Annotated in this window: 93 protein-coding genes and 3 pseudogenes (2 of these 96 only partly in view); 46 read left to right on the top strand and 50 right to left on the bottom strand. The window is 73.5% G+C overall.

Annotation, left to right across the window (positions count from 1 at the left end; all coding sequences use genetic code 11):
- On the top strand, window positions 1–579 hold the 3' portion of the coding sequence (npdG, locus tag ACFY61_RS00270) for an NADPH-dependent F420 reductase (protein ID WP_389464830.1). 126 nt of this gene lie to the left of the window's left edge; the window shows 579 of its 705 coding nt (coding positions 127–705); its start codon lies off the left edge, out of view; it ends in the stop codon at window positions 577–579.
- Between the two features lie 117 nt (window positions 580–696).
- Window positions 697–900, top strand: a complete 204-nt coding sequence (locus ACFY61_RS00275) for a hypothetical protein (RefSeq protein ID WP_389464833.1) — start codon at window positions 697–699, stop codon at window positions 898–900.
- A gap of 10 nt (window positions 901–910) precedes the next feature.
- Here ACFY61_RS00275 and ACFY61_RS00280 read toward each other — a convergent pair whose 3' ends face one another.
- On the bottom strand, window positions 911–1,705 hold the full coding sequence (locus tag ACFY61_RS00280; protein ID WP_389464836.1) for a site-2 protease family protein: 795 nt from the start codon (window positions 1,703–1,705) through the stop codon (window positions 911–913).
- Between the two features lie 123 nt (window positions 1,706–1,828).
- On the opposite strand from ACFY61_RS00280, the gene ACFY61_RS00285 reads away from it, so the two are divergent.
- On the top strand, window positions 1,829–5,305 hold the full coding sequence (locus ACFY61_RS00285) for a BTAD domain-containing putative transcriptional regulator (RefSeq protein WP_389464838.1): 3,477 nt from the start codon (window positions 1,829–1,831) through the stop codon (window positions 5,303–5,305).
- A 67-nt stretch (window positions 5,306–5,372) separates the two neighbouring features.
- Here the strand turns inward: ACFY61_RS00285 and ACFY61_RS00290 are convergent, their stop codons facing one another.
- The 3 genes from ACFY61_RS00290 to panB all read right to left on the bottom strand — a co-directional run bounded on the left by ACFY61_RS00290 (window position 5,373) and on the right by panB (window position 8,256).
- Entirely contained in the window at window positions 5,373–6,233 is an 861-nt protein-coding gene (locus ACFY61_RS00290) for an ABC transporter permease (protein ID WP_389464840.1), read from the bottom strand.
- Window positions 6,230–7,249 carry an ATP-binding cassette domain-containing protein gene (locus ACFY61_RS00295; protein ID WP_389464842.1) on the bottom strand — a complete coding sequence of 340 codons (1,020 nt, stop codon included), beginning with the start codon at window positions 7,247–7,249 and terminating at the stop codon, window positions 6,230–6,232. The genes ACFY61_RS00290 and ACFY61_RS00295 overlap by 4 nt, the downstream gene beginning before the upstream one ends.
- Window positions 7,250–7,383: 134 nt before the next feature.
- The gene (gene panB / locus ACFY61_RS00300) at window positions 7,384–8,256 is read right to left on the bottom strand and encodes a 3-methyl-2-oxobutanoate hydroxymethyltransferase (RefSeq protein ID WP_389464844.1); all 873 of its coding nucleotides are present in this window, start codon (window positions 8,254–8,256) and stop codon (window positions 7,384–7,386) included.
- Window positions 8,257–8,541: 285 nt separating this feature from the next.
- On the opposite strand from panB, the gene ACFY61_RS00305 reads away from it, so the two are divergent.
- Complete coding sequence (locus ACFY61_RS00305) at window positions 8,542–9,570, top strand: endonuclease/exonuclease/phosphatase family protein (protein ID WP_389464847.1); 1,029 nt, start codon at window positions 8,542–8,544, stop codon at window positions 9,568–9,570.
- 623 nt (window positions 9,571–10,193) lie between these two features.
- On the opposite strand, the gene ACFY61_RS00310 is transcribed toward ACFY61_RS00305, so the two are convergent.
- Both ACFY61_RS00310 and ACFY61_RS00315 read right to left on the bottom strand, forming a co-directional pair.
- The gene (locus tag ACFY61_RS00310; RefSeq protein WP_389464849.1) at window positions 10,194–11,948 is read right to left on the bottom strand and encodes an NAD+ synthase; all 1,755 of its coding nucleotides are present in this window, start codon (window positions 11,946–11,948) and stop codon (window positions 10,194–10,196) included.
- A 59-nt stretch (window positions 11,949–12,007) separates the two neighbouring features.
- Window positions 12,008–13,219 (bottom strand): DUF4352 domain-containing protein, encoded by a 1,212-nt coding sequence (locus ACFY61_RS00315; protein WP_389464852.1) that lies wholly within the window; start codon window positions 13,217–13,219, stop codon window positions 12,008–12,010.
- A gap of 184 nt (window positions 13,220–13,403) precedes the next feature.
- Here ACFY61_RS00315 and ACFY61_RS00320 point away from each other — a divergent pair, with 184 nt between their 5' ends.
- The gene (locus tag ACFY61_RS00320; protein ID WP_389464855.1) at window positions 13,404–14,090 is read left to right on the top strand and encodes a DUF998 domain-containing protein; all 687 of its coding nucleotides are present in this window, start codon (window positions 13,404–13,406) and stop codon (window positions 14,088–14,090) included.
- A complete protein-coding gene (locus ACFY61_RS00325; protein ID WP_389464857.1) occupies window positions 14,087–14,977 on the top strand; it encodes an alpha/beta fold hydrolase in 891 nt (296 codons plus the stop codon). Before ACFY61_RS00320 ends, ACFY61_RS00325 begins: the two co-directional genes overlap by 4 nt.
- Window positions 14,978–14,981: 4 nt before the next feature.
- On the opposite strand, the gene ACFY61_RS00330 is transcribed toward ACFY61_RS00325, so the two are convergent.
- From ACFY61_RS00330 to ACFY61_RS00340, 3 genes are all read right to left on the bottom strand, one after another.
- Window positions 14,982–15,722, bottom strand: a complete 741-nt coding sequence (locus ACFY61_RS00330) for a DUF305 domain-containing protein (protein WP_389464860.1) — start codon at window positions 15,720–15,722, stop codon at window positions 14,982–14,984.
- A gap of 8 nt (window positions 15,723–15,730) precedes the next feature.
- Entirely contained in the window at window positions 15,731–16,390 is a 660-nt protein-coding gene (locus ACFY61_RS00335; protein ID WP_389464862.1) for a DUF3105 domain-containing protein, read from the bottom strand.
- Window positions 16,391–16,456: 66 nt separating this feature from the next.
- The gene (locus tag ACFY61_RS00340) at window positions 16,457–16,861 is read right to left on the bottom strand and encodes a hypothetical protein (protein ID WP_389464865.1); all 405 of its coding nucleotides are present in this window, start codon (window positions 16,859–16,861) and stop codon (window positions 16,457–16,459) included.
- Window positions 16,862–17,021: 160 nt separating this feature from the next.
- Between ACFY61_RS00340 and ACFY61_RS00345 the strand changes: the two genes are divergently transcribed.
- Entirely contained in the window at window positions 17,022–18,383 is a 1,362-nt protein-coding gene (locus tag ACFY61_RS00345) for a glutamine synthetase family protein (RefSeq protein WP_389464868.1), read from the top strand.
- 75 nt (window positions 18,384–18,458) lie between these two features.
- Here the strand turns inward: ACFY61_RS00345 and ACFY61_RS00350 are convergent.
- A pseudogene (locus tag ACFY61_RS00350) lies at window positions 18,459–19,055 on the bottom strand (tyrosine-type recombinase/integrase); the annotation flags it as partial.
- On the opposite strand from ACFY61_RS00350, the pseudogene ACFY61_RS00355 reads away from it, so the two are divergent.
- Window positions 19,053–19,617: pseudogene (locus tag ACFY61_RS00355) on the top strand (creatininase family protein); the annotation flags it as partial. The pseudogenes ACFY61_RS00350 and ACFY61_RS00355 sit on opposite strands and share 3 nt — an antisense overlap.
- Window positions 19,618–20,248: 631 nt before the next feature.
- On the opposite strand, the gene ACFY61_RS00360 reads toward ACFY61_RS00355, so the two are convergent.
- Window positions 20,249–21,115 carry a hypothetical protein gene (locus ACFY61_RS00360; protein WP_389464871.1) on the bottom strand — a complete coding sequence of 289 codons (867 nt, stop codon included), beginning with the start codon at window positions 21,113–21,115 and terminating at the stop codon, window positions 20,249–20,251.
- Window positions 21,116–21,582: 467 nt separating this feature from the next.
- On the opposite strand from ACFY61_RS00360, the pseudogene ACFY61_RS00365 reads away from it, so the two are divergent.
- A pseudogene (locus ACFY61_RS00365) lies at window positions 21,583–21,669 on the top strand (glutamine synthetase); the annotation flags it as partial.
- 71 nt (window positions 21,670–21,740) lie between these two features.
- Here ACFY61_RS00365 and ACFY61_RS00370 read toward each other — a convergent pair.
- The gene (locus ACFY61_RS00370) at window positions 21,741–23,075 is read right to left on the bottom strand and encodes a M20 family metallopeptidase (RefSeq protein WP_389464874.1); all 1,335 of its coding nucleotides are present in this window, start codon (window positions 23,073–23,075) and stop codon (window positions 21,741–21,743) included.
- Window positions 23,076–23,188: 113 nt separating this feature from the next.
- Window positions 23,189–25,249, bottom strand: coding sequence for a PIG-L family deacetylase (locus tag ACFY61_RS00375; protein WP_389464876.1), 2,061 nt, complete (start codon window positions 25,247–25,249; stop codon window positions 23,189–23,191).
- A gap of 410 nt (window positions 25,250–25,659) precedes the next feature.
- Here ACFY61_RS00375 and ACFY61_RS00380 point away from each other — a divergent pair, with 410 nt between their 5' ends.
- The gene (locus ACFY61_RS00380) at window positions 25,660–28,647 is read left to right on the top strand and encodes a bifunctional [glutamine synthetase] adenylyltransferase/[glutamine synthetase]-adenylyl-L-tyrosine phosphorylase (protein ID WP_389464879.1); all 2,988 of its coding nucleotides are present in this window, start codon (window positions 25,660–25,662) and stop codon (window positions 28,645–28,647) included.
- A 34-nt stretch (window positions 28,648–28,681) separates the two neighbouring features.
- Here ACFY61_RS00380 and ACFY61_RS00385 read toward each other — a convergent pair whose 3' ends face one another.
- The 4 genes from ACFY61_RS00385 to ACFY61_RS00400 all read right to left on the bottom strand — a co-directional run bounded on the left by ACFY61_RS00385 (window position 28,682) and on the right by ACFY61_RS00400 (window position 33,093).
- Entirely contained in the window at window positions 28,682–29,248 is a 567-nt protein-coding gene (locus tag ACFY61_RS00385; RefSeq protein WP_389464882.1) for a superoxide dismutase family protein, read from the bottom strand.
- A gap of 134 nt (window positions 29,249–29,382) precedes the next feature.
- Window positions 29,383–30,279 (bottom strand): phosphatase PAP2 family protein, encoded by an 897-nt coding sequence (locus ACFY61_RS00390; RefSeq protein ID WP_389464885.1) that lies wholly within the window; start codon window positions 30,277–30,279, stop codon window positions 29,383–29,385.
- Window positions 30,280–30,382: 103 nt separating this feature from the next.
- Window positions 30,383–31,405, bottom strand: coding sequence for a LacI family DNA-binding transcriptional regulator (locus tag ACFY61_RS00395; RefSeq protein ID WP_389464888.1), 1,023 nt, complete (start codon window positions 31,403–31,405; stop codon window positions 30,383–30,385).
- 26 nt (window positions 31,406–31,431) lie between these two features.
- Window positions 31,432–33,093 (bottom strand): glycoside hydrolase family 13 protein, encoded by a 1,662-nt coding sequence (locus ACFY61_RS00400; RefSeq protein ID WP_389464891.1) that lies wholly within the window; start codon window positions 33,091–33,093, stop codon window positions 31,432–31,434.
- A gap of 160 nt (window positions 33,094–33,253) precedes the next feature.
- On the opposite strand from ACFY61_RS00400, the gene ACFY61_RS00405 reads away from it, so the two are divergent.
- The 6 genes from ACFY61_RS00405 (at window position 33,254) to ACFY61_RS00430 (ending at window position 39,903) form a co-directional block, all read left to right on the top strand.
- Entirely contained in the window at window positions 33,254–34,528 is a 1,275-nt protein-coding gene (locus ACFY61_RS00405; protein ID WP_389464893.1) for an extracellular solute-binding protein, read from the top strand.
- Window positions 34,529–34,535: 7 nt separating this feature from the next.
- Complete coding sequence (locus ACFY61_RS00410; RefSeq protein WP_389464896.1) at window positions 34,536–35,528, top strand: carbohydrate ABC transporter permease; 993 nt, start codon at window positions 34,536–34,538, stop codon at window positions 35,526–35,528.
- Window positions 35,444–36,394, top strand: a complete 951-nt coding sequence (locus tag ACFY61_RS00415; protein WP_389464899.1) for a sugar ABC transporter permease — start codon at window positions 35,444–35,446, stop codon at window positions 36,392–36,394. The genes ACFY61_RS00410 and ACFY61_RS00415 overlap by 85 nt, the downstream gene beginning before the upstream one ends.
- A gap of 161 nt (window positions 36,395–36,555) precedes the next feature.
- On the top strand, window positions 36,556–38,226 hold the full coding sequence (locus tag ACFY61_RS00420) for a glycoside hydrolase family 13 protein (RefSeq protein WP_389464901.1): 1,671 nt from the start codon (window positions 36,556–36,558) through the stop codon (window positions 38,224–38,226).
- Window positions 38,223–39,245 carry a LacI family DNA-binding transcriptional regulator gene (locus ACFY61_RS00425; protein ID WP_389464904.1) on the top strand — a complete coding sequence of 341 codons (1,023 nt, stop codon included), beginning with the start codon at window positions 38,223–38,225 and terminating at the stop codon, window positions 39,243–39,245. Before ACFY61_RS00420 ends, ACFY61_RS00425 begins: the two co-directional genes overlap by 4 nt.
- A gap of 103 nt (window positions 39,246–39,348) precedes the next feature.
- Window positions 39,349–39,903, top strand: a complete 555-nt coding sequence (locus ACFY61_RS00430) for a DUF6434 domain-containing protein (protein WP_389464907.1) — start codon at window positions 39,349–39,351, stop codon at window positions 39,901–39,903.
- A 262-nt stretch (window positions 39,904–40,165) separates the two neighbouring features.
- Here the strand turns inward: ACFY61_RS00430 and ACFY61_RS00435 are convergent, their stop codons facing one another.
- A complete protein-coding gene (locus tag ACFY61_RS00435) occupies window positions 40,166–40,450 on the bottom strand; it encodes a helix-turn-helix domain-containing protein (protein WP_389464909.1) in 285 nt (94 codons plus the stop codon).
- 182 nt (window positions 40,451–40,632) lie between these two features.
- Between ACFY61_RS00435 and ACFY61_RS00440 the strand changes: the two genes are divergently transcribed.
- Window positions 40,633–42,330 carry a carbohydrate-binding module family 20 domain-containing protein gene (locus ACFY61_RS00440; protein WP_389464912.1) on the top strand — a complete coding sequence of 566 codons (1,698 nt, stop codon included), beginning with the start codon at window positions 40,633–40,635 and terminating at the stop codon, window positions 42,328–42,330.
- A 64-nt stretch (window positions 42,331–42,394) separates the two neighbouring features.
- Window positions 42,395–47,767 carry a pullulanase-type alpha-1,6-glucosidase gene (pulA, locus tag ACFY61_RS00445; RefSeq protein WP_389464915.1) on the top strand — a complete coding sequence of 1,791 codons (5,373 nt, stop codon included), beginning with the start codon at window positions 42,395–42,397 and terminating at the stop codon, window positions 47,765–47,767.
- Here the strand turns inward: pulA and ACFY61_RS00450 are convergent.
- Window positions 47,749–48,285: a GNAT family N-acetyltransferase gene (locus ACFY61_RS00450; protein ID WP_389464917.1), complete on the bottom strand. Its 537-nt coding sequence runs from the start codon at window positions 48,283–48,285 to the stop codon at window positions 47,749–47,751. The genes pulA and ACFY61_RS00450 overlap by 19 nt on opposite strands.
- 10 nt (window positions 48,286–48,295) lie before the next feature.
- The gene (locus tag ACFY61_RS00455) at window positions 48,296–49,009 is read right to left on the bottom strand and encodes a TetR/AcrR family transcriptional regulator (RefSeq protein ID WP_389464919.1); all 714 of its coding nucleotides are present in this window, start codon (window positions 49,007–49,009) and stop codon (window positions 48,296–48,298) included.
- 104 nt (window positions 49,010–49,113) lie between these two features.
- Between ACFY61_RS00455 and ACFY61_RS00460 the strand changes: the two genes are divergently transcribed.
- Complete coding sequence (locus tag ACFY61_RS00460) at window positions 49,114–51,252, top strand: hypothetical protein (RefSeq protein ID WP_389464921.1); 2,139 nt, start codon at window positions 49,114–49,116, stop codon at window positions 51,250–51,252.
- Between the two features lie 133 nt (window positions 51,253–51,385).
- Here the strand turns inward: ACFY61_RS00460 and ACFY61_RS00465 are convergent, their stop codons facing one another.
- The 4 genes from ACFY61_RS00465 to ACFY61_RS00480 form a co-directional block, all read right to left on the bottom strand.
- Complete coding sequence (locus ACFY61_RS00465) at window positions 51,386–52,435, bottom strand: PDR/VanB family oxidoreductase (protein WP_389464924.1); 1,050 nt, start codon at window positions 52,433–52,435, stop codon at window positions 51,386–51,388.
- On the bottom strand, window positions 52,432–53,328 hold the full coding sequence (locus tag ACFY61_RS00470; RefSeq protein WP_389464925.1) for a metal-dependent hydrolase: 897 nt from the start codon (window positions 53,326–53,328) through the stop codon (window positions 52,432–52,434). The genes ACFY61_RS00465 and ACFY61_RS00470 overlap by 4 nt, the downstream gene beginning before the upstream one ends.
- Before the next feature lie 127 nt (window positions 53,329–53,455).
- Entirely contained in the window at window positions 53,456–55,390 is a 1,935-nt protein-coding gene (locus ACFY61_RS00475; RefSeq protein WP_389464928.1) for a hypothetical protein, read from the bottom strand.
- A gap of 238 nt (window positions 55,391–55,628) precedes the next feature.
- Window positions 55,629–56,423, bottom strand: a complete 795-nt coding sequence (locus ACFY61_RS00480) for a tyrosine-protein phosphatase (RefSeq protein ID WP_389464931.1) — start codon at window positions 56,421–56,423, stop codon at window positions 55,629–55,631.
- 391 nt (window positions 56,424–56,814) lie between these two features.
- On the opposite strand from ACFY61_RS00480, the gene ACFY61_RS00485 reads away from it, so the two are divergent.
- Both ACFY61_RS00485 and ACFY61_RS00490 read left to right on the top strand, forming a co-directional pair.
- Complete coding sequence (locus tag ACFY61_RS00485) at window positions 56,815–57,543, top strand: hypothetical protein (RefSeq protein WP_389464934.1); 729 nt, start codon at window positions 56,815–56,817, stop codon at window positions 57,541–57,543.
- Between the two features lie 62 nt (window positions 57,544–57,605).
- On the top strand, window positions 57,606–59,171 hold the full coding sequence (locus ACFY61_RS00490) for a PepSY-associated TM helix domain-containing protein (RefSeq protein WP_389464936.1): 1,566 nt from the start codon (window positions 57,606–57,608) through the stop codon (window positions 59,169–59,171).
- 69 nt (window positions 59,172–59,240) lie between these two features.
- Here the strand turns inward: ACFY61_RS00490 and ACFY61_RS00495 are convergent, their stop codons facing one another.
- Together ACFY61_RS00495 and glnII are read right to left on the bottom strand one after the other, a co-directional pair.
- Window positions 59,241–59,882 (bottom strand): winged helix-turn-helix domain-containing protein, encoded by a 642-nt coding sequence (locus tag ACFY61_RS00495; RefSeq protein WP_389464939.1) that lies wholly within the window; start codon window positions 59,880–59,882, stop codon window positions 59,241–59,243.
- A gap of 417 nt (window positions 59,883–60,299) precedes the next feature.
- Entirely contained in the window at window positions 60,300–61,319 is a 1,020-nt protein-coding gene (gene glnII / locus ACFY61_RS00500; protein ID WP_389464940.1) for a glutamine synthetase, read from the bottom strand.
- Between the two features lie 235 nt (window positions 61,320–61,554).
- Here glnII and ACFY61_RS00505 point away from each other — a divergent pair, with 235 nt between their 5' ends.
- The gene (locus ACFY61_RS00505; RefSeq protein ID WP_389465891.1) at window positions 61,555–62,490 is read left to right on the top strand and encodes a Gfo/Idh/MocA family protein; all 936 of its coding nucleotides are present in this window, start codon (window positions 61,555–61,557) and stop codon (window positions 62,488–62,490) included.
- 15 nt (window positions 62,491–62,505) lie between these two features.
- Here the strand turns inward: ACFY61_RS00505 and ACFY61_RS00510 are convergent, their stop codons facing one another.
- Both ACFY61_RS00510 and ACFY61_RS00515 read right to left on the bottom strand, forming a co-directional pair.
- Window positions 62,506–63,051, bottom strand: coding sequence for a hypothetical protein (locus ACFY61_RS00510; RefSeq protein ID WP_389464943.1), 546 nt, complete (start codon window positions 63,049–63,051; stop codon window positions 62,506–62,508).
- A gap of 71 nt (window positions 63,052–63,122) precedes the next feature.
- Window positions 63,123–63,572: a MarR family transcriptional regulator gene (locus tag ACFY61_RS00515; protein WP_389464946.1), complete on the bottom strand. Its 450-nt coding sequence runs from the start codon at window positions 63,570–63,572 to the stop codon at window positions 63,123–63,125.
- A 112-nt stretch (window positions 63,573–63,684) separates the two neighbouring features.
- Between ACFY61_RS00515 and ACFY61_RS00520 the strand changes: the two genes are divergently transcribed.
- Window positions 63,685–64,527 carry an alpha/beta fold hydrolase gene (locus ACFY61_RS00520; RefSeq protein WP_389464949.1) on the top strand — a complete coding sequence of 281 codons (843 nt, stop codon included), beginning with the start codon at window positions 63,685–63,687 and terminating at the stop codon, window positions 64,525–64,527.
- Window positions 64,528–64,992: 465 nt separating this feature from the next.
- On the opposite strand, the gene ACFY61_RS00525 is transcribed toward ACFY61_RS00520, so the two are convergent.
- A complete protein-coding gene (locus ACFY61_RS00525; protein ID WP_389464951.1) occupies window positions 64,993–65,370 on the bottom strand; it encodes an ArsC/Spx/MgsR family protein in 378 nt (125 codons plus the stop codon).
- Window positions 65,371–65,512: 142 nt separating this feature from the next.
- Here ACFY61_RS00525 and ACFY61_RS00530 point away from each other — a divergent pair, with 142 nt between their 5' ends.
- The gene (locus ACFY61_RS00530) at window positions 65,513–65,767 is read left to right on the top strand and encodes a hypothetical protein (protein ID WP_389464954.1); all 255 of its coding nucleotides are present in this window, start codon (window positions 65,513–65,515) and stop codon (window positions 65,765–65,767) included.
- Window positions 65,768–65,868: 101 nt separating this feature from the next.
- Here the strand turns inward: ACFY61_RS00530 and ACFY61_RS00535 are convergent, their stop codons facing one another.
- Complete coding sequence (locus tag ACFY61_RS00535) at window positions 65,869–67,020, bottom strand: PP2C family protein-serine/threonine phosphatase (RefSeq protein ID WP_389464957.1); 1,152 nt, start codon at window positions 67,018–67,020, stop codon at window positions 65,869–65,871.
- An 89-nt stretch (window positions 67,021–67,109) separates the two neighbouring features.
- Between ACFY61_RS00535 and ACFY61_RS00540 the strand changes: the two genes are divergently transcribed.
- From ACFY61_RS00540 to ACFY61_RS00550, 3 genes are all read left to right on the top strand, one after another.
- Window positions 67,110–67,817, top strand: coding sequence for a VIT family protein (locus ACFY61_RS00540; protein ID WP_389464959.1), 708 nt, complete (start codon window positions 67,110–67,112; stop codon window positions 67,815–67,817).
- Between the two features lie 35 nt (window positions 67,818–67,852).
- Window positions 67,853–68,743, top strand: coding sequence for a TIGR01777 family oxidoreductase (locus tag ACFY61_RS00545; RefSeq protein ID WP_389464961.1), 891 nt, complete (start codon window positions 67,853–67,855; stop codon window positions 68,741–68,743).
- 175 nt (window positions 68,744–68,918) lie between these two features.
- Window positions 68,919–70,166, top strand: a complete 1,248-nt coding sequence (locus ACFY61_RS00550) for an FAD-dependent oxidoreductase (RefSeq protein WP_389464964.1) — start codon at window positions 68,919–68,921, stop codon at window positions 70,164–70,166.
- Window positions 70,167–70,728: 562 nt separating this feature from the next.
- Here the strand turns inward: ACFY61_RS00550 and ACFY61_RS00555 are convergent.
- A complete protein-coding gene (locus ACFY61_RS00555) occupies window positions 70,729–72,195 on the bottom strand; it encodes a regulator (protein WP_389464966.1) in 1,467 nt (488 codons plus the stop codon).
- A gap of 159 nt (window positions 72,196–72,354) precedes the next feature.
- Between ACFY61_RS00555 and ACFY61_RS00560 the strand changes: the two genes are divergently transcribed.
- From ACFY61_RS00560 to ACFY61_RS00580, 5 genes are all read left to right on the top strand, one after another.
- Entirely contained in the window at window positions 72,355–72,597 is a 243-nt protein-coding gene (locus tag ACFY61_RS00560; RefSeq protein ID WP_389464967.1) for a hypothetical protein, read from the top strand.
- 53 nt (window positions 72,598–72,650) lie between these two features.
- Window positions 72,651–73,451 carry a lipoyl(octanoyl) transferase LipB gene (gene lipB / locus ACFY61_RS00565; protein ID WP_389464970.1) on the top strand — a complete coding sequence of 267 codons (801 nt, stop codon included), beginning with the start codon at window positions 72,651–72,653 and terminating at the stop codon, window positions 73,449–73,451.
- A 110-nt stretch (window positions 73,452–73,561) separates the two neighbouring features.
- A complete protein-coding gene (gene lipA / locus ACFY61_RS00570) occupies window positions 73,562–74,515 on the top strand; it encodes a lipoyl synthase (RefSeq protein ID WP_389464973.1) in 954 nt (317 codons plus the stop codon).
- A gap of 149 nt (window positions 74,516–74,664) precedes the next feature.
- The gene (locus tag ACFY61_RS00575; RefSeq protein ID WP_389464976.1) at window positions 74,665–74,862 is read left to right on the top strand and encodes a hypothetical protein; all 198 of its coding nucleotides are present in this window, start codon (window positions 74,665–74,667) and stop codon (window positions 74,860–74,862) included.
- A gap of 10 nt (window positions 74,863–74,872) precedes the next feature.
- The gene (locus tag ACFY61_RS00580; RefSeq protein WP_389464979.1) at window positions 74,873–75,571 is read left to right on the top strand and encodes a DUF4191 domain-containing protein; all 699 of its coding nucleotides are present in this window, start codon (window positions 74,873–74,875) and stop codon (window positions 75,569–75,571) included.
- A gap of 142 nt (window positions 75,572–75,713) precedes the next feature.
- Here the strand turns inward: ACFY61_RS00580 and ACFY61_RS00585 are convergent, their stop codons facing one another.
- On the bottom strand, window positions 75,714–76,181 hold the full coding sequence (locus tag ACFY61_RS00585; protein WP_389464981.1) for an RDD family protein: 468 nt from the start codon (window positions 76,179–76,181) through the stop codon (window positions 75,714–75,716).
- A 186-nt stretch (window positions 76,182–76,367) separates the two neighbouring features.
- Between ACFY61_RS00585 and glnA the strand changes: the two genes are divergently transcribed.
- Window positions 76,368–77,777: a type I glutamate--ammonia ligase gene (glnA, locus tag ACFY61_RS00590; protein ID WP_389464984.1), complete on the top strand. Its 1,410-nt coding sequence runs from the start codon at window positions 76,368–76,370 to the stop codon at window positions 77,775–77,777.
- A gap of 116 nt (window positions 77,778–77,893) precedes the next feature.
- Complete coding sequence (locus ACFY61_RS00595) at window positions 77,894–81,790, top strand: ATP-binding protein (protein ID WP_389464986.1); 3,897 nt, start codon at window positions 77,894–77,896, stop codon at window positions 81,788–81,790.
- On the opposite strand, the gene ACFY61_RS00600 is transcribed toward ACFY61_RS00595, so the two are convergent.
- Window positions 81,787–82,455, bottom strand: coding sequence for a TetR/AcrR family transcriptional regulator (locus ACFY61_RS00600; protein WP_389464988.1), 669 nt, complete (start codon window positions 82,453–82,455; stop codon window positions 81,787–81,789). The genes ACFY61_RS00595 and ACFY61_RS00600 overlap by 4 nt on opposite strands.
- An 85-nt stretch (window positions 82,456–82,540) precedes the next feature.
- Between ACFY61_RS00600 and ACFY61_RS00605 the strand changes: the two genes are divergently transcribed.
- Complete coding sequence (locus ACFY61_RS00605; RefSeq protein ID WP_389464990.1) at window positions 82,541–83,299, top strand: SDR family NAD(P)-dependent oxidoreductase; 759 nt, start codon at window positions 82,541–82,543, stop codon at window positions 83,297–83,299.
- A 33-nt stretch (window positions 83,300–83,332) separates the two neighbouring features.
- On the opposite strand, the gene ACFY61_RS00610 is transcribed toward ACFY61_RS00605, so the two are convergent.
- From ACFY61_RS00610 to ACFY61_RS00635, 6 genes are all read right to left on the bottom strand, one after another.
- Window positions 83,333–83,851 (bottom strand): DUF4240 domain-containing protein, encoded by a 519-nt coding sequence (locus ACFY61_RS00610; protein WP_389464993.1) that lies wholly within the window; start codon window positions 83,849–83,851, stop codon window positions 83,333–83,335.
- Between the two features lie 114 nt (window positions 83,852–83,965).
- Window positions 83,966–86,650 (bottom strand): pyruvate dehydrogenase (acetyl-transferring), homodimeric type, encoded by a 2,685-nt coding sequence (gene aceE, locus ACFY61_RS00615; protein ID WP_389464996.1) that lies wholly within the window; start codon window positions 86,648–86,650, stop codon window positions 83,966–83,968.
- A gap of 233 nt (window positions 86,651–86,883) precedes the next feature.
- Window positions 86,884–87,507, bottom strand: coding sequence for a GntR family transcriptional regulator (locus ACFY61_RS00620; RefSeq protein ID WP_389465893.1), 624 nt, complete (start codon window positions 87,505–87,507; stop codon window positions 86,884–86,886).
- 132 nt (window positions 87,508–87,639) lie between these two features.
- On the bottom strand, window positions 87,640–89,424 hold the full coding sequence (gene sucB, locus ACFY61_RS00625) for a 2-oxoglutarate dehydrogenase, E2 component, dihydrolipoamide succinyltransferase (protein ID WP_389464998.1): 1,785 nt from the start codon (window positions 89,422–89,424) through the stop codon (window positions 87,640–87,642).
- 54 nt (window positions 89,425–89,478) lie between these two features.
- Window positions 89,479–90,867 carry a dihydrolipoyl dehydrogenase gene (gene lpdA, locus ACFY61_RS00630; RefSeq protein ID WP_389465001.1) on the bottom strand — a complete coding sequence of 463 codons (1,389 nt, stop codon included), beginning with the start codon at window positions 90,865–90,867 and terminating at the stop codon, window positions 89,479–89,481.
- A 296-nt stretch (window positions 90,868–91,163) separates the two neighbouring features.
- Window positions 91,164–92,696, bottom strand: coding sequence for a leucyl aminopeptidase (locus ACFY61_RS00635; protein WP_389465004.1), 1,533 nt, complete (start codon window positions 92,694–92,696; stop codon window positions 91,164–91,166).
- A 357-nt stretch (window positions 92,697–93,053) separates the two neighbouring features.
- Here ACFY61_RS00635 and ACFY61_RS00640 point away from each other — a divergent pair, with 357 nt between their 5' ends.
- The 5 genes from ACFY61_RS00640 to ACFY61_RS00660 all read left to right on the top strand — a co-directional run bounded on the left by ACFY61_RS00640 (window position 93,054) and on the right by ACFY61_RS00660 (window position 99,759).
- Complete coding sequence (locus ACFY61_RS00640; protein ID WP_389465007.1) at window positions 93,054–95,093, top strand: hypothetical protein; 2,040 nt, start codon at window positions 93,054–93,056, stop codon at window positions 95,091–95,093.
- Between the two features lie 98 nt (window positions 95,094–95,191).
- Window positions 95,192–96,712 carry a GT4 family glycosyltransferase PelF gene (pelF, locus tag ACFY61_RS00645; RefSeq protein WP_389465010.1) on the top strand — a complete coding sequence of 507 codons (1,521 nt, stop codon included), beginning with the start codon at window positions 95,192–95,194 and terminating at the stop codon, window positions 96,710–96,712.
- Window positions 96,709–98,247 (top strand): hypothetical protein, encoded by a 1,539-nt coding sequence (locus ACFY61_RS00650; protein WP_389465013.1) that lies wholly within the window; start codon window positions 96,709–96,711, stop codon window positions 98,245–98,247. The genes pelF and ACFY61_RS00650 overlap by 4 nt, the downstream gene beginning before the upstream one ends.
- A gap of 13 nt (window positions 98,248–98,260) precedes the next feature.
- Window positions 98,261–98,917 carry a spherulation-specific family 4 protein gene (locus ACFY61_RS00655; protein ID WP_389465016.1) on the top strand — a complete coding sequence of 219 codons (657 nt, stop codon included), beginning with the start codon at window positions 98,261–98,263 and terminating at the stop codon, window positions 98,915–98,917.
- Window positions 98,914–99,759, top strand: a complete 846-nt coding sequence (locus ACFY61_RS00660; RefSeq protein WP_389465018.1) for an endo alpha-1,4 polygalactosaminidase — start codon at window positions 98,914–98,916, stop codon at window positions 99,757–99,759. The genes ACFY61_RS00655 and ACFY61_RS00660 overlap by 4 nt, the downstream gene beginning before the upstream one ends.
- Here the strand turns inward: ACFY61_RS00660 and ACFY61_RS00665 are convergent.
- From ACFY61_RS00665 to ACFY61_RS00685, 5 genes are all read right to left on the bottom strand, one after another.
- Window positions 99,756–101,030 carry a sensor histidine kinase gene (locus ACFY61_RS00665; protein ID WP_389465021.1) on the bottom strand — a complete coding sequence of 425 codons (1,275 nt, stop codon included), beginning with the start codon at window positions 101,028–101,030 and terminating at the stop codon, window positions 99,756–99,758. The two genes, ACFY61_RS00660 and ACFY61_RS00665, sit on opposite strands and share 4 nt — an antisense overlap.
- A gap of 40 nt (window positions 101,031–101,070) precedes the next feature.
- On the bottom strand, window positions 101,071–101,793 hold the full coding sequence (locus ACFY61_RS00670; RefSeq protein ID WP_389465023.1) for a hypothetical protein: 723 nt from the start codon (window positions 101,791–101,793) through the stop codon (window positions 101,071–101,073).
- Entirely contained in the window at window positions 101,790–103,616 is a 1,827-nt protein-coding gene (locus tag ACFY61_RS00675; protein ID WP_389465026.1) for a phosphatidylglycerol lysyltransferase domain-containing protein, read from the bottom strand. The genes ACFY61_RS00670 and ACFY61_RS00675 overlap by 4 nt, the downstream gene beginning before the upstream one ends.
- 81 nt (window positions 103,617–103,697) lie before the next feature.
- The gene (gene cobT / locus ACFY61_RS00680) at window positions 103,698–104,798 is read right to left on the bottom strand and encodes a nicotinate-nucleotide--dimethylbenzimidazole phosphoribosyltransferase (RefSeq protein ID WP_389465029.1); all 1,101 of its coding nucleotides are present in this window, start codon (window positions 104,796–104,798) and stop codon (window positions 103,698–103,700) included.
- Window positions 104,799–104,847: 49 nt separating this feature from the next.
- Complete coding sequence (locus ACFY61_RS00685) at window positions 104,848–106,044, bottom strand: bifunctional adenosylcobinamide kinase/adenosylcobinamide-phosphate guanylyltransferase (protein ID WP_389465032.1); 1,197 nt, start codon at window positions 106,042–106,044, stop codon at window positions 104,848–104,850.
- A gap of 95 nt (window positions 106,045–106,139) precedes the next feature.
- Between ACFY61_RS00685 and ACFY61_RS00690 the strand changes: the two genes are divergently transcribed.
- A complete protein-coding gene (locus tag ACFY61_RS00690) occupies window positions 106,140–106,349 on the top strand; it encodes a hypothetical protein (RefSeq protein WP_389465035.1) in 210 nt (69 codons plus the stop codon).
- A 385-nt stretch (window positions 106,350–106,734) separates the two neighbouring features.
- Here ACFY61_RS00690 and ACFY61_RS00695 read toward each other — a convergent pair whose 3' ends face one another.
- Window positions 106,735–107,421 (bottom strand): class I SAM-dependent methyltransferase, encoded by a 687-nt coding sequence (locus tag ACFY61_RS00695; RefSeq protein WP_389465895.1) that lies wholly within the window; start codon window positions 107,419–107,421, stop codon window positions 106,735–106,737.
- Window positions 107,418–108,029 (bottom strand): DUF3043 domain-containing protein, encoded by a 612-nt coding sequence (locus tag ACFY61_RS00700; RefSeq protein ID WP_389465038.1) that lies wholly within the window; start codon window positions 108,027–108,029, stop codon window positions 107,418–107,420. The genes ACFY61_RS00695 and ACFY61_RS00700 overlap by 4 nt, the downstream gene beginning before the upstream one ends.
- 244 nt (window positions 108,030–108,273) lie before the next feature.
- Here ACFY61_RS00700 and ACFY61_RS00705 point away from each other — a divergent pair, with 244 nt between their 5' ends.
- A complete protein-coding gene (locus tag ACFY61_RS00705; protein WP_389465040.1) occupies window positions 108,274–109,077 on the top strand; it encodes a PspA/IM30 family protein in 804 nt (267 codons plus the stop codon).
- Between the two features lie 13 nt (window positions 109,078–109,090).
- The gene (locus tag ACFY61_RS00710) at window positions 109,091–109,369 is read left to right on the top strand and encodes a hypothetical protein (RefSeq protein ID WP_389465043.1); all 279 of its coding nucleotides are present in this window, start codon (window positions 109,091–109,093) and stop codon (window positions 109,367–109,369) included.
- A gap of 23 nt (window positions 109,370–109,392) precedes the next feature.
- Here ACFY61_RS00710 and ACFY61_RS00715 read toward each other — a convergent pair whose 3' ends face one another.
- Window positions 109,393–110,130: a hypothetical protein gene (locus ACFY61_RS00715; protein ID WP_389465045.1), complete on the bottom strand. Its 738-nt coding sequence runs from the start codon at window positions 110,128–110,130 to the stop codon at window positions 109,393–109,395.
- Between the two features lie 70 nt (window positions 110,131–110,200).
- Here ACFY61_RS00715 and ACFY61_RS00720 point away from each other — a divergent pair, with 70 nt between their 5' ends.
- Together ACFY61_RS00720 and ACFY61_RS00725 are read left to right on the top strand one after the other, a co-directional pair.
- Window positions 110,201–111,046, top strand: coding sequence for an adenosylcobinamide-GDP ribazoletransferase (locus ACFY61_RS00720; RefSeq protein WP_389465048.1), 846 nt, complete (start codon window positions 110,201–110,203; stop codon window positions 111,044–111,046).
- A 44-nt stretch (window positions 111,047–111,090) separates the two neighbouring features.
- Window positions 111,091–111,807: a response regulator gene (locus tag ACFY61_RS00725; RefSeq protein ID WP_389465897.1), complete on the top strand. Its 717-nt coding sequence runs from the start codon at window positions 111,091–111,093 to the stop codon at window positions 111,805–111,807.
- 75 nt (window positions 111,808–111,882) lie between these two features.
- On the opposite strand, the gene nadA is transcribed toward ACFY61_RS00725, so the two are convergent.
- Entirely contained in the window at window positions 111,883–113,070 is a 1,188-nt protein-coding gene (gene nadA, locus ACFY61_RS00730; protein ID WP_389465051.1) for a quinolinate synthase NadA, read from the bottom strand.
- A 211-nt stretch (window positions 113,071–113,281) separates the two neighbouring features.
- Here nadA and ACFY61_RS00735 point away from each other — a divergent pair, with 211 nt between their 5' ends.
- On the top strand, window positions 113,282–113,638 hold the full coding sequence (locus ACFY61_RS00735; RefSeq protein ID WP_058044766.1) for an iron-sulfur cluster assembly accessory protein: 357 nt from the start codon (window positions 113,282–113,284) through the stop codon (window positions 113,636–113,638).
- Window positions 113,639–113,733: 95 nt separating this feature from the next.
- Here the strand turns inward: ACFY61_RS00735 and ACFY61_RS00740 are convergent, their stop codons facing one another.
- Both ACFY61_RS00740 and ACFY61_RS00745 read right to left on the bottom strand, forming a co-directional pair.
- Entirely contained in the window at window positions 113,734–115,176 is a 1,443-nt protein-coding gene (locus ACFY61_RS00740) for a hypothetical protein (RefSeq protein WP_389465055.1), read from the bottom strand.
- Between the two features lie 85 nt (window positions 115,177–115,261).
- On the bottom strand, window positions 115,262–115,343 hold the 3' end of the coding sequence (locus tag ACFY61_RS00745) for a hypothetical protein (protein ID WP_389465058.1). The gene runs 131 nt beyond the window's last position; only the last 82 of its 213 coding nucleotides appear in the window; its start codon lies off the right edge, out of view — the gene reads right to left on this strand; the stop codon is at window positions 115,262–115,264.

The raw sequence follows: 115,343 nt of genomic DNA on the forward strand, positions 1-115,343 counted from the left end.
TTCGCCCGGGCCGGACAGAAGGTGATCATCGGCTCCCGGGCCGCCGAACGCGCCCGCACCGCCGCCGACGAGCTGGGCCTGGGCATCGAGGGCACCGACAACGCCGAATGCGCCCGCCGCAGCGACGTCGTCATCGTCGCCGTGCCCTGGGACGGCCACGCCGCCACCCTGGAATCCCTGCGCGCGGAACTCGCCGGCAAGCTCGTCGTCGACTGCGTCAACCCGCTCGGCTTCGACAAGCAGGGCGCCTACGCCCTCAAGCCCGAGGAGGGCTCCGCCGCCCAGCAGGCCGCCGCCCTGCTCCCGGACTCCCGGGTCACCGCCGCCTTCCACCACCTGTCGGCGGTCCTGCTCCAGGACAAGGACGTCGCGGAGATCGACACCGACGTGATGGTCCTCGGCGAGACCCGCGCCGACACCGACCTGGTCCAGGCCCTGTGCGCCCGCATCCCCGGCATGCGCGGCGTGTTCTCCGGCCGCCTCCGCAACGCCCACCAGGTCGAGTCCCTCGTCGCCAACCTCATCTCGGTCAACCGCCGCTACAAGGCCCACGCGGGCCTGCGCGTCACCGACGTCTGACGGTCCGGGCGGCGGGCGCCCCTCCCGCGCTCCTCCCGTCTTTACGGGACCACTGCACGCCATGGGGGACACTGGTGGGGCACCACCCGCCCCGTGTCCCCGAGGAGCCCCGCCGCCATGCCCCGCCTTGCCGTGTTCGCCCTTGTCGTCTGCGCGCTGTCCGTGGCCGCGGCGGTGGTCGCCTTCGTGGAGGGCAGCTTCCTCGGCATCGTCTGGGTGCTGATGGCCGGCGTCACCTCGAACCTCGCCTGGTTCTACATCCGCAAGGCCAAGGCGGCCCGCCCCGCCGGCGGGCCGGGCGACCAGGGCGTGTCCGGCTAGCGCGCAGCCGCTACGCGGCCTCGCACACCGGCGGGACGTCCTGCCAGAAGCGGTAGAGGTCCCAGCCGCAGTACGACTCCAGGTCCGAGACCCCCAGCGTGGTCAGCAGGCCGTGCACGGCGTCGAAGAAGAACCGGTTCACCTCCGGGATCCACAGCAGCGCGAACACCGCGATCAGGCCGAACGGCGCCAGCGGCTCCACCTGCCGCCGCACGTTGTACGACAGCCAGGGCTCGATCACCCCGTACCCGTCCAGCCCCGGCACCGGCAGGAAGTTCAGGATCGCCGCCGACACCTGGAGCAGCGCCAGGAAGGCCAGCGCGAACCGGAAGGCGAGCGGCACCCCGTCCAGGGCGTCCAGCCAGAACGGCGCCGTGCAGACCACGGCGAACGCCACGTTGGTCAGCGGGCCCGCCGCCGAGATCAGGCTGTGCTGCCAGCGCTTGCGGATGTGCCCCCGCTCGATGTAGACCGCGCCGCCCGGCAGGCCCAGCCCGCCCAGGATCACGAACAGCACCGGCAGCACGATGCTGAACACGGCATGCGTGTACTTCAGCGGGTTCAGCGTCAGGTAGCCCTTGGCGCCGACGGTGAGGTCGCCGCTGTGCAGGGCGGTCCGCGCGTGCGCGTACTCGTGCAGGCACAGCGAGACGATCCACGCCGAGGTCACGAACAGGAAGATCGCGAGGCCGGCGCTGGCGGCGTAGCCGGTCCATACGGCCCAGCCGGTCACCGCCATGATCGCGAGGATGCCGAGGAAGACGGGACTGATCTGCCGCTCGCCGCGGCGCGCCGTGTGAACCATGGGCGCAACATACCCCCGGCCCCCGCAGGCCCTTCCGTCGCCCACCCCCCGGTCCCTCGCACACCCGTGCGGCGCGGAAATCCGGTTGCGCCGCCCCCGGGGTGACCCGGGGAGAATGGGTCAGTGCGTTACGGGATTCTCGGCAGTGCCCAGGCGGTCCGCGACGACGGGGGAGCCGTCGGCGTGGGCGGCCCGCGGCTGCGCGCCCTGCTCACCGCGCTCGCGCTGAGGCCCGGGCGGGCGGTGACCGCCGAGGCGCTCGTGGCCGACGTGTGGGACGGCGACCCGCCCGCCGACGCCGTCGCCGCGCTCCAGGCGCTGGTCGGGCGGCTGCGCCGGGTGCTCGGGAAGCGAGCCGTCCTCTCCGGCGGGGGCGGTTACCTGCTCGCCGCCGCCCGCGAGGACGTCGACGCCTACCGGTTCGAGGACCTCACCCGCACCGCTGACCGGGCCCTGGCCGCCGGCGAGCCCGCCCGGGCCGTGGAGCTCTACGACGCCGGCCTCGGCCTGTGGCGCGGGCGGGCCCTCGCCGACCTGCCGGCCCCGGGCGCCGAGGCGGCCCGCTGGGACGCCGTACGCATGGACGCGCGGCGGGGCCGGCTCACCGCCGTCCTCGCCCTCGGCGGGGCGGACGCCGCGCTGCACGAGCTGGCCGCGCTGTGCGCCGAGCGGCCCCTGGACGAGACCCTGCAGGTGCTGCGGATCCGCGCCCTGCGGGACGCCGGCCGGCCCGCCGAGGCGCTGGACGCGTACGAGGCCGTACGGCGCGAGCTCTCCGCACGGCTGGGCACCGACCCCGGCCCGGGCCTGCGCGCCCTGCACGCCGAACTGCTCGGCCCGGCGGGCGCCCCCGAACCCGCGGCACCCGCTCCGGCTCCGGCTCCGGCCCCGGCACGTGCCCCGGCCCCGGCATCCGCCCCGGCACCTGCGCCGGCCCGCGGCGCGGCCGCGCCCGCCGCCGTGCCCCCGCCCGCCGCCGTGCCCCCGCCCGCCGCCGGGAACCTGCGCGCCCGGCTGACCACCTTCGTCGGCCGGGAGGACGACATCCGGGTCATCGGCGAGGACCTCCGCCGCGCCCGGCTGGTCACCCTGCTCGGCCCCGGCGGCGCCGGCAAGACCCGGCTGTCGCAGGAGGCGGCCGAGGCGCAGGACGGCGAATGCTGGCCCGACGGCGTGTGGTTCGTGGAGCTCGCGCCCGTCGACGACCCCGAGGACGTGCCCGAGGCCGTCCTCGCCGCGCTCGGCGCCCGCGAGACCATGCTGCGCGGCGCCGCCGCCGAGGAGCTGCGGGCGCTGACCGACCGCACCGGCGACGACCCGGTGGAACGCCTGGTCGAGCACTGCCAGCGGCGCCGGTTCCTGCTGCTCCTGGACAACTGCGAGCACGTCGTGGACGCCGCCGCCCGCCTCGCCGAGGAGCTGCTGGCCCGCTGCCCCGGCGTACGGGTCCTGGCCACCAGCCGGGAGCCGCTCGGGGTGCCCGGCGAGGCGCTGCGGCCCGTGGACCCGCTGCCCGACCCGGTCGCCCTCCGGCTGCTCCAGGACCGGGGCGCGGCCGCCCGCCCGGGGTTCCGGGTGGAGGACGACCGGGCCGCCGCCGTGGAGATCTGCCACCGGCTGGACGGCATGCCGCTGGCCATCGAGCTGGCAGCGGCCCGGCTGCGCCTGCTGACCCCGCGCCAGATCGCCGACCGGCTGGACGACCGGTTCCGGCTGCTGACCAGTGGGAGCCGGACCGTGCTGCCCCGGCAGCAGACGCTGCGCGCGGTGGTGGACTGGTCCTGGGACCTGCTCGACGAACCGGAACGCGCCGTCCTGCGCCGGCTGTCCGTCTTCGCCGGCGGTTGCGACCTCGCCGCCGCCGAAGCCGTATGCGCCGACCCCGCCGCCGACCCGGCCGCCGCTTCCGCCGCCGCCCCCGCCCCCGCCGCCCCTGCCCCCGCCCCCGGCGCGGCCGCCGGGACGCCCGTCGACGCCCGCGACGTGGCCGACCGGCTCGGCGCCCTCGTCGACAAGTCCCTCGTCGTCGCCGCCCCCACGGACGGCGGCGAGATGCGTTACCGGCTGCTGGAGACCGTCGCCGAGTACGCCGCCGAACGGCTCGCCGAGACCCCCGGCGACCGGGCCGCCGCCGAGCACCGCCACCTGGTGCACTTCCGGGAACTCGCCCGCACCCACGAGCCCCGGCTGCGCGGCAGCGGCCAGCGCGCCGCCGCCCGCACCCTCACCACCGAGTACGAGAACCTGCGCACCGCCCTGCGCCGGGCCGTGGCCGGCGGCCAGGAGCAGGAGGTGCTCTGCCTGATCCACGGCCTCGCCTGGTACTGGCACATGCACGACCTGCGCACCGAGTCCCGCCACTGGTCCGAGGCCGCCGCGGCCCTGGGCCCCGACCCCTTCGACGGGCCCGTCGTACCGGCCGCGCCGGTCTACGGGCGGGTCGTCGACACGCCCCCGCCCTACGGCGGCGAACTGCTCACCGAGGCCTGGCGCGGCGTCCAGCTGATCCGGCTGGCCGCCCGCGACCAGAGCAACGCCGACTGGCACTCGCCCGAGATCCGCGACCGGGTCCGGCGGATCGTCGCCACCTACCGCCCCGGCCAGCCGCAGACCTGCCGGGCCCCCGCCGCCCTGTGGATCTACGCCGTCATGATCGCCGGGGATCCGGAGCTGCTCAGACGCGTCCTCGACGCGACCGTGGACTCCGCCCGCGAGCTCGGCTACCACTGGGAGCTCGGCTCCGCCCTCCAGCTGCGCGCCAACGTGCTCGCCAACCGCGCCGACTGGGTCGGCGACGCCGCCCGCGACGCCGAGGAGAGCCTGGCCCTGTTCCGCGGGCTGGGCGACGACTGGGGCTGCGCCGAGGCCCTCTCCGCGCGTGCCGAGTCCTGGGAGAAGCGCGGCGAGTACGCCCTGGCCGCCGCGGACTTCCGGGCCGCGATCCGGTACGCCGAACAGCTGGGCGCCAAGGCCCAGGTGGCGGTGCTGCGCGTCCGGATGGCCGGCACCCTGCTGGAACTGGGCGAGGGCCGGGAGGCCGAGGAGATCCTCACCGCCGTCCTCGGCAACCCGCAGCGGTTCGGCAACGAGGCCCTGCCCGCGGCCCGGATGTTCCTCGCCACCCGGTACGGCCGGACCGGCCGGATCCCCGAGGCCCGCACCCAGCTGCAGCACCTGCGGGACGAGTTCGCCTTCGGCGCGTACGCCATCTTCGACGGCTTCCTCCTCGGCGTGATGGCCTGGCTGGACAACCTGGAGGGCGAGTACGAACACGCCCGCAAGGTGATCGCACAGGCCCTGCAGGTGGTGCGGGACCCGCTGGCCCGCATGGTCGCCCCGCAGATGCAGGCGGTCTACCTCTCCACCGCGGCCGGCTCCCTGGCCGGGATCGGGGGCGCCGGCCCGGCCGCCGACGCCGCCCGTCTGCTCGGCGCCTACCGGGCGCTGGTGCCGACCGGGCACGTGCCCGTGGCCACCGAGCGGGAGGCCGCGGCGCGGGCCGAGGAGCTCGCCCGGGCCGCGCTCGGCGACACCGCGTACGAGGCGGCGTACGCCGAAGGCGGCGGCCTCACCATGGAGGAGGCCACCGCCCTCGTGTGACCCGTCCGGTCCGGGACGCGATCCGGCACCGTCCGGTGCGGTCCGGGGTGGTCCGGTGTGGTCCGGATCAGGTCTTCTTGCGGAACTTGGCGACGGCCAGCGGGGCGGTCACCACGGTGATCAGCACCGTCCAGCCGAGGGTCATCCACACCGAGTGGGCGACCGGCCCGCCGTTGATCAGGTTCCGGGCCGCGTCGGCCAGGTTCGACAGCGGGTTGTAGTCGGTGAAGCTCTGCAGCCAGCCTGGCATCGAGGACGGCGGGCTGAAGATCGAGCTGCCGAACTGGAGCGGCATCAGCACGAGCATCGCGACGCCCTGGACGGCCTGGGCCGTCTTCATGGTCAGACCGAGCAGGATGAAGATCCACATCAGCGAGGCGCCGAAGACCATCGACAGGCCGACCGCGGCGAGCAGGTCGAGCACCGAGGTCTTGATCTCCAGACCCAGCAGGAAGCCCATGCCGAGCAGGATGGCGGTGGCGATCAGCATCCGGCCGATCTCGACCACGATCTTGGCGATGAGGACCGAGGACCGGGCGATCGGCATGGACCGGAACCGGTCCATCACGCCCTTCTGGAAGTCCTCGTTCACACCGGTGCCCACCGCCATCGCGATGTTCAGGCCCATCATCGCCATCATGCCGGGCACCAGGTAGTTGACGTAGGCGTCCTGGTTGCCCTTGCCCGCGATCGCGCCGCCGAAGACGTACACGAACAGCAGGATGAAGACGATCGGCATGAGTACGACCTCGAAGATCGACTCGGGGTTCGCCTTGATCTGCAGGGCGTTGCGGCGCGACAGGGCGCCGATGTGGCGCAGGTTGGCCCGCAGCCCGAGCCGGCCCTCGCCGGCCGTCGCCCGGTCCTGCCCGGGGGTGCCGGGGGCCGCGCCGCCGCGCACCGGCGCACTGGTCGTCGTGGTGCTCATGCCGCGACCTCCTCGGTCTCGTGGTCGGTGTCCCCGGCGGACGCGCTCCGGTGGCCGGTGATGGCCAGGAAGACCTCGTCCAGGCTGGGCAGGTAGGTGCTGACGTCGGAGATGCCGTACCCGCGGGCGGCCAGAAGGCCGACGACGGCGGTCAGCTGCTCGTCGCTGAGGATCGGGACCAGCAGCGCGCCCTCGTCCGGCACCGCCTGCGTGCCGGCGACCCCGTCGAGGCCGGCCTCGGTCAGCGACCGGGCCATGTCCGGCAGGTCGGCCGCGTCGGCCGGCTGGATCCGCAGGGTGCGGCCGCCCACCCGGGCCTTCAGCTCGTCCACCTTGCCGTTGGCGATGACCTTGCCGCGGTCGATGACCGTCAGCTCGCTCGCGAGCTGCTCGGCCTCCTCCATGTACTGGGTGGTGAGCAGCACGGTCGCGCCCTCGGCGACCAGGCGGTGCACCTCGTCCCACACCTCGTTGCGGGTGCGCGGGTCCAGGCCGGTCGTCGGCTCGTCCAGGTAGATGACGGCCGGGTGGCCGATCAGGGAGGCCGCGAGGTCCAGACGGCGGCGCATGCCGCCGGAGTACATCCCGGCGACCTTCTTCGCGGCGTCGGTCAGCGAGAACCGCTCCAGCATCTCGTCCGCGCGGCGGCGGGCGTCCTTGCGGGAGAGGTCGAGCAGCCGCCCGATCATGTAGAGGTTCTCCCAGCCGGAGAGCCGCTCGTCGACCGAGGCGTACTGGCCGGTGAGGCCGATGGTGCGGCGCAGCTGGCGGGGCTGGCGGACCACGTCGAAGCCGGCCACGGTGGCGGTGCCGGCGTCGGGGACGATCAGGGTGGACAGGCAGCGCACGAGGGTGGTCTTGCCGGCACCGTTGGGGCCGAGCACACCGAGGACGGTGCCCTCGCGGACGTCCAGGTCCACGCCGTCCAGTGCCTTGGTCTCGCCGTAGTGCTTGACCAGGCCCCGGACCTCCACGGCGTTTCCGCCGCCGCCGGGGTTCTTGTCGATTCGCGTCATGCCCTACATGAGAACAGCCGCCACCGACAGCGGGCCGACAGTCCACCGACAGCCCTCCGACGGCCCTCCGACGCCGAGGTGTCGGAGGGCCGTCGGCCGCGGGCCGCGGACCGGGTGCCGGGTGCCGGGTGCGGCTAGTGGACGCTGTGCTCCTCCAGCGGGAACGTTCCGCCGACCACGTCCTCCGCGAAGGCGCGGGCCGCGTCGGTCATGGTGGAGCGGAGGTTCGCGTACTGCTTCACGAAGCGGGGCATCTTGCCGCCGGTGAGGCCCATCATGTCGGTCCAGACGAGGACCTGGGCGTCGCAGTCCGGGCCGGCGCCGATGCCCACGGTCGGGATGTGCAGCGACCGGGTCACCTCGGCGGCCAGCTCCGCCGGCACCAGTTCCAGCACGACGGCGAAGGCGCCGGCGTCCTGCGCGGCCTTGGCGTCGCGCAGCAGCCGGTGCGCGGCCTCGTCGCCGCGGCCCTGCACCCGGTACCCCATGGCGTTGACGGACTGCGGGGTCAGGCCCAGGTGCGACATGACCGGGATGCCGGCCTGCACGATCAGCTCGGTCTGGGCCAGCGAACGCTCGCCGCCCTCCAGCTTGACCGCGCCGACACCCGCCTCCTTCACCAGCCGGGTCGCGCTGCGCAGTGCCTGTACTGCCCCCTCCTGGTAGGAGCCGAACGGCAGGTCGCCGACGACGAGGGCCCGGCTCGTGCCGCGGACCACCGCGGCCGACAGCATGGTCATCTGCTCCATGGTGACGGGGACGGTGGTGTCGTACCCGAGGTGGCAGTTGCCCATCGAGTCGCCCACCAGGATGACCGGGATGCCGGCCTCGTCGAAGACCGACGCGGTCATCGCGTCGTAGGCGGTGAGCATGGGCCACTTCTCGCCGCGTTCCTTGGCGAGGGTGAGGTCGCGGACGGTGATGCGCCGGGTTCCCTTGCCGCCGTAGAGGGCGGGGCCCGGCTTCTGGCCGGTTTCGCGCGCAGGCGAAACGGGGGCATGCGTCATTGCAACTGCTCCTTGTGTCATCTCGAGGCGCCCTCACGGCGTCCCCGGACTCACCCACCATCGTCGCACCCGTGCGGCCCGGGGCGGAAGGGCCGGTGGTCCCCGGTGCGGCCGTCCGGGTCCGCACGGGTGAATGTGCGCGTTTCGTGACAAGGGGAACCCTTGTGCTGGGGCCCTTCGTCCTTGCGGTCGTACGGACCGGAACGAACGGCACGGAAGGCTCCGGATATCGCCTAGGGTCAAGGGGCGGGAACGGAGCGCGAGCACGGCAGCGAGGGCAGTGGCATGGCACAGGCGTATGTAGCGGACACCGGGAACGGCGGCTCGGAGCCCGAGCCCTCCGAGCCCGCGTTCCGGCGCCGCCTCGCCGACCTCCGCAAGGACCCCGGCATCTGGCGGCGCGGCATCGTCCTCGCGGTGCTGGCCGCGCTGGTCTCGCTGGTGATGGTCTTCCACGCCCACCTGCCGAACGGCGTCGGCAACACGGGCAGCCTGATCGAGACCTTCCTGCCCTGGCTGGGCCTCGCGGTGCCGCTGCTGCTGGCCGGCGCGGTGATCCGGAAGTCCGCGACGGCACTGATCGCGATACTGCTGACGGCCGTCGTGTGGCTGAACCTCTTCGGCGGTCTGGTCACCGACAAGGCCGGCCCCGGCGGCGACCTGACCGTGGCCACGCACAACGTGGACGCCGACAACGCCGACCCGCGCGGCACCGCCGAGTCGGTCGCCGGCTCCGGCGCGGACGTGCTGGCCCTCACCGAGCTGAAGGCGAGTGCCGTCCCGGTCTACGAGAAGGCGCTGGCGGCGACGTACCCGTACCACGCCGTCGAGGGCACCGTCGGGGTGTGGAGCCGGTACCCGCTGACCAGCACCCGGCCCGTGGACATCAAGATGGGCTGGACGCGGGCGATGCGGACCACCGTGCGGACCGAGCAGGGCGAGGTGGCGGTCTTCGTCGCGCACCTGCCGTCGGTACGGGTCCGGCTGAACGCGGGCTTCACGGCCAACCAGCGCGACAACAGCGCCGAGGCGCTGGGGCAGGCGCTGGCGCACGAACCGCTGCGGAAGGTCGTCCTGCTCGGGGACCTGAACGGCACGATGAACGACCGCGCCCTCTCGCCGGTCACCTCGCAGATGCGCTCCACCCAGGGGGCGGCGGGCGACGGCTTCGGGTTCAGCTGGCCCGCGGAGTTCCCGATGGCCCGGATCGACCAGATCATGGTGCGGGGCGTCACCCCGGAGGCGTCCTGGACCCTCCCGCGCACGGGCAGCGACCACCTCCCGATCGCAGCGCGCCTCACGACCGCGCCGTAGCGCTGCGGGGCGTTGCCCGGCCCCGACCGGCAGCCCGGGGCCCCGCCCGCCAAGCCCGAGCGGCGTTCGAGCGGGCCCGGCCGGCGCTTCGCTCGACCACATGGGGCTCCGCCCCGCACCCCGCGCCGCGATCGCCGGCGGGGCTGGTGTTGCCGCCCGGAGCCGGCCCGTGGGGCCGCACCCCTGCCGGGCCCCATCAAGCCCGAGCGGCGTTTGAGCGGGCCCGGCGGAGCCGTAGCTGGCCCGGCCGGCGCTTCGCTCGACCCCACGGGGCTCCGCCCCGCACCCCGCGCCTCAATCGCCGGCGGGGCTGGTTTTGCCGCCCGGAGCCGGCCCGTGGGGCCGCACCCCCGCCGGGCTATCCGAGCCCGAGCGGCGATTGAGCGGGCCCCGGCGGAGCCGCGGACGCGCGGCTGGCGCTTCATCGAGCACACGAGGCTCCGCCCCGTGCCCCGCGCCGCGATCGCCGGCGGGGCTGGTTCTGCCGCCTGGGGCCGCATCCCCGCCGGGCCATCCAAGCCCGAGCGGCGTTCGAGCGGGCCCCGGCGGAGCCGCGGACGCGCAGGGGCACGCTTCGCCCGGCGTACGGGCTCCGCGGCCCCGCCGGGCGGGCCAGGGGCGGGCTACGCGTGTTCGCGCCAGCCGTTCGTGACCGGCAGCCGCCGGTCCTTGCCGAAGCCCTTCGCGGAGATCTTCGTGCCCGGCGGGTACTGGCGCCGCTTGTACTCCGCCGTGTCCACCATCCGCAGGATCCGCGCCACCAGCTCCGCGTCGAACCCCGCCGCCACGATCGCCGCGATGCCCTGGTCCCGGTCCACGTACCGCTCCAGTACGGCGTCCAGCACCGGGTAGTCCGGCAGCGAGTCGGTGTCCACCTGCCCCGGCCGCAGCTCCGCGCTCGGCGGCTTCTCGATGGAGTTCTCCGGGATGGGCGGGGTCTCGCCCCGCGCGGCCGCGGCCCGGTTGCGCCACCGGGCGAGCCGGAACACGTCGGTCTTGTAGACGTCCTTGATCGGCCCGAACGCCCCGACCGAGTCCCCGTACAGCGTGGAGTAGCCCACGGCCAGCTCCGACTTGTTCCCGGGAGCCAGCACGAGGTGGCCCTCCTGGTTGGAGACGGCCATCAGCAGCGTCCCCCGCAGCCGCGACTGGAGGTTCTCCTCGGCCAGGCCGGACAGGCCCAGCGACCCCATGTACGCGTCGAACATCGGCTCGATCGAGACGGTGCGCAGGTGCAGGCCGGTCCGGCGGGCCAGTTCGGCCGCGTCCTGCCTGGAGTGCTCGGAGGAGTACCTGGACGGCATCGAGACGCCGTGGACGTTCTCCGCGCCCAGCGCGTCGCACGCCAGCGCCGCGACCAGCGCCGAGTCGATGCCGCCGGACAGCCCGACGAGGACCGACCGGAAGCCGTTCTTGCGGACGTACGCGCCCAGGCCGGTGACCAGCGCCCGGTAGACCTCCTCCTCGTCGTCCAGCCGCTCGGCCTCGCCGCCCGGCACCACCGGCTCGTACGGCTCCAGCGGCTCCTCGGAGAGGACCACCCGGTCGATCCGCAGGCCGTCGCCGACGACCCCCTCGGGCGCGGCGGACGGGGCGGCCGGCAGGTCCAGGTCGACCAGGACGCAGCCCTCGGAGAACTGCGGGGCGCGGGCGATAACCTCGCCGTGCCGGTCGACGACGATCGAGTCGCCGTCGAACACCAGCTCGTCCTGGCCGCCCGTCATGGCCAGGTAGGCCAGGGTGCAGCCGGCCTCCTGGGCGCGCTTGCGGACCAGTTCGAGGCGCACGTCGTCCTTGTCGCGCTCGTACGGCGAGGCGTTGACCGACACCAGCAGCCCGGCCCCGGCGGCCCGGGTGGCCGGGACCCGGCCGCCGTCCTGCCAGAGGTCCTCGCAGATGGCCAGGGCCACGTCCACCCCGTGCACCCGGATCACCGGCTGGGTGTCGCCCGGGACGAAGTACCGGAACTCGTCGAACACCCCGTAGTTCGGCAGGTGGTGCTTGGCGAAGCGGAGCGCGATCCCGCCCCGGTGCAGGACGGCCGCCGCGTTCTGCGGGGCGCCGGCGGGCCGGCCGAGCCGCGCCTCGGACCGCTCGGCGCGGTCCAGGTAGCCGACGACGACGGGGAGTTCACCGAGCCCCTCGCCGGCCAGCCGTGAGGCGAGGTCCCGCAGGGCGGACCGGGAGGCGTCCACGAAGGACTCGCGCAGGGCGAGGTCCTCGACGGGGTACCCGGTGAGCGCCATCTCGGGGAACGCCACCAGGTGGGCGCCCTGTTCGGCGGAGTGCCGGGTCCAGTGCACGATCGAGTCGGCGTTGGCCGCGATGTGGCCGACGTGCGCGTCGATCTGATTCAGCGCGAGGCGAAGTTGAGGCACGGATCCAGTGTAATCGTCTTTCTGACGCGATGTCCTGGATCCGTTGCCGCGGACGCCGGTCAGCCCAGGTTGCCGGCCCAGATCGCGCCCTTGTAGTCCACCGGGCCCGGGGCGATCTCGAACTGGAGGCCGTTGGTGCCCTCGGGCAGCCCGTACGCGAACACGCCGGTGGCCGACTGGCCCGGCAGCAGCGAGCCGCTGAACGGACGGTTCACGTCCGGATCGAACATCCGGTCGGCCTCCAGGCCCTTGTCGTCGCGGGCGGAGGGCAGCGCGAGCCGGATCTCCAGCCGCTCGGCCGACTTGTTGGTGATGGTGACCGTCACTTTGGCGGCGAAGGTGGGCCGGTTCGGCAGGTACCGGTTCTGCTCCGGCTGGTAGCCCTCGGCGCTCTTGACGGTCACCTCCACCCCGTCGTCGTAACGGAAGGTCTGGCCGAAGGCGAGCGGGCTGGTCACGCCCGGGACGTCACTGGGGGACGGCGTGGCGCGGGGCGCGTCGGGGGCCGGGTACGGGGCCGGGTACGGGTCGCCCAGGCTGTCGTCGTAGGACTCCTCGACGGCCTCCGTGATCCGGTGGTCCAGCTCGTCGACGACCACGAAGGTCAGCACCAGGCCGACCAGCATCGAGACGAAGGACAGCGCCCCGAAGACCGTTCCGGCGACGGCCATGCCCTTGCGCGGCGCGCCCCTGCGGGCCCGGGCGATGCCGGCGGCGCCGAGGCCGATGGCCACCGAGCCGGCGGAGACGGCGAAGACGAAGCCGTACGGGACGAAGCCGAGCAGGAAGGCGAGCAGGCCGAGCGCCAGCGCGCCCACGGCGAGCCCGTTGTCCGTGGGCGGCGGCGGGAAGGCGGCCCCGGGGTAGGGGGCTCCCGCGTGCGGCCCGCCGGGGTACGCCCCGCCGGCCTGACCGGGGACCGGCGCCCACGGACCGGCGGGCTGCGGGGCCATGGGCGTGGTCACCGGGGTGCCGGGCGGCGCGAACGGGTTGGCGGGCGCCCCGGGAACGGCAGAAGCCCCGGGCGCGGCGGGCACGTCGGGTACGGCCGGCGCCTCGGGCGCGGCGGGCGCGGCGGGCGCCACCGGGGGCGCCACCGGCTCGGCCGGGGCTGCTGCCGGGGCCTCGGCCGGGGTCTTCGCCACCGGCTCGGCCGGGGTCTCCGCCGGGGCCGGGGCCGGTTCGGCCTGCGCGGTCTTCTCCAGCGAGAGGGGCGCCGGGGCCGGCTCGCCGGGCGGCGGGGTGTCGGACGGGTTCGGGGGCGTGCTCATGCCTGCTGCGTGTTCCTTACGTGGCCGGTGACCGTGCGTCGATCGGCGTCAGCCTGTCATGTCCAGCCCGGACATCGAAACGGCTTTCGAAAGTGCCCGGGCGGAGGCAACGCGTGAGGCCCGGACCACGTCCTCCCCCTCGGAAGGGGTGCGGAACTCCACCCCGCTTAGGATTAGTCACATTATGTCCACGATAGGTACGCGGCCGATCGCCGCCCTGCTCGGCCTCAGCGCCGCGGCGTACACCGCCTGGGTGCTCGAAGTCGTCCTCTCCACCGGGCTCGACCCCGTCCAGACGTACGTCAGCGAGCTCGCCGCCGAGGACCAGCCGCTCGGCGGGCTGTTCCGGGCCACCGACTTCACCGCCGGCCTCCTCGCCCTCGCCGGCGCGCTGCTGGCCCTGCTCCGGCTCTCCCGGCACCCGGAGTCCCGCCTCTTCTGGGCGGTGACCGGCTGGGCCGGCGTCGCCCTCTTCGGGGCCGCCACCGCCGCCGACTCCTGGCTGCCGCTGTCCTGCAAGCCCACCGTGGACCCCGAATGCGCCGCCCGGGAGACCGCCGGCCTCGTCCCCGCCACCCACCAGGCCCACGCCGTGAGCAGCAGCCTGGCCATGTGCGGGGCCATCACCGCCATCGTCGCGCTGACCGTGGCCGCCCGCCGCTACGGCTGGTTCGCCCCGCTCGCCCGCTACGGACCGGCCCTGGCCGCCGTGGAACTCGTCGCCACCGTCTGGACGCTGGTCTCCATCGCCATGTTCACCGCCGGGCACGGGACCTGGGCCCTCGGCGCCGGCCAGCGCCTCCAGGTGCTGGTCGTAGCCGTCTGGCTGGGCGTCCTCGCGTACTCCGTCCACCGGGAACGCCGGACATGACCTTCGCGGGCTTCGTGCGGGCCGGCGCCGACCGGGTGCCGGTCCACGTGACGGTCGAGGGCACCGGTCCGGTCTGCGTGCTCTCCGCGGGACTGGCCATGAGCTGGTTCGACTTCGACCGGGTCGCCGCACTGCTCGCACCGCACCGCACCGTCGTCCGCTTCGACCGCCCCGGCCACGGCCTCAGCGCCCCCGCCACCGCCCCGCCCGGCACCGTCGCGGAGGGCCACCGCATCGCGGCCCTGCTCGACGCGCTGGGCCTGCCCGGCCCGGCCACCGTGGCCGGGCACTCCATCGCCGGCTTCCACGCGGAGGCCTTCGCCCGGCTCCACCCGGACCGCACCGCCGCCCTGGTCCTCCTCGATGCCAGCGTCGAGGAGACCCCCCGCACCACCGCCGCCGGCACCGCCCTGCGCACCGCGGCCGCCCGGGGGCTGGGCCGGGCCGTCACCGCCGCGGGTCTGCCGGCCGCGCTGGGCCCGCTGGTCCGCCGGGCCGCCGTACGCGCCTCCCGCACCGGCGGCCCCGACCCGGCACCCCGCGAGGAGGTCCGCCGCTGCTACCGCACGGGCCGGGTCTGGCGCGGGGCCCTGCTGGAGAACGCCCGCTACCCGGACATGGCCGCGGAACTGGCCGTGCTGCGCGCCACCCGGCCGCTGACCGCCCCGGTCACCGTCCTCGCCGGCCACGACGGCACCGGCCGCCGTTCCTCGGTGGCCTGGCTGTCCCGCCAGGCCGCCCTGGCCGACGTGCTCGGCGCCCGCTTCGAGGTCGCCGAGCCCTCGGGGCACCTGGTGATGCTGGACCGCCCCCACCAGGTGGCGGGGGCGGTCCTGGCCGCTCCCGGCCGGGACCCGGAGCCCGGGTCCCGGCCGGGCGCCGGCTGACGGTTCAGCCGCGCGGCTGGGCGCCCCGCTGCTTCAGCATGTCCGTCATCAGCCGGATCTCCGACTCCTGCGCGTCCACCATCCCCTTGGCCAGCTCCCGCTCGACCGGGGTCTCGCACAGCTGCACGCAGCCCTGGGCCATGGCCACGCCGCCCTTGTGGTGGTCGGTCATCAGCTGGAGGTAGAGCACCTCGGCCTGCCGGCCCTCGGCCTTCGCCAGCTCGGCCAGCTCCGCCTTGGTCGCCATGCCGGGCATCAGCGCGCCCGGCTTGGTCGCCACGCCGGCGTGCGCGGAGTGCCCGCCGTGGCCGGCGCCGTGACCGTCGTGGCCCCCGGACGACCCGGAGGACCCGGACGACCCGGACGACCCGGAGGACCCGGAGGACCCGGCCATCCACGCCATCGGCTCGGCACCGCCCGGGGCCACCTTCGGCAGCCCCCACAGGTCCAGCCAGCCGAGCATCATGCCCCGCTGGTTGGCCTGGGTGTTCGCGATGTCGTAGGCCAGGCTGCGGACCGCCTCGTCCCCGGTCCGGTCGCGGACGACGAAGGACATCTCCACCGCCTGCTGGTGGTGCACCGACATGTCACGGGCGAAGCCCGCGTCCGCCGAGGCGGTGTCCGGCAGGTCCGGCCCGGAGTCGGAGGACCCGCTCGCCGTGGTGCCGGTCGACAGCGTGGCGACCGCGGCGAACACCAGGGCCGCCAGGACGGCGGCGAGCGCCGCCCAGTACGTACGGTTCACCGACGCGCTCACTGCTCCGCCAGCCCCTGCGTGCAGGCGGCACCCGGCTCGGGGGTCTGCGGGCCCTGGACGTACTTGGTGAAGAACTGGTCGACCCGCGGGTCGGCCGCGCTGTCCACGGTCACCTGCTTGCCCCAGGCGCTCAGCATGATCGCGCCGGCCTGCTCCTTCACCGGGCTCATCAGCGTGTACGGGGTCTTGCCGACCTTCTCGGCGAGCTTGTCCACGTCGGCCTTGTTCGCCTTGTCGTTGTACGTCACCCAGACGGCGCCGTGCTCCAGCGAGTGCACCGCGTTGGTCTCCGGGATCGGGTTCTTGTAGACGTCCCCGTCGCAGTTCATCCACCGCGGGTTGTGGTCGCCGCCCACCGGCGGGGTCATCTCGTACTTGACCGGGGTCTCCACGTGGTTGCGGCCCAGCTTGGCCGCCTCCCAGCTCTGCTCACCGGTGACCGGCGCCTTCCGGGAGTCCTCGCGCCGCTGCTCGTCCGCCTTCTGCTGGTAGAGCACCACGCCGCCGAAGCCGACCAGGCCCACGACCACCACAGAGGAGGCGGTGATCGCGATGATCTTGTTGCGGCGGTCGCGGGCCTTCTCCGCGCGGCGCATCTCGGCTATGCGGGCCTGGCGCGTGTTCATGTCGTCGTTCTTGCCGGTCTTGGCAGCCATCTGGGCTCTCTCGTCCTTCTGCAGAGGGGGGTGGGCGATCCGTTACGCGTGCGTGCGCGGGATCCGTCAGGTCCGCAGCACTTGAAGGACGTGGAGGTCGGGGCCGCGGGCCTGCGGCTCCACCGGGACCCGCCCGCCGGGCGCACCGGCCGGCACCACCCGCGGGGCCCCGCCTGCGCCCGGCGCCGCCACCACGGGCGGCGGGACGGGCAGCACACCCGGGGTCTGGTGCGAGAAGGCCGAGCAGCCCGGCGGCTCGTACGGGCAGACGTGGGCGGCGTCCGCCGCCGCGGCCGCGGCGCCCACCGGGTGGGCGGCGGCATGGCCCCGGGCGGCGGCCCGGCCCGCGGGGGAGTCCCCGGCGGCCCGCGGCGCGCACAGGAACAGGGCCGCGACGAGGGTGCCGAGGGCGCACAGCAGCGCCGCCGGGCGCACTCCGCGCCCGTGCTGCGTGTAATCCCGGCCCCCCATGGGCGCAGATGGTAATGCTCATGACGGCCCCCTGGTCAGAGCGGGGTGCGCACCGGGCGCACGGGATGCGTAATCTGGCGGAAACCACCGCTCGCCATACTGGTCCGCCCGGGCCCGGCGCAGCTGGTGCACAAGCCGTCTGAACTGCGAGGATGAAGGCATGGACAAGCAGCAGGAATTCGTCCTCCGGACGCTTGAGGAGCGCGACATCCGCTTCGTGCGCCTGTGGTTCACCGACGTGCTCGGCTTCCTCAAGTCGGTGGCGGTCGCCCCCGCCGAGCTGGAACAGGCCTTCGACGAGGGGATCGGCTTCGACGGCAGCGCGATCGAGGGCTTCGCCCGCGTCTACGAGTCCGACATGATCGCCAAGCCGGACCCGGGCACCTTCCAGATACTGCCGTGGCGCGCCGAGGCCCCGGGCACCGCCCGCATGTTCTGCGACATCCTGATGCCCGACGGCTCCCCGTCCTTCGCGGACCCGCGCTTCGTGCTCAAGCGGATCCTCGCCAAGACCTCCGACCTGGGCTTCACCTTCTACACCCACCCGGAGATCGAGTTCTTCCTGCTGAAGGACAAGCCGGTGGACGGCAGCCGCCCGGTCCCGGCCGACAACTCCGGCTACTTCGACCACACCCCGCAGAACGTGGGCATGGACTTCCGCCGCCAGGCCATCACCATGCTCGAATCCATGGGCATCTCCGTGGAGTTCAGCCACCACGAGGGCGCCCCGGGCCAGCAGGAGATCGACCTCCGCTACGCCGACGCCCTGTCCACCGCGGACAACATCATGACCTTCCGCCTGGTCATGAAGCAGGTCGCCCTGGAGCAGGGCGTCCAGGCCACGTTCATGCCGAAGCCCTTCTCCGAGTACCCGGGCTCGGGCATGCACACCCACCTGTCCCTCTTCGAGGGCGACCGCAACGCCTTCTACGAGTCGGGCGCCGAGTACCAGCTGTCGAAGGTCGGCCGTTCCTTCATCGCGGGCCTGCTGCGCCACGCGGGTGAGACCTCGGCCGTCACCAACCAGTGGGTCAACTCGTACAAGCGGATCTGGGGCGGCTCCTCCCGCACCGCCGGCTCCGGCGGCGAGGCCCCCTCGTACATCTGCTGGGGCCACAACAACCGCTCCGCGCTGATCCGGGTCCCGATGTACAAGCCGGGCAAGACCGGCTCCTCCCGGGTCGAGGTCCGCTCCATCGACTCGGGCGCGAACCCCTACCTGACGTACGCGGTGCTGCTGGCCGCGGGCCTCAAGGGCATCGAGGAGGGCTACGAACTCCCGGCCGGGGCCGACGACGACGTGTGGGCCCTCTCCGACTCCGAGCGCCGCGCGATGGGCATCGAGCCCCTCCCGCAGAACCTCGGCGAGGCCATCTCGCTGATGGAGCGCAGCGAACTGGTCGCGGAGACCCTGGGCGAGCACGTCTTCGATTTCTTCCTGCGCAACAAGAAGCAGGAGTGGGAGGAGTACCGCTCGGAGGTCTCCGCCTTCGAACTCCGCAAGAACCTCCCGGTGCTGTAGCCGCAGGTCAAAGGGCTTCCGGAGCCCGAACCACACTCAGGGCCAGCGACGGCGCGTCGCTGGCCCTGAGCTCTCTCACCGGCCTTGGGCCCTCTGTGGGCCGTCCGGCGGGGAATCGGTCCCCCCGTAGAGCCCGTCCACGGCCCGCCGGGTCCGCCCCTCGCTCGTCGGCATCAGGTGCGTGTACGTGCGAAGCGTGAATCCCGGATCGCCGTGTCCCAGGTAGGTGCTGAGAGCCTTGATGTTCTCGCCGGCGTCCAGCAGCACCGATGCGTAGAAGTGCCTCAGGGCGTGCATGCCGTGTTCCCGCGCGGACGCGTGCCGCTCGCCCGGCTCCGGCTCGGGGATGACTCCGGCCGCCACGAGCGCGGGCTTCCACACGCGGGTGTTGAAGTCGGTCCGCCGGACCGCTCCGCCGCCGGGGAGCGAGAACAGCAGCCGCTTGGTGACGGTCGGCCCGTCCGGCCGGAGCCAGGGCAGGGTCACGTCCACGGGCGGGTACTCCTCGGAGTGCCGCTCGATCGCGTCCGCCACGCTGTCGGGCAACGGGACGTCCCTCTCCTTGTTGCGCTTGGGCGGGCCGAACACGAGCTGCCCGTTCACGACCTTCACCTGATGCGCCACATGCAGCCACCGCGGCCGCTGGCTGATGGCCTCGACATCGAGCCCGAAATCGCCGCGACCTACCCTGTCCTCAGCCTGCCGCCCATCTCGATCGCGTGCAGCCACGAGCACGGGACGTGGCCCGGCACGGTCAGCATCAGCGCCCGGACGCTGCACGCGGTCATCACGGACATCGCCGCCTCCCTGGAGGCCTCCGGCATCCGGAAGCTGGTCCTGGTAAACGCGCACGGCGGCAACTACGTGCTCTCCAACATCGTGCAGGAAGCCAACCTGACAGAGCCACGGATGAGCCTTTTCCCCCAGAGCCGAGAGTGGAACCAGGCTCGCGAGCACGCAGGCCTGTCCAGCAACGCTCACGACGACATGCACGCCGGCGAGATCGAGACCTCGATCCTGCTCCACGAGGAACCCGCCTTGGTGCGCCCCGGCTACGAGACAGCCGACCATGATGCGAGCGACCGCCCATTTCCTCCTGACTCTCGGCATGAGGGAGTACACGACTACAGGCGTAATTGGCTTCCCTTCGCTGGCCACAGCCGCGAAGGGGAAGGCGGTACTGGAGAGCCTGACCAGCAGCTTCGCTGATCACCTGGCCGCCCTTGGCGACTAACTTTCAGCCCGATGCTTGATTCCCCTGTTTTTCATTCACGATCCGATCTTGTGGCTGAAGTTTGAGGGTCACCGACAAGTCGAACGGCGGGGGACCGGAGAGGCTCTACGGCGTCGCGATCGGACACTCCGATAAGTGCGTTGAATAGCCACACCAGACGGAGTGCCCTAGTTGCTCCCAGAATAAGAATTGCTTCAGCTAGCCAAGCGGTAGCTCCCGGCTTTGCGCTGCGATCCAGTAGGAGAAGCGCAAGGCATCCGCCAGAAACAATCAACATGCTCGTGAGCACGCTAGACCAGTTCTTTCGAAGGCTCGCGCCAAAGCGTCGACGCATGGCTTGCATCGTTTGCCCGCGCGCGCTGGCGTACTGTGCAATTGCTGCGGTACCGAATCCCCCAACCAATGCCGAAACAGACGCCGCCGTGGTGTATAGATCTTTTCGACGGTCAGTTGTCAATCCTTCGAAGAAGGGAGGTTTCCCTCCCCACTTCGACCACGCCAGGTGGGCGGCAAGAATCAGAGCCGTAGTGCACCAATCGATGCCCGGAGTTTCACTCCATGTATCTCGGACTCTTGTGACTATCCTGGCCATAGATGTCATCCCCCTCAGCTGAGGAGTTCAACGGTAGCCCTACCCACTGACAGCCGCCCTCAGGTCAGTCTCGCGGTCCAGTGCGGCCTCCAGAATCGCGTCCACGGCCGACTCGTAGCGGGGGCGCCGATCATCTGCTCGGACTTCGATCCTGCACTTAGCAGTGATGTGATGTTTGATGAAATCCAAGGGTTCATCCTTGACCTCACCGTCCTCCTCCTGCAGTGTCACGTTTGCCTGAGCCCTTACGATTCCTGTGGGACCCTCTAGGTAACCCAACTCCGTCATGAGTGAGTGGATGTCCCCCTGGAGCTGCCTCTGTCCGCGGAGCCGGCCAACCACGCCAGGGCCGTTCCTCTTGGGTACCTCTACCTTGAGGGTGATTCGGTGATCCGGGTATCTCTCATTACTCAGTCGCACAAAGCTAGCCAGTCCTATCCCGTCGGGTGGCGGAATGGCCGGACTGGGGCGATAACTGAATTCAAAGCTGTGAACAGCCGATGCTTTTTCGAGCTTCTCCCAGACGTTGTGTCCGATTACGGGCCAAAGCGCGATCTCCTCGACGGCCACCCCACAAGCGTTCAACCACCTCTGAATTGACGAAGCGCGAGGCGATCCAGGTTTTCCTTGGAGTACCCCAATAATGTTTCCATAATCCAGGAAGCAGACGGTGGTTGTGTCGATGGTTCCCTTGTTTCCTTCCAGTCGAATCTCCTCGATGTGACCGAGGTCGAGATCCACTGTCTGGAGATCCTTGGTGCCAACGCGACCGACAAGCAAGTTCAAGCGACCGCCCGCCGATACGGTTTGACCGATGTAGCTATTCTGGGTATGGGTAAAAATTCGTTCCTCTACCGGCTTTTGCTGCAGTGTTGCTAGCGCGTTCTGCCATTCGGCGTGAAGCATGCGCGGATTTTCGCCATCTTTCGCGCGGACGATTTCGAAGAATGCGACTGTACCGATTCGAGTCGCCACGGTCCCCCCTCGCGCTGCATCAGGATGCTTAGCGAACCAGCTTGCGGCCCGTTGGTGATCTCCGCAAGGGCTTCTGTCGTGAGCTTCTCGGATCCAGTGCTGACTGAACGCATGAACGGCGGACTGTGTAGCGATTGCCTACGTTCAAGCCATGGCTGATTGTCAATGCTGGACGTCCAACACGCCGAGCCTGCCGCCTTCTGCGCCGCCTACAGGTGTTGGAGAGGAACGAAGATCCCCGAGGGGGAGTGCTTCCCCTCGGGGATCGTCGCTGGGCCGTCCCTGGGCCGTCGGAGGACGGCCCAGAGCGACCAACCTCGACCAACTACGACTCCTGCATCCGCACGGCGCGCAGTTCCGATGACGTGACCAGTAGACGGGTCTTCGCCGGGCATGACTTCCTCCGCAACAAGAAGCAGGAGTGGGAGGAGTACCGCTCGGAGGTCTCCGCCTTCGAACTCCGCAAGAACCTCCCGGTCCTGTAACGGCGGTCGGGAGGGCGGATTGGGGGCCCGTGGGGCTCGCGGTCGGGTGGCCGGGAGCCCCACGGGCCTTCTCATGCGCGGTGTGCGGTGCGTTCGGCGAGCCAGCCGGCCATGGCGCGTACGCCCACGCCGATGGCCCGTTCGTCGGGGGTGAAGGCCGGGTAGTGCGGGAAGGCGGTGTCCATCGGGGCGCCGGGCGTGCGGACGCCGAGGAAGGTGTAGGTGCCGGGCAGCTGCCGCAGGAACAGGCTGTAGTCCTCGCCGTTGAACGGGAACGCGGCGTACAGGGTGGTCACCGCGCGCGGGCCGAGCCGGTGGCGCAGGTGCCGGGCGAGGGCGTTCGCCTCGTCCTCGGGGCAGACCAGGGCGGGGAAGGGCTCCGGCCGGAAGGCCACGGTGGTGTCCGGGAAGGTTCGGGCGAGGGCGCGGATCCGTTCGCGGACCTCCGGCCACCGCGCCTCGGGCCAGCAGCGGTACGCGGCGCGCACGGAGAGCCGGCCGTCGGAGGCCGGTTCGGGGTCGGAGGCCTTGGTGACGAGGAACTCGGCGAGCGGGCCGTCCGGGGTGCGGACCTGCTCCACGAGCCGTTCGAGGTCGGCCTCCTTCGGGAAGGCGACGGTGCCGAGGGCGTGGTGGGCGGCGGCGAAGGCGGCGGCGGAGGCGGCCGGGTCGGGGCCGCCGAAGGTGACCGTGGCCTGGTCCTGCCCGGGCAGGCCGACGCCGGGGGTGACGGCGAGGGTGCCGACCGGGAACGGGCCGCAGTGCAGGGCGTGGATCTCGCGCGGCGCGTGGTCGCGCAGGACCCCGGCCGCGATCATGGCGGCGGCCCCCTGGAGGGTCTCCTCGGCGGGCTGGAACAGGAAGACGACGGTGCCCGCGAGGCGGTGGCGCAGCCCGGCGAGGACCTCGGCGACGCCGATGCCGATGGTGGCGTGCAAGTCGTGGCCGCAGGCGTGCACCGGCCCGGGGGCGCCGCCCGGCGTCTGGACCCCCTTGGCGGGGACGGCGTCCACGTCGGCCCGGTAGGCGACGGTACGGCCCGGCAGGGCGCCGCGCAGGACGGCGACGACGCCGTGTCCGGCGACCCCTTCGGTGACTTCCAGGCCCGCGGCCCGCAGCCGGGCCGCGGTGACGCGCGCGACGTGGTCCTCCTCGCCGGCGGTCCCGGGGTGGGCGTACAGGTCGCGGCGGACGGCGACCAGGTCCGCTTCGAGGCGGGCGGCGGCCCGGTCCACGGAGCGCTGGTCGATGCGGGCCCGGCCGGCGCCGTGCCCGCCCGCGCGGGTGGTGCCCGCGTGGGCGGTCCCGGCGTGGGCGGTGCCGGCCGCGGCGAGTGCGACGGCGGCGCCGGCGGTCGCGCCGAGGACGAGGCGGCGGCCCGGATCGGACCCGTGGTTGACGGTCATGCGTGCGTTCCCCCTGGTGCTGACGGTCCGTCGGCCGCGTCTGCGGCGACGGACCGTCAGCATCGGCGATGCATGATCGCCGGGCAAGGGGGGCGGGTGGACCGGTGGGCGGGTCAGCTCGTGGCGGGGTGCCAGGCCGGCCTGGGCGCGGTGGTGGTGCGGGTGGTGGTGTGGAGGCGGGCGTCGAGGCCGAGGACGGCCGTGGTGGTGGAGCCGGCGGTCTCCCGCAGGGCGGCCGGGGCCCCGGCGAAGAGGACGCGGGAGTCGGTCCAGGCCGGGGTGGTGCCCAGCGGGGTGGTGCCGATGCCGCCCTTGTCGGTACGGCCGGCCAGCAGGTCGGCGGTGGCGCTGACGGCCCCGTGACCGCCGCGCCCGCCGGCTTCGGTGACGGGGGAGACGGTGGGCTTGCCGCCGGTCGCGGTGACCAGCGCGGAGCGCACCGTACCGGCGTCGGGCCGGCGGAAGAACAGGCGGATGCCCGCGTCCTGGGGGGTGGCCGACAGCGGGACGGTGGTCGGGGGCAGGCCGGTGGCGAAGGGGCCCTGGAGCGGTCCCGCCGGGGTGCCGCGGGTCCAGGCGAGGACGGTCCGGGCGGTGGTGGCGAAGACGTGGGTGCGGCCGGCGGAGTCGGTGGCGGCGACCGGGTCGCTGTGGAGGTCGCCGCCGCCCAGCTGCTGCCAGGGGCCGAAGCCGCCGGCGGGCAGCTCGGTGGCGGCGCGCAGGGTGCGCCGGGCGTCGCGGAGGTAGACGGTCATGCGGCCGTCGGGGCCCACCGCCACCGCGGGGGCGCTGATCGCCGAGGTGCCCTCGGCGTCCGTGGCCTCGGGGGTTCCTGCCGACTTCCAGGCGCCGAACCGGCCGCCGGGGGCGGTCTGGACGGCGTACACGACCTCGCGCCGGTACTGGTCGGGCGCGGTGCCCAGGGTGGTGCGGGTGCCGAAGACGGCGACGCGGCCGTCGGGCAGCCGGGCGGCCGTGGCGCCCGGGTCGATGCCGGTGCCGGGGAGCAGGACGGGCCCGGTCCAGCCGGCGTCGGGGCCGGAGCCCTCGCGGGTCCAGTAGGCCATCTGACCGTCGAGTGCGGCGAAGGCCCACAGCCGGCCGCCGGTGCCCTCGGCCAGCCAGGAGGTGTTGTCGGCGCGGGTGTAGCGCAGGCTCTGGGCCCAGATGTGGCCGGTGCCTATGTTGCCGACCTTGCGGTCGCCGCATCCGGCCGGGCTGCCGCAGTGGTCGTGGCGGTCGGCCCAGCCGTAGGTGCGCAGGAAACCGATCTTGGCCTCGATGGTGCCGGGGTCGAGACTGCGGGGCAGGACGCCGTTGTGGTAGCCGAGGTAGTTCTGCACGGTGAAGTGCGGGCGGTTCTTCAGGCGGGCGTAGCGCTCGGTGGCGGCTTGGGTGAAGCGGGCCCCGTACATGTGGTCCTGGTGGTCGTCCGGGGTGTTGCTCTTGAAGTGCTTGCCGGGCGTGGGGTCCTGCATGCGTATGGTCGTGGGCTTGTAGCGCTCGATGACGCCCGCGATGGTCGCGGTGACCTGCTCCTTGGTGTACGTGAACGGCTGCTTGACCGGGCTGCCGGAGGTCAGCTGGGCGGACAGGGCCGGTATCCGGCCGTTCCACAGGCCGCGGAGGCTGTTGGGGCGGTCGGCACCTATGCTCCCGGCCTCGCGCAGCTGGAGCCAGACCAGGTTGACCTCCGGCTTGGCGAGCAGGACGTCGACCTCGGCGCGGCCGCCGCCGGCGGTGGGTATCTCGGTGCGGCTCCAGGCGGAGGCCCGGTCGCCGGTGGCCATCTGGGCGTAGGCGGCGCGGATGCCGTTCTGGCGGGCCTCGGCGTAGGCGGCGCGGTCGGCGGGCGGGCGCGGGTCCTTCCCGGCCGCGTTGACGCCGTCGGACTCGCCGGAGGTGAGGTAGGCGGTGGTCAGCCGGTGTCCGGAGAGCAGGGTGCGGCTGAGGTCCGGGTTCATGAAGAAGAGGTCGTCGTCGGGGTGGGCGACGATCTGCAGCACGGAGCCGTCGTTGGTGGAGATCGGGCGGACGGCCACGGCCTTGCCCCCGGGTGCTCGACCGGTTTCGGTGCCGGTCTCCTGTCCGTACGCGACGGCGAGGACGCCGGTGGCGCCGGCGGTGAGCACGGTGAGCAGGGCCGCGAGGCGGATGCGCGGGGCTGGAAGCATCTGTCACGCCTTGGGGAGGTCGGTCCGGTGCGGAAATCCGCTGAACAGTCAGGTAGAGGTCATTTCGGCGAAGTTGGTTCACCGAGTTCGTCGATGACTCCACTGGTTCCTGAAAAGACCGGCTCTGATTGTGCCCCGAGCGTTTGTGATCGCAAGAATCGCCCGCGATGCGGACGCGACCCCCTCCGGCGCACGTCCAAGCCCCACACGCCCGCCGCCCGCTGATGAACGGTCACCCGTATCGCCGGATTCGCGGAGCGCTGTCCACCGGCCGGCACCCCGTGTGACGTTCGACACGTGCGGCGGCGCCCCGGGCGTCCGGAGGCCGCGCCGGGAAGGGACGCGCCCGGGGCGCCGGATAGGCTCGGCAGGGATCACGGCTGGCGGCGACGGACGCGGGAGGCAGCGGGATGACGGTCCCGGGACGCAGGAGCAGCACCTTCATCCGGCTGCTGCGCAGCGGGTTCACCGACCCGTCCGCGGCCGGACGGCTGCTGGACTCCGACGCGCTGGCCGCCGTACGCAACGACCCGGTGCTGCTCGACGCCCTCGGCGCCACCGCCGACCCCGACCTGGCCCTCCGCGGCCTCGCCCGGCTCGCCGAGGCGCAGAGCGGGGACGAACGCCCGGCCCTGCTCGCCACCCTCGTCACCGCCAAACCGCTGCGCGACCGGCTGCTCGGCGTCCTCGGAGCCTCCGAGGCACTCGCCGACCACCTCGCCCGGCACCCCCGCGACTGGCAGGCACTCGTCACCTACGAGGCCGCCGACCTGCACCCCGGCCTCCCCGAGTTCGAGGAGTGCCTGGCCGAGGCGCACGACCCGGTGACGCTCCGGGTCGCCTACCGCCGCTGCCTGCTCTCCATCGCCGCCCGCGACGTCTGCGGCACCACCGACGTCGCCCAGACCGCCGCCGAACTCGCCGACCTCGCCACCGCCACCCTCCGCGCCGCCCTGCGCATCGCCTCCGCCGCGGCACCCGCCGACGCCCGCCTGTGCCGGCTCGCCGTCATCGCCATGGGCAAGTGCGGCGGCCACGAACTCAACTACGTCTCCGACGTCGACGTCATCTTCGTCGCCGACGCCGCCGACGGAGCCGACGAGGCCAAGGCCCTGCAGGCCGCCACCCGCCTCGCCTCCCACCTGATGCGGATCTGCTCCGAGACCACCGTCGAAGGCACCATCTGGCCCGTCGACGCCAACCTCCGCCCGGAGGGCCGCAACGGCCCCCTCGTCCGGACCCTCGCCTCCCACCTCGCCTACTACCAGCGCTGGGCCAAGACCTGGGAGTTCCAGGCCCTCCTCAAGGCCCGCGCCGTGGCCGGCGACCCGGAACTCGGCACCGCCTACGTCGACGCCATAACCCCGATGGTCTGGCAGGCCGCCGAACGCGAGAACTTCGTCGCCGACGTCCAGCAGATGCGCCGCCGCGTCGTCGACAACATCCCCGCCGCCCAGGTCGACCGCGAACTCAAACTCGGCCCCGGCGGCCTGCGCGACGTCGAGTTCGCCGTCCAGCTCCTCCAGCTCGTGCACGGCCGCAGCGACTCCACCCTCCGCTCCGGCACCACCCTCGACGCCCTGCACGCCCTCGCCGCGGGCGGCTACGTCGGCCGCGCCGACGCCGCCCAGCTCGGCGACGCCTACCGCTTCCTGCGCGCCATGGAGCACCGCATCCAGCTGTACCGGCTGCGCCGCACCCACCTGGTCCCCGAGGACGAGGCCGACCTGCGCCGCCTCGGCCGCTCCATGGGCCTGCGCACCGAACCCGTCGCCGAACTCAACAAGGCCTGGCGCCGGCACGCCTCCGTGGTCCGCCGGCTCCACGAGAAGCTCTTCTACCGGCCGCTGCTCGACGCCGTCGCCCAGCTCGCCCCCGGCGAGACCCGGCTCTCCCCGCGCGCCGCCGGCCAGCGCCTGGAGGCCCTCGGCTACGCCGACCCGGCCGCCGCGCTGCGCCACCTCGAAGCCCTGGCCTCCGGCGTCACCCGCAAGGCCGCGATCCAGCGCACCCTGCTCCCCGTGATGCTCGGCTGGTTCGCCGACTCCGCCGACCCGGACGCGGGCCTGCTCAACTTCCGCAAGGTCTCCGACGCCCTCGGCAAGACCCCCTGGTACCTCCGCCTGCTCCGCGACGAGGGCGCCGCCGCCGAGAACCTGGCCCGGGTGCTGTCCGCCGGCCGCTTCGCCCCCGACCTGCTGATGCGGGCCCCGGAGGCGGTGGCCCTGCTCGGCGACCCCGAGGGACTGGCGCCGCGCACCCCCGAGGCCCTGGAACAGGAGGTGCTGGCCGCCGTCGGCCGGGCCGGGAACGCCGAGGCCGCCGTCGCCGCCGCCCGCGGGGTCCGCCGGCGCGAGCTGTTCCGTACCGCCGCGGCCGACATCATCGCCTCGTACGGGACGGAGGACCAGCCCGCCATAGAGGACCCCGGCGCCCTCGTCGACCGCGTCGGCGACGCCGTCTCCGACCTGACCGCCGCCACCATCGGGGGCGCCCTGCGCGCCGCCGTCAGCGACACCTGGGGCGACACCCTCCCCACCCGGTTCGCGGTGATCGGCGTCGGCCGGTTCGGCGGCCACGAACTCGGCTACGGCTCGGACGCCGACGTCCTCTTCGTCCACGAGCCCCGCGAGGGCGTCGACGAACAGGAGGCCGCCCGCGCCGCCCAGACCGTCATCGCCGAGATGCGCCGGCTGCTCCAGCTGCCCACCGCCGACCCGCCGCTGCTGATCGACGCCGACCTGCGCCCCGAGGGCCGCAGCGGCCCGCTGGTCCGCACCCTCGCCTCGTACGCCGCCTACTACAAGCGCTGGTCACTGGTGTGGGAGAGCCAGGCCCTGCTGCGCGCCGAGCCGGTGGCCGGCGACGAGGACCTCGGCCGCCGCTTCATCGAGCTGGTCGACCCGCTGCGCTACCCGATGGAGGGCATCGGCGAGGACGCCGCCCGCGAGATCCGCCGCCTCAAGGCCCGGATGGAGTCGGAGCGGCTGCCGCGCGGCGCCGACCCCACCCTGCACACCAAACTCGGCCGCGGCGGCCTCAGCGACGTCGAGTGGACGGTCCAGCTCCTCCAGCTCCGGCACGGCTGGTCCGAGCCCGGCCTGCGCACCACCCGCACCCGGCAGGCCCTGTCCGCCGCGCACGCGGCCGGGCTGATCCCCACCGAGGAGGCGCAGGTCCTCGACGAGGCCTGGGTGCTGGCCACCCGCGTCCGCAACGCGGTCATGCTGGTCCGCGGCCGCGCCGGCGACACCTTCCCCACGGAAGCCCGCGAACTGGCCGCCGTCGGCCGCTACCTCGGCTACGGCGAAGGGCGGGTCGGCGAGATGCTGGACGACTACCGCCGCGTCACCCGCCGCGCCCGCGCGGTGGTCGACGAGTACTTCTACGGGGCCTGACGGGCACGCGCCGCCGGCCGCGGACCGGGGCGGCTCAGAACGGCACGGTCAGGCAGCCGTGCCGCGGGCCCGCCACGCCGGCCTCGCCGGGGCCGGTCCTGGTGCGGTGGTCGTGGACGATCACCGAGTGGGCGCGCCGGTCGGCCGGGAACTGCCAGTCGACGAGCGCGCGGGCGGTGGCCTCGCCCCGGGCGTCGGTGGTGAAGTCCAGCCAGATCTCGTTGTCCGGGTTGGCGTACGCGGGGTCCGTCGACGGCTGCACCGGGTCCTGTACGTACTGGAAGTGCCCGCCGGCCGCAGCCCCGTCCGTCGGGTGGCAGGCCTTCTGGTGCGCGTGCGCGCCGTACGCGCGGTTCGGTATGAGACCCCGCACGCGCAACTTCACGAGCGTCTTGCCGCCGGGCCGGTAGTGCGCCCGGACCCGGGCGGTGGCGCCCGCCGGCACGTACTCCGCGTGGTACGAGACCAGCGGCCGGAGACCGGTGTCGACCCGGTCGCCCGAGCCGGAGCCGTGGCCGGTGGCCGCCGCGAGCGGCGCGGCCGGGCCGGCCAGGAGCGCCGCGGCCAGGCCGCCGGCCGTGAGGAAGAGCTGGGTTCGCATGGGACATCCCCTCTCGGTGGACCCGTGCGGTGCCGGAGGCTCCGGTTCGGACGGGCGCGGTCCACCCTGGTCCCGGGCGGGTGCCGCCGCGCGCCGGGCGGTGCGACCGGGTGACGCCCCCACCGGGGCGGCCCTCAGACCCGTCCGCTGCCGAACCGGGCCCGCAGGTAGGCGGTCGCCGGATGGGGGTCCCCGTCCAGCGGCAGTCGCGGCAGGCGGTGGGGGAGGGCGCCGTACCAGGCGCGGGAGAGGGTGTAGCCGAAGGCCAGGCAGATGATGCCGCCGACCGCGTCCAGCCAGAAGTGGTTGGCGGTGGCGACGATGACCACCAGGGTGGCGGTGGGGTACAGCAGGCCGAGGATCCGCGCCCAGGGGGCGGCGGCCACCGCGTAGATGGTCAGCCCGCACCACAGCGACCAGCCGATGTGCATGGAGGGCATGGCCGCGTACTGGTTGGACATGTTCTTGAGGTTGCCCGAGGCCATGGAGCCCCAGGTGTGGTGGACCAGCACCGTGTCGATGAAGTCCTGCCCGTTCATCAGCCGGGGCGGCGCGAGCGGGTAGAGGTAGTAGCCGACCAGGGCCACGCCGGTGGTGGCGAAGAGCACCATGCGGGTGGCGGCGTACCGGCCGGGGTGCCGGCGGTAGATCCACACCAGCACGCCGATGGTCACCACGAAGTGCAGCGTCGCGTAGTAGTAGTTCATGCCGACGATCAGCCACGTGACCGAGTTCACGGCGTGGTTGACCGTCTGCTCCACGGCGATGCCGAGGCCCTGCTCGACCTCCCAGATCCAGTCGGCGTTCCGCAGCGCGACCGCCTTCTGCTCCGGCACGGCGTTGCGGATCAGCGAGTAGGTCCAGTAGCTCACCGCGATGAGCAGGATCTCGAACCAGATCCGCGGCCTGCGGGGTGCGCGCATCCGTTCCAGGAGTGTGCGCCGGCCCTCCGGGCGGCCCTCCCCTCCGGTCACGGTGGGTGACGAGACGTCCGTAAGGGTTTCCAGTGTCTTCACGCTCGATTCACCCATGGGGTCAGAGTCTGCCAGATGGCGTCGCGGGCCCGATCATCCCTCGGTACCGTCTTGGCCGGCCCGGCATCCGCCCTGTGGAGGACCCCCGCCGCGGCATCCCCTACGGCCGGCGCGGACCCGATGCCGTGGACCCGCGGACCACCAGCTCGGGCATGAAGACGAACTCGCTGTGCGGGGCCGGAGTGCCCCCGATCTCCTCCAGGAGGGTGCGCACCGCCGCCTGGCCCATCGCCTGCACCGGCTGACGGATCGTGGTCAGCGGCGGATCGGTGAAGGCTATGAGGGGGGAGTCGTCGAAGCCGACCACCGACACGTCCTGCGGGACCCGCAGCCCGCGCTGCCGCGCCGCCCGGACCGCGCCCAGGGCCATCATGTCGCTGGCGCAGACCACGGCCGTGCAGCCGCGTTCGATCAGTGCGGCCGCCGCGGCCTGCCCGCCCTCCAGGGTGTAGAGGGAGTGCTGGATCAGTTCCTCGGCCGCCGCCTCGTCCAGGCCCAGCCGTTCGTGCACGGCCGACCGGAAGCCCTCGATCTTGCGCAGCACCGGCACGAACCGCTTGGGGCCGACGGCCAGCCCGATCCGGGTGTGCCCGAGGGCGGTGAGGTGGGTGACGGCCAGGTGCATCGCTGCCCGGTCGTCGGGGGAGACGAAGGGGGCCTGGACCTTGTCGGAGAAGCCGTTGATCAGGACGTACGGGACGCCCTGCCCGCGCAGCTGGTCGTAGCGCGTGGTGTCGGCGGTGGTGTCGGCGTGGAGGCCGGAGACGAAGATGATGCCGGAGACCCCGCGGTCCACCAGCATCTCGGTCAGTTCGTCCTCGGTGGAGCCGCCGGGGGTCTGGGTGGCCAGCACCGGGGTGTAGCCCTGCCGGGTCAGCGCCTGCCCGATGACCTGGGCCAGCGCCGGGAAGATGGGGTTGTCCAGCTCGGGGGTTATGAGCCCGACCAGTCCCGCGCTGCGCTGCCGCAGCCGTACGGGCCGCTCGTAGCCGAGCACGTCGAGCGCGGCCAGCACGGATTCGCGGGTGCCCGCTGCCACACCCGGCTTGCCGTTGAGCACCCGGCTGACGGTGGCTTCGCTGACCCCCGCCTGAGCTGCGATGTCGGCAAGCCGCGCGGTCATGGGACTGGACCTTACCGGGCGTTCGTTCACGATGCCCACCACGTGCACGAATCCGCGGGCAGCCAGGCGGTGCGACGGCCCGCCTCGACCGGCGCGCTGGACAGTACGGGCCGGCCGGGCACCGGCAGCTCCACCGGCTCCGGCCTGGTGTTGAGGGTGCAGACGAACCCGGGCCGGGAGTAGACCAGCACCCCCTCGGGGGAGGGCAGCCAGCGCAGCGGCCCGGCCTCGGGCCCGCCGAGCCCGGGCAGCTCCCGGCGCAGTTCCAGGGCGGCGCGGTAGAGCTCCAGGGTGGAGTGCGGGTCGCCGGTCTGCGCGGCCACGCTCAGCCCGGCCCAGGTGTCGGGCTGAGGCAGCCAGCTGCCGCCGGGCCCGAACCCGTACGGGGGGAGCTCGCCGGACCAGGGCAGCGGGACGCGGCACCCGTCGCGCAGCCCGTCCTGCCCGGCGGTGCGCAGGAAGGCGGGGTCCCGGCGCACCTCGTCGGGGAGGTCGGTGACCTCGGGCAGGCCCAGTTCCTCCCCCTGGTAGAGGTAGGCGGAGCCGGGCAGGGCCAGCATGAACAGGGCGGCGGCGCGGGCCCGGCGCAGGCTCCCGTAACGGGTGCGGTGGCGGACCACGTCGTGGTTGGACAGCACCCAGGTGGTGGGGGCGCCGACGGCGTCGGTGGCGGCCATTGACTCGTCGACCACGGTACGGACCGCCTCCGCGTCCCAGGGGCACTGCAGGAAGCGGAAGTTGAAGGCCTGGTGCAGCTCGTCTGGGCGGACGTAGCGGGCCAGCCGCTCGGAGTCGGGCGCCCAGGCCTCGGCGACGCCGATCCGCTGGCCGCCGTAGGAGTCGAGCAGCCGTCGCCAGGAGCGGTGGATCTCGTGGACGCCCTCCTGGTCGAAGAAGGGCAGCGGCTGGCTGCCGATCAGGGTGGCCTGCCGGGCCGCGCCCACGTCGGGCAGCCCGGGGGCCTTGACCATGCCGTGGGCGACGTCCACGCGGAACCCGTCCACGCCCAGGTCCAGCCAGAACCGGAGCACGGAGTGGAACTCCTCGGCGACCTCCCGGTGGTCCCAGTCGAGGTCGGGCTGCTCGGGGGCGAACAGGTGCAGGTACCACTCGCCGTCCGGGAGCCGGGTCCAGGCGGGCCCGCCGAAGACGGACTCCCAGTCATTGGGCGGCAGCGATCCGTCCGGGCCGCGGCCGGGCCGGAAGTGGTAGCGGGCCCGGTCGGGGCCGCCGGGCGAGTCGGCGAGGGCGGCCAGGAACCAGGGGTGCCGGTCCGAGGTGTGGTTGGGCACCACGTCGACGATCACCTTCAGCCCCCGCGCGTGCGCGGCGCGGACCAGCTCGCCGGCGTCGGCGAGGTCGCCGAAGAGCGGGTCGACGGAGCGGTAGTCGGCGACGTCGTAGCCGCCGTCGGCCTGGGGGGAGGCGTAGAAGGGGGTGAGCCAGATCGCGTCCACGCCGAGGCGGTGCAGGTGGGGCAGGCGCTCGCGGATCCCCCGGAGGTCGCCGACACCGTCGCCGTCGCTGTCGGCGAAGGAGCGGACGTAGACCTGGTAGATGACGGCGTCGCGCCACCAGCCCGCGCCCGCCCCGCCGCCGGCCGCCGGGTCGGCCGCACTTGCGGAAGCGCTTGCGGAAGCACTTGCGGAAGCGCTTGCGACGCGGGGTGGGGCGAGCTCTTGGGTCATACCGGGTCAACGCCTGGGGCACCGTCCGGACACGCGGATGTAACAATCGCCTCCGCTTGCAGAAATTTGCCGCAAGCTCTTTCGGACAGCTTTCAGGCTTGTTACGTTCTCGGCAACTCGGGACCGCGAGGGCGCGGCCGGGATCATCGAAGGAGTTCATATGCGGCGTGGCATAGCGGCCACCGCGCTGGTCGCGGCCCTGGCGCTCGCGGCGACGGCTTGCGGCGGTGACGACAAGGACAGCGGCGGCGAGGTCAAGGCCGGCGGGGAGCTCTCGGGCACCGTCACCTGGTGGGACACCTCCAACGACACCGAGAAGGCGACCTTCCAGAAGATCGCCGAGGCGTTCAAGGCCAAGCACCCCAAGGTCACCGTCAAGTACGTCAACGTCCCCTACGGCGACGCGCAGAACAAGGTGAAGAACGCCTTCAGCAGCGGCTCCGAAGCGCCCGACGTGATCCGCGCCGACGTCGGCTGGGTGGCCGATTTCGCCTCCCTCGGCTACCTGGACAAGGTCCCCGCCGAGACCGCGAAGAAGGTCGACGCCGACTTCCTGCCGGCCGCCGCGGCCAGCGGCAGGTTCGACGGCCAGATGTACGCCGTTCCCCAGGTCATCGACTCGCTCGGCCTCTTCTACAACAAGAAGATGCTGGCCGACGCCGGTGTGACGCCCCCCACCAACCTGGAGGAGCTGAAGGCCGCCGGCGCCAAGATCAAGGAGAAGACCGGCAAGACCGGCCTGTACCTCCGCGGCGACGACTCCTACTGGTTCCTGCCGTTCATCTACGGCGAGGGCGGCGACCTGGTCGACGCCAAGAACAAGACCGTCACCGTCGACGGCCCGGCCGGCGTCAAGGCCTTCAAGGCCGCTCGTGACCTCGTCACCTCGGGTGCCGCGATCACCAACGCCACCGACGGCTACGACAACATGCAGAACGCCTTCAAGAACGGCGAAGTGGCCATGATGGTCAACGGCCCGTGGGCGATCAAGGACGCCTACGCCGGCGCCCAGTTCACCGACAAGGCCAACCTCGGCATCGCCCCGGTCCCGGCCGGCTCCGCCCGCGCCGGCGGCCCGCAGGGCGGCCACGACCTCGGCGTCTACGCCGGTTCGAAGAACCGCGCCGCCGCCCACGCCTTCGTCGAGTACATGACCTCGCCCGAGGTCCAGGTGCAGGTCACCAAGGAGCTGAGCCTGCTCCCGACCCGGACCGCCGCGTACGAGCAGCCCGACGTCAAGTCCAACGAGATGGTCCAGTTCTTCAAGCCGGCCGTCGACAAGGCCGTCGAGCGCGCCTGGATCCCGGAGAACGGCAGCCTCTTCGCCCCGCTCCAGGTCGAGTACACGAAGGCCGTCACCGGCGCCTCCAGCCCGGAGGACGCGGCCAAGGCCGCCGGCGCCGAGTTCCGCAAGATCCTCAAGGGTTGGAAGTAACACCACCATGGCTGTCCACACCAGCCGGACAGCGGCACCGGCCGCGGGCGAGAAGACCGCCCGCGGCCGCGGCCGCGGCGGCCTGAAGCGCGCGCTCGCCACCCACTGGTACGCCTGGGCCATGGTCGCCCCGGTGGTCCTCGTACTCGGCGTGATCATCGGATGGCCGCTGGTCCGCGGCGTCTACCTGTCGCTGACCGACGCCAACGAGCGCAACGTCGCCCGGACCATCGGCGCCAACACCATCGAGGCGACGTACGAGTTCGTCGGGCTCCAGAACTACGCCGCGGTCCTCGGCGACCCGGTGTTCTGGCAGCGGCTGGTGTGGACGGTGACCTGGACCGTCGTCTGCGTGTCCGTCACGTTCACGCTCGGACTGGTCCTGGCGAACATGCTCAACCGGAACTTCCGGGGCCGCGCCGCCTACCGGATGGCGCTGATCCTGCCGTGGGCGGTGCCCGGCTTCGTCTCCGTCTTCGCCTGGCGGTTCCTCTTCAACCGCGACAACGGCATCCTCAACAAGGTGCTCGAAGGCGGCGGCATCGCGGCCGTGCCCTGGCTCGACGACCCCACCTGGGCCAAGCTCGCCGTCATCACCGTCAACGTGTGGCTCGGCGTCCCCTTCATGATGGTCGCCCTCCTCGGCGGCCTCCAGTCCATCCCCGGCGAGCTCTACGAGGCCGCCGAGATGGACGGCGCGAGCGCCTGGCAGCGCTTCCGGCACATCACGCTGCCCGGACTGCGCGCGGTCAGCATGACGGTGATCCTGCTCTCCACCATCTGGACCTTCAACATGTTCCCGGTGATCTTCCTGCTGACCCGCGGCGGACCCGGCGACTCCACCGAGATCCTGGTGACCCAGGCCTTCCGCGAGGCGTTCGTGTCCAGCCCCCGCGACTTCGCCGGCTCGGCGGCATGGGGCGTGCTCATCCTCGCCCTGCTCATGATCTTCGCGCTGGTCTACCGGCGCGCACTGCGCAAGCAGGGAGAGGTGTGGTGACCGTGGCCGCCTCCGTACGTCCCGCACGTCCCGTCCGCCCGCGCGGCAAGCGCTCGCCGCTCGCCTCCTTCGGACTGCACGCGACCCTCGTCGCGGCCTCCGTCATCGCCGTCTTCCCGGTCCTCTGGGTGCTGCTGACCTCCTTCAAGCCCGCGGGCAAGGCCGTCAGCACGGACTTCGTCAAGGACCCCACCCTGGAGAACTACCGCTTCCTGGTGGAGTCCACCTCCTTCTTCACCTGGTTCGCCAACTCCGTGCTGGTCGCCGGCGTCACCACGGTCCTCGGCGTGTTCATCGCGGCCACCACCGGCTACGCCGTCAGCCGCTTCCGGTTCCCCGGCATGCGCCCGCTGATGTGGACCCTGCTGATCACCCAGATGTTCCCCATGGCCATCCTGATCGTGCCGCTCTACAACCTGATGGGGCAGCTCGGGCTGCTCAACCAGCCGGTCGGCCTGATCATCACGTACCTCACCATCGCCGTGCCGTTCTGCGCCTGGATGATGAAGGGCTTCTTCGACACCATCCCCGTCGAGATCGACGAATCCGGCCGGGTGGACGGCCTCAACCCCTTCGGCACCTTCTGGCGGCTCATCCTGCCGCTGGCCCGCCCCGGCCTCGCCGTCACCGGCTTCTACTCCTTCATCACCGCCTGGGGCGAGGTGGCCTACGCCTCCGCCTTCATGGTCGGCGACGACAACCTGACCCTGGCCGGCGGCCTGCAGACCTTCGTCACCCAGTACACGGCCAACTGGGGCCCGATGACGGCCGCCTCGGTCCTCATCGCCGTCCCCGCCGCGGTGTTCTTCGTCTTCGCCCAGCGGCACCTCGTCGCCGGCATGACGGCCGGAGCCACCAAGGGCTGAGCCGCGCGCGGGCCGTCGCGGCCCGCGCGTCCGACCGGCCGGCCGGCCGACGCACGCGGTACGCAACGCACGTCACGTACGTACGCACGCACGCAACCGTTCCAGCACGGCGCCGCCCCCGACCAGGGCGGCGCCGTCCACCCCGAAACCCCAGGGATGACATGACCCAGCACCTCGCTGCCCCCGCCGCACCGACCACCGGCACGCACACGGGATGGTGGAGAGACGCGGTGATCTACCAGGTCTACCCGCGCAGCTTCGCCGACGGCAACGGCGACGGCATGGGCGACCTCGCGGGCGTGCGCAGCAGACTCCCCTACCTGAAGGAACTCGGGGTCGACGCCGTCTGGCTCAGCCCCTTCTACGCCTCCCCGCAGGCCGACGCGGGCTACGACGTCGCCGACTACCGGGCCATCGACCCCATGTTCGGCACCCTCCACGACGCCGACGCGCTGATCCGCGAGGCCCACGCCCTGGGCCTGCGCATCATCGTCGACCTCGTGCCCAACCACTGCTCCGACCAGCACGACTGGTTCAAGCAGGCCCTGCGCGAGGGCCCCGGCTCCCGGCTGCGCGAACGCTTCCACTTCCGCCCCGGCCAGGGCGAGAACGGCGAACTCCCGCCCAACGACTGGGAGTCCATATTCGGCGGACCGGCCTGGACCCGCGTCGCCGACGGCGAGTGGTACCTGCACCTCTTCGCGCCCGAGCAGCCCGACTTCAACTGGGAGCACCCGGCCGTCCAGGACGAGTTCCGCTCGATCCTGCGGTTCTGGCTCGACCTCGGCGCCGACGGCTTCCGCGTCGACGTCGCCCACGGCCTGGTCAAGGCCCCCGGTCTGCCCGACATCGGCGGCGGGGACCAGCTCAAGCTGCTCGGCAACGACGTCATGCCCTTCTTCGACCAGGACGGCGTCCACGAGATCTACCGCTCCTGGCGCCGGATCCTCGACGAGTACGAGGGCGACCGCGTCCTGGTCGCCGAGGCCTGGACCCCCACGGTCGAGCGCACCGCCCGGTACGTCCGCCCCGACGAGATGCACCAGGCGTTCAACTTCCAGTACCTGACGACGGACTGGGACGCCGCCGCGCTGCGCGAGGTCATCGACGGCTCGCTCGCCGCGATGCGGCCCGTCGGCGCCCCCACCACCTGGGTGCTGTCCAACCACGACGTCACCCGGCACGCGACCCGGTTCGCGAACCCCGCCGGCCTGGGCACGCAGCTGCGCGAGGCGGGCGACCGCGAGCTCGGCCTGCGGCGCGCCCGGGCGGCGACCCTGCTGATGCTGGCGCTGCCCGGCTCGGCCTACGTCTACCAGGGCGAGGAGCTCGGCCTGCCCGACGTCACCGACCTGCCGGACGAGGTCCGCCAGGACCCCTCGTTCTTCCGCGCGGCCGGCCAGGACGGCTTCCGCGACGGCTGCCGGGTTCCGATCCCGTGGTCGGGCACCGAGGCGCCGTACGGCTTCGGCACGGGTGGCAGCTGGCTGCCGCAGCCGGACTCCTGGGCGGAGCTGAGCGTGGCCGCGCAGACCGGGGACCCGTCCTCCACGCTGGAGTTGTACCGCGCCGCGCTGCGGCTGCGCCGCGAGCGGCCGGACCTGGGCGCGGGCGAGACGGTGGAGTGGCAGGAGGCCCCCGAGGGCGTGCTGGTGTTCCGCCGTGGGGACTTCCTCTGCGCCGCCAACACGACGGGCGGGGCGGTGACCCTGCCCGTGGCGGGCGAGGTCCTGCTGTCGAGCGGCGCGGTGGGCGAGGACGGCGTGGTGCCGGGCGGGGACGGCGTGCTGCCGGCCGACACCACGGTGTGGTGGCAGGTGACGTCGGGGTGACCTCCCCCCTCCGGCTGACGGACATCGCCGCGCAGGCCCAGGTCAGCGAGGCGACCGTCAGCCGTGTGCTGAACGGCAAGGCGGGCGTGGCGGCGGGCACCCGGCACAAGGTGCTGGCCGCGATGGACCTGCTCGGCTACGAGCGGCCGGTGCGGCTGCGGCGGCGCAGCAACGGGCTGGTGGGGCTGCTCATACCCGAGCTGACCAACCCGATCTTCCCGGCGTTCGCCCAGGTCATCGAGCAGGCGCTGGCGGGTCACGGGTACACGCCGGTGCTGTGCACGCAGACGCCGGGCGGGGCGACGGAGGACGAGCTGGTCGAGCAGCTGGAACAGCGCGGTGTGACCGGCATCGTGTTCCTGTCCGGCCTGCACGCCGACGCGGCCGCGGACCCGGCGCGGTACCAGGGGCTGGTGGCGCGCGGGGTGCCGTTCGTCATGATCAACGGGTTCAACGAGCACGTGAACGCGCCGTTCGTCTCCCCGGACGACCGGGCGGCGGCGCGGATGGCCGTACGCCACCTCGCGGACCTCGGACACGAGCGGATCGGGCTGGCGATAGGGCCGACCCGGTACGTGCCCTCCGCCCGCAAGGCGGAGGGGTTCCGGGCGGCCCTGGCCGAACTGGGCCTGCCCTGCGAGGAGGCGGACCTCCAGCGCACGCTGTTCACCGTCGAGGGCGGCCACGCGGCGGGCGGCGCGCTGCTGGACCGCGGCTGCACGGGCGTGGTCTGCGGCAGCGACCCGATGGCGCTCGGCGTGATCCGGGCGGCGCGGGAGCGGGGGTTGCGGGTGCCGGAGGACGTGTCGGTCGTCGGCTTCGACGACTCCCCGCTGATCCCGTTCACCGATCCGCCGCTGACCACCGTGCGGCAGCCGGTGCGCGCGATGGCCACGGCGGCGGTGGGGGCGCTGCTGGAGGCGGTGGCCGGGAACCCGGTCCAGCGCACGGAGTTCGTGTTCCAGCCGGAACTCGTCGTCCGCGGGTCGACGGCGCAGCCGCCGGCCGCGGTCCACTAGCTCGGGGATCGTCTCCGAGACCCGCCAGGCGCCGGGGCCCGTCACGGGGCCCCGGCGCCATCCCGCGTTCCGGTCCGGGCGGTGGTGGCCCCTAGGTGGGAACGTGAGTACGAATTCGGGGTCTGAGGTGCGGCCGGAGCTGGGGCCGGGACTGAGTGGGGACGAGCTGGTCCGGTGGTACTGGACGCTGGCCGAGCTGAGTTCGCTCGCGCGGGAGTTGGGGGTGCCGCGGGGTGGGGGCAAGGCGGCGCTGACCGAGCGGCTGCGGGTGGTGCTGGACGGGGGCGCGGTGCCGGCTGCGCCTGTGCGGGCGCGGCGGGGCGGGCGGCAGTTGGCCGCGCCGGTGGACGCGTCCACGGTGATTCCCGAGGGGCAGCGGTGCAGTCAGGTGCTGCGGGAGTTCTTCCGGCGGGAGATCGGGGCGGGGTTCCACTTCGACGGGTTCATGCGGGCGTTCGTGGCGGAGGGGGCCGGGCGGACGCTGGGGGATGCGGTGGCGCACTGGTACGAGACGCGTGCGGCTGCTGCTGAGCCGGGGGAGATCGGGGCGCAGTTCGAGCTGAACCGGTTCCTGCGGGACTGGCACGCGGCGAACCCGGCGGGGGGCCGGGCGGAGGCGCTGGCGGCGTGGCGGGAGCATCGGGGGCGGCCGCGCTGAGGGTGGACGGGGGCGGGGGCGGGGGGCGGGGGGCTCCGGGCAGGGGTGTCCGGGACTGCATGATTTACGGCGCCCGCGAGGAACCCGGGCGGTCGGGCGGTGGTAGCGCCGCAAATCACGCTTTACGTCCCGGACACCCCAGCCCTCCGCCCCCGTCCCCCTCCCGCCGTCCGCCGGCTAGCCGTGCGAGGTGGCGATTCTCGTACGCACCGATCTCCACGGCCTGGGCCTCGAGCTTGGCCAGGTCCCGGACCTTCTTCGGTTAGCGGGCCTTGATCACGTCCGCCTTCATGGCGGAGATCTTGCCCTTCGCCTCCAGCGCCTCGTCCGCCTTGCCGAGGTACTCCGGGCGGGGGATGCGCTGGCCGCGCTCGATCTTGCTGATCAGGTCGGGGCCGTAGTCCATGCGGGCGGCGAACTGGCCGAAGGTGAGGCCGGCGGCCTCACGCCACACCTTCAGTCGGCGGCCGATCGCCGTCACCACCGCCCCGGACTCGTCCTCCGGGTCGAGTTCCCGACTGGACTGGTCCGTGTCTTGCGTGCTCACCCGCACAGGCTATGCGCGTACGGGCACGCAGAGTGAGCGAAAGGGGGGAAACGGGCCCGGTGCGGGGGAGTTGCAAGGGGAGATCGGAAACAATTCTGCAATCTCTTGCGCAAGGTCTTGCAACACGATGGGGTGCCCCCTACGGTCGCCACAATCCCCAACCTCTCCGCCAGGAGGCCCCCATGCGCCCCACGCGCACAGTAAGAACCCTGGCCGCGGCGGCGGTGTCCGCCGCGGCCCTCGTCGTGCCCGCGCAGCAGGCCGTCGCCGCTCCGCCCGGGACCAAGGACGTCACGGCGGTGCTCTTCGAGTGGCGGTTCGCCGACGTCGCCCGGGCCTGTGCCGAGTCGCTCGGCCCCGCCGGGTACGGGTACGTGCAGGTGTCCCCGCCGCAGGAGCACGTCCAGGGGTCCCAGTGGTGGACCTCGTACCAGCCCGTCAGCTACAAGATCGCCGGGCGGCTCGGGGACCGGGCCGCGTTCAAGAGCATGATCGACGCCTGTCACGCCGCCGGGGTGAAGGTCGTCGTGGACTCCGTGATCAACCACATGGCCGGTCCGCAGGACCCGAACGCCACCCTGGTGGGGACGGGCGGGTCGACGTTTCGGAAGTACGACTACCCCGGTGTCTACTCCGGCTCCGACATGGACGACTGCCGGGCCGAGATCACCAACTACCAGGACAAGGGCAACGTCCAGAACTGCGAGCTGGTCAAGCTCGCCGACCTGGACACCGGCGAGGAGTACGTGCGGGGGCGGATCGCCGCCTACCTGAACGACCTGTCGTCGCTGGGTGTCGACGGGTTCCGGATCGACGCCGCCAAGCACATGCCCGCCGGTGACCTCGCGAACATCAAGTCGCGGCTGACGAACCCGAACGTCTACTGGAAGCAGGAGGCGATATTCGGTGCCGGTGAGGCCGTCTCGCCCAGTGAGTACCTCGGCAGCGGGGACGTGCAGGAGTTCCGGTACGCCCGTGACCTGAAGCGGGTGTTCCAGAGCGAGAACCTGGCCTACCTGAAGAACTTCGGGGAGGGCTGGGGGTACATGGCCTCCGGTAAGTCCGGGGTGTTCGTGGACAACCACGACACCGAGCGGAACGGCGAGACCCTCAACTACAAGTACGGGTCGGCCTACACGCTCGCCTCGGTGTTCATGCTGGCCTGGCCGTACGGGTCCCCGGACGTGCACTCCGGGTACGAGTGGAGTGACAAGGACGCCGGGCCGCCCAACGGGGGCCGGGTGAACGCCTGTTACACCGACGGGTGGAAGTGCCAGCACGCCTGGCGGGAGATCTCCTCCATGGTCGCCTTCCGGAACACGGCCCACGGTCAGGGCGTCGTGAACTGGTGGGACAACGGCGGGGACCAGATCGCGTTCGGGCGTGGGGCCAAGGCGTACGTCGCCATCAACCACGAGGGCGCCGCGCTGACGCGGACCTTCCAGAGCTCCCTGCCGGCCGGCGACTACTGCGACGTGCAGAGCAACCGGACGGTCACCGTCAACGGCTCCGGGCAGTTCACCGCGACCGTCGCGCCCGGTACCGCCCTGGCCCTGCACGCCGGTGCCCGCAGCTGCACGGCCTCCGCCGGCGGGGCGTCCTTCGCCGTGACCGCCACCACGGTCCCGGGGCAGAACGTGCACGTGGTCGGCGACCACGCTGCGCTGGGCGGCTGGAACACGGCCGTGGCGCCCAGGCTCGACCCGGCCGCCTACCCGGTCTGGAAGCTGGACGTGTCCCTGCCCGCGGGCACCAGCTTCGCCTACAAGTACGTCCGCAAGGACGGGTCCGGGAACGTCACCTGGGAGAGCGGGGCCAACCGCACCGCCACCGTCCCCGCCAACGGCAAGGTCACCCTGACCGACACCTGGCGCAACTGATCCCCCGGCCGCCGCCGGGTGCCGCCCGGCGGCGGTCCTCCTCCCCCGAACAAGGAGTCCCGCCTTGATACGCCCAGCAGCAGGTACCGTCGCGGCCGCCCTGGCCGTGACCCTCCTGCCGGCCCTGCCCGCAGCCGCGGCCGCGCGTCCCCCCGCGCCGCCCTCGGACGCCCGGCTCGCCGCCCAGCCCGCCCGTCACGACCTGACCCGGGAGCAGTTCTACTTCGTGCTGCCGGACCGGTTCGCCAACGGGGACCCGCGCAACGACCGGGGCGGGCTCTCCGGAGGGCGGCTGGAGACCGGGTTCGATCCCGCCGACAAGGGCTTCTACCAGGGCGGCGACCTCAAGGGCCTCACGGAGCGGCTCGACTACATCAAGGGGCTGGGCACCACCGCGATCTGGCTGGCGCCGATCTTCAAGAACCAGCCCGTGCAGGGCACGGCCGCGAACGCCTCGGCCGGCTACCACGGCTACTGGATCACCGACTTCACCCAGGTCGACCCCCACTTCGGCACCAACGCCGAGCTGGAGAAGCTGATCGACAAGGCCCACGCCAAGGGCATGAAGGTCTTCTTCGACGTCATCACCAACCACACGGCCGACGTCGTCGACTACGAGGAGAAGTCCTACGAGTACCTGTCGAAGGGAGCGTTCCCGTACCTCACGAAGGACGGCGTGCCCTTCGACGACAGCGCGTACGCGGACGGGAAGAAGAAGTTCCCGGCCGTCGGGGTGGATTCCTTCCCGCGCACCCCCGTGGTGCCCGCCGGGAAGAAGGACCTCAAGGTGCCCGGGTGGCTCAACGACCCGACGATGTACCACAACCGGGGCGACTCCACCTTCGCCGGCGAGTCGAGTGAGCAGGGCGACTTCGTCGGCCTCGACGACCTGTGGACCGAACGCCCCGAGGTCGTGCGGGGAATGACCGCGATCTACGAGAAGTGGGTCCGCGACTTCGACATCGACGGCTTCCGCATCGACACGGTCAAGCACGTCAACAGCGAGTTCTGGACCCAGTGGGCCACCGCCCTCGACGCCTACGCGGCCAGGCGGGGACGGCCCGACTTCTTCATGTTCGGTGAGGTGTACTCCGCCGACCCGGCCGTCACCGCCCCGTACGTCACCCGCGGCCGCCTCGACTCCACCCTCGACTTCCCCCTCCAGGACGCCATCCGCGCGTACGCCTCCCAGGGCGCCGGAGCCGGCCGGCTCGCCGGGGTCTTCGCCCAGGACCACCGCTACACCACCGACAAGGCCAACGCCTACGAGCAGGTCGGTTTCCTCGGCAACCACGACATGGGCCGCTTCGGCACCTTCCTGAAGCAGGACCGGCCGGGCGCGCCGGAGAGCGAGCTCCTCGCCCGGTACCGGCTCGCCAACGAGATCATGTTCCTCAGCCGGGGCAACCCCGTCGTCTACTACGGCGACGAGCAGGGCTTCACCGGCGCCGGAGGCGACAAGGACGCCCGGCAGACCCTCTTCGCGTCGAAGACCGCCGACTACCTGGACGACGACCAGCTCGGCACCGACCGCACCCACGGCAGCGACGCCTACGACCCGCAGCACCCCCTGTACCGGCAGATCGCCGGGCTGTCCCGGCTGACCAAGGCGCACCCGGCGCTCCGCGACGGCGTGCAGACCGAGCGGCTCGCCGACGGGACCCTGTACGGCTTCACCCGCACCGACGGCGCCGGCCGGGCCCGGCACGAGTACGCCGTGGCCGTCAACAACGGGGCCGAACCGGTCACCGTCGACCTCCCCGTGGACAGTGCGGCCCGCACCCGGTTCACCACCCTCTACGGGGGGCCCGACACCGGGGCCCGCGTCACCGCCGAAGGCCGGCTGCGGCTCACCGTCCCCGCCCTCGGGTCGGTCGTGGCCCGTGCCGACGCGCCGCTGCCCGGCCCGGCCGCCGCGCCCGCCGTCATCCTGAAGGCGCCGGCCGCCGGAGCCACGGGCACGGTCGAGGTCTCCGCCGACGTCAGCGGCGGCGCCCTGAACCGGGTCGTATTCGCCGCGCAGACCGGCGACGGCCCCTGGCAGGTCCTCGGCTCCGCCGACCACGCCCCGCACAAGGTGACCCACCACCTCACCGCCCCGGCCGGCACCGCCGTCCGCTACAAGGCCGTCGTCGTCGACACCGCCGGCCGGACCGCGAGCGCCCGCGCCGAGACCGTCACCGGCGCCCCGGCGGTCCCCGAGACCCCCACCGCCACCCAGCGGGACCACGTGGTCGTCCACTACAACCGTCCCGACGGGAACTACGACGGCTGGAGCCTGTACGCCTGGGGCGACGTCGCCGAGACCAAGCCCTGGCCGCAGGGCGCGCCGTTCACCGGCCGCGACGCCTACGGCGCCTTCGCGTACGTCCCGCTCAAGCCCGGCGCGAACTCCGTCGGCTACCTGGTCGTGGACAAGGACGGCAACAAGGACGTCGCCGCCGACCGCACCATCGACGTGACCCGGACCGGCGAGATCTGGATCGACCAGGGCAAGGAGGCCCCGCGGCCCCAGCGCCCGGCGTACCCGCCGCAGGACACCACCAAGGCCGTCCTCCACCACCAGCGGCCGGACGGCGACCACGACGGCTGGGGGCTGCACGTCTGGGCCGGCGCGGCCACCCCGACCGACTGGTCCAAGCCGCTGATGCCCGCCCGCTTCGACTCCTACGGCGCGGTGTACGAGGTACCCCTCGCCGCCGGGGCCACCTCCCTCTCGTACATCCTCCACAAGGGCGACGAGAAGGACCTGCCCGCCGATCAGTCCCTCGACCTGAAGGCCGCCGGCCACGAGGTGTGGCTGCTGGCCGGACGCGAGAAGCACCTGCTCCCGCAGCCCGCGGGCAGCTCCGCCGCCCTCGACCTCACCACCTCGCACGCGGTCTGGATCGACCGGGACACCGTCGCCTGGAACGCTCCCGCGACCGCCGCCTCCGCGACCCTGCTCGCCTCCCGGGCGGGCACCGTCAAGGCGGAGAACGGCACCCTCACCGGCACGGACGGCGCCACCGCGCTGCGCCTGCGCCCGGCGGCCGCGCTGACAGACGAGCAGAAGCGGAAGTTCCCGCACCTCGCCTCCTACCGGGCCTTCACCGTCGACCCGCGCGACCGCGAACGCGTCCGCGAGGCCCTGCGCGGCCAGCTGGTCGCGACCGCCCGCGCCGCGAACGGCGCCGTGCTGGCCGCCACCGGCGTACAGCTCGCCGGGGTCCTCGACGACCTGTACGCCACCCGGGCCGCACTCGGCCCGGTGTTCGCCCGGACCGGGGTGACCCTGTCCGTGTGGGCGCCGACCGCGCAGAAGGTCGCCCTCGAACTCGACGGCCGGACCGTGCCGATGCGCCGCGACGACACCACCGGCGTGTGGACCGCGCAGGGACCCCGCTCCTGGACCGGCAAGAAGTACCGCTACGCCGTCACCGTGTGGGCACCCACCGCCGGGGCGGTCGTCACCAACCTGGTCACCGACCCCTACTCCACCGCCCTGACCACCGACTCCACCCACAGCCTGGCCGTGGACCTGACCGACCCGGCGCTCGCGCCCAAGGGATGGCGCGACCTGCGCAAGCCCGCCGCCGTACCGCTCACCAAGGCGCAGATCCAGGAACTCCACATCCGCGACTTCTCCATCGCGGACCGCACCTCCGCCCACCCCGGCCGGTACCTGGCCTTCACCGACACCGACTCGGCCGGCATGAAGCACCTCCGCTCCCTGGCCGCCGCCGGCACCTCCTACGTCCACCTCCTGCCGGCCTTCGACATCGGCACCATCCCGGAGGACCCGGCCGACCGCACCGAACCCGCCTGCGACCTGGCCGCCCACGCACCCGACTCCGAGGAACAGCAGGCCTGCGTCGCGGCCGCCGCGGCGAAGGACGGCTACAACTGGGGCTACGACCCGCTGCACTACACCGTCCCGGAGGGCTCCTACGCGAGCGACCCGAACGGAACCGCGCGTACCGTCGAGTTCCGGCGGATGGTCCAGTCGCTGAACGGCGCCGGGCTGCGCACCGTGATGGACGTCGTCTACAACCACACCGTCGCGGCCGGCCAGTCCGACAAGTCGGTGCTGGACCGCATCGTCCCCGGCTACTACCAGCGGCTGCTGCCGGACGGCAAGGTCGCCACGTCCACCTGCTGCGCCAACACCGCACCCGAGAACGCCATGATGGGCCGCCTGGTCGTCGACTCGATCGTCACCTGGGCCAAGGAGTACAAGGTCGACGGCTTCCGCTTCGACCTCATGGGCCACCACCCGAAGGACAACGTCCTCGCCGTCCGCCAGGCCCTCGACGCCCTGACCGTGGAGAAGGACGGCGTCGACGGAAAGGCGATCATCCTGTACGGCGAGGGCTGGAACTTCGGCGAGGTCGCCGACGACGCCCGCTTCGTCCAGGCCACGCAGAAGAACATGGCCGGCACCGGCATCGCCACCTTCTCCGACCGGGCGCGGGACGCCGTCCGCGGCGGCGGCCCCTTCGACGAGGACCCCCGCGTCCAGGGCTTCGCCTCCGGCCTGTTCACCGCCCCCAACTCCTCACCGGCCAACGGCACCCCGGCCGAGCAGCGCGCCCGCCTGCTCCACGCCCAGGACCTGATCAAGGTGGGCCTGTCCGGCAACCTCGCCTCGTACCGCTTCACCGACAGCGCCGGCCGTACGGTCAAGGGCGCCGACGTCGACTACAACGGCCAGCCCGCCGGGTACGCCGCGAACCCCGGCGACGCCCTCGCCTACGCGGACGCCCACGACAACGAATCCCTCTACGACGCCCTGACCTACAAACTCCCGGTCGGCACGACCGAGTCCGACAAGGCGCGCATGCAGGTCATCGCCATGGCCGCGGCGGCGCTCTCCCAGGGACCGGCGCTCTCCCAGGCCGGCACCGACCTGCTCCGCTCCAAGTCCCTCGACCGCAACTCCTACGACAGCGGCGACTGGTTCAACGCGATCCACTGGGACTGCCGCAACGGCAACGGCTTCGGCCGCGGCCTCCCGCCGGCGGCCGACAACCGGGCGAAGTGGCCGTACGCCGAGCCGCTGCTCACCGGACCGGTCCCCACTTGCACCGACATCACCGGTGCCGCCGGCGCCTACCGCGACCTGCTGCGGATCCGCACCACGGAAGGGGCCTTCTCCCTCGCCACGGCGGCGGAGGTCCAGGACCGGCTCGCCTTCCCGCTGTCCGGCAAGGACGAGACCCCGGGCGTCATCACCATGACGCTGGGCGACCTGGTCGTCGTCTTCAACGCGACGCCCGCCGCCCGGTCCCAGCACGTGTCCGCGCTCGCCGGAGAGGACTACCGCCTGCACCCGGTGCAGGCGTCAGGCTCCGACCAGCTGGTCCGCCGGTCCGGCTACGACCGGGCCACCGGGACGTTCACCGTCCCGGCGCGCACGGTCGCCGTGTTCACCCGGGGTCAGACCACCAGGAGCTGATCCAGCCGCTTCTCCAGCAGGACGACCCCGTACACCCGGCCGTCCTTCCCCTCCTTGTTGGGGAGCTCCCCGACCACCCGGTAGCCCGCCCCCTGGTAGTAGGCGAGCAGCCGGGGGTTGGTGGACACGCAGTCCAGCCGCGCCCGCTCCCGTCCGGTCCTGGCGATCCGCCGCTCGGCATGTCCGAGCATGCGGCGCCCGGTACCGGCGGGAGCGGTGTCGCGTTCGACCATCAGCCGGTGCACGTACCCGGCGACCGGGGGCTGCACCCCCCACGCCTCCTCGTCGGACCACCACAGCTCGTAGGCGCCGACCACCCGCCCGTCCCCGTCCGAGGCGAGCCACACCTCACCGTCCCGCATCCGGGCCCGGAAGTGCCCCTGGTCCTTGTCCCCGACCTTCCACTGGTCGATCCCGCCGCTCTTCATCCACCGCGCGGCGGCGTCGTACAAGGCCACCAGCGTCGCGGCGTCCTTCTCCCCGGCCTGCCGGAACACGATCCCCTCATCAATGATCACGCCGGAATTATCACCGGGGACCGGGCACCCCACCGCCGGGCACCAGGGCCGCCAGCCGGCCCACCAGCTCCCCGAACGGCCCGTCGGCGGGCTCACCGGCCAGCATCGCCCCCGCGACGGCGGCCATCTCCGCGTCGTACGCGGCGGACACCGCGACCAGCGCGGCGAAGTCGTGCACCAGCTGCAACTCCAGCTCGGCCCGCGGGATCCGCCGGCCCTCCAGCCAGATCAGCGCGGTGGACTCGGCCAGCGACACCCAGGACCGCACCACCAACTCCAGCCGCGCGGGCGGCTCCTGGACGCCCAGGTGCGTCAGGATCTGCTCGTACGCCGCCTGCCGCACCTCCTGGATCATCGCGTTCGTCCGGCTGCTGCCCACCGCCGGCCCGCCCCGCATCAGCGCCGCGAACCCCGGCCCGTGCCCGTCGACGAACTCGAAGAACCGGCCCATCACCCGCAGCAGCCGCGCCCCCAGCGGCCCCTCGTGCGGCTCCACGAACAGCCCGGCGAGCTCGTCGGCGGCCCGCCGCAGGGCGGCCTCGTACAGGCTCAGCTTGCCCGGGAAGTAGTGGTACACCAGCGGCCTCGATATGCCGGCCGCCGCGGCGATCTCATCGATCGACACCTCGTCGGGGGAGCGCTTGCTGAACAACTCCAGCGCCACGCCGATGAGCTGCTGCCGCCGCTCCTCGACCCCCATCCTGCGCCGCACCCCGGTACTCATGCCGCACACCCTAATGCCTTGCCCTGCACGTGATACCTGGCCTAGCGTCTGCCGAACATGTTCAAACGGGCCCCGGTGAGGGGCCCGCAGCGGGTGGGAAACACATGACGGTCTTCACAGCGGGACGGCTGCGCCGTGCCTCCGGCGCGGCACTCGGTGCCGTACTCCTGGCGGGCGTCCTGCCCGGTAACGGCCTCGCCGCCGTCGCGTCCGCGCAGACCCCTTCGGAAGCCCAGCTGGCCCTGAAGAAGGCGAAGTCGACGGGCCTCGCCGTGGAACTCGTCAGCCGGCGCACCGAGTACACGACCACCTACGCGAACCCGGACGGAATGACCTTCCGCTTCGACAAGTCCGCCGTCCCGGTGCGCGCGAAGAACCCGGCGGGCGCCTGGACCGCCGTGGACCCGACGCTGGTGGTCGGGTCCGACGGCCGCCTCACACCCAGGGCGGGCGTGGTGGGGGTGTCCTTCTCCAACGGCGGCGCCGGCGCGGACATGCTGAAGGCACGACCCGGCGCGGGCCGGACGCTGTCGCTCGGCTGGAACGGGACCCTGCCCAAGCCGGCCCTCGCGGGGGACACCGCCACCTACGCGGAGGTGCTGCCCGGCGTGGACCTGAGGCTGACCGCGTCGGTCGACGGCTTCCGGTACGGCCTCGTCATCAAGTCTGCGCAGGCCGCCGCCCATCCGGCGGTGAAGCGGGTCAGGTTCCCCCTGGCCGTGCAGAACCTGAAGGTGGCCGGGAGCCCCGCCTCGGGATGGTCCGCCAAGGACACCTGGGGGCGCGAGCTGCTCGCTTCGGCGCCGGCCCTCATGTGGGACTCACGTGGCTCGGGCACCCCGCCGAACGGATCTCCGCTCGAAGGCCCCTCGGCGGGCGACGCCTTCCGTCCGGCCCCGGTCGAGGTGACCTCCGACGCGCTGACGCTCGTACCCGACGCGGGTCTGCTGGCGCAGACGGACCCCGCGGCCTACCCCCTGCACGTCAGTCCCTCGGTGGTCCGCAAGGACACCGAGCGGCTCTTCCTCCGCTCCGACGGCTACCGGGACCACGGCTGGGCCAACGGCCCTGACCGTCGTGGCAAGGGGACCGGCAGGGCGGGTGCCCACGTGGAGCGCCTCTACTACCAGTTCGGCGCGTCGGGGCTGGAGAACAAGGAGGTCCTCGACGCCCGGTTCCGCCTGACCCGTGCCGGGGCCGCGCAGTGCGCCGCCCGCCCGCTGCAGCTGCTGCGCACCGGCGGGGCCGTCCACCGGACGACGACCTGGGCGACCAAGCCGCCCGCGGTGGACCGGATGGGCGACCGGCTGCTGGGCGCCTCCTCAGGCACGGCCTGCGGCAGCGGCTCGTCCAGCGAGACGGTGACGTTCACGGACAACCCGGCCGAGAAGGACGAGAACCTCACCCCGACCGTCCGCGACCTGGCCGACGGCGTCCTGCCGCGGCTCACGCTGGAGCTCCGGGCGGAGAACGAGACCGACGCCACGGCGTGGAAGTCCTTCCGCAACGACGCGGTGCTCTCGGTGACCTACCTGGACAAGCCGGACCGGCCCACCGGCGTGGGCGTGGTCACCCGCGCCCCCGCTCCGGTCTGCTCGACGGACGAGAAGGCCCCGACGCCCACGGGTGACGACACGCCGCTGCTCAAGGCCGTCGTGCAGGCCAAGGCGGGTGAGGAGTACGGAGCGAGGCTCCGCGCGGCCCTGCGCGTGGAGCGGAAGCAGGCGGACGGTACCTGGACGCTGGTCGGCAGCGAGATCCAGTCGCCCAGTGCCGGATACGCCGGGGACGATCTCCCCACGAGCGAGGCCTTTCCCGTGAAGCTGGCCGGAAGGACCGTGTACCGGTACTCGGCAGCCACTCTCTCCTACACCACGGACACCCTGGTCAGCCGCGGTCACGCCGTCGGCTGCTACTTCACCGTCGACCCGACGCCTCCTGCTGCGCCGACGGTGACGTTCAACGGCCCGTACAGCGAGTGCACGGGAACGTCGTGCGCCGGCGCCGGCGGCCCGGGTACGCCTGGCTCGTTCTCCTTCGCGCCCGGGACCGGGTCGGGTGACACCAACACCGCCTACGCCTACCGCCTCTCCGGTGACTCGACGTGGACCGAGGTCGTGGGTGCGAAGCCCACGGTGACGATCACGCCCTCGACGTCGGGAACCCACCAGCTGGGCGTGCGAGCGAAGGACGCCGTCGGCCGCTGGGGTGCCACGACGGAGGTCCTCTTCGTCGTCGGTTAGAGGGCGTGGCCTCAGCGGGTTCTGCACCATCACGGTCCGCAACTCCGCGGCCTAACCGACCGACGGGGGGGCCACCATGACGGACGTCCGCTGAACGCGGCGGCCGGTGTCCGCCCCGAGGCTCCGGATGCCCTCAGAGGTCGAGGACGACGTGGTCGTCCGCGGCGCGGGAGACGCACAGGAGCATCGAGTCCTCGCGTTCGGCGTCGGTGAGGAGTTCGTCGCGGTGGTCGACCGTGCCGGAGAGGACGCGGTGCCGGCAGGTGCCGCAGAAGCCCTGTTGGCAGGAGTACGGGGTGTCGGGGAGTGCGCGGCGGACGGCGGTGAGGGCCGATTCCGTCGCGGCGACCTCCAGCACGGTGCCGGTGCGGGCGAGTCCGACCGTGAAGGGGCGGGCCGGGTACGGGGTGGCGGGGCCGGCGGTGAAACGTTCCGTGCGGACCGGTACCCCCGCGGGGACCGCCGCCTCGACCGCCCGCATCAGCGGTTCGGGCCCGCAGCAGTAGACCAGTGTGCCGGCCGGCAGCGCGGAGAGCGCGGCGAGGTCGGGGAGGCCCGACTCGTCCTCCGGCCGGACGGTCACCCGGTCGCCGTAGGCCGCGAGTTCGTCCAGGAAGGGCATGCTCGCCCGGGAGCGCCCGCCGTACAGCAGCGTCCAATCGGCGCCGGCCGCGGTGGCCGCGCGGAGCATCGGGAGGAGCGGGGTGATGCCGATGCCCCCCGCCACGAACGCGTACGAGGGCGCGGGCTGGAGCTCGAACCTGTTCCGGGGCGGGCGGAGTTCCAGTTCGGCGCCTTCGACCAGCCGGGCGTGGGCCTCGCGGGAGCCGCCCCGGCCGTCCTCGACGAGGCGGATGGCGACGGTGTAGCGGCCGGTCAGCGCGGGGTCGCCGCAGAGGCTGTACTGGCGGACCAGTCCCGACGGCAGCCGTACGTCCACGTGGGCGCCCGGGGTCCAGGACGGCAGCTCCGGTGATTCCAGCACCAGCCGGAGCACGCCCTCGGCCGGCTCCGAACGGGACACGATCAGCGCCCGCAGCCAGCGGCGCGGCGAGTGTCCCGAGACCGGCTCCTCCAGGGCGGGCAGCGGCCAGAGGGGGGAGCGGCGGATGCGGCTGCGCAGGGCGCGCCGGGTCAGGTAGGCCGCCCCGGTGACGGCGGCGAGCGCCACGGCCCGGTTCATCGGCCCGCACCGCCGTTCGCGCCCGGAGAGCCGGCCAGGTAGGCCACGGCCTGGGCGGTCGAGCCCTCCTGGGAGGGGTGGTAGGAGCGCGAGAGGTAGGTGGGTATGGACCGGAGCATCGCCGGGGTGGAAGGCAGCGTGCCCTGCCGGCCCGCCCGGACGAACTGGCCGAAGGTGGCCTTCCCGTCGCGCAGGGTCGGGTCGTTCTCCATGAAGAACCGGGCCCCGCGCTGCCAGAGGAAGACCAGGGCGGCGAAGGCGCTGGCCCAGGTGCGGGCGCGGCGCCGGTAGCTGCCGTCCACGTGCATGAACAGGTCGAAGGCGACCGAGCGGTGTTCCACCTCCTCGGCGCCGTGCCAGCGCAGCAGGTCCAGCATCATCGGGTCCGCGCCGCGCCGGTCGAGCTCGCCGGCGTTCAGGATCCAGTTGCCGAGGAACGCGGTGTAGTGCTCGATCGCCGCGATCATCGCGATCCGCTCCAGCAGCCACCAGCGGCGGGCCCTGCCGGGCGGGAGGGTGCGGTCGCCCAGCAGCTTCTCGAAGAGCCAGTCCACCTGGGCGGTGTAGGGCGTGGGGTCAAGGCCGAGGCGCTTGAGGTGGGGGAGGACCTCGTCGTGCGCGGCCGCGTGCATGGCCTCCTGGCCGATGAAGCCGACCACGTCCGCCCGCAGCCGCTCGTCCTCGATCAGCGGTAGCGCCTGCTTGTAGACGTGGACGAACCACCGCTCGCCGGCCGGGAGGAGCAGGTGGAGGACGTTGATGGTGTGCGAGGCGAACGGGTCGTCCGGCAGCCAGTGCAGCGGGGTGTCCTCCCAGCGGAAGGAGACGTTCCGCGCCTGGAGTTCCACGTGTTCCGACGCCATGGGGGCGGGGGCGGGCGGCGTATTAGACATGCTGTCAATGTACTGATGGGTAGGTGCCCGCGACAGACCCGTGCACCGAGTTGTGCACCGAATCGTGCACCGGTTCGTGCACCGGTTCGTGCGCCGAGTCGTCGCCCGTCCGCCGCCCCGGGGCGCTTCAGCGCAGCACCCCCGCCGTCGTGCCGTCCGCCAGTTTGCCGTTCAGGTCCACCTGCGCGCCGGCCGGGGCCCGCACCGCCAGGTGGTTGCCCGTGGCCCGGCCCGAGGCGCCGCCTCCGACGGTGAGCGAGGTGAACTGCGAGCTGCCCGCCGCCAGTACGTACCACCTTCCGCCGGGCGACTTCCACAGCACCCCCGCCAGCACCCGCGGCTCCAGCGGACCGCAGGCCGGCGAGTCCTCCGCCTGCGCGGCCGGCGCGGCCGTCGCGGACCCGGGGGCGAGGAACTGCGCCTGCACCCGCTCGCCCGTGCCCCGCCAGGTCTCCGCCCGGGTGCACAGCCAGGACGCCGTGGCCTTCCCCTCCGGCAGCGGCTGCTTCGCGTACGCCCACGCGTTGACCGTACGCACCCCCTGCGAGCGGACGGACGGAAGCAGGCACGCCAGCTTGGACCAGTCCGCCGGCGAGGCCTCCGCCGTGGCGCCCGGGGTGCCGGAGGTGAGCCGCGCCGGGGTGAGCTCGCCCAGGTCGGTCACCAGGGTCGAGGAGCGCGGGCCGGTCAGGGACAGCGCGCTCCAGGAGGTGCAGGTGCCGCCCGGCGCCGGGGAGGCCACCGGCGGGGTCAGCCCCTCCGGGGTGATCCGCAGCGCGGCGGCCGCCCCGGCCGGCCGGAGCAGGTCGCGCAGGGCCGCGCCGGTCACCCACGGCGCGGTCAGGTAGCGGACGTTCCCGTCGACGCGGCCGACCACCAGCGCCCCGGCGGTCTCCGCCGAAGCCCCGTCGGTACGGGCGAAGTCCAGCGCCGCGCCCGACGTCCCGGCGAGCGGCTCGGCGTACCGGACCACGCGCAGCCCGTCGTGCAGGAGGACCACCACCGCCTGGTCGACCTCGCCCGCGAACAGCAGCTGCGCGGGGCCCATCGGCGGGCCGGAGGGGGTGCCGGGGGTGGCCGAGACCACCACGGAGGCACCCGGCCGGGCCCAGACCGCCAGCGCCCGGCGCAGCAGCGCGGTGTCCTCCACCCGGGAGCCCCGCGCCGGCCACACGGAGAAGTCGGTGCGCGAGGACGTACGCCAGGCCCCGGCCTCCGCCCGGCTCAGCCTGGCCGGGTCCAGGGCCTGTTCGGCGGCGGCGTTCAGCGCGTACGGCGGGGCGGCCGGGCCGTCGGCGCCCCAGCCGCCGCCGGGCAGTCCGAGCAGCGCCCCGCACACCAGCGCGGCGGCCCCGGCGGCGAGGGCGGCCCGCCCGTACCGGCGGCGGCGCAGCAGGTCGGTGGGCCGGGCCTGGAGGACGCACGGGTCGAACTCGGGGGCGGAGAGCAGCGCGTCCGCCGCCGGGTCCCCGGACTCCGCCACGGCGGCGGCCGGATCGGCGACCCCGGCCTCGGCCAGCACCCGCCGCACCTCCGCCTCGGGCAGCCGCTCCAGCGCCCGCAGCGCGCAGGCGGCCCGGCCGGGCCCGCTCCGGGTGGCCAGCCACTGGTCCAGGGCCAGCTCCTCGGCCCCGCCCGAGCGCGGGAACAGCCGCAGCCCCCACACCTGGGGGAGCAGCGGCGGCAGCTGCGCCCGCCGGGGCAGCGGCCGCCCGCGCAGGCTCAGCGGTACGCCGGCCTCCAGCGCGGCCCGCAGCACCCGCAGCCGCACGTACGCGTACCCCGGGTCGGGCGCGGCGGCTCCCCGGCGGCCGGGGACGAGCGCCGGACGGTCCGCGCGGCCGCGGGGGAGCGCCCGCTGGGTGAGGGAGTGCGCGGTGAGCACCCGGCGGTGCCGGCCGAGCGAGGGCGGCAGCACCAGGTAGGCGAGGCGCACCAGCCGGGGGTAGTGCTCGACGATCGCGGCCTCGGCCTGGTCGATGCCGACCCCGGGTCCCGCCGCCTGGGGCGCGTCGGCGGACGGGGTCGCGGGGGTACGGGTGGCGGTGTCCGGAGCAGTCACGTTCAGCAGAACGAGCGAATCGTGGGATGGTCACCGTGACCCCGCGACCACCGGGGCCCTGCCCCACACCCCCGCCGCGCCTCAATCGCCGGCGGGGCTGGTTGTGGCGCAGCCGCCGCGTGCCTGTGGGGCGGGTCCGGGCGTGCCAGCCCGAGCGGCGTTTGAGCGGGCCGGGCCGGTGGCGCCGGGGACCTGGCCGGCCGGGGGCGGCCCGGCCGGGGGCGGCCCGGGGCGTTCGTCAGGCGGTCAGCCGGGTTCGCAGGGCCGCCACCGTCTCGTCCGGGACCCCGAGGCCCTCCCGCACGTACTTCTCCATGGAGCCGTAGCGGGCGTTGACCTCGTCCAGCGCGGCCTCCAGGTAGGCGGGCACCACGCCTATCAGGGCGAGCGCGATGTCCGGGTTGCCGCCGGACGCGGTGAAGCCCTCGATCAGCGGGGCGAACGCCTGCCGGACCGCCGGGTTGACGGACAGGTACTCGTCCATCAGCGTCTCGTCGTCCGCGCCGAGCAGGGCGAGCACCACGGTGGCGCCCCAGCCCGTGCGGTCCTTGCCCGCCGTGCAGTGGAAGAGGAGCGGGCCGGACTCCGGGTCGGCCAGCTCGGTGAGCAGCGTGCGGTACGCGGCCTGGCCGGAGCCGGAGCTGACGAAGGAGCGGTAGATGTCGCCGAACAGGGCCTCCGCCTTGCCGCCGCCCAGGTGCTCCTCGGCCAGGATCGGGTCCGCCAGGATGTCCTTGAGCTGCGCGGCGACCGGCACCCGGCCCTCGCTGACCTTGTCCGCCAGGACGTCCCGCACCAGCAGGCGGGCGCCGTCGGGCACCCGGTCGGGGTATTCGCCGCGCTCGGCGGCGGTGCGGAAGTCGATGACGGTGCGGATCCCCAGGGCGGCCACCGCCGGGTCGGCGTCCGGGTCGAGCCGGTCCAGCTGGCCCGAGCGCAGGACCAGGCCGGGCAGCACCGCGCGGCCGCCGGAGAGGGGGGTGCCGCCGAGGTCGCGGAGGTTGGCGACGGTGGTGGACGGGGTGGCGGTCATCGGCGGCTCCAGCGGGCGGGCGTAAGAAGTTGCTGCGTGATTTATATGATTTTCCGATGCTTTGTCGCGGATAGGTAATCGGGGGCCGGCGGGACGTCGTGCGCCGGCCGGACGTACGCGCCGATCCGCACGCTCCCGGCGTACGCCGGTGCGAGAAGCAAAGGGCTCACGCGATCATGATCGGTCACAGGGGGCCGGGGCCTGCGGCCGGGGGGCGTGCGAGCCCGTCGCGGTACCCGCCCTCCCCAAGCGTCGGGCCAGGTGGGAGCATGTACCGGCCATGACGGAAAACCCCGCGCCGATGCGCGTCACCCGGGCCGCGATGTTCGCGGCGGTGTGCGTGGCATTGGCCGCGGTGGGGCATTCGTCCATGTCCGATACCGATATTCCTATGAGCGGACTCCTGGCCGCGTTCGCAGTGACCGGGGGGCTGGCCTGGCTGGCCGCAGGGCGCCGCCGCGGGCCGCTCGGCATCGCCGGATCGCTCCTGACCGTCCAGGGCGTACTCCACCTGGTGTTCTCCGCGGCCCAGCCGGGCGCCCACGCACCGGCGGCCGCGGCGACCGGTCCCGCCGCCGGCCCCGCGACCGGCCCGGCCCACCACCACCTGCCCACCGCGCCCCCCGCGTCGGCGCCGGGCCACGGCCCCGGCCACTCCCACTCGGACCACGCCGCCGACCTGGCCGCCGACCTGGCCACCACCGCCGACCCGGCAGGGGCCCTGTCCGCGCTGCCCGGCCTGGCCGACGCCTCCGGCCCGCCCGGCCTCGCCGACCTGGCCGCCATGGCCGGGCACGGCGGCGTCGGCATGGTCGCCGCCCACGCGCTGGCCGGGCTGTTCTGCGCGCTCTGGCTGGCCTGGGGCGAGGCCGCCGTCTTCCGGCTGCTGCACACCCTGCGGGCGGTGGCGTCCGCCGCCGCCCTGCCGCTGCTGCGCGCCGCCGCCGCCGCGCTCGGGGCGCGGGTGCCCGTACCGCCCGCGCGCCCGGCGCCCTTCCCCGCGTACCGGCGCCCGCGCCGGCTGCGCGGGGCCGTGCACGCCCACGCCGTGGTCCGGCGCGGCCCGCCCGGGTGGCCGATCACCCGCGCCACGGCCCCCGGCCGTCCTGCCCGCGCCTGACCGGCGCACCGGCGTGACCTGGGGCCGGTTACCCCATGTCCACGCCAACCCGAGGACCCATCATGTCCATCGACGACATCCCGGACGCGCACACCCGCGTCAGCGACCCCGAGCACGACAGCGACCACGACAGTGACCCCGGCCGCCACCCCGAGCACGACGACGACCGGGAGCACGGCGCCCGCACCCGCCCGGACGCCGACGAGCAGACCTCCCGGCAAGCGACCCGGGCCGGCGGCTGGGCGGCCCTGCGCCCCCTGCTGCTCCGCGTCCACTTCTACGCGGGCGTCCTCATAGCCCCGCTGCTCTTCGTGGCCGCCACCACCGGCCTGCTCTACGCCCTCTCCTTCCAGGCGGAGAAGATCGCCTACTCCGACCAGCTCACCGTGGCCCAGGTGGGCGAGCGGACCCTCCCGCTCTCACAGCAGGTGGAAGCCGCCCGCCGGGCCGCCCCGCAGGGCGAGGTGGTCGGCGTCTGGCCCGGCCCCGACGCGGAGGCCACCACCCGGGTGATCATGGAGAGCCCGGAGGCGGCCGAAGGGCGCACCCTCACCGTCTTCGTCGACCCGTACACCGCCGAGGTGCGCGGCGAGCTGGAGACCTCCGGCGACGCGCTCCCGCTGCGGGCCTGGCTGAGCGAGTTCCACGCCAACCTCCAGCTGGGGGACCTCGGCCGGAACTACAGCGAGCTCGCCGCCAGCTGGATGTGGGTGGTCGCCCTCGGCGGCCTCGCGCTGTGGATCGGCCGCCGGCGCACCCGCCGCGCCCAGCTGGTCGTGCCCGACCGCAAGGCGGCACCGGGCCGCCGCCGCACCCTGTCCTGGCACGGCGCGGTCGGCCTGTGGGCCGCCGCCGGCCTGGTGGTGCTCTCCGCGACCGGCCTGACCTGGTCCAAATACGCGGGCGAGAACATCGGCGCCCTGCAGGACCGCCTCGGCGGAGCCACCCCCTCGGTGTCGGCCACCCTCGGCGGCGCCGCGGGCGCGGCCGACGGCGGCGACGAGCACGCCGGTCACCAGATCGGCGCCGACGGCAAGATGATCATGCCGCCGGCGGTGGACGTCGGCGTGGACGAGGTGGTCGAGGCGGCCCGCGCGGCCGGCGTCACCGAGAGCCTCCAGATCACCATGCCGTCCGAGGGCAAGGGCTACGTCGTCAAGGAGCGGGACCGGACCTTCCCCGTCCACCTGGACGCGGTCTCCGTGGACCCGGCCGACGGCAGGGTGATGGACGAACTCCGCTTCGCGGACTACCCGCTGCTGGCCAAGCTGACCCGCTTCGGCATCGACGTCCACATGGGCCTGCTGTTCGGCCTGGCCAACCAGCTGGCCCTCGCGGCGCTCGCGGTCGCCGTGATGCTGCTGGTGTTCTGGGGATACCGGATGTGGTGGCTGCGCCGCCCGACCAAGGCGCGGACCCTCTCCGCCGGCCGGCCGCAGCCGCGCGGCGCCTGGCGGAAGCTCCCGGTGACGGTGCTGCTGCCGCTGGCCGCGGTGGTGGCGGTGACCGGCTGGTTCGTCCCGATGCTGGGAATCAGTCTGCTCGCGTTCCTGCTGCTCGACGGCGCGCTCGGCCTGCTGGCCCGGTTCCGCGCCCGGAACGGGGCGGCGGCCGGGCCGGCCGCGTAGCCGCGCACACCGCCGGTGGCCCGTGCTCCCCCTCGTGGAGCACGGGCCACCGGCACGTCGTGCCGCCCGTCAGGGCGCGTACTTGTAGCCGACGCGTCGGACGGTCTGGATCGCGCCCCGGTGCGCGGCGCCGAGCTTTCGGCGCAGCCGGGCGACGTGGACGTCGACGGTGCGGCCGTCTCCGACGTGGCCGTAACCCCACACGGTGGTCACCAGCTGGTCCCGGCTGTGCACCCGGTACGGGTTGGCCACGAGGTGGGCGAGCAGCTCGAACTCCAGGTAGGTGAGGTCGAGGAGCCTGCCGTCGACCTCGGCGGTGCGCCGGGCCGGGTCGATCCGTACGGGCGTGTCGGCGGCGCCGGCGGCGGGCGGCCCGGACCGCACCGCGGCCACGGCCCCGGTCACGGCCACGGCCCCGGTCACGGCCCCGGCCCCCTGAGCGGGCGGGACCCCCGGCTGCTGCTCGGCCGGTACGAGGACGAGGTAGCCGATCATCGGCGGCTGGCCCGGGAGGGCCGGCAGCGTGTGCTGGGGTGCGGGAAGCCAGGTGGCGCCGGGCGGGAGGAGGTCCGCCACCCGGGCGACCTCGTCGCGGTCCACGGCGCGCAGCCGGTGGCGGGGCGAGGTGGCCGGGAACGGGAAGCGGGTCGGGGCGGGGGAAGCGGTCGCGGTGGCGGTCGCAGCGGAGGACAGGGCACGGGTGTTCGCCATGAGTGGTCAGCTCTTTCACGCGGAGTCGACGGAGGACGGTGGTTCGTCGTCGTGCCGCGCAGACCGAAGGCCTTCGGGAAGTTCGGTTCCTGGTCCGGAAGGCGTTAGAGGGCCGGCGCGTTCTTCGCGCGGCAACACACCCGGTCGAAGTCGTGGTCCTGACGGGACGGCCAGAACGGTTCGAGGTCGCTGCGACCGTTCGAGGTGTGCGAGTGGCTGGCCATGGCCTCATTGAAGCAGATGTCAGGTCCCCGCCGTAGGCCTCGTCTCACCTGGTGGAGCGGAATCCCATATTCCCCTAGTGGGGCTGAAGGGCCCCTCCGTTCCCGCCACCTGACGGCACGGGAACGGAGGGCCCCGGGCCGGACCTCGGAGCACGCCCCGGACCAGGCTTCAGACCGGGCCACCGACCAGGCCTCAGACCAGGCCCTCCTTCTCGAGGCCGGTGCAGCAGGTGTCCACGATCAGCCGCGTCACCACGTACGGGTCCACGTTCGCGTTCGGACGGCGGTCCTCGATGTAGCCCTTGCCGTCCCGCTCCACCTGCCAGGGGATGCGGACCGAGGCGCCGCGGTCCGAGACCCCGTAGCTGAACTTGTCCCAGGGCGCGGTCTCGTGCATGCCGGTCAGGCGCTTGTCGATGTCGGCGCCGTAGTTCTTGACGTGGTCGAGCGGCTTGCTGCCCTCGCCGAGGGCCTCGCAGGCCGCGATGATCGCCCGGTAGTCCTCGCGCATCGCCCGGGTGGAGAAGTTGGTGTGCGCGCCGGCGCCGTTCCAGTCGCCCTGCACCGGCTTCGGGTTGAGCGTCGCGGAGACGTCGAAGTCCTCGGCCGTGCGGTAGAGCAGCCAGCGCGCGATCCACAGCTGGTCCGCGACCTCCAGCGGCGGCAGCGGGCCGACCTGGAACTCCCACTGGCCGGGCATGACCTCGGCGTTGATGCCGGAGATGGCCAGACCCGCGGCCAGGCAGTGGTCCAGGTGCTTCTCCACGATCTCGCGGCCGAAGATCTCGTCGGAGCCGACGCCGCAGTAGTAGCCGCCCTGCGCCGCCGGGAAGCCGCCGACCGGGAAGCCGAGCGGGCGGGCGCCGTCGAAGAAGGTGTACTCCTGCTCGATGCCGAAGACCGGTTCCTGCGGGGCGAACTTCTCCGCCACCGGGCGCAGCAGGGCCCGGGTGTTGGACTCGTGCGGGGTCAGGTCGATGTTGTCGACCTCGCAGAGGACCAGGACGGAGTCGCCGCCGCGGATCGGGTCCGGGCAGGAGAAGACCGGCTTCAGCACCCGGTCCGAGGCGTGTCCCTCGGCCTGGTTGGTGCTGGACCCGTCGAAGCCCCAGACCGGCAGCTCCTCCCCGTCGGCGAGGATCCTGGTCTTGGAGCGGAGCTTCGCGGTCGGTGCGGTGCCGTCGATCCAGATGTACTCAGCCTTGTAGCTCACGGGCCCCATCCTCGAGACTCAAGCGCGGTCGCGGGCGCCGTGGGCCGCCGCGTTCGCCGTGCTCGCTGCGGTCCCTCGGTCGCTGCGGTGACGACCGCAGCGTGCCCCGTGGCGGTTTCCCTTCCGTTGCCCGGGTGTGAACCCCGTGTTACCGGCCGATCCGGCCCAGGTCGGGCGTGCCGTGCGGGTCGCGGGCCGTACGTCCGTCCGAGTGCGGCACACTGTGAGGGTGAGCATTTCGTACGATTTCAGTCCCGCCGGAGGCGGTCCCCGCAGCCGGGTCGGGCTGCTCGGCACAGGGCCCTGGGCCCACCGCACGCACGCCCCCGCCCTCGCCGCCCACGCGGCGCGCGGCGGTTCGGAGTTCGCCGGGGTGTGGGGCCGCCGCCCGGAGGCCGCGGCCGAACTGGCCGACCGGTACGGGGTGAAGGTGTACGAAGACCCCGACGCCCTGTTCGCCGACTGTGACGTCGTCGCCTTCGCCCTGCCGCCGGACGTCCAGGCCCCGCTCGCGGTCCGGGCGGCCGCCGCCGGCCGCCACCTGCTGCTCGACAAGCCGGTCGCCACCACCGTGGCGGACGCCCGCGCCGTCGCGGACGCGGCCGGGCGGGCCGGGGTCGCCTCCGTCGTCTTCCTCACCCTCCGGTTCGCCGAGCCCGCCGCCGGGTGGGTCGCGGAACAGGCCGCGCGCACCGGCTGGTTCACGGCCTCGGCGCACTGGCTGGGCGGCGTGTTCGCCCCCGACGGCGCCGGCACCGCCGGCGCCTACGCGGACTCGCCCTGGCGGCGCGAGAAGGGTGGCCTGTGGGACGTCGGCCCGCACGCCCTCTCCGTGCTGATCCCGGTGCTGGGTGACGTCACCGCCGTCACCGCCGCCCGGGGGCCCGCCGACACCGTCCAGCTGCTGCTCCGGCACGAGTCGGGCGCGGCCGCCACGGCCGTGCTCGGCCTGAGCGCCCCGCGTGCGGCGACCGGCGTCGGCCTGGAGGTGCGCGGCACCGAGGGCGTGTTCCGGATGCCCGACTGGGGCGACGTCCCGGGCGCGTACGGACGGGCCCTGGACGCGCTGCTGGACTCGGCCCGCACCGGGGTCCCGGACCCGCGCGGGGCCGCGTTCGGGCTCCGGCTGACGGAGCTCCTGGCGGCCGCGGAGGCGCAGCTGGCGGGCTGACCCGCCCACCACGGCTCACTTGATGACGGCGTTCGCCACGATGATGGCCAGGCCGATCGCCGCGTCGGCGGCACCGGTCAGCAGCGCGGACGTCAGCCGGTAGCCGACGCGGAGGGCCACCAGCGACCCCCAGGCGAACAGCAGCGCGGTGTTCAGGCCCAGTCCGACGGCGGTCACGGCGGACTCGTCCTGCCAGCCGACCAGCCCGGACACGAAGAGCAGCGCCACCGTGGGCAGGGTGGCCGCGACCAGGGGCCACTCGTTCCACAGCGCCCGTACGAGCACCCGGCCGCGATGGGCCAGGGGGCCGTGGTGGTCGGCCATGTGGTGCGAGTAGCCGTGCGCGAGGGCGGCGGCCGCCGCCGTCACCAGGACCCACGTGGCGTCGTAGAACGGTGTGTACTCGCCGCCCTGCTGTTCCAGCGCGGCCAGCAGGGCGCTGCTCAGGACCGTCCCGTACACGCCGCCGAACATCCAGTCCGCGCCCCGGCGGCGGGGCGGCGGCAGCGGGCGGTGCGGCGGCGGTCCGCCGACGGGCGGGGTCGGGGGCGGTGTGGTCACCGGTAGTCCTTCTTCGTCTCTTGAGGGCGGTTTGTCGGTTTTGTACCGACCCACCCTAGGCGGAGCGGACCTCAAGCTCCGGTGAAGACCGCCTGCGAGGCCGTCAGGAACCGGCGGATGACCTCCCGTTCCGTCTCGTCGAACGCGTCCAGGACGCCGAGCAGCCCGTCGATCAGCGGCCCGAAGAACTCCCGGCCCAGCCGTACGGCCTCCGGCTCCACCCGGAGCAGCACCCGGCGGCGGTCCCGCCCGTCGCGCACCCGGGCGACGTGACCCAGCCGTTCGAGCCGGTCGATCACGGAGGTGGTGCCGGCCGAGTTCAGGCCGAGCCGGGCGCCCAGCAGGCCGGCCGTGGCCGGCTCGCCCGCGCGTTCCGCGTCCAGCAGGCAGATCAGCGCCCGCACGTCGGTCGGGTGCATCCCGTTGCGCGCGGCGAACTCGGCCTGCCGGAGCCCGAACTCCACCGCCACGGCGCGGAGCAGGTGCACCGGTTCCAGGTCGCGGTTCCCGTTGTCGGACACGGCGTCTCCCCCTAAAGTCTCTCGTTGAGCGAGATTATCGCCCGGCGAGTCACCGGGCGGTCAAGCCGAGGGCCGACTCGTCCCGGAGGGGCCGGCCCGGACAGGGGGACACGTGCCGCACACCGCTTCCTTTTCCTTCCGCGCCGCCTATGGCGCCGTACTGGAGCGCTGGCCCGGCCCGGTCACCGGCGCCGCCCTCCCCACCCCGTACGGCACCACGTGGGTCAACAGCGCCGGTCCCGCCGACGCACCCCCGCTCGTGCTGCTCCCCGGCGGTGGCGCCACCTCCACCGTCTGGGGCGCGGCCCTCGCCGCCGGGCTGGCCCGCACCCACCGGGTGCACGCCCCCGACCTGCTCGGCGACCCCGGCCTGAGCGTCCCCGACCCCGCCCGGCCGCTGCGGACCGTCGCCGGCCTGCACGCGTGGCTGGACGCCGTGCTCGACGGGCTCGGCCACCAGCGGGTCCACCTCGCCGGGCACTCCTACGGCGCCTGGATCGCCGCCCACTACGCCGTCCGCTCCCCGCACCGCATCGACCGGCTCGCGCTGCTCGACCCCACGCAGGTGTTCACCGGGTTCCGGCCCGGCTACTTGCTGCGGGCCCTGCCGATGCTGGCCCGCCCCACCCCGGCCCGGATCCGCCGCTTCCTCGACTGGGAGAGCGGCGGCACCCCGCTCGACCCGCACTGGCTCCGGCTCCAGGAGGAGACCGCCGGCTTCCGGTCCGCCCGGCCGGTCACCGGGCCGCGGCCCCGCCTGGAGGTCCTCCGGGAGAGCGGCGCCCCGCCGGTGCTGGCCCTGTTCGCCGGGCGGTCCCGCTGTCACGACGCCACCCGGGCGGCGCGCGCGGCCGCGGCGGTCCTGCCGGCCGGCGCCGAGATCGGCGTACTCCCGGACACCGGCCACCACGGGCTACCGCTGACCGCGGCCCCGGAACTCGCCCGCCGCCTGTGAGGCGCTGCCCCCACGGCCCGGCGGGAGCCCGCTCGGACACGCGGGGCGCCGCCCCACACCCCGCGCCTCAATCGCCGGCGAGGCTGGAACGGTCCGGCGGGGCTGGTCGTGTGGCGGGGCCGGATTGCCGGGCGGGTGCTGGTGGGGTCGGGGCGGCTGGGCGTGGGCGTCGCCCGCGCGGCCCGGTCCCGGTGGGGCACCTCCAGCCCGAGCGGCGTTTGAGCGGGTCCGGCGGGAGCCGGGTTGGGCTCGTGGGGCGCTGCCCCACACCCCGCGCCTCAATCGCCTGCGAGGCTGGGAATGGTCCGGCGGGGCCGGATTGGTCGGCGGGGCTGGTGGTGCCGGCGGGGCCGGATCGGTCGGCGGGGCCGGATGGGTCGGCGGGGCCGGATGGGTCGGCGGGGCCGGATCGGCCGGGGGTGGGCGTTGCCCGCGCGGGCCGGGCCGGGCGGGCCGGCGGGGTGGCTAGGCGCCGGGCCCGGTCGTGCGGGACAGGGCTTCGCGGACCGCCTCCTCGGAGCGGGCCACCAGCGCCGTGCCGTCGTCCGCCGTGATGATCGGGCGCTGGATCAGCCTGGGGTGCGCAGCCAGGTGCGCGATCCACCGGTCCCGCGCCGCCTCCTCGCGCGGCAGCTCTCGTACACCGGTCTCCTTGGCCAGCGCGTCCGAGGTGCGCGTGATCTCCCAGGGCTCCAGCCCCAGCCGGTCCAGCACCTCCCGGATCTCGGCCTCGTCGGGCACGTCCTCCAGGTACCGGCGGACGGTGTACTCCGCGCCCTCCGCGTCCAGCAGTTCCAGCGCGCCGCGGCACTTCGAGCACGCGGGATTGATCCAGATCTCCATGCCCCCAGCCTAGGCGCCGGGACGTGACGCCCGCGCCGCCGCACCGCCCCGCACCCGTCCTGGCCAGGGGCTTTTGTCAGTGCCCCCCAGTAGAATCGAGAACAGCACGACAGGACGCCAACTACCGTTTGGGAGGCTGTAGATGGCCGCTGCCGCGATCGTTTCCGCGCCGCGCAGGAAGCCCCTGCCGGCAGGACTGCCGCGCGAGTGGTACGAGTCCCACAACCGCCGGCTCAAGGCCATGCGCCTGGCCATATGCCTGCTCGACTCCGGCACGTACGACGCCGAACGCGCCACCAACCGCAAGATCCGGACCATGGCGGTGCGGACCGGGATCCGCCGGCCGTCCAACACCACCTGCCGGATGGTCCGCGCGCTGATCCGCGAAACGCACTGACGCCACCCCGCCACCCGCCACAGCGCCCGCCCACCCGTGGCGGGGCCGCGCCCGCACCGGCGCCGGCCCCGCCACGGCCGGCCGGCCGTGGCGGCGGACCGTCAGACCGGCGAACCGGCCCCGTCCGCGCCGGTCCCGTCCGCGCCCGCCCCGTCCGCGCCGCCCTCGTGCGCGGGAGGGACCGACAGGGCCAGCAGGGCCACGTCGTCCCGCGGCCCGCCGTCCGTGAAGGCCGCCAGGTCCCGCCACACCTCCGCCACCAGCACCGCCGGCGACGCCCGCGGCGGCGCCACCACCGGGACCCGCCGCAGCAGCGGGTAGAAGAACCCGGAGGCGTCCCGCGCCTCCGTCACGCCGTCGCTGTGCAGCAGCAGCCGGTCCCCGGCCCCCACCGGCAGGTCGACCACCTCCGGCGGCTCCAGGCCCGCCAGGCCCAGACCCAGCGGTGGCCCCGGCTCCACCCGGACCTCCTCCACCGACCGCCCCCGCAGCAGCAGCGCCGGAGGATGCCCGCAGGACACCACCCGCACCAGGCCCCGCCCCGGCGGGAACTCCAGCAACAGGGCCGTCGCGAACAGCTCGGCGTTGTCCACCCCAGCCGAGTCCTGCACCAGCCGCCGGTCCAGCCGCGCCGCCACCGCCCCCAGCTCGGGGTCGTCCAGCACGCCCTCCCGGAACGCGCCGAGCAGGCCCGCGACCGTGGCCACCGCCGCCAGCCCGTGCCCCTGCACGTCCCCGAGCACCGCCCGCACCCCGAACGGCCCGGCCCGTACGTCGTACAGGTCGCCGCCGACCAGCGTGCCCCGCTGCGCCGCCCGGTACAGCCCGGCGCAGCGCACCCCGCCGACCACCGCCGGCACCGGCGGCAGCACCGCCAGCTGGGCCGCCTCCGCGACCGTGCGCACGCTCACCAGCTGGGCGTCCCGGCGCCGCCGCACCCAGGCGATGACCACGCTCAGCAGGCCCACCGCCGCCACCGTCGCCAGGTCCGTGCCCTCCGCGCGCCCCACCCCCAGCGCCGACACGCCGAGCAGCACCAGCACCGCACCGCCGAAGACGGCCGTCCCCGCGGCCCCGTACGCGAACGCGGCCACCGGCGGCAGCCCCGCCAGGAAGAAGCCCAGTTCCACCGTGCCCGGCGTCGCCCACTGCGCCAGCACCAGCACCACCAGCGCGACCACCGGCGCGATCCGGGCCCAGCGCGGCGGGGGTGCCCCGCGCAGCCAGCCAGGCTCCTCGCGTCCGCGTCTCACCCCTCCACCCTGGTGCCCCCGCCGGGCCCGCGCACCCCGGACCGCCCCCACGGGTGGCCACCGGCGCCCGCCACGGCCACAGTGGTCCCGTGACGGAGCACACCGTGGACGGCGGGTCGCGGAGCGGAGCCATCAGCACCCGCCTCAACTGGCTGCGCGCCGGGGTGCTCGGCGCCAACGACGGCATCATCTCCACCGCCGGTCTGGTCGTCGGCGTCGCCGGCGCCACCACCTCCCGCGCCTCGATCCTCACCGCCGGCGTGGCCGGGCTGCTCGCCGGCGCGCTCTCCATGGCCGCCGGCGAGTACGTGTCCGTCAGCTCCCAGCGGGACTCCGAACGCGCCGCCCTCGACGAGGAGCGCCGCGAGCTCGTGGAGGACCCGGAGGCCGAGCTCGACGAACTCACCACCCTCCTGGCGGAGCGCGGCCTCAGCCGCGACGTGGCACGGGAGGCCGCCGAACAGCTCACCGCACGAGACGCGCTGCGCGCCCACGCCCGCGTCGAGCTCGGCATCGAACCCGACGAACTGGCCAACCCCTGGCACGCCGCCCTGGCCAGCCTCACCGCCTTCACCATCGGGGCACTGCTGCCGCTGCTCGCCATCGTCCTGCCCGAGCCCGCGCACCGGGTGCCGGTCACCGCCGTGGCCGTCCTCGCCGCCCTCACCGTGTGCGGCTACACCAGCGCCCGGCTGGGCGGCGCGCCGGTCCCGCGCGCGATCCTCCGCAACGTCACGGGCGGGGCCCTGGCCATGGCCGTCACCTACGCGGTGGGCACCTGGCTCGGCGCGGGCTGATCGGCGGGCGCGCCGCCCGTTGGCAGTATGGGCACATGCGGATCGCGGTCTCCGGCTCGACCGGACTCATCGGCTCGGCCCTCGTCCGGTCCCTGCGCGCCGACGGTCACCAGGTGGTGCGCCTGGTGCGCCGCCCGCCCCGGGCCGCGGACGAGGCGCGCTGGGACCCCCGCGGCGGCCACGCCGACCCCGGCGGGTTCGCCGGCTGCGCGGCCGTGGTCAACCTGGCCGGCGCGGGCGTGGGCGCCCACCGCTGGACCGCCGCGTACAAGGAGGAGCTCCGCGCCAGCCGGGTCGAGGGCACCGCCGCCCTGGCGCGGGCCCTCGCCGGGGCCCCCGAGCCGCCGGAGGTGCTCGTCAACGCCTCGGCCGTCGGCTACTACGGGGACACCGGCGACCGGGTGGCCGAGGAGGACGGCCCGTCCGGCGACACCTTCCTCGCCTCGGTGTGCCGGCAGTGGGAGGCGGCCGCGGCCCCCGCGCGGGAGGCCGGCGTACGGACCGTGTTCGCGCGCAGCGGGCTGGTGGTGGCGCGCGAGGGCGGGGCCTGGGGCCGGATGTTCCCCCTCTTCCGGGCGGGCCTGGGCGGGCGGCTCGGCGACGGCCGCCAGTGGTGGTCGTACATCGCGCTGGCCGACGAGGTCGCCGCGCTGCGGCACCTGCTCGACACGCCCGCGCTGTCCGGGCCGGTGAACCTGTGCGCCCCCGGCGCGCTGACCAACCGTGAGGTGACCGCGGCGATGGGCCGGGTGCTGCGGCGGCCGACCCCGTTCCCGGTGCCGGCGGCGGCGCTGCGGCTGGCGCTGGGGGAGTTCGCCGGGGAGGTGCTGACCAGTCAGCGGGCCCGGCCCGCCCGGCTGCTGGAGTCCGGCTTCGTCTTCCGCCACCCGGGGATCGACGGGGCGATCCGGGCGGCGCTGGCCTGACACCCCGCGCGACCGTGTGCGACCGTACGTGCCCCTGATGCGCCCCCGGTGCGACCGAGTTGCATCGGACGTACGACCGAATCTGACCGTAATTCCTGGGCTTCAGTCGGGTATTCCTGGAGCCCCGTTGGGGAAAGAGGACCAGACAAGCCGCGCCGACCTCGGGGAGGGGCACGTGCTCAGCAGCGCACACCATGCGGACGTCGTCATTGTCGGAGCCGGGGTCTCGGGACTCGCGGCGGCGCACCACCTCACCGCGGCCGGGGTCTCGGTCACCGTCCTGGAAGCCGGGGAGGGCCCCGGCGGCAGGATGGCCACGGCGGAAACGGCGGACGGGTTCCGGCTGGACCGGATCGGCCAGCTGCTCAACACCGCGAACCCGGAACTGGACCGCACGCCCGGCCTGGAGGACCTCGTCCTGCGGCCGTTCGCCCCGGGCGCGCTCATCCACACGGAGGACGGCAGGCAACTGCGGGCCGGGACGCTGACCCCGGTGCGGGCGCTGGCCGGCCGCTCCCTGGAACAGGCCCGGCTCGGCGCGGCCCTCGGCCGGCTGGCCGCGCTCCCGGCCGAGCGGATCCTCGCCCGGCCGGAGCGCACCGCCGCGGCCGCGCTGCGGGTCCGCGGCGCGGGGCTGCTGCGGCCGCTGCTCGCCACCCTGCTGTGCGACCCGGACCTCGGCACCTCCAGCCGGGTCGCGGACCTCGCCCTGCGGTCCTTCGCCCGGGGCCGGCTCGCGGTGCCGGAAGGCGGTGCGGCCACGGTGCCGCGGCTGCTGGCGCAGACCCTGCCGCCGCCGGGGGCCGTACTGACCGGGGTCCGGGTGCGCTCGGTCTCCGTCAACGCGGTGACCACCGAGGAGCACGGCGTCTTCCGCTGCCGGTCGGTCCTGCTGGCCACGGGGGCGCGGGCGGCGGCGGAACTCCTGCCGGGGCTGCGGGTGCCCGGCTTCCACCAGGTCACGGTCCTGCACCACGCGACGCCGCAGGTCCTGCCGTCGGACGGCTCGCTGCTCCTCGACGGCGATCCGCGCTGGCCGGTCGCGCACACCGCGGTCGTCAGCGCGGTCGACCCGACGCGGGCGCCGGCGGGACGCTCGCTGGTCACCACCACGGTGCTCGGGCCGCCACCGCCGGCCCGCACGGTGGCGGCGCGGCTGGCCCGGCTCCACGACACCGCGACGCGCGACTGGGAACTCCTGGCGGTGCACCACACGCCGGAGGCGGTGCCGGCGATGCCGCCGCCGTACGACCGGCGCCGGCCCGTGCGGGTCCTGTCCGGGCTCTACGTGTGCGGGGACCACCGGGACACCAACACGGTGCACGGCGCGCTGTGCTCGGCGCGGCGGGCGACGGCGGCGGTCCTCCGCGACTTCGGCATCCCGGCCCCCACCACCCCCCCAGCCGTCCCGGCCGCCGCCTGACCGGGCCCCGGCGCGCCGCACGTCCCCGGCGGCTTCGTGGGGCGCTGCCCCACACCCCGCGCCTCAATCGCCGGCGGGGCTGGTTGTGGCGCAGCCGCCGCGCGCCTGTCGGGCGGGGCCGGGCGTTCCAGCCCGAGCGGCGTTTGAGCGGGCCGGGCCGGTGGCGCCAGGTACGTGCCCGGGGGCTTCGCGGGGGCTCGTGGGGCGCTGCCCCACACCCCGCGCCTCAATCGCCGGCGGGGCTGGTTGTGGCGCAGCCGCCGCGCGCCTGTCGGGCGGGGCCGGGCGTTCCAGCCCGAGCGGCGTTTGAGCGGGCCCGGCCCGTGGCGCAGGGTACGTGCTGGCGGGGCCGGGCGTTCCAGCCCGAGCGGCGTTTGAGCGGGGCCCGCCGGAGGCGCCGGGGACGTGGCCGGGCGGGGGCGGTCAGTCGCGCCGGGGCCCGCCCAGGCCCGCCCAGGCCCGCCCAGCCGCGCCCAGGCCCGCCCAGCCGCGCCCGGGCCCGCCCGGAGCGGCGTCCCGGCCCGGCGCGGTGCGGCGGGGACCGCCCCGGCCCGGCGGGGGGTCAGGGCAGGGCGGAGACGCGGTCGCGGTACTGGCGGACCGGGGCCGCGTCGCGGTACGGCTCGAGGCGGCGCTCGAAGTCCCGGACGTACTCCACCGCCCGGACCGACCGCATCTCCATCGCCTGCTGCGCCGCCTCCGCCCCCAGCGCACACGCCTGCTCCAGCTCCCCCAGCCCCAGCCGCGCCGTCGCCAGCACCACCCGGCAGAACAGCCGGGACCGGGCGTACCCCGGCGCGCGCAGCTGGAGCGAGCGCTCCGCGTGCTGGGCCGCCGCCCGGTACTGCTGGAGGTCCCTGTGGCAGTGGCCGAACTCGTCCGCCAGCTGCCCCTCGTCGAAGGCCCGCGCCCAGTGCGGCACGTCGTCCCCCGGCCGCGCCGCGCCCAGTGACCGCTCGGCCCGGACCAGCGCGGCCGTCGCCGCCCTGACCTCGCCGAGCACCGCGTGCCCCCGCGCCTCCGCCGAGTGCAGCAGCGCCTGCACGACCGGCGGCGGACCCGAGCCGATGCCCTGCTGGGCGACCCTGGCCAGCTGCACCGCCTCCCGGCCGTGCCCGAGGTACACCGCCTGCCGGCTCATCGTGACCAGCACGTACGCCCCGTACGGCCGGTCCCCGGCCGCCTGCGCGAGCCGCAGCGCCTGCACGTAGTACCGCTGGGCCAGCCCGTGCGCCGCGATGTCGTACGAGGTCCAGCCGGCCAGCCGGGTCAGGTCGGCCGCCGCCGCGAACAGCCGCCGGCCGGTGGTCTCCCCGTACGTGCCGCGCAGCATCGGCTCGGCCTCGTGCTCCAGGTACCGGACCAGGGCCTGGCGGGCGTGCCCGCCGCCGTACGCGTGGTCCAGGGTGCGGAACAGCTCCGCCACCGACCGCAGCGCGGCGATGTCCCCGGCCGTCACCCGCTGCCCGGGCCCGCGGTCGATCTGCCGCTGCCGCGGCACGGACGGCCGCCCGCCCTGTACGGGGACCCGCGCCCCCGCCGCGGCCGCCCCCGCCGCCACGGCCGCCGCCTCCCCGCGGCCGACGCGCTCGTCGGCCCGCCCGATCAGCCAGTCCCGGCTCGGCACCACCAGCCCCGCCGGCGTGAACGCGATCTTCCGCAGCTCGGCGTGCGAGCCGGAGTCCTTGCGCCACAGCCCGCTCGCGATGTCCACCGCCTCCTCGGGCGTGGCCGCGAACTCCAGCCCCGCGTAGACCGGCGCGCAGGCGTCCAGCCCCAGGTCCTGTGCCGACAGCCGGCGGCCGAGCCGCCGCGTGAACACCTCCGCGATCAGCGCGGGCGTGGTGCCGCGCGGCTGCTGCCCGCGCAGCCACCGCGTCACGGAGGTCTTGTCGTACCGAAGGTCCAGACCGTGCTCCAGGCCGAGCTGATCGACGCGGCGCGCCAGTCCGGCGTTGGAGAATCCCGCTTCAGCGATCAGCGCCGCGAGCTGCCGGTTGGGCACGCGCTGCGCAGGTCGTTCCGTCATCTGCTTCCACGGTCTCCCGGAGTGACGGACCGGTCACCCGGCCCAGCGAACGGCGTGAATGTAGCGGCGAACCCCGCCTTCTCCGCCCGCTCTGCCCCACATTCATCCGATCGTGTGCAGAACCGGCTTGGCTCTTTACTGCGGCTACGCTCCCGGGTCATGGAAGCCAATCCGGAGTCGACGGCCCCGCTCCCGGCGCCGGAGCTGACCGAGGCCGAGTGCCGCCGCTGCGGCACGCTGATCGCCGGGCTGGACGGCCGCTACGCGTGCGGGGTGTGCGGCTGGGTCAACGACCACTCCGAGGGGCACCGGAGGCTGCCGCGCGCGGACGAGGACCCGGACCGGCCCCGCCCGCCAGGGGCCCGCAGACGGCGGAACCGGACCCCGCCGTACCCTTGCTGAGTGCGATACGTGCATACAGCAGGTTCAGCGGGTTTCAACGAGGAGGCGCTGCGGTGACTGAGCTGCGGTTTGTCCGCCTGGGCTTCGGCCCCGGGGCGGTCGAGTACACCGAGGCCTGGGAGGAGCAGCGACGGGTGCACGCCGCCCGCTTCGCGGACGAGGTCCCGGACACCTGCCTGCTGCTGGAGCACCCGCCGGTCTACACCGCGGGCCGCCGGACCGCCGACAACGAGCGCCCCCTCGACGGCACCCCCGTCGTGGACGTGGACCGCGGCGGGAAGATCACCTGGCACGGCCCCGGCCAGCTGGTGGGCTACCCGATCATGAAGCTGCCCCGGCCGGTGGACGTCGTCGCCCACGTCCGCCGCCTGGAGGAGGCGCTCATCCGCACCGCCGCCGAGTTCGGCCTGGAGACCACCCGCGTCGAGGGCCGCAGCGGCGTCTGGGTCCTCGGTGACCCGGTCGAGCAGCGCCCCGCGATCGGCGGCCTGTCGCTGGACTTCGACCCCCGGCTCACCGACGAGGAGTTCGACCCCCGCCTGAACGGCCCCGAGTACGCCCCGTCCAACGCCGGCCAGCGCCGCGAGGACCGCAAGCTCGCCGCCATCGGGATCCGCGTCGCCAAGGGCGTCACCATGCACGGTTTCGCCCTGAACGTGAACCCGGACAGCACCTGGTTCGACCGGATCATCCCCTGCGGCATCCGGGACGCCGGTGTGACCTCGCTCTCCGCCGAGCTGGGCCGCGAGGTCACCATCGAGGAGGTGCTGCCGGTGATCGAACGCCACCTGAGGGACGTGCTGGAGCACGCCGACCTGCGGCCCCGCGACATCGAGGCCGTCCCCGGCGCCTGACGGCCGGGGAATGCGGCCGGCCCCCGCCGGGTTGGCCGACGTAAGAGCGTACGAAATTACGGGCGTACCCTGGTGGGCGCCGAGGAATCGAAAGTCACAGGGAGCCGGTCGTGTCCGCAGTAGCACCCGACGGACGCAAGATGCTGCGCCTGGAGGTCCGCAACAGCCAGACCCCCATCGAGCGCAAGCCCGAGTGGATCAAGACGCGGGCGAAGATGGGCCCCGAGTACAAGGCGATGCAGGGCCTCGTGAAGAGCGAGGGCCTGCACACCGTCTGCCAGGAAGCCGGCTGTCCGAACATCTACGAATGCTGGGAGGACCGCGAGGCCACCTTCCTCATCGGCGGCGACCAGTGCACCCGGCGCTGCGACTTCTGCCAGATCGACACCGGCAAGCCGGAGGCCCTGGACCGGGACGAGCCGCGCCGCGTCGGCGAGTCCGTGGTCACCATGGACCTGAACTACGCCACCATCACCGGCGTCGCCCGCGACGACCTGGCCGACGGCGGCGCCTGGCTGTACGCGGAGACGGTCCGCCAGATCCACCAGCAGACCGCCGGCCGCGAGGGCGGCCACACCAAGGTCGAACTGCTGGCCCCCGACTTCAACGCCGTCCCGGAGCTGCTGGAGGAGGTCTTCGCCTCCCGCCCCGAGGTCTTCGCGCACAACGTAGAGACCGTCCCGCGGATCTTCCGCCGGATCCGCCCCGGCTTCCGTTACGAGCGCTCGCTGGAGGTCATCACCAAGGCCCGCGAGTACGGCCTGGTGACCAAGTCCAACCTGATCCTGGGCATGGGCGAGGAGCGCGAGGAGGTCAGCGAGGCGCTGCGCGACCTGCACGGCGCGGGCTGCGAGCTGATCACCATCACCCAGTACCTGCGGCCGACCCCGCGGCACCACCCCGTGGAGCGCTGGGTGAAGCCGGCCGAGTTCGTCGAGCTCGCGCAGGAGGCCGAGGAGATCGGCTTCTCCGGCGTCATGTCCGGCCCGCTGGTCCGGTCCTCCTACCGGGCCGGCCGCCTCTACGGCCAGGCGATGGAGAAGCGCGCCCAGGCCGGGGCGTAACCGCGGCGATGCCCGACGCGGCCCCTAGGCTCCCCCGGGGGCCCAGGGGCCGCGTCAATTTTTCATCACCGTTTGACCGACCGGACACGCCCTGGTAACACCTCACAGTGATGATGGCTTCACCGAGAGAGAACCGAGAAGGGATCCTCATGCAGGCCGCGCCCGTCCGCGCCATCGCCATCCCGACCCTTGCCGAGGCCGTCCGCGGCATAGAGTCCCTGCTCATCCGGGGTGCGCGCCGCAACGCCTGGTCCGCGGTCCTGGAGGACCGGCGCCGGGCCAAGGACCGGGTCGAAACCGAACACGTGCTGGAGGCCGTGGCCACCCGGTCGCCGCGGGCCACGTAAACTTCGCTACATGGCGAGGAAGTCGAACGCAGACACTGCTGCGAACCCCGGGCGATTCAAGCAGATCGCCCTGACGTACAAGATGACCCGGAAGGCCGACCCCAAGATCGGTCTGATCATCGCGGGCGTGGCCCTGGTCACCTTCGGTGTCTTCCTCGCGATCGGCTTCCTGATCGGGCATCCGGTCTACCTGGGCATCCTCGGCTTCCTGGTCGCCTTCCTCGCGTCGGCGATCGTCTTCGGCCGCCGCGCCGAGCGGGCCGCCTTCGGGCAGATGGAGGGCCAGCCGGGAGCGGCCGCCGCCGTCCTCGACAACGTGGGCCGCGGCTGGACGACCACCCCGGCCGTCGCGATGAACCGCAGCCAGGACATCGTCCACCGCGCGGTCGGCAAGGCCGGCATCGTGCTGGTCGCCGAGGGCAACCCGAACCGGCTCAAGCCCCTGCTCGCGGCCGAGAAGAAGAAGATGGCCCGGATCATGCCGGACGTCCCGGTGCACGACGTCATCGTCGGCACGGGAGAGGGCCAGGTCCCGCTGAAGAAGGTCCGCACGACCCTGCTGAAGCTCCCCCGCGTCCTGGCCGGCCCCCAGGTCACCCAGGTCAACGACCGGCTGCGGGCCATGGGCGACCTGATGAGCAACATGCCGCTGCCGAAGGGTCCGATGCCGAAGGGCATGCGGATGCCGCGCGGCGGAAAGATGCGCTGACCGGCTTCCCGCTCCGGCCGCTCCCGCGGCTTCCCGTATACGAGACGAGTGAGCGCCCCGGACCACCGGTCCGGGGCGCTCACTCGTTTCCGTCTCACGTTCCGGCGTTCACGGATGTGACACGTCCGACCCCGGCCGAGCCTCAGATCCTGACCTGGACGGCACGGCCGAGACGGTCGTGCAGACCGCGCCCGTCACGGTCCCAGACCAGCGCCGGGACGACCAGGGCGAGCAGCAGGGTCCGCACCACGACCCGGAAGAAACCGAGCCTGCCGCCACCCTCGGCGACCACCCGCAGACCCACGATCCGCTTGCCCGGGGTGAAGCCCACCGTGCCGACGGTGAGGACGCTCAGGGCCAGGAACAAGGGCAGCGCCCAGTTGCCGGCGGCCACCCAGTCCCGGCCCGTGATGAGGCCGTACGCGATGAGCTGGCACGCCGTCCAGTCGATGACGACGGCTCCCAGCCGGCGTCCGAACCGGGCCACGGAGCCGGGTCCCTGCTGCGGCAGACCGAGCCGCTGGCCCGGATAGCCGAAGTCGACGCCCATGTCCTCGGCGGCCGCGCGGGGGCCGGAGAGCCAGGATCCGATTGCTTGCCTGTTGTCCACCCGACCACGGTACCGGGGCCGCTTGCCGTGCCCCGGCGGGGGACCCTGGTTAACTTGTGCGAAACAAATGGGTCATGCTTGAGAAATCCCGCCTGCTTATGGTCGGGTCAGCGTGCGGCACCGCACTGACGCGCCACGAGCTATACAACCCGTCCCTCCCAGGAGGTCGGGAGTAGGAGGAGTTGGATGTTCCAGAACGCCGACGACGCGAAGAAGTACATCGCGGACAACGACATCAAGTTCGTCGACGTCCGGTTCTGCGACCTGCCCGGTGTGATGCAGCACTTCACCATCCCGGCTGCGGCGTTCGACCCGACCGAGGAGCTCGCCTTCGACGGCTCCTCGATCCGCGGCTTCCAGGCGATCCACGAGTCGGACATGGCGCTGCGCGCCGACCTGTCCACCGCGCGCCTGGACCCGTTCCGCCGCGACAAGACGCTGAACATCAACTTCTTCATCCACGACCCGATCACGGGCGAGGCCTACAGCCGCGACCCCCGCAACATCGCGAAGAAGGCCGAGGCCTACCTCGCCTCCACCGGCATCGCCGACACCGCGTACTTCGGCCCCGAGGCCGAGTTCTACGTGTTCGACAGCGTGCGCTTCGCCACCTCCGCGAACGAGGGCTTCTACCACATCGACTCCGAGGCCGGCGCGTGGAACACGGGCTCCCTGGAGAACAACCGCGGTTACAAGGTCCGCTACAAGGGCGGCTACTTCCCGGTCGCCCCGGTCGACCACTTCGCCGACCTGCGCGCCGAGATCTCCCTGGAGCTGGACCGCCAGGGCCTCCAGGTCGAGCGCCAGCACCACGAGGTCGGCACCGGCGGCCAGGCCGAGATCAACTACAAGTTCAACACGCTGCTCGCCGCCGCCGACGACCTGATGCTCTTCAAGTACATCGTGAAGAACGTCGCCTGGCGCAACGGCAAGACCGCGACCTTCATGCCGAAGCCGATCTTCGGTGACAACGGCTCGGGCATGCACGTCCACCAGTCGCTGTGGCAGGGCGGCGACCCGCTCTTCTACGACGAGGCCGGCTACGCGGGCCTGTCCGACACCGCCCGCTACTACATCGGCGGCATCCTCAAGCACGCCCCGTCGCTGCTCGCCTTCACCAACCCGACGGTGAACTCGTACCACCGCCTGGTCCCGGGCTTCGAGGCCCCGGTCAACATGGTGTACTCGCAGCGCAACCGCTCCGCGGCCATGCGCATCCCGATCACCGGCTCGAACCCGAAGGCCAAGCGCGTCGAGTTCCGCGCCCCGGACCCGTCCTCCAACCCGTACCTGGCCTTCTCCGCCCTGCTGCTGGCCGGCCTCGACGGCGTCAAGAACAAGATCGAGCCGCTGGAGCCGATCGACAAGGACCTCTACGAGCTCGCCCCCGACGAGCACGCCCAGGTCCCGCAGGTCCCGACCTCCCTGGACGCGGTCCTCACCGCCCTGGAGAACGACAACGAGTACCTCCAGGCCGGCGGTGTCTTCACCTCCGACCTGATCGAGACCTGGATCGACTACAAGCGCACGCACGAGATCGCCCCGATCGCCCAGCGCCCGCACCCGCACGAGTTCGAGCTCTACTTCGACCTCTAAGCCGCGCCGCGCACCCGCGCCTGACTCACCCAGCAAGGGCCGCCGCCCCGGTATCCGGGACGGCGGCCCTTCGCCGTGTCTAAGGTTTCCCCAACCGGGGGAGAGGGGCGGGGCGGGTGGAGCAGGGCACCGGCGGCGGCCGGGACGGCGTGCGCAACCAGGTCACGGGCAACGCCTCGATCGGCATGCTGATCCAGACGCAGTCGCTGGGCGGCCTCTCGGTCTCCGGCCTGACCGCCGGATCCGGGACCGACCCCGCAGGGGGAAGCGACGACCCCTGGGTGCGCCAGGTCGCCGGCTCCCCGGTGTGGCAGCACGTACCGTCCGTCCGGGACACCCATCGCCCGAGGCGGCAGGCCGCCGCCGTGGCCGCGGCCCTCGGGGAGGCACGCGACCGGCTGGAGCCGTTGCTCGCGGACGACCCCTGGCGCGATCCCGGGGTCGCGGGCCGGTTCCTGGAGCGGACCGAACTCCTGCTGGGCGATCCGGCCGACTGCCCGCGGCCCCTCGACCTCTACCCGGCCGAGGCCTCGCTGCTCGTCCTGCTGCCCTTCCTGCACCGCGTCCACTACCTGCGGCTGGCGGCCCGCCTACGGGACGGGGTCCGACCCTGGAGCCTGCGGCCCGAGGCCGGTGCCGGGCCCGAGCGGCACGCGTTCGAGAGCTTCGTCGGGGAGGGCGAGGCGCTGGTGCAGCGGGCCCTGCGGAACCCGGAGCACGAGGCGCAGGTCGGCTGGTGGCTGTTCCACCGCCGGCTGATCCAGCACGCCGAGTTCGCGGACGCCGGGCAGGTGCTCGGGTTGCTCGACGAGCTCGGCGCACCGGCGGCCGCCCTCGGTGACGTGCTCACCGCCGACCGGGTGTCCACCCTGCTCCAGGGGCTCTGGCGCGGCCCGGACGTCTGCCACACCGAGTTCCTCGGCCGGCTGGCCGCGGACGAGGGCATCCGGGCCGGCGCCGGGCACGAGCAGGTGCGCGAGCAGCGCCTGATGCTGATCGCCGCGCTCGCGTACGGGATGTCGGTGGAGATGGCGACGCTTCCCGAGATCGTCGCCGAGCACCTCGCCGTCCCGCAGGCCGTGGACCTGGACGAGCTGCGCGTCACCCTCGACGGCATGCACTGGGGCGGCCCCGTGGATCTCCGGGTGCTCAAGGCCTCGTGTCACCACGAGGCGGTGGTGGAAGGGGTCGGCGCCCACGTCGCCCGCGCGGACGAGCTGCTCCACGCGGTCCGCCGCACGGTCCGCGAGCGGATCACGCACCCGGTGCCCCCGCTGCCCACCCGGCTCTCCGCCGACGGCGTCGTCCCGACGGGCAGCGCTTTCGACGGCTACGCCCGCTTCCGCAGCGACGGGCGCCGCTTCCGGGACCTGGCGATGGGCATCGAGCTGTACAAGGACCGGGACCTGGCGGTCCGCGAGCTCTACCAGAACGCGCTGGACGCCTGCCGCTACCGGCAGGCGCGCAGTCGGTACCTCGCCCGGAAGCGCCCCGTTCCCGGTGAGGAGGAGTACGCCGGGCAGATCTGCTTCGAGCAGGGTGTCGACGAGGGCGGTGCCTACCTCCGGTGCACGGACAACGGCGTCGGCATGGGCGAGTCCGAACTGCGCGGTGTCTTCGCCCAGGCCGGCGCCCGGTTCGCGGAGCAGCTGGAGTTCAAGCAGGAGCGGGCGGCGTGGAGGGAGGTGGAGCCGCCGGTCACCCTGTCCCCCAACAGCCGGTTCGGCATCGGGGTGCTCAGCTACTTCATGCTGGCCGACGAGATCACCGTCGAGACCTGCCGGATGGGCCCGGACGGCCGCCTCGGTCCGGACTACCGCGTCTCGATCTACGGCCCCGGACACCTTTTCCGCATCCACCGCGAGACCGAGGCGGGCCGGAAGCCCGGAACGACGATCACGCTGAGGCTGCGCCCGGACGTGGTCCCGGACCACTGGTCTTCGGTGGCGGTCCTGAAGCGGCTGCTCGCCATCGCGGAGTTCGACACCACGGCCACGGAGAGCGGTGGCCGGACGGAGCGGTGGCCGGCCGGCGAGCTACGGGAGCGCAGTGGCCGCTTCGGCCGCCCGGCGGAACTCCGCTACGTGGCGCACGGCTGGCTGCGCCCCTGGCGGGAAGCACCCGAGGGGGTGGACGTGGTCTGGTGCGAGGACGGCGGTGCGCTGCTCGTGGACGGTCTGGTCGTGGAGCCGAAGGTGCGCAGTGGCGTCCTCGCGTCCGGTGGCGGCGGCCCGAGGGGCGTGGTGGTGAACCTCTCCGGCCAGTGGTCCCCGGAAAGGCTCTCGGTGGACCGCAGGCACGTACTCGACGACGTCGCGCCCCTGGTGCGCAAGTTGCTCGAGCAGGCTGCGGGCGTCCTGGCCGAGGGGGCGCCGCCCTCGTTCGAATGGCTTTGCGCCGTGGCCCAGCACAGCACTGCGCTGGGCGACCTCGCCGTGGGGGCCGTGCTGGCGGGCGGCGGGGACGTCTCCTATCGCGGCATGCGCTTCGGAGCGGACGGCACGGGGTTCTTCCCGGCGGACGCGACGCTGTTTCCCGACGAGCCCACCGGTAGGTGGTACGACAGCTATCCGGACCTGTCCAAGCCCCGCAACGTTCCCGACCATGTCTATCTGTGGCGGCTCCTGGCACGCCGCCCGGCCGGCCCCCTGGAGGCCGTGGCGCGGATCTGCCCGGAGGTCCTCACGGCCGGACCCGTACGCGAAGCGATCCTCTCGGACCAGGTGCTGCTCCTGACCACCGAAGGGCCGGAGAGTCTCCGCCAGGTGGCGGAGCTCGCAGTGGACTTCGGCACCGACTCCCGTCAGGTGGCGCACCGGTTGACCGGACTGGGTTTCCCGTTCGACCCCCGCGACTGGGATCCCGATGCCCGGCTGACGCCGGACGACGCCGTCGCGTTCGAAAGCGGCTACGACAAACAGCGTCCGCTGACGCCGACACAGCTGATGAACGTGACGCAGCGACGCGACGTGGCGGCGATCGCCGCCACCATCCGCCGGTTCGGATACCAGGTCCCCGAGGAGGTCGTACGACTCGTCGAGGCGGCGCAGCGGGAACCAGTGCTGTGGCACGACCCCGCGCAGAGGTACCAGGGCATGATCCGCGTCGACGTCCCCGTGCCGGCCGGCCATCTGGTCAGGGCCGGCCTCGCCCTGGGCCTTCCGGTGCGGGAAGTGCGTCGGCGGCTGGAGGCCCACGGTCTGCGGGTCGACACCGGCCCGCTCCCCGACCGGCCCTCCCACGAGACGGCACTGCTGCTCAGCAGGGACGGGGACGGCCGGCCTCCCTGGCTGGACCGCACCGGGCCCCCGCCACCGGGCCAGGTCCTCCGGGCCGCGGAGGAGCTCGGCATCACACCGGGCGAGGTGTGCGCCCGGCTCACCGACCTGGGCTTCGTACCGCCCGCGCCGTTGCCGGCGGACGCCTCCCCCGCTGACCTCGACGTGCTGTGCAGGCCACACCTCTGCCTGGACCCCGGTGATCCGCTCCGCTTCGACCACGTCCTGGACGACGCGACGGGCCTGGAGCACGTCCGCGAGCGGATCACGCGGCTGCGGGCCTACGGGTTCACGGTGCCGCTGGTGGTGCCGGCCAGGCCGAACCTGCTGGACCAGGAAGTGCTCGGGCCCGAGAGCCCGCTCCGGTGGTGGTTCGGCAGCACGATCGGCGAACCGGTGCCGCTCGCCCACGTGCTCGTCGCCGCCGAGCGCTTGCGCACGACCCCCGCGGTCCTCACCAGGCGGCTCCGCTCGTACGGGGTGCGGGTCCGCCCCGAGGCCCTGCCGGCGGGGCTGTCGGCCGGCGAGGCCCTGCGGCTGGTGTCCTCCGACGAGCTCGCCCGCGACGAAGCCCCCGACGTGGAGGACTTCACCCTCCACTACCTGCACCGCGTCGCCCACCGCACCGGCCGGAGCATCACCGAGACCGCCTCCCTGATCCGGCAGCTCGGCGTCGCCGTCCCGGATCCCGCCGAGACGGTCCGGGCCGCCCTCGCCCGGGTCCCGCGGCCCTAGGGCCGGCCAGGGGCCAGGATCGACATGCCGCGGGTCAGTTCGCGGAGGGAGTGGACGGCCAGGTCGGCGGGGGAGGCGGGGCCCGACGGCGGGGTGTCGGTGGTGGACCAGACCTCCAGGGAGACGCGGATGGCGTCGGTGGCGGCCGCGGCCAGCAGGCGGACCTGGAGGGGGTCGGCGGACGGGCCCGCCAGGTGGGCGAGGATCGGGACCAGCGCCTCCTCGGAGTCCTGGTTGACCCGGTACCAGACGGCCCGCAGGGCCGGGTCACCCTGGGCGGCGCGGAGCAGGGAGCGGGCCCAGCCCAGGCCCTCCGCGAGGGCCACCGGGCCGGTGAGCGAGCGGGTCACGGCGCGTTCCAGGGCCTCGGCGAGCGGTGTGCCGGGGGACTCCTCGGCCAGGAGGGCCCGCCACTCGGCGCCGCCGCCGGCCAGCAGCGGGGCGACCGCTTCCTGCTTGTTGCGGAAGTAGCGGTAGAAGGTGCGCAGCGCCACGCCCGCGCGGTGGGCGATGTCCTCGGCGGTGGTCGCGTCGGGGCCGCGTTCGGCGAAGAGCTCGCACGCGGCCCGTGCGATGTCGAGCTGGGTCGCGGCCTTGCGGCGCTCGGTCAGCGACAGCGCGGTGCCGGGACCGGGCTGCGGAGAGTACGGACGAGGGGAGTTCACGAGGGAAGGGTACTCCGGACGCCCAGGACAATTGCCGCCATTGTCACTCTGGCAAATCGTGCCATCCTCTCGGTACGCTCCGCCCATGAACCGTTACGAAGGACGTCGCGTCCTCATCACCGGCGGCGGCTCCGGCATCGGCCGCGCCACCGTCCACCGCATCCTCGCCGAGGGCGGCCGGGTGCACGCCGTCGACGTGAACGAGGCCGGCCTCGAGGCCACCGCCGAACAGGCCGGGGACGCGGCCGGCCGGCTGACGACCGCCGTGCTCGACATCTCCGACGAGGCCGCGGTCCGCACCGGCGTGGCCGCCGCCGCCCGGGCGCTCGGCGGGCTCGACGTACTGGTGAACGCGGCCGGCGTCCTGCGGTCCGAGCACACCCACAAGACCACCCTGGAGCTCTGGAACAGGATCGTCTCCGTGAACCTGACGGGCACCTTCCTGATGGTCCGGGAGTCGCTGCCCGCGCTGCTGGCGGGTGACCGGCCGGTCATCGTGAACTTCAGCTCCACCTCCGCGTCCTTCGCCCACCCCTACATGGCCGCCTACGCGGCCACCAAGGGCGGCATCCAGTCCATGAGCCACTCCCTGGCGGCCGAGTACAGCAAGCAGGGGCTGCGCGTGGTCTGCGTGGCGCCGGGTTCCATCGAGAGCGGCATGACCAGCGACCCCGGCCTGCCCGAGGACACCGACTGGAGCCTCTTCGCCAAGCTGGCCCCCGCCATCGGGCAGGGCTTCGCCGGCCCGGAGACCGTCGCGGGCGTGGTCGCCATGCTCGGCTCCGAGGACGGCGCCTTCATCACCGGCACCGAGATACGGATCGACGGCGGGACCCACTTCTAGGCCGCCCGTCCGCGACGCTCGCGCGACTTGGCACTACTCCCGGAAGCGGGACCAGAGCCGGGGGAACCGCTCCGCCAGGACGGCTTCGTTCTCGAAGTCCAGCGGAGCGCCCTCCGGCTCGGCCGGCTGCACGGGGATCCCCAGGTCCGGCGCCACCACCCCGGTCAGCTGCTCGTACGCCTCGTCCGCCGCATAGCCCAGCTCCTCCCCGTCCCCGTCGATCTCCTCGTCGAACTCGGGCAGGAGCTCGGCCAGTTGGTCCGGGTCGTGGACGGCCCCCTCGAACACCTCCCGGCCCTGGCCGATCAGCCAGCACCGGAAGTAGTCGAACGCGTCGTCGCTGGCCCCGTCGAGCAGCACCCACGCCGCGCCCCACAGGTCCCAGGTGTACGCGCGGTTGTAGCGGGACTCGAAGTGGCGGGCGAAGTCGAGGACGGAATCCGGATCGAGCTGCGCCAGCCGGTCCACGAGCAGCTCGGCATGCTCCTCCGGGTCGCCCTCCGCGGCCTCGCGGGTGCGGTCCACGATCTCCCAGAACTCCGTCTCGTCCATCACGGCTCCAAGCATCCTGGGTCCGCCCCCGCCCCGCCACCGCGTGTACGGCGAAAGGCCGGTGTCCGCCCCGCAAGGGGCCGACACCGGCCTTGTGGCTCCGCTCGGACGGCCCTACAGGCCGTAGCGCTCCCGGGCCTCCTTCACGGCCGAGGCCGGGACCTCGCCGCGGCGCGCCAGCTGGGCCAGCGCGGCGACCACGACGGACTGCGCGTCCACACCGAAGTGGCGGCGGGCGCCCTCACGGGTGTCGGACAGACCGAAGCCGTCCGTGCCCAGCGAACTGTAGTCCTGCGGGACCCACTGGCTGATCTGGTCCGGAACCTGACGCATCCAGTCGGAGACCGCCAGCACCGGGCCGGGCGCGCCCTCCAGCACCTTGGTGACGTACGGGGTGCGCTCCTCGCCGCGCAGCAGCGCCTCGTCGCACTCCAGCGCCTCGCGGCGCAGCTCGCCCCAGGACGTCGCGGACCAGACGTCGGCGGCCACGTTCCAGTCGGCGGCCAGCAGCTTCTGGGCCTCCAGGATCCAGTGGATCGCGGTGCCCGAGGCCATCAGCTGGATCTTCGGGGCGTCGGCGGCCGGGGCGGCCTCGCCGAGGTCCGCCGCCGTGTTGAAGCGGTACAGGCCCTTGACGATGCCCTCTTCCACACCCGCCGGCATGGCGGGCTGCGGCTTCGGCTCGTTGTAGACCGTCAGGTAGTAGAAGACGTCCTCGGGCTTCTCCCCGTACATCCGCTCCAGACCGTCCTTGACGATCACCGCGATCTCGTACGCGAAGGCCGGGTCGTAGTTGAGCGAGGCCGGGTTGGTGGCCGCGATCAGGTGCGAGTGGCCGTCCGCGTGCTGCAGGCCCTCACCGGTCAGGGTGGTGCGGCCGGCCGTGGCGCCCACGATGAAGCCCTTGCCGAGCTGGTCGGCGAGCTGCCACATCTGGTCGCCGGTCCGCTGCCAGCCGAACATCGAGTAGAAGATGTAGAACGGGATCATCGTCTCGCCGTGCGTCGCGTACGACGTGGCGGCGGCGATGAAGTCGGCCATGGCGCCGGCCTCGGTGATCCCCTCGTTGAGGATCTGGCCGTCCTTGGCCTCCTTGTAGTACATCAGCTGGTCGCGGTCGACCGGCTCGTACGTCTGGCCCAGCGGCGAGTAGATGCCGGCCGACGGGAACAGCGACTCCATGCCGAAGGTGCGGGCCTCGTCGGGGACGATCGGCACCCAGCGGCGGCCGGTCTCCTTGTCCCGCATCAGGTCCTTGACCAGCCGGACGAAGGCCATGGTGGTGGCCATCTCCTGCTTGCCGGAGCCCTTCAGCAGCGGGGCGTACGACTTGTCGGCCGGCTGCGGCAGGGCCACCTGGTGGACCCGGCGGGCCGGGGCCGGACCGCCGAGGGCCGCGCGGCGCTCCTGCAGGTAGCGGACCTCGGGGGAGTCGGCGCCCGGGTGGCCGTAGGGGACGACGCCGTCGGCGAAGGCGCTGTCCGGGATCGGGAGTCCGAGCAGGTCGCGCATGCCCTTGAACTCGTCGATCGTCAGCTTCTTCATCTGGTGGTTCGCGTTCTTCGACTCGAACCCGGCACCCAGCGTGTAGCCCTTGACGGTCTGCGCCAGGATGACCGTCGGCGCGCCCTTGTGCTCCAGGGCGGCCTTGTACGCGGCGTAGACCTTGCGGGGCTCGTGGCCGCCGCGGGAGGTGTGGAAGCACTCGGCGATCTTCGCGTCGGACAGCAGGCCGGCGAGGGCCACCAGCGCCGGGTCGCCGCCGAAGAAGTGCTCGCGGATGTAGGCCACGTCACGGGTGGCGTACGTCTGGAACTGCGCGTCCGGGGTCTCGCGCAGGCGGCGGACCAGGGCGCCGGTGGTGTCCAGCTGGAACAGCTCGTCCCAGGCGGAGCCCCACAGGGTCTTGACCACGTTCCAGCCGGCGCCGCGGAACTGGGCCTCCAGCTCCTGCACGATGCGGAAGTTGGCGCGCACCGGGCCGTCGAGACGCTGCAGGTTGCAGTTGATCACGAAGGTCAGGTTGTCGAGGCGCTCACGGGCCGCGAGGGCCAGGGCCGCGGTCGACTCCGGCTCGTCCATCTCGCCGTCGCCGAGGAAGGCCCAGACGTGCGAGTTGGAGGTGTCCTTGATGTTCCGGTTCTGCAGGTAGCGGTTGAACCGCGCCTGGTAGATCGCGGACAGCGGGCCGAGGCCCATGGAGACCGTCGGGAACTCCCACAGCCAGGGCAGGCGGCGCGGGTGCGGGTACGACGGCAGGCCGTTGCCGCCGGACTCCTGGCGGAAGTTGTCGAGCTGCTGCTCGGAGATGCGCCCGTCGAGGAAGGCGCGGGCGTAGATGCCGGGGGAGGCGTGGCCCTGGATGTAGAGCTGGTCGCCGGACCCGTCGGCCTCCTTGCCGCGGAAGAAGTGCTGGAAGCCGGTCTCGTAGAGCCAGGCCGCGGAGGCGAAGGTGGCGATGTGGCCGCCGACGCCGTACTTGGAGCCGCGGGTCACCATGGCGGCCGCGTTCCAGCGGTTCCAGGCGGTGATGCGGGCTTCCATCTCCTCGTCACCGGGGAACGCGGGCTCCGCGGCGGTGGGGATGGTGTTGACGTAGTCCGTCTCCAGGAGCTTCGGCAGCGCCAGACCGGCGGCCTCGGCGTGCTGGAGCGTGCGACGCAGCAGGTACTCGGCGCGGCGGCTGCCGGCGGCCTTGGCGACGGCGTCGAGGGAGGCCGCCCACTCGGCGGTCTCCTCGGTGTCGCGGTCCGGGAGCTGGTCGAGCTCGCTCGGAAGCTTGGCTACGGGGTCGGACATCGCTGTGCGCCGCCTTCCAGAGTAAGGAGGGGGGTGAAGAAAGGAACCCTGACTGGCAGGACAGGGCCGGTGGACCCGGTTGGGGCCCGCCGACGACTGTAAATCCCTGATCGATGATCGATCAAAGGAAAGTGTCGAAAAAATGGCCGGATCACAAAAGTCGGCACGCAGTGCCGCCGTGATAGGCACCCAGTGCCGGATGATCCGGGTCAAACCGGACGCCGATCAGGGGGTCAGGCGCGCGGGGCGCACCCCAGGACATGCCGCTTCACCAGCAGCCCGATCTCCGGATCCTGCCTCCGGAAGGCCTGGATCAACGCCTCGTGCTCCTCGGCGTACGACTTCTGCACCGTCCCGAGCCAGCGGATCGACAGGGCCGTGAACACCTCGATGCCCAGGCTCTCCCAGGTGTGCAGCAGCACGCTGTTGCCGGCCGCCCGCACCATCTCCCGGTGGAAGCCCACCGTGTGCCGCACCTGCGCCGTGCCGTCCTCCGCCCGGTCCGCCTCCCACAGGGCCGCCACGTGCGGCTCCAGGGCGCTGCAGTCGGCCGCCAGGCGCGGGGCGGCGAGCTCCGCCGCGATCTGCTCCAGACCGGCCCGTACCGGGTAGATCTCCTCCAGGTCCGCCGCGGACAGGTTCCGCACCCGGACGCCCTTGTTCGGCGCGGACTCGATCAGCCGCAGCGTCTCCAGCTCGCGCAGGGCCTCCCGCACGGGCGTCTGGCTGACCTCCAGCTCCACCGCGATCCGGCGCTCCACGATCCGCTCACCGGGCTTCCAGCGCCCGCTGACGATGCCCTCCACGATGTGCTCGCGGATCTGCTCGCGCAGCGAGTGCACCACGGGTGGGGTGATCATCGGGGCTTCATCTCCTGGGGTTCGCGCAGGGTCCTGATGAGAGTACTGATGCGTAGACAATACGGCGGCGCCCCCGTCCGGAAGGGTTCCGGACGGGGGCGCCGACGGTGAGGCTGGTAACAGCGGCCCTTACAGGCCGAGCTCGACCTCGAACTCGCCGGCCTCCAGGATCGCCTTGACGGCGCCCAGGTAGCGGGCGGCGTCCGCGCCGTCCACCAGGCGGTGGTCGTAGGACAGCGTCAGGTACGTCATGTCGCGGACCGCGATGGTCTCGCCCAGGTCCGGGTGGTTGATGACCACGGGACGCTTGACGGTGGCGCCGATGCCCAGGATGGCGACCTGGTTCGGCGGCACGATGACGGTGTCGAACAGCGCACCGCGCGAACCGGTGTTGCTGATGGTGAAGGTCGCGCCGGACAGCTCGTCCGGGGTGATCTTGTTGTTGCGGACCTTGCCGGCCAGGTCGGCGGTCGCCTTGGCGATGCCGGCCAGGTTGAGGTCACCCGCACCCTTGATGACCGGGGTCATCAGGCCCTTCTCGGAGTCCACGGCGATGCCGATGTTCTCCGAGTCGAAGTAGGTGATGGTGCCCTCGTCGTCGTTGATCCGGGCGTTGACGACCGCATGGGCCTTCAGCGCCTGGGCCGCGGCCTTGACGAAGAACGGCATCGGGGAGAGCTTGACGCCCTCGCGGGCCAGGAACGAGCCCTTGGCCTTCTCGCGCAGCTTCATGATCTTGGTGATGTCCACCTCGACCACGGAGGACAGCTGCGCCTGCGAGTGCAGCGCCTTCATCATGTTGTCGCCGATGACCTTGCGCATGCGGGTCATCTTGACGGTCTGGCCACGCAGCTCGGACACCGCGGCCGGAGCCTTGGCGGCCGGGGCGGCGGCGGGGGCCGGAGCCGCGGCGGAAGCCTTGGCGGCCTCGGCGGCGGCCAGGACGTCCTGCTTGCGGATGCGGCCACCGACGCCGGTGCCCGTGACCGTGCTCAGGTTGACGCCGGACTCCGAGGCGAGCTTGCGCACCAGCGGGGTCACGTACGCGCCCTCGTCGCCGGCGGCGGCCGGGGTGACGGGGGCCGGGGCGGCGACCGGGGCGGCCGGGGCGGCCGGAGCCGGAGCGGCGACCGGGGCGGCGGGCGCAACCGGGGCCGGAGCGGCGACCGGAGCGGCCGGGGCGGCCGGAGCCGGAGCGGCCACCGGAGCAGCGGGCGCGGCCGGAGCCGGAGCCTCAGCCGGGGCGGCGGCCGGAGCCGGAGCGGCCGGAGCCGGGGCGGCGGCCGGAGCGGCGCCGGCGACACCGATGACGGCGAGACGGGCGCCGACCTCGGCGGTCTCGTCCTCGCCGACCAGGATCTCCAGCAGGGTGCCGGAGACCGGCGCCGGGATCTCGGTGTCGACCTTGTCGGTGGACACCTCCAGCAGCGGCTCGTCGGCCTCGACCGTCTCGCCGACGGCCTTCAGCCAGCGGGTGACGGTGCCCTCGGTGACGGACTCGCCCAGCGCGGGCAGGGTCACGTCGGTACCGGAGGCGGCGCCGGCGGGGGCCTCGGCCGGGGCCGGGGTCTCGGCCGGTGCGGGGGCGGCCGGGGCCTCGGCGACCGGGGCCGGGGCGGCCGGAGCCGCGGGGGCCTCGGCGGCGGCCGGAGCGGCAGCCGGCGCAGCCGCGCCGGAGCCGTCGTCGATGACGGCGAGCTCGGCGCCGACCTCGACCGTCTCGTCCTCGGCGACCTTGATCGAGGCCAGGATGCCGGACACGGGGGAGGGGATCTCGGTGTCGACCTTGTCGGTCGACACTTCGAGAAGCGGCTCGTCGGCCTCGACGCGCTCGCCCTCGGCCTTCAGCCAGCGGGTGACAGTGCCCTCTGTGACGCTCTCACCGAGCGCCGGAAGGGTTACGGAAACCGCCATGGTTTCTGTTGCTCCTTACGAATGTGCGGAAGTGGTCGTCGCGCCCGTGACTGACTAGTCGTGTGCGTGCAGGGGCTTGCCGGCCAGGGCCAGGTGGGCCTCGCCGAGCGCCTCGTTCTGCGTCGGGTGCGCGTGGATGAGCTGCGCGACCTCGGCCGGCAGGGCCTCCCAGTTGTAGATCAGCTGGGCCTCGCCGACCTGCTCGCCCATCCGGTCGCCGACCATGTGGACGCCGACCACGGCACCGTCCTTGACCTGGACGAGCTTGATCTCGCCCGCGGTCTTCAGGATCTTGCTCTTGCCGTTGCCCGCCAGGTTGTACTTGAGGGCGACGACCTTGTCCGCGCCGTAGATCTCCTTGGCCTTGGCCTCGGTGATGCCGACGGACGCGACCTCCGGGTGGCAGTAGGTCACGCGCGGCACGCCGTCGTAGTCGATCGGGACGGCCTTGAGGCCGGCCAGGCGCTCCGCGACGAGGATGCCCTCCGCGAAGCCGACGTGCGCCAGCTGCAGGGTCGGGACGAGGTCGCCGACCGCGGAGATGGTGGGCACGTTGGTCTGCATGTACTCGTCGACCAGGACGTAGCCGCGGTCCATCGCGACGCCCTGCTCCTCGTAGCCCAGGCCCTGGGAGACCGGGCCGCGGCCGATGGCGACCAGCAGCACCTCGGCCTCGAAGGTCTTGCCGTCGGCCAGGGTGACCCGCACGCCGTTCTCGGTGTACTCGGCCTTCTCGAAGAAGGTGCCGAGGTTGAACTTGATGCCGCGCTTGCGGAAGGCACGCTCGAGGATCTTGGAGCTGTTCTCGTCCTCGACCGGGACGAGGTGCTTGAGGCCCTCGATGACGGTGACGTCGGTGCCGAAGGACTTCCACGCGGAGGCGAACTCGACGCCGATGACGCCGCCGCCCAGGATGATCGCCGACTCCGGCACGCGGTCCAGGACCAGCGCGTGGTCGGAGGAGATGATCCGGTTGCCGTCGATGTCCAGGCCCGGCAGCGACTTCGGCACGGAGCCGGTCGCCAGGAGGACGTGGCGGCCCTGGATGCGCCGGCCGTTGACGTCCACGGAGGTCGGGGAGGACAGACGGCCCTCGCCCTCGATGTAGGTCACCTTGCGGGAGGCGACCAGACCCTGCAGACCCTTGTACAGGCCGGCGATGACGTCGTCCTTGTACTTGTGCACGCCCGCGATGTCGATGCCCTCGAAGGAGGTCTTGACACCGAACTGGGCCGCCTCGCGGGCCTGGTCCGCGATCTCGCCCGCGTGCAGCAGAGCCTTCGTGGGGATGCAGCCGTTGTGCAGGCAGGTGCCGCCGAGCTTGTTCTTCTCGATCAGGGCAACGTCCAGACCCAGCTGGGAGGCGCGCAGCGCCGCGGCGTAACCGCCACTGCCACCGCCGAGGATCACTAGGTCGAAAACGGTGCTGGCGTCGTTCGCCACGTCACGTCCTCCATGCATGTGCGCCGTACGCCGGTCCTCGATGACCGGGCGGCGGCTGGTAATCGGCCGCTTTTCTTCGGCCCTGTGGTGGGGGCCCTGTCCTGCCGAGAACCCATCTTCGCATTTGTCAGGGGAACGCGGGACGCCGGGCCCGTACTGTGGCAGGTCGATCTGCCCGATTCGGTGGTTACCGTTGCGTAGATTCCCACCGAATCCCGTGACTTTCGTCGCGAGCGAACGCACCCCCGGGAAACCGGGGGTGCGCTGTCTCACACCGCGGTCCGCCGACCGCCGGCTCAGCCCAGGTCGCCGGTGGCCGTGCGCTCGGCCAGCCGGACCAGGGTGCGCACGGCCGAGCCGGTGCCGCCCTTGGGGGTGTAGCCGTACGGGGCGCCCTCGTGGAAGGCGGGGCCGGCGATGTCCAGGTGGGCCCAGGTGATGCCCTCGCCCACGAACTCCTTCAGGAAGAGACCGGCCACCAGGCCGCCGCCCATCCGGACGCCCATGTTCGCGATGTCCGCGGTGGGGGAGTCCATGGACTTGCGCAGGTCGGTCGGGAGCGGCATCGGCCAGGACTGCTCGCCGACCTCCTCGGCGATCTCGTGGACCGTGGTGCGGAAGGCGTCGTCGTTGGCCATGATGCCGAAGGTCCGGTCGCCCAGCGCCAGCACCATGGCGCCGGTCAGGGTGGCGACGTCGACGATCGCGTCCGGGTTCTCCTCGGAGGCCCGGGTCAGCGCGTCGGCCAGGACCAGGCGGCCCTCGGCGTCCGTGTTCAGGACCTCGACGGTCTTGCCGCTGTACATGCGCAGCACGTCGCCGGGACGCGTGGCGGAGCCCGAGGGCATGTTCTCGGCGAGCGCCAGCCAGCCGGTGACGTTGACCGGCAGGCCGAGCCTCGCCACGGCGACCACCGCGGAGAACACGGCCGCGGCACCGGACATGTCGCACTTCATGGTCTCGTTGTGGCCGGCCGGCTTCAGGGAGATGCCGCCCGAGTCGTAGGTGATGCCCTTGCCGACGAAGGCGAGGTGCTTCTCGGCCTCCGGGTGGGTGTACGCGATCTTCACCAGGCGCGGCGGGTTCTCGGAGCCCTTGCCGACGCCCATGATGCCGCCGTAGCCGCCCTTGACGAGCGCCTTCTCGTCCAGCACCTGGACCTTCAGGCCCAGTTCCTTGCCCGTGGTCTGCGCGACGGCGGCGAAGGCCTCGGGAGTGAGGTCGTTCGGGGGGGTGTTGATCAGGTCACGAGCGATGTTCACCTCGTTCGCGACCACCTTCGCGCGCTCCGCGGCGGCCTTGTGCTCCTTGTCGCGCGGCTTGGCACCCAGCAGGGCCACCTCGGCGAGCGGCAGCTTGGCGCCGTTCTCCTTCGCGCCGCCGTTCTTCCCGACGCCCTGGTACGCGGTGAAGGCGTACGCGCCCAGCAGCGCGCCCTCCGCCACGGCCGTGACGGCCGAGGCGTCCTCCAGCGGCAGCGCGAACGCGGCCTTCTTGCTGCCGGTGAGCGCCCGGGCGGCCGCACCGGCGGCCCGGCGCAGCGCCTCCTCGTCGTACGACTCGTCCTTCTCCGGGACCGGGCCGAGGCCGACCGCCAGCACGACCGGGACCTTCAGACCGTCCGGCGCGGGCAGCTTGGTGACCTCGCCCTCGGCGCCCGAGGCACCGAGCGCGTCGAGCACGGCGGCGAGCTTTCCGTCGAACGCCTTGTCCACGGCCTCGGCGCCCGCGGCGGCGACCGGGCCCTTGGGGCCCTTCGCCACGCCGACGACGAGGGCGTCCGCGCGGAGCGTCGCCGCGCCGGCAGTGCTGAGAGTCAGAGCAGTCACGGTGGTGAAGTCTCGCTTCCGTATGTGTGATGTGGGCAGTGGCCCTCGCCGGGGTCGCCGGTCGACGCAGCCGATCGTAAGCGGGCCCGGCGGCCGCCGGGAACGAGCGTACGCGTCCGCGGTCCCCCGCACGCCACTCGAAGGTTTGGCAGATTGTTCGATCAAGGGGCCGTCAGGTTCACCCATCCGTGGCCACTGTTCAAGGTTTGCCTTTTACACCTGACGAGGTCCGCGAGACTCGACCCACTCTCGCAAGGGGACGCGGGGTCCCTTTGCATGATTTCCACAGAGCCTCCCCGGCCCGGCACCGACCGCCAAGGGCCGCGTCGAGGGATGCCTGCGGGGGGAAAGGCCGGCATGGTCAACAGGAACCGGATGAACAGGGCCGCAGCCGCATGGGTCGCGGCGGCCCTGGTGTCCGTAGCGGTACCAGCAGCATCACCCGCAGCGGCCGCCGAGGCGGCCGCCACACCCCGAGTCGACCTCAGGGTGCTCGTCGTCGACGACGGCGGCACCTCCGTGGAGGCCATCACGACGGAACTGAAGGACTCGGGGGTGCCCTTCACCAGGATCGAGCTGAGCCGGTCCGACCGCCCCACCGTCGACGCGGCCTTTCTCGCCGACACCGTCGACGGCCGGCCGCGCGCCAAGTACCAGGGCGTCGTCCTGCCCAACGAGAACCCGTTCGGCGAGGACTCGCCCGAGATGGCCGCCCTCGCCGCCTACGAGACCGCGTACGGCGTCCGCCAGGTCGACGCCTACACCTGGGCCCACCCCGGCGTCGGCCTGGAGTACACCGACAACGGCGGCTACGCCGGCCAGCTCGACGGCACCGCCGCCACCGTCACCCCGGCCGGCCAGGCCGGACCCTTCGGCTACCTGCGCGGCCAGGTCGACTTCGAGGACAACTCGTCCCTGATCCCCGAGAGCTACGGCTTCATGGGCAGGCCGCGCCCCGGCTACACCAGCTACCTCGACGCCCCCGTGGGCTCCGGCCGGGCCTCCCTGCTCGGCGAGTACACCCACGACGGCCGCAGCGAACTCGTCGTCACCTTCGGCTACAGCCAGCACCAGCGGCAGTACCGGCTGCTCGCCCGGGGCATCGTCGAATGGCTCACCAAGGGCGTCCACCTCGGCCGGAGCCGCAACTACTTCGCCGTCCACGTCGACGACGTCTTCGCCCCCGACGCCCGCTGGAACACGCAGCTCGACTGCACCCCCGGCGACTACGCCTGCCCCGGAGGCGAGGGCCTGGAGAGCGAGATCCGGATGACCGCCGCCGACGCCGTCCACGCCGCCCAGTGGCAGCAGCGGCAGGGCTTCAAGCTCGACATGGTCTTCAACGCCGGCTCGGGGGAGGAGTGGAAGGCACAGCACGGCGGCACCGACGCCATGACCGCGCAGCTGCTCGCCGACAAGGCCCGGTTCCGGTGGATCAACCACACCTACACCCACCCCTTCCTCGGCTGCGTGCAGAACACCGCCACCGTGCCGTGGAGCTGCACCGCGAACGCCCAGGGCGCGGTCCAGTACATGAGCCGCTCCGAGATCGCCGCGCAGATCCGCGACAACCACGACTGGGCCGCCCAGCGCGGCATCCCGCTCGACCGCACCGAACTCGTCACCGGGGAGCACTCCGGGCTGAAGACCCTCCCCCAGCAGCCCCAGGACAACCCCAACCTGGCCGGCGCCCTCGCCGACAACGGCGTCCGCTGGATCGCCAGCGACAACTCCCGCGAACCCGCCCAACGGCCCCTCGGCAACGCCCAGACGGTGCCCCGGCACCCGATGAACGTCTACTACAACACCGGCACCAACGCCGAGATGGCCGACGAGTACAACTGGATCTACACCAGCCGTGCCGACGGCGGCAGCGGCATCTGCGAGGACAACCCCGCCACCTCCACCTGCCTGCCCGCACCGCTGGACACCGCCACCGGCTACCTGTCGTACATCGTCCCCCAGGAGGCCCGGACCGCCCTGCGGCACGTACTCGCCAACGACCCGCGCCCCCACTACGTCCACCAGTCCAACCTCGCCGAGGACCGCACCCTCTACCCCGTCCTCGACCAGGTCCTCGACACCTACCGCGCGCTGCACGCCGACAACACCCCGATCGTGAACCAGAGCCAGAAGGACACCGGCGTGGAACTCCAGCGCCGCGCCGCCTGGGACAAGGCCCTCGCCGAGGGCAGGGTCACCGCCTACCGCATCGGCGACACGGTCACCGTCAAGGCCCCCACCGGGGTCCTCGCCCCGGTCACCGCGCCCGAGGGCACCCGCAAGCAGCTACTCCTCGGCACCACCGGATACGGCACCGCCTACGCCGGCACCCGCTCCGCCTGGACCGGGCCCGAGCTGCTCCAGAGCGCCGTCACGCTCAGGCTGCCCGGCTGACCCTCCGGTCTCCGGCACACGCGCACACCCAGCGCCGGCGCTCCGTCACGACCCACGGGCGCCGGCCCCTTTTCTGTCCTATGGGGGGACTTACACACATGAGCCATGGGCGTCATGTCACCATGCTCACCGAAGGCACCTACCCGCACGTCCACGGGGGCGTCAGCACCTGGTGCGACCAGCTCGTCCGCGGGATGCCCGAGGTCGACTTCAACGTACTCGCCCTCACCGGCACCGGCCGCGAACCCGTCACCTGGGAGCTGCCCCGCAACGTCTACCGGCACACCGCCTTCCCGCTGTGGGGACCGCCGCCCGCCCGCGGCCGCCGCACCGCCCTGCGCGGCCGCGACCACCGCCGGTTCACCGCGACCTACGAGCAGTTCCTGCTCTCCCTGCTCCAGCCCGGCCACGGCGGCTTCGGCCAGGCCCTGCGCGAGCTGGCCCGGCTCGCCCGCTCCGGCCGGCTCGCCCCCGCCCTGCGTTCCGAACCGGTGCTCCGCACCCTGATGCGCGTGTGGACCCGCCCCGGACTCACCACCGCCGGCGCCGCGCCCACCCTCCACGACGCCCTCACCGCCACCGACCTGCTGGAACACGCCCTCCGCCCGCTCACGGTCCGCATACCCCCGGACAGCATCGCGCACGCCGTCAGCAGCGGGCTCGCCACGCTCCCCGCCCTCGCCGCCAAGTACCTCGACGAAGTGCCCTTCCTCCTCACCGAGCACGGCATCTACCTGCGCGAGCGCTACCTCGGCTACCGCACCGCCCAGTACCGCTGGCCGGTCAAGGCCCTGCTCCTCGGCTTCTACCGCGAGCTCAACTCCGAGGGCTACCGCCAGGCCGACCTGATCACCCCCTGCAACCGGTACAACCGGCGCTGGGAGGAACGTGGCGGAGCCCCCGCCGACCGGATCCGCACCGTCTACAACGGCGTCGACCCCCACACCTTCCCCGAGGCCGGCGCCGAACCCGAGGTGCCCACGCTCAGCTGGTGCGGCCGCATCGACCCCATCAAGGACCTGGAGACCCTGATCCGCGCCTACGCCTTCATGCGCGCGGAACTGCCCGCGCTGCGACTGCGCCTCTTCGGGCCGGTCCCGGCCGGCTGCGAGGAGTACCGGACGCGGCTGGAACACCTCGCCGCCGAACTCGGCGTCACCGACGGCATCACCTACGAGGGCCGCATCTCACGGGTCGCGGACGCCTACGCCGCCGGCAGCGTGGTGATGCTGTCCAGCATCAGCGAGGGCTTCCCGTTCAGCATCATCGAGGCCATGTCCTGCGGCCGGACCACCGTCTCCACCGACGTGGGCGGGGTACGGGAGGCCGTCGGCGACACCGGCCTGGTCGTCCCGCCGCGGGAACCGGAACTCATGGCCCGCGCCACCCTCGCCCTGCTCCGCGACGACGCGCGCCGGGCCGAACTCGGCCGCCTGTCGAGGCAGCGGGTGGTGGAGAAGTTCACCCTCGACCAGTCCGTGGACGGCTTCCGGCACATCTACCGCGAACTCGCCGGAGCCGGCGGTCCGCTGCCCGCCGTACACGCGGGCGAGGCCTGGACCAGGCGGCTCACCGGCACCCTCCAGCGGGAGCTCGCCGCGGACGGGAGCGCGCCGTGAGCGGATCCCTCTGGCTCCGCCCGCCGCGGGCCGCCGCCACCGCGGTCGCCCTGCCCGCCGTCCCCCGGCCCCGCCGCGAGGGCCCGGCCGCGGCCGACCCGATGGAGGAACTCGCCGAGCGGCTCGACCCGTTCATCGCCGCCGCCGTCCACCCCGACGAGATCGCCGCGGTGCTGGAGTCCGACGGCATGACGGACGAGCACATCCGGCTCACCTACGGCCGCGACGACTCCTTCGGCCTCGCCGAGGACCTCTACGCCCGGGTCCCGCGCGCCTTCCCCGAACCCGCCGCCACCCCCGACCCCTGGCGGGTCCCGCTCACCGCCTGCCTCCTCCGCGGCGTGATCTTCGCCCTGCCCGGCCTGGCCTACCTCCTCGGCGCGCCCCTGCTCGAAGGCCCGCCGGACCGGCTGGGCCTGCCCGCCGGGACGCTGACCCTGCTGGCCGGCGCGCTGATCGGCTGGGTCTGGGACCAGACCCTGTCACACCGCGCGTACTCCTGGCTCGGCCTCGGCGACCGGGCGGCCGCCGGACGCACCCTGCTCGTGGGCGCCCCGGCCGGCGCGCTGCTGGGAGCGGCGGCCTCGCTGGCCGTTCCCGGCGGGCCGGCCTTCAGTTACGCCTTCGCCGCCGGGCAGGCCGTGTACGTCGGCGCCGCGACCGTACTGCTGGTGCTGGGCCGTGAGCGGCTGCTGTTCTGCGCGCTCGGCCCGATGGCGGCGGGTGCCGTGACCTGCCTGGTGGTGGACCTGCCGGTGCCGCTCCGCATGGCGCTGCTGCTGGTGTCGCTGGCCGCCGCCTGCGTGCTGGCCGTGCGGGAGCTCCCGCTGGCCGACGGCGTACGGGCGGCCGCGCGCCGGCTGCGCCGTACGGGCGGCCGCCGGCAGGCCGCCGGCCCGGTCCGCTGGCGGACCCTGCGGGGCGTCGAGGACGACTTCGCCGCCCGCGGGCCGCGGCTGGCGGACTCCGTCCCGTTCGGGGTGTTCGGCCTGGGCACCGGACTGCTCGTGCTGTACGCGGCGCTCGGCGAGGTCCTGGCCGGAGGCCCCGCGGAAGCCGTGGCAGCCCCGTCCGCGGTGGCCCTCACGCTCAGCATGGGCCCGGCGGAGTGGCTGCTCCACCGGTTCCGCAGCGGCAGCCTGGCCGGGCTGCGGGCGGCGCGTTCCACCCGTGCCTTCCGCCGGGCCATGGCCCTCACCCTCGCCCGCTGCCTGCTCGGCTACCTGACCGTGCTGCTCGCCCTCGGCGTGACGGGCACCCTGCTGTGGCCGGACGCGCCGGGCCTCACCCCGGCCCGGATCGCCACTCTGCTGCTGCTCGGCACGGTGATGTGGACCGGCCTGCTGCTCCAGTCCTTCGGCGCGGTCCGGATCGCGGCGGCGGTGTGCGCGGCCGCCGCCCTCGGGCAGAGTGCGGCCCTGCTGGCCGGCCTGGCCCAGCCCCGGCTGTTGCAGCTGCTCGTGGCGGCCATGGCGGCGCTGGTCCTGTCGACCCTGGTCTGCATCCTCCTCGGCCGTGCCACGGCCCACCGCTGACGGGAAGGACGTCATGCTGCTGGTACCCCTGTACGAGCATCCGGCCGCCCGGCCCGACGCCTGGGACGCCCTGGTGAGGAACGCGGAACGGATCCACTCGGTGGTGCTCAACCCGGCCAGCGGGCCCGGCCGGGCCGCCGACGAGGGCTTCGCGGCGGCCGCCGCCCGGCTGCGGGAGGCCGGGGTGGCCGTCCTCGGCTACACCGACACCGACTACGGGCGCCGGCCGCACGGCGAGGTGGTCCGCGACCTGGTCCGGTACCGCGACTGGTACGGGGCCGACGGGGCCTTCCTCGACCAGGCCGCCGCCGACGGCGAGCTGCTGCCGCACTACCGGCGGCTGGCCGTCGCGGCCCGCGCGGCCGGCGCCCGCACGCTCGTCCTCAACCACGGCGCGCACCCGCACCCCGGCTACGCCGAACTCGCCGACGTGCTGGTCACCTTCGAGGGCCCCTGGGACGCCTACCAGGAGGCCGAGGTGCCGCGCTGGACCGCGGGCCATCCCGCGCTCCGGTTCTGCCACCTCGTCTACGCGGTGCCGCCCGGGACCGCCCCGGACACCGCCGCCGCACTGGCCGCGGACCGGCACGCCGGGGTGTACTGCGCCGTCCCGGGCGCCGGGGCGCACCCGTGGGGCACCCTGCCGTACGCACTGGAGGCCGCCCGGTGAACCGCCGCCGACCGCCCGTGCCGCAGCGGCGGCGCCGCCGCCCGCGGCTTCGCGCCCCGCTGCTGCTGGTGCCGCTGCTGCTGCTCGCCGCGTGCACGGCGGCCCCCGAACCGCCCGGCCCGCCGGACCCGGTGCCGGGCGAGCGCTGGCGGCCCGCTCCGGGCACCGCCTGGCAGTGGCAGCTCTCCGGCCGGATCGACACCTCCGTCGACGTACCGGTGTACGACATCGACGGGTTCACCACCTCGTGGGAGACCGCGGCCGCCCTGAAGAAGGACGGCCGCCGCCTGATCTGCTACCTGTCCACCGGCGCCTGGGAGGAGTTCCGCCCCGACGCCGGCCGGTTCCCCGGGGAGGTGCTGGGCCGCGGCAACGGCTGGGAGGGCGAACGCTGGCTCGACATCCGACGCACCGACGTGCTGGAGCCGCTGATGGCCGAACGGATCGACATGTGCCGGAAGAAGGGCTTCGACGCGGTGGAGCCCGACAACATGGACGGCTACCTCAACACCACCGGGTTCCCGCTGACCGCCGCGGACCAGCTCCGCTACAACCGGCTGATCGCCCGGCTCGCGCACGACCGGGGCCTCGCGGTGGGCCTGAAGAACGACCTGCCGCAGATCCCCGAGTTGGTCGGGGACTTCGACTTCGCGGTCAACGAGCAGTGCGCGCAGTACGGCGAGTGCCACCGGCTCGCCCCGTTCACGGCGGCCGGCAAGGCGGTCTTCCACGCCGAGTACGAGCTGCCCACCTCACGGTTCTGCGGGCTCTCGCGGGAACTGCGGCTGAGCTCCCTGGAGAAGAAGTACGAGCTCGGCGCTTGGCGCCGCACCTGCGACTAGCGCTCGGGCGCCAGGACCGGTTCCGGCGCGGCCGGCTGGAGCGGCAGCACCACGTGCACCCGGTAGCCGCCGCCGTAGCGGGGGCCCGCGAAACAGGACCCGCCCAGGGCCCCGGCCCGCTCGCGCATGCCGAGCAGGCCGTGGCCGCCGCCCGGTTCGCCCGCCGCGCCGGGGCCGGGGGAGGAGTCCGCGGAGGTACCGCCGTCGTCGAGGACGGTGATCTCCACCGACACGCCGACCCGGACCACGCTCACCTCGGCGCTGGCGCCCGGCCCCGCGTGCTTGTGGACGTTGGTCAGCGCCTCCTGGATCACCCGGTACGCCGCCAGGTCCACGGCCGCCGGCAGTGGCCCGTCCGACTCGTCCAGCAGCAGCGACACCGGCAGCCCGGCGTGCCGGAAGGTGTCCGCCAGGGTGTCGAGCAGGGCCAGCCCCGGCGCCGGCTCGGTCGGCGCCTCCGGGTCCCCGGACTGCCGCAGCAGCCCGACCGTGGCCCGCAGCTCGTTCAGCGCCGAGCGGCTGGCCTCCCGTACGTGGGCCAGGGCCTCCTTGGCCTGGTCCGGGCGCCGGTCCATGACGTGGGCGGCCACCCCCGCCTGCACGTTGACCAGGGCGATGTGGTGGGCCACCACGTCGTGCAGGTCGCGGGCGATCCGCAGCCGCTCCTCGGCGACCCGTCGCCGGGCCTCCTCCTCCCGGGTCCGTTCGGCCCGTTCGGCCCGCTCCCGGATGGCGTCGACGAAGGCGCGCCGGCTGCGGACCGCGTCACCGGCGGCCGCGGCCATTCCGGTCCAGGCGAAGATGCCGAGGTTCTCCTGCGCGTACCAGGGCGCCGGCCCGGACAGCATGGCCACCGCGGTGAGCGTGGTCATGGTGAGGAGGCCGACCCGCCAGGTGGTGGGCCGGTCGCTGCCGGCGGCCACCGTGAACAGGGCGATCACCGCGCACATGGCGACCGGCGCCCGGGGGTCCCCGGACACCAGCTCCAGCAGGGTCAGCCCCCCGGTCGCGACCAGCACGGCCCGGGGCCAGCGTCGGCGCAGCACGAGCGCGCTCGCGCCGAGCACCATCAGCACGAAGGACAGGGGCTGCGGGGAGCGGGTGCCGAACGTGGGGCCGTGCGGCCCGTGCGGGTCGGCGAAGGAGCCGAGCACCATGCAGACGAGCGCCCCGAACGCCAGCACGGCGTCCGTGGCCAGCGGATGCGTCCGCGCCCATCCCCACAGCGCGCCGAAGGGCCCGCTCCGCGCACCCGGGTATGTCGTCGTCACCCGCCTACGGTACGGCCTGCCCCCGGTGGCCCGGTCCCGCTCAGTCGCCGCTCGGGCTTGACCGGGGGCGGGGGCCGAGCCCCGGCGGCGGGGCGGGGGTCCGCCGGTTCCGGAGGGTGACGGCGGCGCACAGCAGCAGCACCGCGGCGACCGCGGCGAGGTGCTCCTCGCCGGCCAGGTTGTCCTTCACCAGCACCTCCGCGGCCATCGCGAGGACCACCAGGCCACCGGTGAGGTGCGCCCCGTAGCGCCAGCAGACGAACACGGCCAGCCCCACCACGGCCGCCGAGGGCCCGGTGTCGTTGACCAGCCGGTCCGACTCCGGCAATCCCAGGGGGTGTTCAGGGCCCAGGGCGAGGCCCACCCGCGCGTAGGTGGTGCCGGCGAGCGTCGCCAGGTAACCGACCGCCAGCGTCCGCCACCAGCCGACGCAGATCTCCGCGATGCCGAACACCAGCAGCATCTGCGCCAGCGCCCCCCACACCGGCAGGTCCGGGGCCGGCACGAACAGCGACAGGGGAGTGCGCAGCAGCGCCTGCCACAGAGGGTCGGCGGCCCTCACCGACCCCACGTCCTGGACGAACCCGTAGCCCCAGGCCTGGTTCTGGACGATCTGGAACACCAGGGTGAGGCAGACCGCCCCGAGGGTCACCGGAGCCGCCCGCCACCCCCGCCGCACCAGCGCGCCGCGCACCGTGCCGTACAGCGGGCCCCACTCGCGGCGGGCGAACCGGCGTACGGCGGGGTGCGTCGGCGGCGTCAACGCATCGTCTCCAGGTGTTTGCGGTGCAGCCACTTCGGCAGGCCGGGCGCCTCCAAGAAGCCCTCGGCGCGGCCCGCCGCGATACCGATGCGCAGCAGGTCCGAACTCTTCTCGAAGAGCATGAACCGCGGTTCCCAGATCGGCCGGTATTTGGCGTTGGCCCGGTAGAGGGACTCGATCTGCCACCAGCGGGAGAAGAAGCTGAGCAGGGACCGCCACAGGCGCAGCACGGGTCCGGCGCCCAGCCGGGAGCCGCGTTCGAAGACGGACCGGAACATCGCGAAGTTGAGGGAGACCTGGGTGACCCCGATCTCCCCGGAGCGTTGCAGGAGTTCGATGACCATGAACTCCATCAGGCCGTTCTCGGAGTCGCGGTCGCGGCGCATCAGGTCGAGGGACAGCCCCCTGGGCCCCCACGGCACGAAGGACAGCAGCGCCCGCAGTTCGCCGGTTCCGTCGGTGCACTCCAGCATCACGCACTGGCCGTCGGCGGGGTCGCCCAGCCGGCCCAGGGCCATGGAGAAGCCGCGTTCGGTGGCGCCGTCGCGCCAGTCGTCGGCGCGGCGCAGCAGCTCGGCCATCTCCTCGGCGGGGATGTCCGCGTGCCGCCGGATCCGCACCTCGTAGCCGGCCCGCCTGACCCGGTTGTACGCCTGCCGCACGGTCCGCATGGCGCGGCCCTCCAGGGTGAAGTCGGCGGTCTCCACGATCGCCTCGTCGCCCAGTTCCAGCGCGTCCAGGCCGTGTCGGGCGTAGATCGTGCCGGCCTCCTCGCCGGCGCCCATCACGGCCGGCACCCAGCCGTGCTCACGGGCCTCGGCCAGCCACGGCTCGATCGCGCCCGGCCAGGCCTCCGGGTCGCCGATGGGGTCGCCGGAGGCCAGCGAGACGCCGCCGACCACGCGGTAGGCGATGGCCGCCTTGCCGGTGGGGGACCAGATGACGCTCTTCTCGCGGCGCAGCGCGAAGTACCCCAGCGAGTCGCGGTCGCCCTGCTTGGCGAGGAGGGCGCGCAGCCGCTCCTCGTCCTCCTCGGTGAGCGGGTCGACGGCCCGGCGGGAGCGGAACGCGGCCAGCAGCACGGCCAGCAGCAGCAGGAAGGACATGACGTTGATGAACACGTCGACCCAGCCGGGCGTGACGATCCCCGGGTAGCCCCGGTCGCTCTCGGCGAGCGTGACCAGGCGCATCACCCCGTACTTCCAGCGGGCCAGGAACGGGGCCTCGGTGCCGGCGGGCACGGTGTTGGCGGCGCCCACGAGCAGCGCCGCGACCAGCGAGGTCAGCAGCAGGCCGACGGCGGCGACGGCGGAGGCCAGGGCCGGGTTGGACCGGTCGCCCCTGGCGTAGAACTCGCGGCGGCCCAGCAGCAGGGCGGCCACGAAGGCGGCGGTCAGGCCGAGGGAGACCCAGTTCTGTGCGTGCTCCCGGATCTCCGGGTAGCCGGGGGTGCAGAACGCGGCGACGAACAGGACCAGCAGCAGCCCGGCGAGCACCAGGTTCAGGATCCACGCGGCCCGCTTGCGGCGCCCCATGGTGACGGCGAGCAGCAGCGAGAACAGGCCGGAGCCGAAGCCCGCGGTGAGCAGGTACGGGGTGTAGAAGTCCTCGGTGTTGTGGTCGCGCAGGTCCTGCCCGAGCGAGACCCACACGGCGCTGAGGAAGTTGACGAAGGTGACGACGCGCAGGTACCAGACCGCGAAGCCGGCCGCGCGGCGTGACCGCGCGCTCCCCCTGCCGCCCCCGGCCCCGGCCCGGCCCTCTTCGGTCCTGCTGTTGTTCTGCCGGTCGGTTTCTGCGCTGGTCAAACGGACCTCTCCCATGAAAAGCGATCATATGGGGCATCGCGATTCCTGCGAGATCCAGAGGGCGGCGGCCTGGTCGGGGCCGCCACCCCCGGAGGATCAGCCCGCCGCCGGCTCCCCCGCCGCGGCCGGCCCGGCCGGAGCGTCCGTGGTCTGCGGGCGCTCCGGCAGCTCCGCGGCGAGTGCCGCGGCGGCCTGGACGAGGGGCAGCGCGAGCAACGCCCCGGTTCCTTCACCCACTGTGACGCCCTGATCGAGCACGGGGTTGAGCGCCATCCGGTCAAGTGCCTTCGCCTGGCCCGGCTCGCCGCTCGCCTGACCGGCCAGCCACCAGTCGGGCGCCCGGAACGCCGCCCGCTGCGCCACCAGCGCGCACGCCGCCGACACCACCCCGTCGAGGATGACCGGGGTCCGGCGCACCGCGCACTGCAGCAGGAACCCGGTGATCGCGGCCAGATCGGCGCCGCCCACCGCCGCCAGCAGTTCCACCTGGTCGCCGAGGACCGGCCGGGCCCGCCGCAGCGAGTCCCGGACCGCCGCGCACTTGCGCATCCACGCCAGGTCGTCGACGGGCACCCCGCCGCGCCCGGTGACCACCGACGCGTCCGTCCCGCACAGCGCCCCGACCAGCGTGGCCGCGACCGTGGTCCCGCCCACGCTCAGGTCGCCCAGGACCACCAGGTCGGTGCCCGAATCCGCTTCCTCGTCGGCGATCCGCATGCCCAGCCGCAGCGCTGCCTCGACCTCCTCGGAGGTCAGCGCGTCCTCGACGTCGATCCGCCCGCTGCCGCGCCGGACCCGGTGCCGTACGACCTCCTCCGGCAGCAGCTCCGGCTCGCAGTCCAGGCCCGCGTCGACGATCCGGATCCCGGCGCCGAGCCGGCCCGCCAGGACCGCCACCGGGCTCCGCCCCTCCAGCACGTCCCGCACCAGCGCGTACGTCCCGCCCGCGGGCCGGGAGGACACGCCCAGCTCCGCCACGCCGTGGTCACCGGCGAACAGCACCACCTTGGGGTGCTCCACCGGCCGGACCGGGACCCGACCCTGCGCGGCCGCGAGCCACTCGGCGAGCTCGTCCAGCCGGCCCAGCGCGCCGACGGGTACGGCCAGCCGTTCGCGGCGGTCCTCGGCGTCACGCCGGACGCCGGCGTCGGGGCGCTCGATCAGTTCGGAGAAGTCGTCGAGATTCAGCGTGGTCATCTCCCGAACAGTACAGGCGCCAAGCCGCCGCTCTCCTCCCTCCCTTGGGCTACTCCTTCAGCACGACGGTCTGGCCGGCGACGACCAGCAGCACGTGCTCGCACTCCCCGGCCACGGCCGCGTTCAGCCGGCCCAGCTCGTCCCGGAACCGGCGCCCGGCCGGCGTCGCCGGAACCACGCCCGAACCCACCTCGTTGCTGACCGCCACCACCGTGCGGCGGGTGGCCCGTACGGCGGCGACCAGCTCGGCGGTCCGCTCGCGCAGCCGCCGCCGGCCGCCGTCCGCCCAGGCCGCGTCGTCCCAGGCGTCCACCCGGTCCATCGCGTCGGTCAGCCACAGCGCCAGGCAGTCGACCAGCAGCGGGGGGCCGTCCTCCGCCAGCAGCGGCACCAGCTCGCAGGTCTCCACCGTCCGCCAGGAGCCGGGCCGGCGCTCGCGGTGCAGCGACACCCGGGCCGCCCAGTCGGGGTCGCCCTCCCGCGTGCCGCCCGTGGCCACGTACTGCACCTCCGGGAACGCAGCCAGCCGCTGCTCGGCCTCCACCGACTTCCCCGACCGGGCCCCGCCGAGCACGAGCGTCCGGCGCGGTACGTCGGGCACCGCGTGGTACTCGCCGACCAGCAGCGTGCTGCCGTCGGGCACCGCCCGGGCCCCGGCGGCGGCGCACCGCCGCTCCAGCTCGCGGCCCGGCGGCACGTCGTGGTCGAGGTGCACGGCGATCACGTCGGTGGCCGGGCCGATCCCGCCGGAGGCGCGCAGCCGGGCGATCGCGTCGGGCCGGCCGAGCACGTCGGCGACCACCATGTCGTACGGGCGGCCCGGCCGGACCCCGGCGGGCGCCCCGCCGGGCGGCAGGTACAGCAGCCGGTCCCCGTCCGGGCCGGTCACCTCGTACCCGGTGCCCGGGGCGTCCATCGGCACCGCCCGCACCCGGTGCCCGCTGATCACCGACAGCTCCCGCCCGTCCGGCACCCGCCCGGCGGCGGGCAGCCCCGGCGGCAGCTCCACGGCCGGCCCGTCGTGAGGGTGCGTCAGCAGCACCTGCCGCACCCCGCCCAGCGAATGCCCGGCCCGGGCCGCGGCCAGCACCGCGCCGGGCGTCAGGTCGAGCAGCAGCGCCCCGTCCACCAGCAGGGCGGTCGCGGCCCGCGCACGGGTGCCGACGGACAGTGCGCAGGCGGCGCAGGGGCAGCCGGGACGGGGGAGGCCTTCGGGGGTGCCGGTGCCGAGCAGAGTGAGTTCCACAAGGAAGATCCTCCCGCGTCCACGCGAGTGGTGCGCGCCCGGCTACTCTGCGGGCAGACTCACCCAGACTCGACGGACGAGCAACGGAGGCGGACATGGCGTGGACGTGGCGGTTCGAGACGGCGGACGGCGCGGAGACCACTCCCGCGGTGGAGCCGGAGGAGTTCACGACCCAGGGCGACGCGGAGTCCTGGATCGGGGAGTACTGGCGGGAGCTGCTGGAGGGCGGAGCGGAGCGGGTCCGTCTGTCGGACGACAACGGCCTGGAGCTCTACGCGATGAGCCTCCGCGAAGCCCTGAACTGACCCCGGGGGGTGTGGCCCCGCGCCCGGCCGGAGCGTTGCCCGCGCAGCCGGATCCGGGCGGGCCTCCCAGCCCGAGCGGCGTTTGAGCGGGCCCGGCGGGGGCTCCGCCCGGCCACGTGGGGCACCGCCCCACACCCCGCGCCTCAAACGCCGGCGAGGCTGGAATGGCCCGGCCCAGGCATTGGCCGCGCGGCCAGGTCCGGGGCGGGGCACCCCCGCCAGCCCGAGCGGCGTTTGAGCGGGCCCGGCGGGGGCTCCGCCCGGGCTCGTGGGGCGCCGCCCCACACCCCGCGCCTCAATCGCCGGCGAGGCTGGTGGTGCGGGCGGGGCCGGCTGGCCCCGCTTCGCACCCCGCCCGGGGGCACCCGGCCAGGGCCCGGCGGGGCTACGCGCCGCCGCGGACCCCGCACAGGTGCAGCCGCTCCGCCACCCGGCGATACGGCTCCGTACGCCCCGCCCGGTCCTCCGCCGCCAACCGGTCCGGCGACACGTCGTCGGTCCCCGGGAACACCCCGACCCCGTACCACGCCGACAGCGGCGCCCCGATCCCCGCCAGCGTCGAGGTGAGCGCGTCCAGCCGGCCGGCCCCCACCGCGTCCGGCGCGGTGACCGCGGCCAGCGCCGCCGACCAGTCGCCCGCCCGGCCCGGCGCCATCGCCGCCGCGTCCGCGTTGCGGACCAGCAGGGACAGCAGTCCGCCGGGCGCCAGCATCCGGGCCAGCCCGGCGAGCAGCGCGTCCGGGTCGGCGCTGGGCACCCCGTGGCAGAGCACCACGTCGAAGCTGCCCGGCAGGAACTGCGCGCCGGTCTCCCGGCTGTCCCCCGCCACCAGCCGCACCCGCTCCTGGATGCCGGCCGGCTCCCCGCCCACCGCGGCCTGCGCGGCCGCCAGCAGCTCGGGGTCGGACTCGACGCCGGTCACACGGTGGCCGGCCCGGGCCAGCCGGAGCGTCTGCGCGCCGCGGCCCATGCCCGCGTCGAGGATCCGCAGCCGCTGCCCCACCGGGTAGCGCTGCGTGATCTGCTCGTCCAGCTGGCGGGCGACCAGTTCCCCGGTCAGCCCCTCGTTCAGGGTCGCTCCCCGCGCTTGACCTGCGGCTTGGGCAGACGGAGCCGCCGCATCTGGAGGGTGCGCATCAGGCCGTACGCCACGGCCCCCCGCTTCGGCTCGTTCGGGAAGCGCTCGTTCAGCGCCTTCCGCAGCCGGATGAACAGGCCGATCGAGTCGAGGATGATCAGCGCGATGACGCCGAGCCACAGCAGCAGCGCGATGTTCTGGATCTGCGGCTGCCGGACCATGCTCAGCACCAGGATGAGCACGGCCAGCGGGAGGAACATCTCCGCCACGGCGAAACGGGAGTCCACGTAGTCGCGGACGAACCGGCGGACCGGACCCTTGTCACGGGCGGGCAGGTAGCGCTCGTCGCCGCTCGCCATCGCCTCCCGCTGCCGGGTCAGCTCGGCGCGGCGCCGCTCACGGGCGCGCTTGGCGTCCTCCTTGCGGTTGCCGGTCGAGGCCACGACGGTCTTGCGCTGCGACTGGGCGACTGCGCGCTTCGGCGTCGGGCGGCCCTTCGGGGCCTGCGGGTCACGGGGCTGCTTGGAGAAGTCGGCGCTCACCTTGTCGGCGGGGGCGGCCTTCTCTTCCTTGGAGGAACGGCTACCAAACACAAAACCCAAGGGTACGTGGTCGCGGGCATGGGCCCCAGTCCGGCGGGGAACGATCCGGCAACGGCGGACGTCCTCCATGCAAGGGGATCACCTACTCCTCACGCCTGAGAGGGCGGCGGCGTACTCGTCCTGGAGGAGGAGCGCATCCGCCGCCGAACAGTGCGGTAATGGAGGCAGGGCCCTTACTGTGGTCCTCAGGGCCGCAACCGTTGGTGACCTGGAGAAGTCCGTCAGAAGGGGGCGCGCGAAGCCCATGAGCGGTGTCATGAAGCGTATGGGGATGATCTTCCGCGCGAAGGCGAACAAGGCCCTGGACCGGGCCGAGGACCCGCGCGAGACCCTCGACTACTCCTACCAGAAGCAGCTGGAGCTGCTGCAGAAGGTACGCCGGGGCGTCGCCGACGTCGCCACCTCCCGCAAGCGCCTGGAGCTCCAGCTCAACCAGCTGCAGGGCCAGTCCGCCAAGCTGGAGGACCAGGGCCGCAAGGCGCTCGCCCTGGGCCGCGAGGACCTGGCCCGCGAGGCGCTGTCCCGCCGGGCCTCCCTCCAGCAGCAGGTCAGCGACCTCGAGGTGCAGCACCAGACGCTCCAGGGCGAGGAGGAGAAGCTCACCCTGGCCGCGCAGCGGCTCCAGGCCAAGGTGGACGCCTTCCGCACGAAGAAGGAGACCATCAAGGCCACGTACACCGCGGCCCAGGCGCAGACCCGGATCGCGGAGTCCTTCTCCGGCATCTCGGAGGAGATGAGCGACGTCGGCCTGGCCATCCAGCGCGCCGAGGACAAGACCGCGCAGCTCCAGGCCCGCGCGGGAGCCATCGACGAGCTGCTGGCCTCCGGCGCCCTGGACGACCAGTCCGGGCTGGCCAAGGACGACATCCAGGCCGAGCTCGACCGGCTCTCCGGCGGCACCGACGTGGAGCTGGAGCTCCAGCGGATGAAGGCCGAGCTGGCGGGCGGCCCGTCGGCGCAGCAGCAGGCCATCGAGGGCGGCGCCCCCGGCGCGGCCGGGCAGCAGTCTCCGCAGACCCAGACGCAGCACCGGTTCGACAAGCAGTAGGACGGGGCCCGACATGATCGTCCGCATCATGGGGGAAGGCCAGCTGACGCTGGCCGACGCGCACTTCGCCGAGCTGAACAAGCTCGACGACGAGCTGCTGGAGGAGATGGAGGGCGGCGACGAGTCCGGCTTCCGGCGCACCCTGGGCGCCCTCCTGGACAAGGTCCGCGACCTGGGCACCCCCCTGCCGGACGACGCCCTGGAGCCCTCGGAGCTGATCCTGCCCGCCCCCGACGCCACCCTCGACGAGGTGCGGGCCATGCTCGGCGACGACGGCCTGATCCCCGGTTAGGGACGGGCGGGCGGGCGGTCGGTCTAGCGGTCGGGGGCGCCGCCGATGAAGTCCTGGAACTTCCGCCGCGGCACGGCCCACCGCCGGTCGTGGTGGAACGCCCGCAGGCCCGCCTTCGCGCGGGCCCGCGGGCGGTTCGCGTAGAACTTCCTCGCGTACGGGGAGTCCGGCCGTGCCAGGCGGACCGCTCCGACCAGCGCGACGAACGGGATCAGGACGCCCAGCAGCGCCGTGCGGGCCTTGCCCTTCCACAGGGCGATCAGCGCCAGGAAGAAGTTGGTGGCGGCGTTCATCGCGACCAGCCCGCGGTTCTGCCGCTCCTCCACCGTCAGGTCGTTCACCCCGAACGGCAGGAACCCGCCCAGGACCAGCGCCACCAGCGCTGCCGTCAGCACCACGATCTCCACGCTCTTGCGGCCCTGCTCGCTCCAGTACACGTCGTCCAGGTGCAGGATCAGCGCGAACTCGTCCAGGACCAGCCCGGCACCCAGTCCGAAGATCACGGCGGACAGCAGCGCCCCGAACCCGTGGCGGCCGCTGCCCACCGCCCCGAACCCGCCGATGATCACCAGGATCACCCCGGGCACCACGTGGTGGACGTGCACACCGCCCGGGGTGATGTTCCCGAACGGGCCGCGGCCGGCCCGGATCATCCGCGTGATCAGCCGGGTGACCAGGAACGACGTCACGAACGACACCAGGGCGAGCAGCATCGGGAGCTTCCCCGGCTCGATGATGTTGCGGTACCACCAGTGACCCATACCACCAGCTCCACTTTTGGCGCGTTATGTGCAATTTACCGGTCGGCCGGAACAGGTAGCGTTCCCGGCGATGACCGATTCGCATGCCGCCCACCACCCGGATCCCGAGCCCGATCCGGCCCTCGCCGCGCCCGCCGACAGAGCCTCGCTCCGCGACGGCGTCCTGTTCGCGTTCGGCACCCTCACCGTGTTCCCCGCCCGGATCACCCGCTGGGACCGGCCCGCCGCCCGCACCGGCATGCAGTGCGCCCCCCTCGCCGGCCTGGCGGTCGGCCTGTGCGCCGCCGTCCCCGGCGTCCTGCTCCTGCTGCTCGGCGGCGGCCCGCTGCTCGCCGCAGCCGTGGCCCTCGCCGTCCCGGCCGCCCTCACCCGCGGCCTGCACCTGGACGGGCTCGCCGACACCGCCGACGGCCTGGGCAGCGCCAAGCCCGCCGACGACGCCCTGCGGATCATGAAGCAGTCCGACATCGGCCCGTTCGGCGTGGTGGCCCTCCTGGTCGTCCTGCTGATCCAGGCCGCCGCGCTCGCCGACATCTACGCCGAGGGCTGGCAGCTCGGTGCGCTGGCCACCGTGGTCGCGGCCGTGACCGCCCGGCTCGCCCTCACCCTGGCCTCCCGCTCCGGGGTCCCCGCGGCCCGGCCCGGCGGACTGGGCGCGGCCGTCGCGGCCACCGTGCCCGCAGGGCGGGCGCTTGCCCTCGGCGCGCTGGCCGCCGTACTCGCCGGTCTCGCCGCCCTGCCCGTCGGCGCACCGGCGGCCGTCCAGCAGGCCGCCGCCGTCCTCCTCGCCCTGTTCGCCGCGGAGGCGCTGCTGCGCCGCTGCGTGCGCCGGTTCGGCGGCGTCACCGGGGACGTCTTCGGCGCCCTCGCCGAGGTCGCAGCGACCACCACCCTCGTGGTGCTGGCCCTCGGCTGATCGCCGTCCTGCCCGCGCCCGTACGCTCTGCTTCCGTGGAAGAGATGACGACGGACCTGCCATCCGCCGCCCCCATCCGGGTGCTGCTCGCCGACGACCAGGCCCTGCTGCGCAGCGCCTTCAAGGTGCTGGTCGACTCCGAACCCGACATGGAGGTGGTGGGGGAGGCCTCGGACGGAGCCCAGGCGCACCGCCTCGCCGGGGAGCGGCAGGCCGACGTGGTGCTCATGGACATCCGGATGCCCGGCACCGACGGCCTCGCCGCCACCCGGCTGATCAGCGCCGACCCGGAGCTCACCGGTGTCCGCGTGGTGATGCTGACCACCTTCGAGGTGGACGAGTACGTCGTCCAGGCCCTCAGGGCGGGGGCGTCGGGCTTCCTCGGCAAGGGCGCCGAGCCCGAGGAACTGCTGAACGCGATCCGGATCGCCGCCGCGGGCGAGGCCCTGCTGTCCCCGGCCGCGACGAAGGGTCTGATCGCCACCTTCCTGGCCCAGGGCGGCGGCGCCGACACCGCCGCGGGCGTGCCGGGCGGTACGCACGCCGAGCGGCTGGCCGCGCTGACCGGCCGGGAACGGGAGGTCCTCGTACAGGTCGCCGGGGGACTGTCCAACGACGAGATCGCCGGCCGTCTCGAAGTCAGCCCACTGACGGTGAAGACCCACGTCAACCGGGCCATGGCCAAGCTCGGCGCCCGCGACCGGGCCCAACTGGTCGTCATCGCCTACGAGTCCGGCCTGGTCCGCCCCCGCGCGGACTAGTCCGGGGCGGGTCCGGCACGGCGGAGGGGGCGCCCGGGACCGTGGTCCCGGGCGCCCCCTCACGCGTGGCAGTGGTTACGGAAGCGCCAGCATCCGCTCCAGGGCGAGCTTCGCGAAGCTCTCCGTCTCCTTGTCGACCTGGATCTGGTTGACCAGGTTGCCCTCGGCCAGCGACTCCAGGGCCCACACCAGGTGGGGGAGGTCGATCCGGTTCATGGTCGAGCAGAAGCAGACGGTCCGGTCGAGGAAGACGACTTCCTTGCCCTCGGGGGCGAATCGATTCGCCAGCCGCTTGACCAGGTTCAGCTCGGTGCCGATGGCCCACTTGGAGCCGGCCGGGGCCGCCTCCAGCGTCTTGATGATGTACTCGGTGGAGCCCACGTAGTCGGCCGCGGCGACGACCTCGTGCTTGCACTCCGGGTGCACCAGGACGTTCACGCCGGGGACGCGCTCGCGCACGTCGTTGACCGAGTCCAGGCTGAACCGGCCGTGCACGGAGCAGTGGCCGCGCCACAGGATCATCTTCGCGCCGCGCAGCTGCTCGGCGGTCAGGCCGCCGTTCGGCTTGTGCGGGTTGTAGACGACGCAGTCGTCCAGGGACATGCCCATGTCGCGGACGGCGGTGTTGCGGCCCAGGTGCTGGTCCGGCAGGAACAGCACCTTCTCGCCCTGCTCGAAGGCCCACTCCAGGGCCTTCTTCGCGTTGGAGGAGGTGCAGATGGTGCCGCCGTGCTTGCCGGTGAAGGCCTTGATGTCGGCCGAGGAGTTCATGTAGGAGACCGGCACCGTGATGTCGGCGATGCCCGCCTCGGTCAGCGCGTCCCAGCACTCGGCGACCTGCTCGGCCGTGGCCATGTCGGCCATGGAGCAGCCGGCGGCCAGGTCCGGCAGGACCACCTTCTGGTCGTCCGTGGTCAGGATGTCCGCGGACTCGGCCATGAAGTGGACGCCGCAGAAGACGATGTACTCGGCCTCCGGCTTGGCGGCCGCGTCCCGCGCCAGCTTGAAGGAGTCGCCGGTGACGTCGGCGAACTCGATGACCTCGTCGCGCTGGTAGTGGTGGCCGAGGATGAAGACCTTGTCCCCGAGCTTCTCCTTGGCCGCGCGGGCGCGCGCCACCAGGTCGGGGTCCGACGGCGAGGGCAGGTCGCCCGGGCACTCCACGCCGCGCTCGCTCCTGGGGTCGGCCTCGCGGCCGAGCAGCAGGAGGGCGAGGGGCGTCGGCTGGACGTCCAAAGGCTGGGCGGTGGTCACGACACGCACCCTTTCGTTCGACTTCTCGTCTATTTGACGCTATCTATGATAGCTGCTTCACGTCACTTTGACGATGGCCATAGTGTCGATGTGACGAATTCGCGGCCAGGAAAGCACGGCTCCATCGCCGGGTGCCGGTGTGCGAGCATGGGAATGAATCCGAGGCCGCGTCGGTTGCAGCCCACGGCAAGAGTCCGCCCCACTTCGGGAGTGAATGCAGATGTCCGTTCAGGACGAGAAGACCACTGTGAGCGACGGCATCCTCCTGTCCGACGCCGCCGCCGCCAAGGTCAAGGCCCTGCTGGAGCAGGAAGGCCGGGACGACCTGGCGCTGCGCGTGGCCGTACAGCCCGGTGGCTGCTCCGGCCTGCGCTACCAGCTCTTCTTCGACGAGCGCTCGCTCGACGGTGACGTCGTCAAGGACTTCGACGGCGTGAAGGTCGTCACCGACCGCATGAGCGCCCCGTACCTGGGCGGTGCCTCGATCGACTTCGTCGACACCATCGAGAAGCAGGGCTTCACCATCGACAACCCCAACGCCACCGGCTCCTGCGCCTGCGGCGACTCCTTCAGCTAAGCCCGAAGGCCCGCGCGAAGCTCCGCGAAGGGGCCCGCGACCGATCCGTTCGACGGATCCGGCGCGGGCCCCTTCCGCGTGTGCGGGTGCGACCGCTAGGTGCGGGGCAGGTCCTTGCCCGTCGACGCGTCGATCACCTTCCGGCCGCCCAGCGGCTGCTCCAGCGTCGCCGACACGGACATCTCCTGGGCGATCAGGATGCAGGCCCTGCCCGGCTCCCGCGGCGTGTCGGTGATCCGCACCGACACCGAGGCCGCGTGCTCGCGGACCTCCAGCGCGTAGGTGCTGCACACCCCGCCCCAGAAGTGGACGGTCAGTTTCCGGTCGCTCTCGCCGTACGAGAACCCGGGCACCGTCCGGCTCCCGGGTACCTCCGGGTCCTTCGGGGCCCGGTCCTCCGCCAGGGCCGGCTGGGCCACCGTGTGACCCGGGCCGCCGCCCTTGCCGGCCACCTCGAACAGCCAGGCCGGGGCCAGCCCCCGCACCCCGTCCACCGTGGCGGCAGTCAGCCCCAGGACCGCGCCCTTCACCGTCTCCGTGCGCGGCGGCTTGATCGGCCGGGGCTCCGGGTTGCACGGCACCGTGTCGGTGCCGGTGGGCGTGTCACCGCCGTCGTGCGGGACCGGGGTCGCGCAGCCGCTCGGTCCCGTGTCCCGCCAGCCCCGCGAGGCCTCGTTCAGCCGGGCCAGCGCCTCCTTCGCGCCGACCACCGGGCGTTCGCCGGTCCGCTCCGGGGCCTTCAGCTCGCCGCTGCCGGCCACCACCCCGCCGTCCGCCCCCACGCTCACCTTCGTCGACCAGCCCAGCGTGGGCAGCCCGCCGACCACCGGGTCCGCCGTGACCACCCGTACGCCGCCCTGGGTCAGCCGGGCGTCCGGCTTCGCCGTGGACTGGCCCACCGCGGCCAGTACCGGGGCGGCCGCCGCCTTCGCCGCCGCCTCGGACACGGGCTCGCCGGGTGCCTCGGGCAGGGTGGCGGGACCGCAGGTGTCCTTGCCGCGGACGCAGTCGTCGCCGCCCGCCGGCCGCTGGGCCGAGTACGTCCAGGTGCCGGGCGCCTGCCGGGTCACCGTCAGCCGCGGACCGGGGGAGTCCCCGCCGTGCCCGGCCGCCCAGACCGCGCCGGACAGCACGGGTTCTCCCTCGATGCCGAGCGCGGCCGCGAGCCGCGCCACTTCCGCCGCGGTCACCTCGCCCGCGGCCTTGAACGAGGGCGCGGCGGCCGGACCCTCCGGCAGCACCCCCGCCGCCTCGTACACCACACCGCCGCCGGTCGGGTCGGGTTCGCCCGGGGCGATGCCCGGCGGGGGAGTGGGGCCGGGCGGCGGCGTGGCCTCCCGGGCGGCGGCCGCGGCGGTCCGGGGCCCGTCGGCCCCGCTGTCGCCGCCCGCCGCGGAGGCCCAGTACGCCGTGCCGCCGCCCGCGACGAGCACGGCCGCGGCGACGGCGCCGACGACCAGGGAGGGCCGCCGCCGCCGTGCCGTCGCCGGGGGCGTGGTGGGTGTGGTGGGTGAGGTGTCGGACTGCCCGCTGGTCACCGCATCGCTCCTTAAGCCTGCTCCGCCAACACGTGGTGCCGGTGGGACGGGACAACGGCGCGACCGGTTCCCCCCGGTCTCCGTGTCAGTCCCCGTACTGCGCCGTCGAGGCGATCAGCCGTGCGGAGGACGCGGGGACGCTCACCCCGTGGATCTGCGAGGGCGCC

The sequence above is a fragment of the Streptomyces sp. NPDC012888 genome, from assembly GCF_042900645.1.
GTDB lineage: Bacteria > Actinomycetota > Actinomycetes > Streptomycetales > Streptomycetaceae > Streptomyces.

Coding starts and splice junctions, on each gene's coding strand:
- ACFY61_RS00275 (WP_389464833.1), top strand. CDS start 697: ATGCCCCGCCTTGCCGTGTTCGCCCTTGTCGTCTGCGCGCTGTCCGTG.
- ACFY61_RS00280 (WP_389464836.1), bottom strand. CDS start 1,705: ATGGTTCACACGGCGCGCCGCGGCGAGCGGCAGATCAGTCCCGTCTTC.
- ACFY61_RS00290 (WP_389464840.1), bottom strand. CDS start 6,233: ATGAGCACCACGACGACCAGTGCGCCGGTGCGCGGCGGCGCGGCCCCC.
- ACFY61_RS00295 (WP_389464842.1), bottom strand. CDS start 7,249: ATGACGCGAATCGACAAGAACCCCGGCGGCGGCGGAAACGCCGTGGAG.
- panB (WP_389464844.1), bottom strand. CDS start 8,256: ATGACGCATGCCCCCGTTTCGCCTGCGCGCGAAACCGGCCAGAAGCCG.
- ACFY61_RS00305 (WP_389464847.1), top strand. CDS start 8,542: ATGGCACAGGCGTATGTAGCGGACACCGGGAACGGCGGCTCGGAGCCC.
- ACFY61_RS00315 (WP_389464852.1), bottom strand. CDS start 13,219: ATGAGCACGCCCCCGAACCCGTCCGACACCCCGCCGCCCGGCGAGCCG.
- ACFY61_RS00320 (WP_389464855.1), top strand. CDS start 13,404: ATGTCCACGATAGGTACGCGGCCGATCGCCGCCCTGCTCGGCCTCAGC.
- ACFY61_RS00325 (WP_389464857.1), top strand. CDS start 14,087: ATGACCTTCGCGGGCTTCGTGCGGGCCGGCGCCGACCGGGTGCCGGTC.
- ACFY61_RS00335 (WP_389464862.1), bottom strand. CDS start 16,390: ATGGCTGCCAAGACCGGCAAGAACGACGACATGAACACGCGCCAGGCC.
- ACFY61_RS00340 (WP_389464865.1), bottom strand. CDS start 16,861: ATGGGGGGCCGGGATTACACGCAGCACGGGCGCGGAGTGCGCCCGGCG.
- ACFY61_RS00345 (WP_389464868.1), top strand. CDS start 17,022: ATGGACAAGCAGCAGGAATTCGTCCTCCGGACGCTTGAGGAGCGCGAC.
- ACFY61_RS00360 (WP_389464871.1), bottom strand. CDS start 21,115: ATGCTTCACGCCGAATGGCAGAACGCGCTAGCAACACTGCAGCAAAAG.
- ACFY61_RS00370 (WP_389464874.1), bottom strand. CDS start 23,075: ATGACCGTCAACCACGGGTCCGATCCGGGCCGCCGCCTCGTCCTCGGC.
- ACFY61_RS00375 (WP_389464876.1), bottom strand. CDS start 25,249: ATGCTTCCAGCCCCGCGCATCCGCCTCGCGGCCCTGCTCACCGTGCTC.
- ACFY61_RS00380 (WP_389464879.1), top strand. CDS start 25,660: ATGACGGTCCCGGGACGCAGGAGCAGCACCTTCATCCGGCTGCTGCGC.
- ACFY61_RS00385 (WP_389464882.1), bottom strand. CDS start 29,248: ATGCGAACCCAGCTCTTCCTCACGGCCGGCGGCCTGGCCGCGGCGCTC.
- ACFY61_RS00390 (WP_389464885.1), bottom strand. CDS start 30,279: ATGGGTGAATCGAGCGTGAAGACACTGGAAACCCTTACGGACGTCTCG.
- ACFY61_RS00395 (WP_389464888.1), bottom strand. CDS start 31,405: ATGACCGCGCGGCTTGCCGACATCGCAGCTCAGGCGGGGGTCAGCGAA.
- ACFY61_RS00400 (WP_389464891.1), bottom strand. CDS start 33,093: ATGACCCAAGAGCTCGCCCCACCCCGCGTCGCAAGCGCTTCCGCAAGT.
- ACFY61_RS00405 (WP_389464893.1), top strand. CDS start 33,254: ATGCGGCGTGGCATAGCGGCCACCGCGCTGGTCGCGGCCCTGGCGCTC.
- ACFY61_RS00410 (WP_389464896.1), top strand. CDS start 34,536: ATGGCTGTCCACACCAGCCGGACAGCGGCACCGGCCGCGGGCGAGAAG.
- ACFY61_RS00415 (WP_389464899.1), top strand. CDS start 35,444: ATGGGGCGTGCTCATCCTCGCCCTGCTCATGATCTTCGCGCTGGTCTA.
- ACFY61_RS00420 (WP_389464901.1), top strand. CDS start 36,556: ATGACCCAGCACCTCGCTGCCCCCGCCGCACCGACCACCGGCACGCAC.
- ACFY61_RS00440 (WP_389464912.1), top strand. CDS start 40,633: ATGCGCCCCACGCGCACAGTAAGAACCCTGGCCGCGGCGGCGGTGTCC.
- ACFY61_RS00455 (WP_389464919.1), bottom strand. CDS start 49,009: ATGAGTACCGGGGTGCGGCGCAGGATGGGGGTCGAGGAGCGGCGGCAG.
- ACFY61_RS00460 (WP_389464921.1), top strand. CDS start 49,114: ATGACGGTCTTCACAGCGGGACGGCTGCGCCGTGCCTCCGGCGCGGCA.
- ACFY61_RS00465 (WP_389464924.1), bottom strand. CDS start 52,435: ATGAACCGGGCCGTGGCGCTCGCCGCCGTCACCGGGGCGGCCTACCTG.
- ACFY61_RS00470 (WP_389464925.1), bottom strand. CDS start 53,328: ATGTCTAATACGCCGCCCGCCCCCGCCCCCATGGCGTCGGAACACGTG.
- ACFY61_RS00480 (WP_389464931.1), bottom strand. CDS start 56,423: ATGACCGCCACCCCGTCCACCACCGTCGCCAACCTCCGCGACCTCGGC.
- ACFY61_RS00485 (WP_389464934.1), top strand. CDS start 56,815: ATGAGCGGACTCCTGGCCGCGTTCGCAGTGACCGGGGGGCTGGCCTGG.
- ACFY61_RS00490 (WP_389464936.1), top strand. CDS start 57,606: ATGTCCATCGACGACATCCCGGACGCGCACACCCGCGTCAGCGACCCC.
- ACFY61_RS00495 (WP_389464939.1), bottom strand. CDS start 59,882: ATGGCGAACACCCGTGCCCTGTCCTCCGCTGCGACCGCCACCGCGACC.
- ACFY61_RS00525 (WP_389464951.1), bottom strand. CDS start 65,370: ATGGAGATCTGGATCAATCCCGCGTGCTCGAAGTGCCGCGGCGCGCTG.
- ACFY61_RS00530 (WP_389464954.1), top strand. CDS start 65,513: ATGGCCGCTGCCGCGATCGTTTCCGCGCCGCGCAGGAAGCCCCTGCCG.
- ACFY61_RS00545 (WP_389464961.1), top strand. CDS start 67,853: ATGCGGATCGCGGTCTCCGGCTCGACCGGACTCATCGGCTCGGCCCTC.
- ACFY61_RS00555 (WP_389464966.1), bottom strand. CDS start 72,195: ATGACGGAACGACCTGCGCAGCGCGTGCCCAACCGGCAGCTCGCGGCG.
- ACFY61_RS00560 (WP_389464967.1), top strand. CDS start 72,355: ATGGAAGCCAATCCGGAGTCGACGGCCCCGCTCCCGGCGCCGGAGCTG.
- ACFY61_RS00575 (WP_389464976.1), top strand. CDS start 74,665: ATGCAGGCCGCGCCCGTCCGCGCCATCGCCATCCCGACCCTTGCCGAG.
- ACFY61_RS00580 (WP_389464979.1), top strand. CDS start 74,873: ATGGCGAGGAAGTCGAACGCAGACACTGCTGCGAACCCCGGGCGATTC.
- glnA (WP_389464984.1), top strand. CDS start 76,368: ATGTTCCAGAACGCCGACGACGCGAAGAAGTACATCGCGGACAACGAC.
- ACFY61_RS00605 (WP_389464990.1), top strand. CDS start 82,541: ATGAACCGTTACGAAGGACGTCGCGTCCTCATCACCGGCGGCGGCTCC.
- ACFY61_RS00610 (WP_389464993.1), bottom strand. CDS start 83,851: ATGGACGAGACGGAGTTCTGGGAGATCGTGGACCGCACCCGCGAGGCC.
- aceE (WP_389464996.1), bottom strand. CDS start 86,650: ATGTCCGACCCCGTAGCCAAGCTTCCGAGCGAGCTCGACCAGCTCCCG.
- sucB (WP_389464998.1), bottom strand. CDS start 89,424: ATGGCGGTTTCCGTAACCCTTCCGGCGCTCGGTGAGAGCGTCACAGAG.
- ACFY61_RS00640 (WP_389465007.1), top strand. CDS start 93,054: ATGGTCAACAGGAACCGGATGAACAGGGCCGCAGCCGCATGGGTCGCG.
- pelF (WP_389465010.1), top strand. CDS start 95,192: ATGAGCCATGGGCGTCATGTCACCATGCTCACCGAAGGCACCTACCCG.
- ACFY61_RS00655 (WP_389465016.1), top strand. CDS start 98,261: ATGCTGCTGGTACCCCTGTACGAGCATCCGGCCGCCCGGCCCGACGCC.
- ACFY61_RS00675 (WP_389465026.1), bottom strand. CDS start 103,616: ATGGGAGAGGTCCGTTTGACCAGCGCAGAAACCGACCGGCAGAACAAC.
- cobT (WP_389465029.1), bottom strand. CDS start 104,798: ATGACCACGCTGAATCTCGACGACTTCTCCGAACTGATCGAGCGCCCC.
- ACFY61_RS00690 (WP_389465035.1), top strand. CDS start 106,140: ATGGCGTGGACGTGGCGGTTCGAGACGGCGGACGGCGCGGAGACCACT.
- ACFY61_RS00705 (WP_389465040.1), top strand. CDS start 108,274: ATGAGCGGTGTCATGAAGCGTATGGGGATGATCTTCCGCGCGAAGGCG.
- ACFY61_RS00710 (WP_389465043.1), top strand. CDS start 109,091: ATGATCGTCCGCATCATGGGGGAAGGCCAGCTGACGCTGGCCGACGCG.
- ACFY61_RS00715 (WP_389465045.1), bottom strand. CDS start 110,130: ATGGGTCACTGGTGGTACCGCAACATCATCGAGCCGGGGAAGCTCCCG.
- ACFY61_RS00720 (WP_389465048.1), top strand. CDS start 110,201: ATGACCGATTCGCATGCCGCCCACCACCCGGATCCCGAGCCCGATCCG.
- ACFY61_RS00725 (WP_389465897.1), top strand. CDS start 111,091: ATGACGACGGACCTGCCATCCGCCGCCCCCATCCGGGTGCTGCTCGCC.
- ACFY61_RS00735 (WP_058044766.1), top strand. CDS start 113,282: ATGTCCGTTCAGGACGAGAAGACCACTGTGAGCGACGGCATCCTCCTG.